At 46.1% G+C, this 86412-nt stretch carries 76 protein-coding genes, 4 tRNA genes and 2 pseudogenes; 53 read left to right on the forward strand and 29 right to left on the reverse strand.

Features of this window, described 5'->3' with window-relative positions:
• Window positions 1–298 precede the first annotated feature (298 nt).
• From QMD03_01475 to panB, 10 genes are all read left to right on the forward strand, one after another.
• Window positions 299–625, forward strand: a complete 327-nt coding sequence (locus tag QMD03_01475; protein ID MDI6775907.1) for a DUF4258 domain-containing protein — start codon at window positions 299–301, stop codon at window positions 623–625.
• The gene (locus QMD03_01480) at window positions 580–915 is read left to right on the forward strand and encodes a YgiT-type zinc finger protein (protein ID MDI6775908.1); all 336 of its coding nucleotides are present in this window, start codon (window positions 580–582) and stop codon (window positions 913–915) included. Before QMD03_01475 ends, QMD03_01480 begins: the two co-directional genes overlap by 46 nt.
• Before the next feature lie 80 nt (window positions 916–995).
• Window positions 996–1862, forward strand: a complete 867-nt coding sequence (gene trpC, locus QMD03_01485) for an indole-3-glycerol phosphate synthase TrpC (GenBank protein ID MDI6775909.1) — start codon at window positions 996–998, stop codon at window positions 1860–1862.
• Window position 1863: 1 nt separating this feature from the next.
• Window positions 1864–2595: a phosphoribosylanthranilate isomerase gene (locus QMD03_01490; protein ID MDI6775910.1), complete on the forward strand. Its 732-nt coding sequence runs from the start codon at window positions 1864–1866 to the stop codon at window positions 2593–2595.
• Window positions 2596–2690: 95 nt separating this feature from the next.
• Window positions 2691–2903, forward strand: coding sequence for a NifU family protein (locus tag QMD03_01495; protein ID MDI6775911.1), 213 nt, complete (start codon window positions 2691–2693; stop codon window positions 2901–2903).
• Between the two features lie 78 nt (window positions 2904–2981).
• Entirely contained in the window at window positions 2982–3914 is a 933-nt protein-coding gene (locus QMD03_01500) for a radical SAM protein (protein MDI6775912.1), read from the forward strand.
• Between the two features lie 51 nt (window positions 3915–3965).
• Window positions 3966–4529 (forward strand): isochorismatase family cysteine hydrolase, encoded by a 564-nt coding sequence (locus QMD03_01505; protein ID MDI6775913.1) that lies wholly within the window; start codon window positions 3966–3968, stop codon window positions 4527–4529.
• A 19-nt stretch (window positions 4530–4548) separates the two neighbouring features.
• Window positions 4549–5397 carry a hypothetical protein gene (locus tag QMD03_01510; GenBank protein ID MDI6775914.1) on the forward strand — a complete coding sequence of 283 codons (849 nt, stop codon included), beginning with the start codon at window positions 4549–4551 and terminating at the stop codon, window positions 5395–5397.
• Window positions 5398–5713: 316 nt separating this feature from the next.
• Entirely contained in the window at window positions 5714–6646 is a 933-nt protein-coding gene (locus QMD03_01515) for a DUF2520 domain-containing protein (protein MDI6775915.1), read from the forward strand.
• Window positions 6621–7436 (forward strand): 3-methyl-2-oxobutanoate hydroxymethyltransferase, encoded by an 816-nt coding sequence (gene panB / locus QMD03_01520; protein MDI6775916.1) that lies wholly within the window; start codon window positions 6621–6623, stop codon window positions 7434–7436. The genes QMD03_01515 and panB overlap by 26 nt, the downstream gene beginning before the upstream one ends.
• Window positions 7437–7455: 19 nt before the next feature.
• Here the strand turns inward: panB and QMD03_01525 are convergent, their stop codons facing one another.
• The 6 genes and pseudogenes from QMD03_01525 to QMD03_01550 all read right to left on the reverse strand — a co-directional run bounded on the left by QMD03_01525 (window position 7456) and on the right by QMD03_01550 (window position 10632).
• Complete coding sequence (locus tag QMD03_01525) at window positions 7456–7983, reverse strand: peptidyl-prolyl cis-trans isomerase (protein MDI6775917.1); 528 nt, start codon at window positions 7981–7983, stop codon at window positions 7456–7458.
• A gap of 24 nt (window positions 7984–8007) precedes the next feature.
• Window positions 8008–8343, reverse strand: a pseudogene (locus QMD03_01530) (SurA N-terminal domain-containing protein).
• 388 nt (window positions 8344–8731) lie between these two features.
• Window positions 8732–8932, reverse strand: coding sequence for a cold-shock protein (locus QMD03_01535; GenBank protein ID MDI6775918.1), 201 nt, complete (start codon window positions 8930–8932; stop codon window positions 8732–8734).
• A 220-nt stretch (window positions 8933–9152) separates the two neighbouring features.
• Window positions 9153–9779 carry an alpha/beta hydrolase gene (locus QMD03_01540; protein ID MDI6775919.1) on the reverse strand — a complete coding sequence of 209 codons (627 nt, stop codon included), beginning with the start codon at window positions 9777–9779 and terminating at the stop codon, window positions 9153–9155.
• Window positions 9780–9833: 54 nt separating this feature from the next.
• Window positions 9834–10175 (reverse strand): hypothetical protein, encoded by a 342-nt coding sequence (locus QMD03_01545; protein MDI6775920.1) that lies wholly within the window; start codon window positions 10173–10175, stop codon window positions 9834–9836.
• A gap of 10 nt (window positions 10176–10185) precedes the next feature.
• A complete protein-coding gene (locus tag QMD03_01550; GenBank protein MDI6775921.1) occupies window positions 10186–10632 on the reverse strand; it encodes a hypothetical protein in 447 nt (148 codons plus the stop codon).
• Between the two features lie 307 nt (window positions 10633–10939).
• On the opposite strand from QMD03_01550, the gene QMD03_01555 reads away from it, so the two are divergent.
• Window positions 10940–11314: a phage integrase N-terminal SAM-like domain-containing protein gene (locus QMD03_01555; GenBank protein ID MDI6775922.1), complete on the forward strand. Its 375-nt coding sequence runs from the start codon at window positions 10940–10942 to the stop codon at window positions 11312–11314.
• 128 nt (window positions 11315–11442) lie between these two features.
• On the opposite strand, the gene QMD03_01560 is transcribed toward QMD03_01555, so the two are convergent.
• The 5 genes from QMD03_01560 to QMD03_01580 form a co-directional block, all read right to left on the reverse strand.
• Window positions 11443–12408 carry a dipeptide ABC transporter ATP-binding protein gene (locus QMD03_01560; protein MDI6775923.1) on the reverse strand — a complete coding sequence of 322 codons (966 nt, stop codon included), beginning with the start codon at window positions 12406–12408 and terminating at the stop codon, window positions 11443–11445.
• A gap of 23 nt (window positions 12409–12431) precedes the next feature.
• A complete protein-coding gene (locus tag QMD03_01565; GenBank protein ID MDI6775924.1) occupies window positions 12432–13406 on the reverse strand; it encodes an ABC transporter ATP-binding protein in 975 nt (324 codons plus the stop codon).
• Complete coding sequence (locus tag QMD03_01570; protein ID MDI6775925.1) at window positions 13390–14907, reverse strand: leucyl aminopeptidase; 1518 nt, start codon at window positions 14905–14907, stop codon at window positions 13390–13392. Before QMD03_01570 ends, QMD03_01565 begins: the two co-directional genes overlap by 17 nt.
• A gap of 114 nt (window positions 14908–15021) precedes the next feature.
• Window positions 15022–16389, reverse strand: coding sequence for a sigma-54 dependent transcriptional regulator (locus QMD03_01575; protein ID MDI6775926.1), 1368 nt, complete (start codon window positions 16387–16389; stop codon window positions 15022–15024).
• A gap of 42 nt (window positions 16390–16431) precedes the next feature.
• Complete coding sequence (locus QMD03_01580; protein MDI6775927.1) at window positions 16432–18108, reverse strand: ATP-binding protein; 1677 nt, start codon at window positions 18106–18108, stop codon at window positions 16432–16434.
• A gap of 207 nt (window positions 18109–18315) precedes the next feature.
• Here QMD03_01580 and QMD03_01585 point away from each other — a divergent pair, with 207 nt between their 5' ends.
• The 13 genes from QMD03_01585 (at window position 18316) to QMD03_01645 (ending at window position 32526) form a co-directional block, all read left to right on the forward strand.
• Entirely contained in the window at window positions 18316–20808 is a 2493-nt protein-coding gene (locus tag QMD03_01585) for a DNA internalization-related competence protein ComEC/Rec2 (GenBank protein MDI6775928.1), read from the forward strand.
• Between the two features lie 126 nt (window positions 20809–20934).
• Window positions 20935–21297: an HAD hydrolase-like protein gene (locus QMD03_01590; GenBank protein ID MDI6775929.1), complete on the forward strand. Its 363-nt coding sequence runs from the start codon at window positions 20935–20937 to the stop codon at window positions 21295–21297.
• 119 nt (window positions 21298–21416) lie between these two features.
• Window positions 21417–22865 carry a tRNA lysidine(34) synthetase TilS gene (gene tilS / locus QMD03_01595; protein MDI6775930.1) on the forward strand — a complete coding sequence of 483 codons (1449 nt, stop codon included), beginning with the start codon at window positions 21417–21419 and terminating at the stop codon, window positions 22863–22865.
• An 82-nt stretch (window positions 22866–22947) separates the two neighbouring features.
• Complete coding sequence (gene ftsH, locus QMD03_01600) at window positions 22948–24801, forward strand: ATP-dependent zinc metalloprotease FtsH (GenBank protein MDI6775931.1); 1854 nt, start codon at window positions 22948–22950, stop codon at window positions 24799–24801.
• Window positions 24798–25667, forward strand: a complete 870-nt coding sequence (gene folP / locus QMD03_01605) for a dihydropteroate synthase (GenBank protein MDI6775932.1) — start codon at window positions 24798–24800, stop codon at window positions 25665–25667. The genes ftsH and folP overlap by 4 nt, the downstream gene beginning before the upstream one ends.
• Before the next feature lie 396 nt (window positions 25668–26063).
• Complete coding sequence (locus QMD03_01610) at window positions 26064–27407, forward strand: DUF262 domain-containing protein (protein ID MDI6775933.1); 1344 nt, start codon at window positions 26064–26066, stop codon at window positions 27405–27407.
• Between the two features lie 139 nt (window positions 27408–27546).
• Window positions 27547–27846 carry a hypothetical protein gene (locus QMD03_01615; GenBank protein ID MDI6775934.1) on the forward strand — a complete coding sequence of 100 codons (300 nt, stop codon included), beginning with the start codon at window positions 27547–27549 and terminating at the stop codon, window positions 27844–27846.
• Window positions 27843–28121: a type II toxin-antitoxin system prevent-host-death family antitoxin gene (locus tag QMD03_01620; protein MDI6775935.1), complete on the forward strand. Its 279-nt coding sequence runs from the start codon at window positions 27843–27845 to the stop codon at window positions 28119–28121. Before QMD03_01615 ends, QMD03_01620 begins: the two co-directional genes overlap by 4 nt.
• A 54-nt stretch (window positions 28122–28175) precedes the next feature.
• Window positions 28176–29705, forward strand: a complete 1530-nt coding sequence (locus tag QMD03_01625; protein MDI6775936.1) for a long-chain-fatty-acid--CoA ligase — start codon at window positions 28176–28178, stop codon at window positions 29703–29705.
• Between the two features lie 59 nt (window positions 29706–29764).
• Entirely contained in the window at window positions 29765–30142 is a 378-nt protein-coding gene (gene acpS, locus QMD03_01630; protein MDI6775937.1) for a holo-ACP synthase, read from the forward strand.
• Between the two features lie 103 nt (window positions 30143–30245).
• A complete protein-coding gene (gene tsaE, locus QMD03_01635; GenBank protein MDI6775938.1) occupies window positions 30246–30728 on the forward strand; it encodes a tRNA (adenosine(37)-N6)-threonylcarbamoyltransferase complex ATPase subunit type 1 TsaE in 483 nt (160 codons plus the stop codon).
• 3 nt (window positions 30729–30731) lie between these two features.
• The gene (locus tag QMD03_01640) at window positions 30732–31952 is read left to right on the forward strand and encodes an aspartate kinase (protein ID MDI6775939.1); all 1221 of its coding nucleotides are present in this window, start codon (window positions 30732–30734) and stop codon (window positions 31950–31952) included.
• A 7-nt stretch (window positions 31953–31959) separates the two neighbouring features.
• Window positions 31960–32526 carry a helix-hairpin-helix domain-containing protein gene (locus QMD03_01645; GenBank protein MDI6775940.1) on the forward strand — a complete coding sequence of 189 codons (567 nt, stop codon included), beginning with the start codon at window positions 31960–31962 and terminating at the stop codon, window positions 32524–32526.
• A gap of 4 nt (window positions 32527–32530) precedes the next feature.
• Here the strand turns inward: QMD03_01645 and QMD03_01650 are convergent, their stop codons facing one another.
• On the reverse strand, window positions 32531–33133 hold the full coding sequence (locus QMD03_01650) for a lytic transglycosylase domain-containing protein (GenBank protein MDI6775941.1): 603 nt from the start codon (window positions 33131–33133) through the stop codon (window positions 32531–32533).
• A gap of 90 nt (window positions 33134–33223) precedes the next feature.
• On the opposite strand from QMD03_01650, the gene QMD03_01655 reads away from it, so the two are divergent.
• A tRNA-Pro gene (locus QMD03_01655) sits at window positions 33224–33300 on the forward strand.
• A gap of 122 nt (window positions 33301–33422) precedes the next feature.
• On the opposite strand, the gene QMD03_01660 is transcribed toward QMD03_01655, so the two are convergent.
• Both QMD03_01660 and QMD03_01665 read right to left on the reverse strand, forming a co-directional pair.
• Entirely contained in the window at window positions 33423–33887 is a 465-nt protein-coding gene (locus tag QMD03_01660; GenBank protein ID MDI6775942.1) for a MaoC/PaaZ C-terminal domain-containing protein, read from the reverse strand.
• Between the two features lie 21 nt (window positions 33888–33908).
• A complete protein-coding gene (locus QMD03_01665) occupies window positions 33909–34376 on the reverse strand; it encodes a MaoC family dehydratase N-terminal domain-containing protein (GenBank protein ID MDI6775943.1) in 468 nt (155 codons plus the stop codon).
• 403 nt (window positions 34377–34779) lie between these two features.
• Here QMD03_01665 and QMD03_01670 point away from each other — a divergent pair.
• The 7 genes from QMD03_01670 (at window position 34780) to QMD03_01700 (ending at window position 41061) form a co-directional block, all read left to right on the forward strand.
• A tRNA-Leu gene (locus QMD03_01670) sits at window positions 34780–34863 on the forward strand.
• 54 nt (window positions 34864–34917) lie between these two features.
• Window positions 34918–36255, forward strand: coding sequence for a trigger factor (gene tig / locus QMD03_01675; protein ID MDI6775944.1), 1338 nt, complete (start codon window positions 34918–34920; stop codon window positions 36253–36255).
• Complete coding sequence (clpP, locus tag QMD03_01680; GenBank protein MDI6775945.1) at window positions 36252–36836, forward strand: ATP-dependent Clp endopeptidase proteolytic subunit ClpP; 585 nt, start codon at window positions 36252–36254, stop codon at window positions 36834–36836. The genes tig and clpP overlap by 4 nt, the downstream gene beginning before the upstream one ends.
• A 23-nt stretch (window positions 36837–36859) precedes the next feature.
• The gene (gene clpX / locus QMD03_01685) at window positions 36860–38119 is read left to right on the forward strand and encodes an ATP-dependent Clp protease ATP-binding subunit ClpX (GenBank protein MDI6775946.1); all 1260 of its coding nucleotides are present in this window, start codon (window positions 36860–36862) and stop codon (window positions 38117–38119) included.
• Between the two features lie 9 nt (window positions 38120–38128).
• Window positions 38129–40579 (forward strand): endopeptidase La, encoded by a 2451-nt coding sequence (gene lon, locus QMD03_01690; protein MDI6775947.1) that lies wholly within the window; start codon window positions 38129–38131, stop codon window positions 40577–40579.
• A gap of 237 nt (window positions 40580–40816) precedes the next feature.
• Window positions 40817–40892: transfer RNA gene (locus tag QMD03_01695), tRNA-Val, on the forward strand.
• 92 nt (window positions 40893–40984) lie between these two features.
• Window positions 40985–41061 (forward strand) — tRNA-Asp (locus tag QMD03_01700).
• A gap of 23 nt (window positions 41062–41084) precedes the next feature.
• Here QMD03_01700 and QMD03_01705 read toward each other — a convergent pair.
• Window positions 41085–42170: a MaoC family dehydratase N-terminal domain-containing protein gene (locus QMD03_01705; GenBank protein MDI6775948.1), complete on the reverse strand. Its 1086-nt coding sequence runs from the start codon at window positions 42168–42170 to the stop codon at window positions 41085–41087.
• Between the two features lie 519 nt (window positions 42171–42689).
• On the opposite strand from QMD03_01705, the gene QMD03_01710 reads away from it, so the two are divergent.
• The 3 genes from QMD03_01710 to QMD03_01720 all read left to right on the forward strand — a co-directional run bounded on the left by QMD03_01710 (window position 42690) and on the right by QMD03_01720 (window position 46537).
• Entirely contained in the window at window positions 42690–44021 is a 1332-nt protein-coding gene (locus tag QMD03_01710; protein MDI6775949.1) for an acetyl-CoA hydrolase/transferase C-terminal domain-containing protein, read from the forward strand.
• A 105-nt stretch (window positions 44022–44126) separates the two neighbouring features.
• Complete coding sequence (locus QMD03_01715) at window positions 44127–45266, forward strand: 2-hydroxyacyl-CoA dehydratase family protein (GenBank protein ID MDI6775950.1); 1140 nt, start codon at window positions 44127–44129, stop codon at window positions 45264–45266.
• Between the two features lie 2 nt (window positions 45267–45268).
• On the forward strand, window positions 45269–46537 hold the full coding sequence (locus QMD03_01720) for a 2-hydroxyacyl-CoA dehydratase family protein (protein ID MDI6775951.1): 1269 nt from the start codon (window positions 45269–45271) through the stop codon (window positions 46535–46537).
• Between the two features lie 53 nt (window positions 46538–46590).
• On the opposite strand, the gene QMD03_01725 is transcribed toward QMD03_01720, so the two are convergent.
• The 11 genes from QMD03_01725 to QMD03_01775 all read right to left on the reverse strand — a co-directional run bounded on the left by QMD03_01725 (window position 46591) and on the right by QMD03_01775 (window position 61811).
• On the reverse strand, window positions 46591–47778 hold the full coding sequence (locus QMD03_01725; protein MDI6775952.1) for an acetyl-CoA acetyltransferase: 1188 nt from the start codon (window positions 47776–47778) through the stop codon (window positions 46591–46593).
• A gap of 68 nt (window positions 47779–47846) precedes the next feature.
• The gene (locus tag QMD03_01730) at window positions 47847–49241 is read right to left on the reverse strand and encodes a 3-oxoacyl-[acyl-carrier-protein] synthase III C-terminal domain-containing protein (protein MDI6775953.1); all 1395 of its coding nucleotides are present in this window, start codon (window positions 49239–49241) and stop codon (window positions 47847–47849) included.
• Between the two features lie 41 nt (window positions 49242–49282).
• Complete coding sequence (locus tag QMD03_01735; GenBank protein MDI6775954.1) at window positions 49283–50863, reverse strand: acyl-CoA carboxylase subunit beta; 1581 nt, start codon at window positions 50861–50863, stop codon at window positions 49283–49285.
• Between the two features lie 29 nt (window positions 50864–50892).
• Complete coding sequence (locus QMD03_01740) at window positions 50893–52428, reverse strand: carboxyl transferase domain-containing protein (GenBank protein MDI6775955.1); 1536 nt, start codon at window positions 52426–52428, stop codon at window positions 50893–50895.
• Window positions 52429–52443: 15 nt separating this feature from the next.
• The gene (locus QMD03_01745) at window positions 52444–54897 is read right to left on the reverse strand and encodes a pyruvate formate lyase family protein (protein ID MDI6775956.1); all 2454 of its coding nucleotides are present in this window, start codon (window positions 54895–54897) and stop codon (window positions 52444–52446) included.
• A gap of 134 nt (window positions 54898–55031) precedes the next feature.
• Entirely contained in the window at window positions 55032–56189 is a 1158-nt protein-coding gene (locus tag QMD03_01750; GenBank protein ID MDI6775957.1) for an acyl-CoA dehydrogenase family protein, read from the reverse strand.
• 50 nt (window positions 56190–56239) lie between these two features.
• Window positions 56240–57400, reverse strand: a complete 1161-nt coding sequence (locus tag QMD03_01755) for an acyl-CoA dehydrogenase family protein (GenBank protein ID MDI6775958.1) — start codon at window positions 57398–57400, stop codon at window positions 56240–56242.
• Window positions 57401–57432: 32 nt separating this feature from the next.
• On the reverse strand, window positions 57433–58569 hold the full coding sequence (locus tag QMD03_01760; protein ID MDI6775959.1) for an acyl-CoA dehydrogenase family protein: 1137 nt from the start codon (window positions 58567–58569) through the stop codon (window positions 57433–57435).
• Between the two features lie 144 nt (window positions 58570–58713).
• Window positions 58714–59031: an acyl-CoA dehydrogenase family protein gene (locus tag QMD03_01765; protein ID MDI6775960.1), complete on the reverse strand. Its 318-nt coding sequence runs from the start codon at window positions 59029–59031 to the stop codon at window positions 58714–58716.
• Window positions 59032–59117: 86 nt separating this feature from the next.
• Window positions 59118–60287, reverse strand: a complete 1170-nt coding sequence (locus QMD03_01770; protein ID MDI6775961.1) for a VWA domain-containing protein — start codon at window positions 60285–60287, stop codon at window positions 59118–59120.
• Window positions 60288–61811 (reverse strand): AAA family ATPase, encoded by a 1524-nt coding sequence (locus tag QMD03_01775; protein MDI6775962.1) that lies wholly within the window; start codon window positions 61809–61811, stop codon window positions 60288–60290.
• 461 nt (window positions 61812–62272) lie between these two features.
• Here QMD03_01775 and QMD03_01780 point away from each other — a divergent pair.
• From QMD03_01780 to QMD03_01830, 11 genes and pseudogenes are all read left to right on the forward strand, one after another.
• A pseudogene (locus tag QMD03_01780) lies at window positions 62273–64378 on the forward strand (pyruvate formate lyase family protein).
• 108 nt (window positions 64379–64486) lie between these two features.
• Window positions 64487–64852: a glycine radical domain-containing protein gene (locus tag QMD03_01785; GenBank protein MDI6775963.1), complete on the forward strand. Its 366-nt coding sequence runs from the start codon at window positions 64487–64489 to the stop codon at window positions 64850–64852.
• A 155-nt stretch (window positions 64853–65007) separates the two neighbouring features.
• Window positions 65008–65955 carry a glycyl-radical enzyme activating protein gene (locus QMD03_01790; GenBank protein ID MDI6775964.1) on the forward strand — a complete coding sequence of 316 codons (948 nt, stop codon included), beginning with the start codon at window positions 65008–65010 and terminating at the stop codon, window positions 65953–65955.
• A 78-nt stretch (window positions 65956–66033) separates the two neighbouring features.
• A complete protein-coding gene (locus QMD03_01795; protein MDI6775965.1) occupies window positions 66034–67140 on the forward strand; it encodes a radical SAM protein in 1107 nt (368 codons plus the stop codon).
• 8 nt (window positions 67141–67148) lie between these two features.
• Window positions 67149–68084 (forward strand): glycyl-radical enzyme activating protein, encoded by a 936-nt coding sequence (locus QMD03_01800; protein ID MDI6775966.1) that lies wholly within the window; start codon window positions 67149–67151, stop codon window positions 68082–68084.
• 36 nt (window positions 68085–68120) lie between these two features.
• Window positions 68121–68381, forward strand: a complete 261-nt coding sequence (locus QMD03_01805) for a hypothetical protein (protein ID MDI6775967.1) — start codon at window positions 68121–68123, stop codon at window positions 68379–68381.
• Between the two features lie 239 nt (window positions 68382–68620).
• Window positions 68621–70924 (forward strand): pyruvate formate lyase family protein, encoded by a 2304-nt coding sequence (locus QMD03_01810; GenBank protein MDI6775968.1) that lies wholly within the window; start codon window positions 68621–68623, stop codon window positions 70922–70924.
• Window positions 70917–71840 (forward strand): MBL fold metallo-hydrolase, encoded by a 924-nt coding sequence (locus tag QMD03_01815; GenBank protein ID MDI6775969.1) that lies wholly within the window; start codon window positions 70917–70919, stop codon window positions 71838–71840. The genes QMD03_01810 and QMD03_01815 overlap by 8 nt, the downstream gene beginning before the upstream one ends.
• A 256-nt stretch (window positions 71841–72096) precedes the next feature.
• On the forward strand, window positions 72097–72693 hold the full coding sequence (locus QMD03_01820; GenBank protein ID MDI6775970.1) for a hypothetical protein: 597 nt from the start codon (window positions 72097–72099) through the stop codon (window positions 72691–72693).
• 221 nt (window positions 72694–72914) lie between these two features.
• Window positions 72915–73061: a hypothetical protein gene (locus QMD03_01825; protein ID MDI6775971.1), complete on the forward strand. Its 147-nt coding sequence runs from the start codon at window positions 72915–72917 to the stop codon at window positions 73059–73061.
• Between the two features lie 101 nt (window positions 73062–73162).
• A complete protein-coding gene (locus QMD03_01830) occupies window positions 73163–73693 on the forward strand; it encodes a hypothetical protein (protein MDI6775972.1) in 531 nt (176 codons plus the stop codon).
• Between the two features lie 34 nt (window positions 73694–73727).
• On the opposite strand, the gene QMD03_01835 is transcribed toward QMD03_01830, so the two are convergent.
• Window positions 73728–74078, reverse strand: a complete 351-nt coding sequence (locus tag QMD03_01835) for a DUF763 domain-containing protein (protein ID MDI6775973.1) — start codon at window positions 74076–74078, stop codon at window positions 73728–73730.
• A gap of 64 nt (window positions 74079–74142) precedes the next feature.
• Between QMD03_01835 and QMD03_01840 the strand changes: the two genes are divergently transcribed.
• On the forward strand, window positions 74143–75312 hold the full coding sequence (locus QMD03_01840; protein ID MDI6775974.1) for an MFS transporter: 1170 nt from the start codon (window positions 74143–74145) through the stop codon (window positions 75310–75312).
• A gap of 134 nt (window positions 75313–75446) precedes the next feature.
• Here the strand turns inward: QMD03_01840 and QMD03_01845 are convergent, their stop codons facing one another.
• Window positions 75447–76361 carry a DnaJ C-terminal domain-containing protein gene (locus QMD03_01845; protein ID MDI6775975.1) on the reverse strand — a complete coding sequence of 305 codons (915 nt, stop codon included), beginning with the start codon at window positions 76359–76361 and terminating at the stop codon, window positions 75447–75449.
• A 139-nt stretch (window positions 76362–76500) separates the two neighbouring features.
• Window positions 76501–78063, reverse strand: a complete 1563-nt coding sequence (locus tag QMD03_01850; GenBank protein ID MDI6775976.1) for an adenylate/guanylate cyclase domain-containing protein — start codon at window positions 78061–78063, stop codon at window positions 76501–76503.
• A 458-nt stretch (window positions 78064–78521) separates the two neighbouring features.
• On the opposite strand from QMD03_01850, the gene QMD03_01855 reads away from it, so the two are divergent.
• From QMD03_01855 to QMD03_01880, 6 genes are all read left to right on the forward strand, one after another.
• Window positions 78522–79868, forward strand: coding sequence for a radical SAM protein (locus tag QMD03_01855; protein MDI6775977.1), 1347 nt, complete (start codon window positions 78522–78524; stop codon window positions 79866–79868).
• A 56-nt stretch (window positions 79869–79924) separates the two neighbouring features.
• Entirely contained in the window at window positions 79925–81478 is a 1554-nt protein-coding gene (locus tag QMD03_01860) for a pitrilysin family protein (protein MDI6775978.1), read from the forward strand.
• 32 nt (window positions 81479–81510) lie between these two features.
• Complete coding sequence (locus QMD03_01865; protein ID MDI6775979.1) at window positions 81511–82986, forward strand: pitrilysin family protein; 1476 nt, start codon at window positions 81511–81513, stop codon at window positions 82984–82986.
• Complete coding sequence (locus QMD03_01870) at window positions 82983–84224, forward strand: M20 family metallo-hydrolase (protein MDI6775980.1); 1242 nt, start codon at window positions 82983–82985, stop codon at window positions 84222–84224. Before QMD03_01865 ends, QMD03_01870 begins: the two co-directional genes overlap by 4 nt.
• 50 nt (window positions 84225–84274) lie before the next feature.
• Window positions 84275–84841, forward strand: a complete 567-nt coding sequence (locus QMD03_01875) for a tyrosine-type recombinase/integrase (protein ID MDI6775981.1) — start codon at window positions 84275–84277, stop codon at window positions 84839–84841.
• Window positions 84842–85384: 543 nt separating this feature from the next.
• On the forward strand, window positions 85385–86269 hold the full coding sequence (locus QMD03_01880; protein MDI6775982.1) for an ATP-dependent Clp protease proteolytic subunit: 885 nt from the start codon (window positions 85385–85387) through the stop codon (window positions 86267–86269).
• The last annotated feature ends 143 nt before the right edge of the window (window positions 86270–86412 follow it).

Genomic DNA, 86412 nt, shown 5'->3' on the forward strand with positions numbered 1-86412 from the left:
TAACAAACCGGACAGATTGTGTGCTACAAACCGGACATATCACGTGTTACTAACACTGTTACCTATTCTACTTGACAAACCTCCCTTTTTCTATATACTAAAAAGGTAATTGCAAAAGTCTTGAAATTAAAATGTAGCCGCAAACTTTAGTTTGCGTGTTCTCTTTGTTTTCAATATGTTACAAAACGCAGGCTAAAGCCTGCGGCTACCAGAATTGGACTTTTGCAATTACCTCTAAATACTAAATTTTAAAAAAGCTTGAATTTAGTATTAGTGGGAAATAGATACGATATTTGTAATGGATATTGAAGCCCTCCATTTCCAGATAACCAATGGTAATTTTGCTATCAGATCCCACGCTATTCAACATGCAGTTAAAGAAGGCTTTAGAAAAGAAGACATGATCTATGTAACCTTAAATGGTTCTGTTATAGAAAGATACCCTGGACGTAAAAGATGTCTCTTTTACGCTGACGTCATTATTGAAGGACTAACACTGCCTCTTCATGTGATTTGTGAACACCTCCATCCAAAAACTCCAGTAGATTTTGTAACTGCCTATATCCCATCCGAAGAGGAATGGGAAACACCAACTCAAAGGAGAAGAAAGAAAGGAAAGGTTTAATAACTATCTGTTCTGAATGTGGAACAAAAACAGAATTACAAGAAATCTCTATCAATTTTGAAAGAAAAGGGATTCGGGCTATTATGTCTGGTATCCCTGCGATGGTATGCCCCAAATGTGGTGAAGAATATGTTCCTGGTGATATTGCTGGAGATGTGATTGACATTGTTTCCCGTACCATAGATGAAACAGAAGGATTACTGAAGAGGACAGAAACCCATCGTAAGAATCTTCTTATAGAACACCCCGTCTCCCCGCCCAAACCACTTGAACTGACATTGGCTCCGTAAGTGGCCCCCTGGTCATACAGGAAACTTCCTTCTTCCTCTACCTGAACAACCTGTTTCCCAGGCAGAACTGAAGGGTGGAAATGGCAAGAGAGTTAGAGAAGGAGGTTCTGCTCTTGACTTACGACTTACGACGGATGACTTATGACTTTTTTAAAAAAAAGAGGACCATGATTTTAGAAGAAATTGTAGAGGCTAAAAAAGGAGAAGTCGCCAATCTAAAGAGGATCAGACCCCTTGTTGAACTGAAGGAAGCCCTCCGGGATACGCCCTGCCCCCGCAACTTCAGAGAGGCGATCTCATCCTCTGACTGTTCCATCATTGCTGAGGTGAAGAGACGTTCCCCATCCAAAGGGACCCTCAGAGAAGACTTCAACCCGGTAAAGATTGCCGTCATCTATAAAGAAAGCGGGGCCGCTGCCATCTCCGTTCTCACGGAGGAAAAATTTTTCGGTGGAGACAGCTCTTACCTCCTCGGTATTAAAAAAATCGTTGACCTCCCTCTCCTGAGGAAGGATTTTATTATTGATCCTTACCAGATCTACGAGACGAGAGTCATCGGCGGTGACGCCCTCCTCCTCATTGCCGGTATCCTGAAAGAGGAACAATTAAAGGATTTTATTCATCTGACGGAATCGCTGGGACTTTCCCCCCTCACAGAGGCGCATACACGGGAAGAACTGGATAAGGCGCTGTCCGCCGGGGCTGACATCATCGGGATCAACAACAGAGACCTGAAAAATTTTTCTACAGACCTGAAAACCAGCCTGGAACTGGTCCTTTCTATTCCCGGAGATAAGACGGTGGTCAGCGAAAGCGGCATCCATACAAGAGGAGATATTGAAATCCTGATGAAGGCGGGTATTCATTGCTTCCTGGTGGGTGAGGCGTTGATGCGGGCCCACGACATGGGTGCAAAACTGAGAGAACTTCTGGGTAAGGGGGAATAAAGTGACAAAGGTAAAGATCTGCGGGATCACAAACCTGAAAGACGCCTTGCATGCGGCCGATTGCGGGGCTGACGCCCTCGGTTTCATTTACTATCCGAAGAGTCCCCGGTACGTGGCGCCGGAGGTCGCCAGGAAAATTATCGAAGAGCTTCCCCCTGGAATTACGAAGGTCGGCGTTTTTGTCAATCAAGATGCCGAAGAGATTAGGGAACTGGTGGAATTCTGCGGTCTTGACATGATCCAGCTTCACGGAGATGAATCTCCCGCCTATTGCCGTCAATTTCCGGCGTCTGTCCTGATCAAGTCCCTTTCCCTCCGAGTGGCGCATGACCTTGTAAAGTTGAGGAACTACCCTGTAAAGACGATCCTGGTTGATGCCTATGACCCTGGACTCTACGGAGGAACGGGGAAAAAAGCGAACTGGGAGCTGGCCATAAAGGTCAAGGAGACACACCCCCTCATCCTCTCCGGTGGTTTAAACGTGGACAATATACGGCAGGCCATCGAGACAGTTTTGCCCCAGGCTGTTGACATTAACAGCGGCGTTGAAACTTCACCGGGGAAAAAAGACCCCAAAATGGTCAGGAAAATCATCGAGATCGTACGACAGACAGATTTAGACAAAAAAGGTGACCTACCAGCAGATAAAAATACCGTAAGCGTTCAGCTATCAGCCTTCAGTTTTCAGCGAAAACAGAAAGATACCAGGGGAAGTTCACAACTTCCAGGATGAGTTTTCATACGTATGTTTTGTCTTGACTTGTTTTACTGGTTGCTGATAGCTGACAGCTGAGCGCTTACTTATTAATTAACTTTGGGAGGTAAATCATGAAAGAAAAGGTTGAAGCTGCTCTGTCTAAGATAAAACCAATGTTGGCAGGTGTTGATGTGGTAATAAGAGAAATCAATGATGGTGTTTTGAAAGTCCAGATTTTCATGGCCAGTTGTGGAGTCGGGCTGAGCAAGGAAATGGTCATGGAAATGCTTGAAGAGCATCTTAATAAAGAGGTGCCTGAGGTTAAAGAGATAGTCGCCGTCTAAGCAGGTAAGGGGAGCCATTGTTCTTTTCAGACAATTCGTTATCCGGTAGAGATTGTTACATCAAGAAAAGGGGAAGGGATGCATTTTGAAAGACCGGAAATTATAAGACCACCGAGTGAGTGGAAAAGCTATTTTCTTCCCTTAACTAAAGGTTGCTCCAACAATACCTGTACCTTTTGCGGTTACTACGGGTCTAAACTACAGATCAGAGAAATCAGCGAGGTGAAGGAAGAGATCGATGCCCTATCTCTGTACATGGAGACCGGCATCTGGTTATCCGCTGTTCCTGATATTGTGTATCATATAGCCCGGAGTTGGGACGGGAAAAGGGTGTTTCTCCAGGATGGTGATGCCTTAATTTATCCCTTCCCCAAACTGAAGGAAATTCTCGCATATCTGAATGAAAAATTTCCTCATCTGGAGAGAATAGCCACTTACACTACTCCTCAAGATATTCTGAGGAGAAACCCTGACGAATTAAGAACCCTCAAGGAGCTAAAATTAGGAATTTTTTATACCGGCCTGGAAAGTGGGTGGGATGAGGTACTCCTTAAAGTGGGTAAGGGGATAAATTCCCATCAGATAATTGAAGCGGGGAAAAGAGCCAGGCAGGCAGGCATTAATATGTCGCTGACTGTTATTTTGGGGCTGGCTGGCCTCGAAGGAAGCCGGGAACATGCCATGGAGACTGCCAGGGTTCTTTCCGAAATTGACCCTGAATATGCTGGCGCCCTGACGTTAACCTTAGTTTCCGGTACCCCTCTATACCAGGAATGGAAAGAAGATAAATTTCACCCCATCTCTCCCTTTGAGTCTCTTGAAGAGCTGAGAACAATCATAGAAAATTCTAATTTTACTGCCTGTTTTTTCAGTTCCATGCATGCCTCAAATTATCAGGCGGTGCGGGGAAGATTACCTCAGGAAAAGGAGAGAATGATGGGGGAACTAAATTACGCGCTGGAAAGAAGGGACCCTTCTTTACTCCGGCCTGAGTTTCTCAGAGGATTGTAAAGGTAAGGATGTTCTCTCTGTTCATTTCTGTTACAAGAGGACTTGATCGTAATGAAGCCCGCCATACTTGTTGTGGACATGATTAAAGATACCTTTTCCGAAGAGGATAGGAACCCGGTGGCGCCCTTTGCCAGAGAGATGATTCCGCGCATTAATAATCTCACAGATGTTGCAAGGGAGCGAAATATCCCCGTTATATTTTCCACGGACAGCTTCCTCCCCGGTGATTTCATCTTCGGGGGAAGGATGAAAGAGCACTCCCTCCGCGGCACGGAAGGCGCTGAGGTTGTTGACGATCTTATCCAGTCAAAAACAGATATTTATGTCCCCAAGCGAAGATTCAGCGCTTTTTTTAAGACAGATATTGATCAAACACTGCGTCTGCATGGAGTTGATACGGTCGTTATCACGGGGATCAACTCCCACTGGTGTGTCTTAAGCACAGCGATGGATGCACTCTCCCATGACTTCTGCGCTTACATTATAGAGGATTGCTGCGCGAGTTTCAGCAGGGAAGTTCATGAAACCATAATGAATATTTATAGAAAAAATCCGCTCCGTCCCCTTTTTCAAGTCATGAAGATGGAGGAGTTTTTGAGAGAACTTCAAATATGAGATTGCAGGGCGCCGGTAGGTGGAAAAATCAGCAGGAGGTGATAGTCATAAAATGGTGACGGAGCCCAAGGATGCAGCAACTGTCATCCTCCTCCGGGAAAGTCCTAACTTTGCCGGAGGAGGTATCGAAGTCCTGATGGTCAGGCGGCACCACGATAACGTGTTTGTGCCGGGCCGTTATGTGTACCCTGGCGGCGCTCTGGATGAAAATGACTACGTCTCCGGGATGGAAAACTTCTGCCACGGCCTTGATCAAGGTAAGGCTCAACGTCTCATCGTTAATATTTCTCCGCCGGAAAAAGCCCTCGGGGCATGGGTTGCTGGAATAAGGGAGACCTTTGAGGAAGTAGGTCTCCTTCTGGCCTACGAGAGGGATGGAACCCTCGTTTCTTTCGAGGCAAAAAAACGAGCGAAAAGATTCATGACCTATCGGCAGTTGCTTGCTGAGGGGAAGATCAAGTTGAAAGAAGTGCTTGAAAATGAAGGGCTTACGCTGGCAACGAACAGACTCCACTATTTTTCCCACTGGGTTACACCGGAGTTACTTCCTATTCGCTATGATGTGAGGTTCTTTGTTTCTGAAGCTCTGGAAAATCAGGAACCCCTGCACGATGGGCTTGAACTGGTCGAACACAGGTGGATCAAGTCACAGGATGCCCTCTATGAGTATGAACATAAAAACTTCAATCTGGTCCTCCCGACAATTATGACCCTCAGAGAGCTCTGTCAATTCAAAACCGTGGAAGAGGTTATCCGTTCCACAGAAGGGAAAAATATCCCCAGGATACTTACAAAGATGGTGCAGAAGGGGGATCAAAGCGTGGAGATCATGCCGGATGGGTCATTCTGGGGTCCTTCTCCCCTTTAAGGGCTTGCCTGCTTAATCCGTTTAGGTGTTTAGACCGAAGACTAAAGGGTCATAATAGCCTTCAGCCTTCAGTCTATCCACCTAAGTAGTTACGCTTTATTTTTGTTGACTATTCCTTACCATCTATGATAATTAAAACCTATCCGCTTGGATCTGCAAGGACGGACTGAGACGGAATGGTCAAAAGTAATAGTTAAAATGGTATATTATGGCCTTCCGTAATCTGTGCGGAGGGCTTTTTTTTGCGGGAAGGACGGTTATCAGGACAGAAAAGAAGACGGAACACTTAACTTTTTTCAAGAAAGGATATCGCCTGATGATTGAACCAACAACCACTCAGGAAACAGGTAAAGACAGTATCGCCATTATCGGTCTGGGTAAGGTGGGCACGGCAGTTGGATTTCTCCTGCGATCTGCCGGTTACACGATTGTTGCCGTTGCCAGCCGATCCGCTTCCTCCATCGAACAGGCCCTGCCCTATACAGAGGGGAAAGCCTTTTCCAGTCTCTCCGAGGCAGCCTCGCAGGCAGAATGCATATTGATTACCACCGGTGATGATGCCATTGCCCCTGTATGCGAAGAGATAGTAAGGGGAGGAGGGGTAAAACCTGATAGCAAGGTAGTCCATATGAGCGGAGCGGGAGGCCTTGATCTCCTCGATGCGGCACGCCGGGCAGGAGCACACGTGGCAAGTATCCACCCCATTCAGACTTTCGCCGACGTAAAAGGCGCCATAGAAAGCATACCCGGCAGCACATTCGGCATCACGGCAGATGATGAAATCAAGGACTGGTCTGTAAAAATAGTCCGGGATCTGGGAGGTATCCCTTTTTTTGTCCCTGAGGCTGACAAACCCCTCTACCATGCCGCCGCCTGCATGGCCTCGAACTATCTGGTCACCCTGATGCACACCGTGGAAAGTATTTACACCTCTCTCGGTTTGACCGGTGAAGAGGCCATTCACGCCTTCTGGCCCCTTGTCAAAGGCACCATAAAAAATATAGAAACGAAAGGGACTATCTTGTCCCTGACCGGTCCTATATCCCGTGGTGATGCCGGCACTATCGAAAAACACTTGCAGGCCTTTCGGGAAAAGCTTCCCGCTCTCCTTCCGGCTTACTGCGCGATGGGGATTTTGACGACAGACCTTGGCCTGAAGAAAAAAACGCTCTCTGCTGACAGTGCGGAGATCATAAAAAAATTATTAGGAGGAGGACGAGAAGATGAGCAAGCAGGAAAAGATCACTAAGATCACCACGGCCGTTGTCCGTGAGATGAAAAAAAGTGGAGAGAAGATCACCATGTTGACAGCCTATGATTACTCTACGGCTGCTGTTCTCGATCAATCGGGCGTAGACATCCTCCTCGTAGGCGATTCTCTGGGGATGGTTGTCCTCGGTTATGACAGTACTCTGCCCGTTACTATGGAAGATATGATCCATCATACCAGAGCGGTCTCGCGGGCCGCAAAGCGCGCCATGGTGATCGGCGACATGCCTTTCATGTCCTACCAGGTCTCTGTTGAGGATGCCCTGTACAATGCCGGTCGTTTCCTTCAGGAGGCAGGCGCCCATGGCATCAAATTAGAGGGGGGCAGAGATATGGCGGAGACCACGAGAAAAATCACCTCAGCAGGGATTCCCGTCATGGCCCATCTTGGTCTCACTCCCCAGTCCGTCCATCAATTCGGGGGTTTCAAGGTACAGGGGAAAGAAGATGCAGCGGCGAGAAGAATCTTAGAGGATGCCAAAATTCTTGAAGAAGCAGGCGCTTTTTCCCTTGTCCTGGAATGTGTACCTGCCGTCCTGGCCAAAGCCATTACCCAATCTCTGACCATACCCACTATCGGCATCGGAGCCGGTGTTGATTGCGATGGTCAGGTCCTCGTCGTCAATGACATGTTGGGGATGTTTGAAAAATTCACGCCTCGATTTGTCAAAAAATACGCCAACCTTAACGTACAGATGAAGAAGGCTGTCGGGAGATATATCGAGGAAGTGAGGACGAGTATTTTCCCCGATGAGGAACATACATTATAGTAAAACAGGCATAGAACTTTTACTGCCCGTGTATAACAATGTTTGCCTTTGCCCTTAATTTTTTCACCAGGGAGGCAAAGGTTTCCTGCATTTTCTCATGTTCGAGAAAGGAAGCAATATCTTTCTTTGTCTTTTCGTCGAGATTTATGGTTTGCGGTTCATTGTGTTGTAAGACCTGGATGATATGGTAGCCGAAATCGGTCTCGACTACGGGGCCGATGGCATCTTTTTTCTGGGAAAAAGCCGCATCCTCAAAAGGCTTAACCATTTGACCGCGTGGGATTATACCGAGATCGCCCCCATTCTCTCTGCTGGGGCAATCGGAGTTTTTTCTGGCAAGATCGGCAAAATCAGCGCCTCCCAGCAGTTGTTGGCGCAAATTTTCCGCCTTTGCCCTCTTTTCCACTTTGGCTTTATCGTCGTCTCCCGTTGCTTTTGCAATGAGGATATGGCGGGCATGGACAGTCTCAGGCATTTTAAACTTGTCCTTATTCTCTTGATAAAATCTGACTATTTCCTTCTCTGTCGGTTTTACCTTGCCGCCCATGGAGGAGAGGACCATTTTGTTAATTTTAATTCCTAAACGTATTTCCTCCCGCATCTCTTTTTTGCTGATGCGGTTCTTCTCCATGATGTCCTCGATTGTAACCCCGGAAGGCAACGTGGCCTTCAGTCGCTCAATCGCTTCCGTAACCTCTTGTTCCGTGGCACTGATCTTTTGCCTGTTCACCTCGTTCGTAAGGAGCGTGTGTAAGATAAATTCATCTATGAGCTTTTTTCGCAGACCTGTCCTTACCTGCGGGAGACGATCAGTAGGTATCTGTTTCTTGATAACCGCCAACTTATCTCTTGTTTCCCTGTCCAGTTGACCCTGGGTAAGTTTTGTACCGTCAACTTCGACCACCATGGCAGATGGCCCAGCAGGGACTGTTGAAGGAAAGATGGATGGTGGTACGGTCTGTGGGAGTGCCTGCTTCACTTCTGGCTTTTGGGGCGGAGTCTTTGCAACTTTCGGCTTTTCTTCTTTTGAGTTACAGCCGGCTATTACAAGCAAAACCAGGCAGGTAAATATGTTGATGGTAATGATGGAGCTATATTTTCGGTTTTTCATGATTGTTCCTTTATGATGTAGCAAGACACACAGTAAATGATTTCTTTTCCACGAAAACACGTTAGTAAATACGGTTTCCTGACCGTTCTGACACCTTTCCCCAGGTATGAGGTTGTTGAAGTTAAAGAGAGATAAGAAAAATGCCCCAGTTGTATACCGGGGCATTTCAGGTTAAAAAGGTTTCTTATAATGGATGAACGTTTACAGCGCTTGGTCCTTTGTTACCCTGCTCGACATCAAAGCTAACCCGCTGACTCTCATGTAGTGTCTTGAACCCAGAACCTTGAATGGCGCTGAAATGAACGAATACATCGCCGCCCTCATCGTTTTCGATAAAACCATACCCCTTTTTCTCGTTAAACCATTTTACTCTACCTTCTGCCAACGCTACTCCCTCCTTTCTCAAATTTGTTCAAAGTTGGGCTAACTTAGCAAGAAGTAAAAAAAACCACCCCCGCTCTGAATATCGAGCCGGTAGTGGTTATTTTTATACTGCAAAATTTCGCTACCAACTTTTCCCTACCCCGCCGCTCTCAATCTCTCGTTATAAGATGCAATCAAATAACGAGAGATTAAGCAGTCTGATTACTAATAACATCAATTTTTCACAAAATCAAGTAATTTTTTTTCTTTAAGAGGTATTCACGGAGACAGTCAATAATACCATTCTCTTTTCCAAAATAGAAGTGATCGGCGCCTTTCACTATCCCGAGACGACAATTGATCCGATTGGCAAGTGTTTGCAAGCGCTCGGTTGAACAAAATTGATCCCTATCACCGGAGATGATGAGGCCGATATTCTCCGGTAGCTCGGAAAAATCAAAGTCGCGGAGGTTAATGGGTGGTGATACGAGAATAACATCTGAGAAGGAGGCGTGATGGGCAAGCACTTTTAGATTCACCCACGCCCCAAAGGAATAACCGGCGAGAATCACATCCTTCTTTTCTCTCTCCTTGAGAAAATCAATTGCCCCTATCACGTCTTCCTGCTCCCCTCTTCCCTCATCATAGGCGCCTTCACTCTGTCCCACCCCTCTGAAATTGAATCTCAATGTTGAGTAACCTTTTTCATAAAATGTTGAGGCCAGGACTTCCACGACATTATTCCTCATGCTGCCACCCATCAGCGGATGAGGATGGGAAATAACGACACCCCTGGAACCATCACCAGAGGCATAAAGTCCCTCCAGACACAGGTTGCCGACATAGAAAAAAACGTGTTCTTCTCTCATTTTGAAGATGACACCTTTCAAAGGCCATTCATCGTCACCTCACTCTTGCTTCGGCTATACATATTTCCAGCACCGTACCGGGTGAGCGGGCGTTTTTTCCTTCAGCTCCGGCTCTTCCTGCCGACAGATCGTCATCACACAAGAACACCGATCAAAAAAGCGACATCCCCGGAGAAGGTTATGTAGATCGGGAACAACGCCAGGTATTACCTTCAGATAGCTGTCCCGCCCCACAATTCCGTTCATCTTCGGAATAACTTCCAGCAGGCCGACGGTATAGGGATGCAAGGGTGTGGAAAAAATATCTCCCACAGAGCCGTATTCAACAGCCTTACGGCTGAAATCAGCGGTGGCTGTAAGCCATCCGCTGGAGTGATTTGTTAGGCGACTTTCCATTCTACAGAGTTCATTCTACGCCGAGGGCTTCGAGATCCGCTTGATCCTTTTTTCTACCTAATGCTTGTTTGTTACGGATGAACTCCTTCCTTCCAACGAAGTACACTACAATATCACCATAATTTCCTTGCACTCGACCAGCAGCCGCTTCCTTCCAGGATACTCCGGTGATGGAGGTCACAATATCTATCCGGACCGGCGCCACGCCAAGTTGTATCACTTTATCAGGAACTGTGAAATCCTCTGCCGTCAAACCAACAGAACCAAAACCAAATTCCTCAAGTGCTTTAAGAATCCGGTGAGCGTTCTCCGGACCAGGGCGCACAAGAATGTCCATGTCTCCTGTATACCGTGGAGCTCCGTGGTATGCGAGGGCGTGTGCGCCCACTATAAGATAATCAACTTTGTGAGCGTTGAATAATGCGAGCAGATCTCTGAAGTCTTGCTGAACTTCCATGAAGCGTCCTCCTCAAGTACTCGACGGCTCCCACGCGCTCTTCAGGGTCCTTTGATAGCCAGTAAGAAAGGTTCTCCTTTACCTCCGAAAAATCCCGTAAATTCGCTTTTTTGATGACCTTCCGCATCAATGCCGCCCCCCTAAGTTTGCCTATTTTGTGATGGATTTCCATTTTGTCGCCGAACAATTGATTATCAGGCCGATATGCCCTGACAAACCACTTATTAGATTGGATGAATTTTTTGGCAACTTTGCCCCATTCCTGTTAGCAATAAAACGTAATTATTCTAACAGGGAATAGGAACAGATGTCAACGTCAAAAAACCGTAAATTGCTTGATGAAACAAATGATATTATGCGCTTACACCATTACTCTATCCACACGGAGCGGGTATACTCCGACTGGATCAAACGATATATACGTTACCATGGAATGACCTGCCGGGACGATTTGAAGAATGGAGAAGGCAAGATTGAAGCCTTTCTGACACATCTGGCAATTGATAAAAATGTAGCTCTGTCTACGCAGAATCAGGCCATGAACGCTCTGGTTTTCCTATACAAACATGTATTGAAACAACCCCTGGACAAAGATATTAATGCGGTTCGGGCATCCAGAGAGATCAAGATTCCCGTGGTTATGACCCGGGAAGAGGTAGCCAATATCATCTTACAAAGGTGAAAGTTACACATAGACAGGATATGGAGCGGGGGTACGGCGATATACACTCATGTATTACAGCAGGGTGGACAAGGTGTGCTAAGTCCGCTCGATGATCTTGATATTTGAAGGCCATGCGTTGAGCTTTGCTACCTCAAATGACAGGCCACAAAATGTCCATCATTTCTGTCTTTAAGTACCGGCTCAACTTTATCGCAGATATCTATTTTCTCAGGACAGCGGGGATGAAAGGCACATCCCAGCGGCGGATCGAGGGGGGTAGGCATGTCGCCGGTAAGGAGCTTCTTCTTTCTCTTCCTTGCCGGGTCAGGTATCGGTATAGCGGAGATAAGGACTCTGGTATAGGGATGCAGGGGATGTTCGTAGAGTTCACTGTTCCTCGCAAGTTCGACAATTTTTCCCAGATACATCACGGCAATCCTATCGCTCATGTGCCGCACCACGCTGAGATCGTGGGAGATGAAAAGATAGGTCAAACCGAAGTCTTTTTGGAGATCCTTCAGGAGATTCAATATCTGGGCCTGGATTGACACATCGAGCGCCGAAACCGGCTCATCCGCCACGATCAGTTCCGGTTTGATGGCAATGGCCCTGGCGATGCAGATACGCTGTCTCTGACCGCCGCTGAACTCATGGGGATACCGTCCCACCTGTTCCCTGCTGAGTCCCACCACTTCCATGAGTTGTGCTATTTTTTCCTTTCGCCCGTTTCGACCAGAGAGTTTGTGAATAATAAGGGGTTCGCCGATAATGCTCCCCGCCGTCCTTCTCGGATTAAGGGAGGCATAGGGATCCTGGAAGATAACCTGCACTTTTCGGCGAAAGTTTTTCAACAATTCGCCTGAATAGTCAAGGATGTTTTCGCCATGAAAGAAAATTTCTCCCCCCGTCGGTTCCTCAAGCCTCATGATCAGACGCCCCAGGGTGGATTTCCCGCAACCGCTTTCCCCGACAAGTCCCAGCGTCTCCCCTCCGTAGATTTTCAGATGGAGGCCATCCACAGCCCTGACCACACTACGCCGACCAGACAGAAATCCTCCTGAGATGGTAAAATATTTCTTTAGTCCCCTGATATCCAACAAAAGATCATTCACCGTCCAATCGCCTCTTGCTTCGGCTATGCATATTTCCAGCACCGTACCGGGTGACCGGGCGTTTTTTCCTTCAGCTCCGGCTCCTCCTCTGAACAGATCGTCATCGCATAAGAACACCGATCGAGAAAGCGACATCCCCGGAAAAGGTTATGCAGATTGGGAACAACGCCGGGTATCACCTTCAGATAGCTGTCCCGCCCCACAATTCCGTCCATCTTCGGTATGGCTTCCAGCAGGCCGACGGTATAGGGATGCAAGGGTGTGGAAAAAATATCTCCCACAGGGCCGTATTCAACAACCTTACCGGCATACATCACAACTACAAACCGGGCCGTTTCGGCAATTACCCCGAGATCATGTGTGATCATCACCACCGAGGCGCCGACCTGGTCTTTCAGGTCGCCTATCAGGTCAATGATCTGGGCCTGTATGGTCACATCGAGGGCGGTCGTCGGCTCATCGGCCAGCATCAACCGGGGATTGCAGGCCAGGGCAATGGCGATCATCACCCTCTGACGCATCCCTCCGCTCATCTGGTGAGGGTAATCACTGATACGTCTTTCAGGAGAAGGTATGCCTACAAGCCGAAGCATCCCGACGGCGCGCTCCAGGGCATCCTTTTTTGAGAGACCCTGGTGCAGTCTCATCGCCTCAGCAATCTGTTCCCCTACCCTGAAGACGGGGTTCAGAGAGGTCATGGGCTCCTGAAATATCATGGAGATATCCTTGCCCCGCACCCTCTGCATCTCTTTCTCTCTAAGACGTAAGAGATCAAGTCCGTCAAACAGGACACTCCCGGAGACAATCCGGCCCGGTGGTGTCGTTACCAGTCGCATGATGGAAAGGGCCAGCACGGTCTTGCCACAACCCGACTCCCCAACAACACCCAGCGTATCGCCTTCATTAACGACAAGGTCCACACCGTCAACAGCCCGGACGATACCACTCTGTGTCGCAAAGTGGGTACTGAGATTTTTTACTTCAAGAATTGGCCGCATGCCAGTCCCTCAGAAACTGGACGAACAGACGGACACCAACCCCCGAGGCGCCCTTAGGGATATAAGGTCTGTCTTTTTCCAACCACGCCGGGCCCGCAATGTCCAGATGCACCCAGGGATAGTCCCCCACGAACTTGCTGAGGAAAGCAGCGGCCGTGATGGCCCCTCCCGCTCTTCCCCCGGAATTTTTGTAATCCGCCACATCACTTTTAATCAACTCATGATAATCATCCCAGAGCGGCATCTCCCATACCCTTTCGCCGGTAGCTTCTGCGGCGGCCCTGATCTTTCCCTTCAGGCGATCATCGGTTCCCATCATCCCGCTAACATGATCACCGAGGGCAACAACACAGGCGCCGGTCAATGTAGCGATGTCAATGACGGCAGCCGGCTTGTACTTTCCGGCATAGGTAAGAGCATCGGCCAGAATCAATCGTCCCTCTGCATCGGTACTGAGGACCTCTATGGTTTTACCGGACATTGTCCTCAGGATGTCCCCCGGCTTATAGGCCCTGCCTCCAGGGAGGTTCTCTGTTGCCGGTATCAGGCCGACAACGTTGACCGGGAGGTTCATATCAGACACAGCCATGATGGCGCCCATCACCGCTGCGCCACCCGCCATATCCGATTTCATCTCCTCCATCTTTTCCGAAGGTTTTATGGAGATGCCGCCGCTGTCAAAGGTCAGCCCCTTGCCAACCAGGGCAATGACGGGGTCAGCCTCTCTCCCGCCACGGTATTCGAGAATAACAAATCTGGCCGGCTCGTCAGACCCCCTGGCTACGGCGAGCAGGGCGTTCATTCCCAGCTCTTTCATTTTAGGAACATCAAGGACCTCGACTTTGACATTCTTTCTCGTCAGGGCAAGCTCCTCTGCCTTACGGGCCATATCGTTCGGTGTCATTTCATTCCCCGGTGTAGATACGAGATCTCTCGTAAAATAGACTGCTCGGGAGATGGTCTCTGCCGCTCCCGCCGCCGACCTGATCACCTCACATGCATCTTCACGATCCTCAACAATTACAAACTCCTCTATTTCCCTGATCTTATCCCGCTCCACGGTCTTGAAGGATGCGAACTGGTACAGGCCAAGGAAAACCCCTTCCACGGCGGCCTCGGTCACCCTGTCGAGAGGCTGGCCGATGGCCGTCAAATCCCCCAGATCCATGGACGTGGCAAACCCTTTCAGATTCAATTCCCTTACCTGCTTAGCCGCCTTTGAAAAAGCGCCCCTCAGTTTTTCCAGGTTAAAATCTGCCTTCTTGCCCAGACCGGCCAGGACAATTCTTCTGGCCGGGGTAAGCCCCTTCGTATATATCACCGCGATCTGAAAGAGCTTTCCCTCAAAATCACCTCCTGCGATTACATCACTGATCAGCCCGCCGGAGGACTTATCCAGGAGCTCCGCCGCACCTCCGAGCTCCTCCTCCTCGAAATGGAAAACGACTGACGCCTCGGAAGTAAATTCCGCAAGATTTGCCTTTTTTACAAAAACTTTCATCTTCGCCTCCTTATTCGTAAGCGTTCAGCTATCAGCTATCAGCAAGATAAAGAAAAGTAACGAGTTATCCATAAAACCTTTTTTTACTAAAAGCTGATTGCTGAACGCTTATCCCTATTCAATATCAAGTTTTTTGAGCCGGTAACTTAGTGAATCAAAACTCACATGAAGTAGCTCGGCGGCCTTTGTCTTCGATCCCCGGGTTTTTTGGAGGGCCTTTTCTATCAACTGTCTTTCAAACTTTGCCACTTCCTCATTCAGATTAATACCCATCTCCGGTATCTCAAAATTAACGGCAGGTACTTCCCCCGGGGAAACATTTCTTGCCAGAAGGAGGTTTTCCGGCAGGATAATGTTGGATGTTTCCAGAGCAACACTCCGTTCGATAATATTTTCAAGTTCCCTGATGTTACCGGGAAATGGATAATCCATTAAAAGCCCCATGGCATATGCGGATATGGTCTTGATCTCTTTACCAAACTCCCGGGAATACTTCTCTATAAGATATGTTGTCAGGACAGGGATATCATCTTTTCTCTCCCTCAGAGGAGGAATATAGATCGGGATGACATTGAGACGGTAGTAGAGGTCTTCCCTGAAGGTCCCCTCGTTTACCCTTTTTTCCAGATATTGATTTGTCGCAGATACGATACGGACATCAACTTTGATATCCTCCGCCCCGCCTATCCTTCTGAAGGTCTTTTCCTGGACGACACGGAGGAGTTTCACCTGGAGGACGAGTGGCAATTCAGCAATCTCATCAAGAAAGATCGTTCCACCCCGGGCAACCTCGAAGAGCCCTAACTTATCAACATAGGCGCCAGAAAAGGATCCTTTCATGTGGCCAAATAACTCACTTTCGAGGAGGCTCTCCGGCACGCCACCACAGTTGATAACGATAAACGGCATGTTTCGCCTCGGGCTGTTTTCATGGATGGCCCTGGCCACGAGTTCCTTACCCGTTCCGCTCTCACCGAGGATAAGGACATTGGCCGGCGTATCGGCTACTTTTTTAACAAGAGAATAAACCTTAAGCATCTCCTTGCTTTTTCCCACCATACCTCCAAAACAAACGGCATTTTCCACCCCTTTGATGAACCGGACATCCTCCCTCTTAATGCCCTTCTTATCGAGGGCATCTCGAATGATCTTCTTGAGATCCTCTATGTCAAAGTCCTTCTCGATATAGTCGTATGCTCCTTCCTTCATGGCTGTTACTGCCGTTTCACCGGATGCGTAGGCCGTAATCAGAATCACCATTGTTTCCGGGGAAATATCCTTGACCTCTTTCAGAAACGAGATACCGTCTACCTTCGGCATCTTTAGATCGGTAATGATGAGGTCAAACCGTTCCTTTTTGCAACGGGTCATGGCCTTTCCCGCATCACCTGCACAGGTCACCTTGTAACCCTCCCTGGTCAGCATGATCTCGAGGAACTCTCTCATGCCCTGATCATCATCCACAACAAGAATCTTAGCCACTTCTCTCCTCCTCTCGAAAAAGCAGCCATTGCCCGGCAATGACTAACGACCGCTCGGCAAACATACGATAAAGGTTGTCCCCCCTTTGAGGTTACCTTCGATTTTGATCTTTCCGGAATAGCTTTCGATAATCCTGTTGACAATTGTCAGACCGAGGCCTGTTCCTCTCTCCTTTGTTGTGTAAAACGGTTCCCATATCTTTTCCAGATTATCTTCTTCGATGCCGCATCCACTATCGGTGATACGTATCTCAAGATATTCCCTGACATCCTCAAGAAAAACATTTTTGGTTTCTACAGTCAGCCTGCCCCCATCCGACATGGACTGAATGGCATTCAGGACAAGGTTCCAGATGACCTGTCTAATCTGTGTTTTGTTGGCAAGTATGAGGGATTGGTCAGATAATTTCTGAACAACCTCGATTCCCCCATGCCAATCCGGTGCATAATGAATGGATTCCAGGACATCCTCGATGATGTTTCTTGTCTCAATTATCTCGTAAGTACCTGACGGTGGCCTTGCTAAGAGGAGAAAATCCCTCATAAAATTTTCAAGCTGACCTTTGCCCCTCAAAATGATCTTCATGAGCCTCTCATCGGCTTCATTTAAATTAAGTTCATTTTTCAAAACCTGAATTGAGCCACTGATTGACGCCAGGGGATTCCTGATCTCATGGGCAAGGCTGGCCGCCATCTCGCCGATAAAGGCAAGCCTTTTACTCTTTTCAAGGGCTTCCTCCATTTTTTTTATCGCCGTCAGATCCTGAAAGATCAAGATATTTCCTATTTTAGTCCCCGTATTATCCTTAAGATGTGATACAGAACAACCTAATATCAATTTCCCATTCCCTTTGCCGGGGACCGGCATTTCCACCCTTTTTTCTACCGATCCCTGCTGTTTCCCCCTGTTTTTCCATTTATCTTCCAGATCGGAATAACCCGGAAAGACCTGATTAATATTCTTATGTTCTACCTCGGTAAAGGAAAAGCCGGTAATGTCTTCCGCTGCCCTGTTGAAGGATTTTATATTCCCCGCGAGATCAATCGTCAATATGCCTGCATCAACGGACTCAATAATACTCCTGTACAGTAAATCTAACTGATCAAAGGCATTTTCCCTCTCTGCCAGGACGACCCTTGTTTTTCTCTCCTGTTCCACCACAAAACTTGCAAGAAAGGTAATGATGTAGAAGGACAGGACGTGGGTGAAAATCCTCGAAAAGACGTATCCGGCGCTGAAATTGTATTCCTCGATGACGATACTAGAGAAGGGGTTAACGATGCCATAATATTCTAAATTCATTAACAGACCATAAAGAATACTTGAGGCAGAGGCTGTGATTACTCCTCCCCTTCTTGCCAGGAACAGGACTGAATATATGATGACCAGAGGATAGAAGACAGAATAGACGCTTCTTATTCCACCTGTGACATACACGAGACCTGTTATCAACATCACGTCAGCCAGGCTCTGGATGTATATATTGACCTTGAGGTTTCTGATGAACTTCAGGAGAAAAAGATAGAGGAGGGAAAGGAGGTAGGTAAGCAGGATAATGACGTAAAGGAATGAGATTGATATTTGGGGCAGAGATTCTGTCCCCTTGATCTCGATGAAAGCTGCAATCCCGAGCAGAAAGGTGACAATGGTGAGCCGCGCCAGCATCAGCCAGCGAACCCTTGTCACTAAGTTTTCCTTCTGTAACAGATGGTCGTCCATTACTGTTTCCTGTATCAACAAGTCGTAAGTCGTAAGTTGTAAGTCATAAGTTAGTTTCCCTTACTTACATAAAAATTGAATAGACTCTTTATCCATTATATCCTCGAATTTCTCAATCTTACTCATCACTCTCGACTCCAGACTCTCGACTCAACAAGAGAGGATATGCTATATTATTTTTGAAAATAAATCTATGGAATTTGAGCCATGCAGAGACCACTCATCCCCCTTCTTATCCCCCTGATCGTGGGGATTTCCCTGGGAAATTTCATTCATCTCCCGGATTTGCCCCTGATGGTCTGCCTGATCATGGCCATGATTGCCTCGCTGGTTGCCATGATTAAAAAATGGAAAGTCATTATCGGCCTCTCCTTGATCTTCTCTCTATTCCTGGTAGGCATTCTCAACATAAACCTCTATCTCTATCAAGAACAGGGGCAAAGACATATCAGTAATTATCTAAGCCCAGAGAAGACCACCATTGATGGCATCATCTGTGAGAACCCGGAAGTCTCACCTCATAAGACCGAACTGGTCGTCTCCGTCGTCAGGGTAATCAAGGATAAATCCACCATTCCTGCCGAGGGGCGTGTGCTGCTAACTGTGAGGGATCGCTATCCGTTTAAATACGGGGATTTCATAAGATTCAGGACCAGGCTTAGAATGCCTCATAACTTCAATAATCCCGGTGGTTTTGACTATGAAAGATACCTCCGATACAGGAATATCCTGGTGCGTGGGGCGATAAGTGATCCCTCGGGCATCGTCGTCCTGAGAGAAAACCAGGGAAACCGATGGAAGACAACCCTGGAACGATTCAGGGGAAAGATAAGAAGGCTCATTCGCGAAAATTCGCCGACACCAGCAGGGGAAATCATACAGGCCATGACCCTGGGGGAACGGAAGGAAATCCCGGAAGATGTCCGGGAAAAGTTTAACCGTACAGGCACGTCCCATATCCTGGCCATATCAGGATTCCATGTTGGGATCGTTGCCTTTCTGTCAATCTATCTCATCAGGCTGATGATGAAGTCCTCCCCCTATCTCCTTTTGAGATTCAATGCCATCAAGGTCTCCACTTTTGGGGCCTGTGTTCCGATTGTGATATATGCCTTCATCGCTGGGATGGGTATCTCCGTCGTCAGGGCCACCATCATGATCGTCACCTTTATGGTCGCCATACTCTTGGGTAGAGAGAGAGACCTGTATAACACACTGGCCCTTGCCGCTTTTATTATTCTCGTTGTCTTCCCCCATTCCCTCTTTGATATTTCTTTTCAGCTTTCCTTTACGGCCGTCGCGGCGATTCTCTTTATCACCCCGAGACTTGTCCTGCTGATCCCAAAAGGCAAGCCTGAAGAGAAAGGCATCTCTTTTTCCAGGAAGGTCTTTAAAGGTATTTTCCTTTTTATCATGGTATCCCTGAGCGCCACACTCGGTACAGCGCCATTGATCGCCTTTTACTTTAACAGGGTATCGTCCATTTCTCTCCTTGCCAACATCATCGTTGTCCCTCTGCTGGGTATGATTGCCCTCCCCGTTAGCATGGCCATTATCCTGACAGCCCCGATATCGCCCACACTAACTACCGTCCTTGTCAAGATATCATCTTTTCTTGTCAAGATTTCCGTTTCGCTTACTGATTTTTTCGCCTCCCTCCCCGGTTCATCCTTTTTCATAAGTACACCGACATTTACGGAAATGACAGCCTACTATCTTCTTCTGGTGGCCATGGTAAAACTGACCGATACCTGGAAAGAAAGGAACGGGGAAAGCAAGGAGAGGGAACCAATAAGGAAACGTTTGTGGCTTGGCTTTGCGCTTGCTGTTCTTGTTATATTCTTTGTGGTTGACGGCATCTACCTTTACGCAAAGGATATCTATACAGATGATCTTAAGGTTACATCAATTGATGTGGGACAGGGCAGCTCAACACTCGTCCGGTTTCCCGGTGGTAAAAAGATGCTTATAGATGGCGGAGGGTTTGCCGACAATGGTTTCGATATAGGAAAATACGTCCTTGCCCCCTTCCTCCGGCATGAAAGGATAAAAAAAGTAGATACCGTTGTCCTGACCCACCCCCACCCGGACCACCTGGGCGGCCTGATCTATATTCTCGAAAACTTTGCCGTCAGGGAAGTATGGGCAAACGGTGAGGTTTCAGGGACTGACGCATATAAAGATTTCATGAAGATTATCAGGGAAAAGAAGATCCATTACCGGCTCGTGTCGGAGGAAACACCGGAGGAGAAAATCGGTAACATCCTGCTCAGGATATTAAACCCTAAACACCCGATCGTCGGAGGGAATGATCGTTTTCAGGGATTCGATGTGACAAACAACAATGCCCTCGTTTTGAAGCTCACATACGGAAATTGCAGTTTTCTTCTGCCTGCAGACATCTCAGAACCATCAGAGACCCGTCTTATTATAGAGGGGAAAGACATCAGGAGTCAGGTCATCTTAGTTCCCCATCATGGAGGGTTCTTGTCCAGTACATTTCCCTTTCTTGCCCGTGTCCGCCCTGAGATTGCCATTATAAGCTGCGGTGCCGACAACATCTTCCGTCTCCCCCACTCTGATGTCCTCAAAAGATACGAAATGTTAGGTGCAAAGATATACAGAACCGACAGAGACGGAGCCATTACCATTACTACTGATGGTAGGAGGTTAGAAACGAAGGTCTTCAAAGAGAGTTGACCTTTAAAGATGTAACCACCCATCCTCCAGTGATCCTGTGGGAGGGACTGGTTTTTTTCGCTTCTCTCCTTGTAATTGAATCAGTAGTTCTGTATATCTTTTAAAAACATTAGGGACTTGTAAGAGATGAGACAGATTGACCTCATGATCTTTGATTTTGACGGGACACTTGTCAATTCGGGGGGAGACATTGTTGCCTCGGTGAACTATACCCTGGAGAGTCTTAAAATGCCGGTGATGGAACCGGAAGTTATTATTGGTTTCGTGGGAGATGGGGTGCAAAAACTGATCGAAAGGTCCCTCGGCCACGATTTTCAGGATCAATTTGATAAAGCGATGGAGATATTTACGGCCTATTACGCTGAACATATGCTGGATACAACAACTTTTTACCCCGGAGTTCCTGACATTCTTCAATATTTTCATGATAAGTTGTCATTGGCGATGGCATCAATGATATTCTCCTCGCCAGAACCACAGGGGTATTAAGTTGTGCCTTCTTAAACGGATTGGGGCGGAGGGATGCTCTCCTTGCCCAAAGGCCTGATTTTATCTGTGAAGACCTCTCGGAATTGAGGTCATTGTTCTGCTGAGACCCGATATTTGTCATGATAAAAAAGGTAAGGGAAACCATAAAAAAATACCATATGCTCGAGAGGGGAGATATGGTAATTGTGGCAGTCTCCGGTGGGCCGGATTCTGTAGCACTTTTAAAGGCTCTGGATATTTTTTCGGATGAATATAGACTTACAATAATTACTGCCCATCTCAACCACGGGCTGAGGGGTGAGGAGTCCAATAACGATGAGAAATTTGTGCGGAAACTCAGCGAATCCATGGGCATTGAATTTGAGTGCAAATATGTGGATATTCCCTCTCTCCGGCAGGGGAGGGGAAGGTCCATAGAGGAGATTGCGAGAGAGGAGAGGTATCAATTTCTTGCTGAGATGGCCCGAAAACACCAGGCCCATAAAATTGCCCTCGGGCATCATCTCTATGATCAGGCCGAGACGGTGTTGATGAATTTCATCCGTGGCAGCGGTATGGAGGGTTTAAAAGGGATTCTCCCCGTGCGGGAGGGTATGTATATCAGACCCCTTATTGCCGTTACCAGAGGAGAGATTGTGGGTTTTCTCGAAAAGGAGGGCATCCGATTTGTTATAGACAGTTCCAATACCCATGACCTCTATTTCAGGAACAGGATTAGACATCATTTGATACCGGAATTAAAGGAGCATTACAATCCTAAGATAGAGGAAAGCCTTGCCCATATGGCAGAGATCATCCGTCTGGAAGATGAGTATATGAAAACATCTCTAAAGGAGGTTCTGTCAGGATGGGAGGTCGGTGAGGGCAATGGGGAGGAGGTTAGGATTAACATTCCCGAATTTTTCGTGCTCCACGAGGCTGTACAGAACCGGGCAATAAAGACTCTCCTCCAGCGATTTTCCCCATCGGGAGGCGGCATTGGCTATGTTCATGTCAAATCAGTGACAGATTTGCTCCGTAGTGGTTGTCCTCACGGCTGTTTGCATCTTCCCTTTAACATTAAGGTAAGGCGTGAGTATGATTTGCTTGTCATCTCCAGACGAAAGAGATCGGAGGGCAAGCTCATGCGGGAATTATCAGGTGATTACGATCTCTGTTTTAGTTCTCCTGATGCGGACATCGGCCGGTTTTCTTATGATGTTGCGATACCCGGCAGGGTTGAGATCCTTGAACTGGGTATGACGATGGTGTTTGATATTGTAGATAAACCTCTTAACGGTATCTATTTTAATGGGGAAAAGATCGCCTACATGGACTTGGAAGCGATAAAATTTCCGCTGGTCATAAGAAATTTAAGGCCGGGAGACAGGATCCAACCTCTCGGTATGGAGGGGACAAAAAACTTAAAGTGTTACTTTATTGATGAAAAGATTCCCCAGTGTGAGAGAAGAAGAATCCCCTTGTTGGTTGATGATCAATCTGTGCTATGGATTGGGGGAATGAGGTTAAGCGAGCGGGTAAAAATCACCGATAAAACGAGAAGGGTGGTGAAGGTAGAAATTGTTTGAAATAATAAAAAAGTTATTATAAAAAACCTCCAAGCATAAAGTCATAACAAAGAAATTATAAGTATAAAAAGGAGAAGCAGCATTGAATCCCTTACAAAAAAATATTGTGCTCTGGCTTGTCGTCAGCCTTTTATTTGTGTTTTTGTACCATCTTTTTAACCAACCGGAAAGCGTGCGGAAAGATATTATCTTCAGTGAGTTTGTAAACTATGCGCAAAAGGGACAGGTCGTCAAAGTGACGATACAGGGAGATAACATTACCGGTGACTTGAGAGATGGGATAAGATTCAAGACCTATGCTCCGAAGGATGCAGGGATAATTCCCCTTTTGAAGGAAAAAGGCGTTCGGATTGCAGCCAAACCCGTTGATGATTCTCCCTGGTACATGACCATCCTGATATCCTGGTTTCCTATGCTCTTTCTGATCGGTGTATGGATATTCTTCATGCGCCAGATGCAAGCAGGCGGAGGCAAGGCGATGGCCTTCGGAAAAAGCAGGGCAAGGCTCGTGACGGATAAGACAAATAAGGTAACTTTTGCAGATGTTGCGGGCATTGACGAAGCAAAGGCGGAACTGGAAGAGATAATTGACTTTTTAAAGGATCCCAAGAAATTTACGAGATTGGGGGGGCGGATACCCAAAGGGGTGCTTCTCGTAGGGGCGCCCGGCACGGGAAAGACCCTGTTGGCCAAGGCAATTGCCGGTGAGGCAGATGTCCCTTTTCTCAGTATCAGCGGCTCCGATTTCGTCGAGATGTTTGTCGGGGTGGGGGCGTCACGTGTAAGGGACCTCTTCACCCAGGGGAAGAAAAGCGCCCCCTGTATTATTTTTATTGACGAGATAGATGCCGTGGGGAGACACAGGGGCGCCGGACTGGGCGGTGGACACGACGAAAGGGAACAGACCCTTAATCAACTCCTCGTTGAAATGGACGGGTTTGAATCGGCGGAAGGGGTGATTCTCGTGTCAGCGACCAACAGACCGGATGTCCTTGACCCCGCCCTGTTGAGACCGGGACGTTTTGACAGGATGGTAATTGTTCCCCTTCCCGATGTCAAGGGGAGAGAGAAGATATTTGAGGTGCATGCGAGAAAGACGCCCCTTGCCGATGACGTGGATTTTAGTGTCATTAGCCGGGGAACGCCTGGCTTTTCAGGGGCCGATATAGAAAACCTGATCAATGAAGCTGTCCTGAATGCGGCAAGGCTGGATAAAGATAAGGTTACCATGAGTGACTTCGAGTACGCCAAGGACAGGGTCCTCATGGGTACAGAGAGAAAGAGCATGGTGATCAGCGATGAGGAAAAGAGGAACACGGCCTACCATGAATCGGGACATGCCCTCGTGGCAAGGTTGTTGCCGGGGACTGACCCGATCCATAAGGTGACGATCATCCCCCGGGGGAGGGCGTTGGGTCTAACCCAGCAGTTGCCGATAGACGAGAAACACACCTATCCGAAGAAATATCTGGTGAATAATATTGCCATTCTTTTAGGTGGCAGGGCAGCGGAAGAACTGGTTTTAGAGGACTTTACCACTGGTGCAGGAAACGACATTGAACGGGCGACGGATCTGGCCAGGAAGATGGTTTGTGAATGGGGGATGAGCGAGGAAATGGGGCCCTTGAGTTACGGGAAAAAGGAGGAACAGATCTTTTTAGGGCGCGAATTTGCAACGCATAAAGATTACAGCGAAGAAACGGCGGAAAAAATAGACAGAGAAATAACCCGGATTGTTTCTGATTGTTACGAAAATGCAAGGAAACTTCTGTCAGATAATATGGACATTCTGAATAAGCTGGCTTCGGAGTTACTCGAAAAAGAGGTCTTAAACGCCCAGGAGATTGATGCCATCGTGGGGATCAAAACATCCGATGGTTCAAAGAGGTCAGCGATCGGTAAAGTGCGTATGCGTAAGAAGGACTTGAAAATTTGATAAGAGATATGAATACCACGGGTGATTCCTTTATTCTCAAGACCTGGAAACGGGAGATGACCATCGGGGATCGCACATGGATCATGGGGATCATCAATGTGACACCCGACTCCTTCTCTGATGGAGGGTGTTTCCAATCACCGGAGGAGGCTGTTGAATCTGGTGTCCGGATGGTCGAGGAAGGGGCAGATATCGTTGATGTAGGCGGTGAATCTTCCAGGCCCGGAGCAGAGCCGGTCTCCCTAAAAGAAGAGTTGAGAAGAGTGATCCCGGTAATAGAGGGTCTTGTTAAAAGGGTCACCGTTCCCATTTCCGTGGATACCACCAAGGCGGAGGTGGCTAGGGAGGCTGTTGCCTCCGGGGCAGAGATAATCAATGATATCAGCGCCATGAGATTTGATGATCAGATGCCTGTAATTGTGGCGGCCACCGGAGCGGCTGTTATCCTCATGCATATGAAGGGAACACCGAAGGATATGCAGAAGGGGGACTTGACTTACCGGTCTCTTCTGCCTGACATTACTGAATTTCTGAGAGTGAGAATGGAAAGGGCAAAATCCGCGGGCGTAGAACTTGAGCGTATGATGATTGATCCAGGTCTCGGTTTCGGAAAAACGGCAGAGGACAATATGAAACTGCTGAGGTACCTTTCCGCGTTTAAGGTACTGGGAAGGCCGATTGTAACAGGGGCATCACGAAAGTCATTTATCGGTAAAGTAATAGGTGGCGAACCCCATGATCGTCTGGAGGGAACAGCCGTGGCGTTGACTGTTGCCATCATGAACGGGAGCCATGTCGTGAGGGTGCATGATGTTGGGGCCATGAAGAAGGTCGCGGCAATGGCTGATGCGATACTCAGGGCGTAGGAGGGGATAGGACTATGGATTGAAGAGAGCGAGGACTCCCAACCAGTTGAGAACCTACCTAATAAGAGGAAGATTTCCTTGATACCCTTCTGCAAAGGTCCAGAAGGCCGCCTCCATACCGTGAAGATGTAGCACAGATCACGGAGGGGATTTTCTGTGTTCGTCGTATACTTGAAGGTGGAACGGACCTACGATGCATTCAGAAACTTTTAAGATATAAGAGTTTAGAGGTGATAGGTGACAAAAATTGCCAAGAGGAAGGGGGATTCTGGGGGCTCACCCAGAATCGGAATATACGAAATACATTCGTTTATACCCCCAAAATTGAGGGGATATACGAAGTAAGTGCATCAACAACGAAGTTAGCTGCAATTTGTCGCCTAAGGAGAAAACGTAATGAATGAAGAAGCAAGTCAACTAAATGAACTTGAGTTCGATGAATCACAAGAGGAGGAAAACGAACAACTCCCATTTGAAAGAAAGATTTATACTGACAAAGGCGACCCTGAAGTGGAATCTCTTCATGGGAAATACAAGAGAGGGAAGCTTGATATACAGCCGGATTTCCAAAGGTATTTTGTTTGGGACACAAAAAAGTCCAGCCGACTAATAGAATCTGCTCTATTAGATATACCCCTACCAGTCATATATCTATCTGAAGAACAAGATGGTAAGGAATACGCTATTGATGGGCAGCAAAGGTTAACTGCCTTTTTCTCTTATATTGACGGTAAGTTTCCAGATGGGCGAGATTTCAGGTTGAATGGCTTAAAGGTCTTCACAGAACTTAATCGTAAGTCTTTTAAAGAAATTGATGACAAATTACAGGACAAGATAAGGTATTGCAAAATCCATGCAATAACATTCAAAAAAGATTCGGACATAAATCTAAAATTTGAAATATTTGAGAGGCTGAATACCGGGGCTGTCTCCTTAAATGATCAAGAGCTACGAAATTGTATATACAGGGGTCCATACAACGATTTATTGAAGGAGCTTTCGCAAGACATTGATTTTTTAAATCTTTTGGGCTTAAAGAGTTACGAGAAAAGAATGAGAGACATTGAGCTTGTCCTCCGGTTCGCCTCCTTTTTTCATTCAACCTATCTCAACTATAAGCCACCGATAAGAAAGTTTCTTAACGACGACATGGAGAAACACCAATTCATAAGAGCAAAAGAAGCTTCCGAGCTAAAAAATGCCTTCAAGAATGCTGTGATGATAATCAAATCACTTTTTGACGATCACGCATTCAAAAGATTCTACAAGGGGACCGACAAGAATCCAAACGGTTATTGGGAGCCCAAGAAGTTCAATGCCTCCTTATATGATATTTTAATGTATAGCTGTGGTAGAGAGGACAAAAACAAGATTTATCAGAATTTAGATTCTGTTAGGGAAGCGCTTATTGATCTTATGACAAAAGACCAAGAATTTATAGATTCGATAGAACTCTCAACGAGCAGCGTTCAAGCCGTTACGAAACGATTTGATAAATGGAGGCTTACACTTCAAGAGATAATTGGCATTGCCCAGAAAGAACCTCGTTGCTTTTCTTTGAACTTAAAGAAAGAACTTTACAAAACCCCTACTTGTGAGATCTGCAAACAAGAGATACATAATATTGACGATGCAGCGATTGATCATGTTGAACAATATTGGAAAGGTGGGATGACAATTCCTGAAAACGCCCGACTAACACATAGGTACTGCAATTGGGCAAGACGAAGAAAAGATTAATCGGCAACAAACATGCAGATAACAACGGCACAAACGCATTCTTCAAAAACCCTATCGGCTTCGTCTGTGCCGCACACGGTTATTGTTATTGTACATGTGCTGAACAATTGCCGACTTTTTGGTTGGAAGGAACTGAATCTTGAAATATCGTATCGAATATTCTCCTGATACCGAAGAACATTTTCGATTCCTGATAAAACGTCAGCAAGTGACTGTACTGGACACAGTGGAAAAACAACTTCAATATCAGCCTAATGTCGAGACAAGAAACCGTAAGCCTATGCGACCTAATCCATTTGCTCCTTGGGAATTAAGAATCGGAAATCTTCGTGTTTATTATGATATTGAAGACAAGCCTGAGCGTGTTGTCTATATACGTGCTGTTGGAATCAAGGAAAGGAATAATGTTAGAATTGGAAAAGAGGAGATAAAGCTATGAAAACCGTTGAAGTCTCAAAAGCAACCTTACCACTTGCAGATTACACAAAAAAGGTAAAAAAAGAACCTGTAATTATTACTCGTGAGGGGAAACCTGTGGCAGCCTTGGTGGGTATCAGCAATGCAGACATCGAGACCGTTTCTCTTAGCAATAACCCAAAGTTTCTTAATCTAATTGAGCGGTCACGGGCAAGACAAAAATCTGAGGGTGGAATTTCCACAGAAGAAATGCGTTGTCGGCTGGAGAAACAAAAACGTTTGGCACACGTCCGATAACAGAGCACAAACGGCTAAAGGCCCAAACAATGCAACCCGCAAAAGGATTGAGAAATGGTTTTGGCAGAGCTATTGATGAGGAATGTGAGGAATAATCCCCATAAGAGAGCAATGGTCTGTAGGGAGACTCGAATTTCCCTTACCTATGGGGAGTTTAACGCAAGGGTAAACAGCCTGTTAAACGGTCTTTGTGATCTGGGGGTGAAAAAGGGAGATCGTGTGGCCGTCCTCTATCACAACTGCCACCATTATGCGGAGCTGTTTTTCGCCCTCGTAAAAGGTGGAATGGTCTTAGTCCCCATAGACTTCAGACTGAAGGAAAAGGAAATCTCTTTTCTCCTCAATAACTCCCAGGCCAGTATGGTAGTGGTGGGAGAGGATTATATAGAGGTGCTTCCTTCCCCGGTGGATATCCCGACCGTCAGGGGCCTTATCTGTATAGGAAAGGCCCCTGACGGGATGGAGGATTACGAATACCTGATCTCCTCCCATCCTCCCTGGGAACCACGGGTAAATGTGGAAGAGAAGGATCTGGCAACCCTCTATCATACCAGCGGGACCACAGGAGTTCCTAAAGGGGTGATGATGACCCACAAAAATCTCATCTCCATCGCCACCAATACGTTGATCGCCTTTCGGATAACTCCCGATGATATAACCCTCCATACTTCTCCCTTTTCCCATGTGGCGCCTATTTGGCCGTTATTGATCCATTTCTATATGGGAGGGAGCAATGTTTTATTAAAAAAATTCGCTCCCCAGGATGTCCTTGAGGCCATCGAGGAGGAAAGAATAACTACATGGAACTCGGTGCCGGTAATGATTATTCAACTCTTGAACTATCCGGATATTCACCGGTACGATCTCAGCAGTCTCCGCTGGATATCCTACGGAGCTGCCCCCATGCCTGTGGAGATATTAAAGAGGGCGCTTACCCTTTTGGGTCCCATTCTTATCCAGGTATATGGATTAACCGAGGCCTACCCCGTTACCCTCCTGCCGCGTGAGGACCATATCCTTGAGGGTCCGGAGGAGAAGCTGAGGAGACTGGGGTCCTGTGGAAGGGAATTGATCAACTGTGAGGCAAGGGTAGTTGATGAAAGGGGAGAAGATGTTGCTCCTGGTGAAATAGGAGAGATAATAACTAAGGGAGACCACGTGATGGAGGGTTACTGGGGTCTGCCGGAAGAGACTTCCGCAACCATAAAAGATGGGTGGTTGTATACCGGTGATCTGGCCACCGTAGATGCGGAGGGATATATTTATATTGTGGACAGGAAGAAGGAAATCATCATCAGCGGCGGGGAAAACATCTCCCCCCGCGAGGTGGAGGAAGTGATCTACATGCATCCTTCGGTATCGGAGGTAGCGGTGATCGGCGTTCCGGATGAAAAGTGGGGGGAGGCGGTCAAGGCATTGGTAGTGTTAAGGGAGGGGAAGAAGGCTACCGCCGAGGAGATAATAGATCTCTGTAAGAACAACCTGGCAGGCTTTAAAAAACCCAAGGCGGTAGAATTTCTGATTTCCCTGCCACACACACCCAGCGGTAAGGTGTTGAAAAGAGAGCTAAGAGAAAGATACTAAAAGTAAGACCCTTTGACCGAGGTGCATCCTCGGTCAGCTATTGGCTACAGGGTAGAAGAATGATATACGGTATAGGCATTGATTTTGTTGAAGTTAGCAGGATGGAGAAGATTCTTAAAAGATGGGAGGAACGATTTACTAACAGGGTGTATTCTCCGTTGGAGATTGATTACTGCAAAAAACGGGCTTTTCCGGCCATGCATTATGCGGCGAGGTTCGCTGTCAAGGAATCCTTCCTTAAAGCGGCGGGCGTCGGCTTGTGGATGGGAATAAGATTAAAAGATATTGAAATACTCAACAACAGGGAGGGTAGGCCGGAAATAAAACTCCATGAAAAGGCAAAAGAAATCCCGCAAGACAATGGTATAACCGCTATTTATATAAGCCTGTCCCATACAGCGGTGCTGGCAGTTGCTATGGTTATCCTGGAAAGGTGAGTGTGAAGTTTGAAGTGAGCTAAAGTGCCTAAAGTTACAGAAAAATCAAAAACTTTAAGCGCTTTAAACTTTAGGCGCTTTCCCGGTTTATCCGTGTTAGGTGATGGATAAAACTCATGTTAAGCTGATTTCTGAAGATCCGCAGGAAACGTTCTCTCTCGGCAAGGTATTAGGAGAGAACTTGCATGCGGGAGATGTCGTTGCCCTTGTTGGTGAGCTAGGGGCGGGAAAAACATGTCTTACACAGGGTATCGCAAGGGGGCTTGGCGTACCGGAATGTTATCAGATTACAAGTCCCACATTTACCCTGATCAATGAATATCCGGGGAGGTTTGTCCTCTATCATCTGGACATGTATCGTCTGTCGGGGGTTGGGGATCTGGAGGAGTTAGGGTATGAGGAATATTTCGGGGGAGATGGTGTCCTCGTCATTGAGTGGGCGGAAAAGATAAGTGCAATCCTTCCCGACGAGACCTTGTTTGTTTCTCTTACTTATCTGGATGAAAATAAACGGGAAATTGATATTTACGGTGGGGTGAACAGGATAGCTCTCATTTTGGCTGCCTTAAAAGAGGGAGGTTTTTAGCTCATGGCCCTGGTAGTGCAAAAATATGGAGGTGCCTCCGTTGCTGATATTGAAAAGATAGAGAGTGTTGCCCGGAGGGTGATCAAGGCAAAAGAGGCAGGAAACGATGTGGTGGTAGTTTTATCGGCTATGGCCGGTGAGACAGACAGGCTTATACAGATGGCCTATAGCGCGGCTGGTGAGCCTGATGGGAGGGAATACGATGCCCTTATTTCCATGGGAGAACAGATCACCGTCACCCTCTTAGCTATTATTTTGAACAGGATGGGTTACAGGGCCAGGTCCTTTCTCGCTTTTCAGGTGAAGATCATAACCGATCAGGCGCACAAGAAGGCCCGGATTCTCAGGGTGGAGACGGAAGCCATAAAAAATGAACTCAAAAAAGGAACCATTGTTGTTGTGGCGGGATTTCAGGGTGTTGACCGGGAAAACAATATTACAACCCTCGGGCGGGGGGGATCCGACACGAGCGCCGTTGCTCTAACAGCGGCGCTGAATGCCGATGTATGCGAGATATTTACGGATGTTGATGGCATTTATACAACGGATCCCAGTATTTACAATAGGGCAAGGCGCTTGAACAAGATTTCCTATGACGAAATGCTGGAAATGGCAAGGGCAGGAGCAAAAGTGCTCCAGCCTCGCTGTGTAGAGCTGGCCAAAAAATATGAGGTTCCCATATATGTAGAGTCTTCATTTACCGACGAGGGGGGAACGCTGGTGACTAAGGAGGATGGGGATATGGAGAGAGAGGTGGTGTCTGGAGTAACGTATGATCGGGACCAGGCCAAGATTACGGTGGTTCACGTTCCGGATAGGCCTGGTGTGGCCGCGCGTTTATTTACGCCCATTTCAGAGCACAACATCGTCATTGATATGATCATTCAAAATGTAAGCCTTGAGGGGTATACCGATCTAACCTTTACAGTTTCAAAAAAAGATGCCAATGAAGCGTATAGGCTGATTAGGGAGGTGGCAAAGGATGTGGGGGCAGACAGGGTAGAAGTAGATGAGAATGTAGCAAAGGTGTCCGTCATCGGCGTGGGAATGATCAGTCATTCCGGTGTTGCGGCAAAGATGTTTGGCGCCCTTGCCAGTGAAGGAATCAATATCATGATGATCAGCACCTCTGAAATAAAGATCTCGTGTGTTGTGCAGGCAAAATATACCGAACTTGCCGTCACGGTTCTTCACGATGCCTTTGGATTGGAGCAAAAATCATAAGATTATCATGTCCATCACCGACAGACAGCTTGACGGATCAATTGTCCTCGTTGCGATTGCATCTTTCGTTTATATTGCAGTCTCCCTCCTTGCCCGGTACCCTTCTCATGGTACCTCCATTCCTTACAGCGATGGAGGTTCATGCCCTGTAATAGCTGAGCTGACCGGTGACACGGATCACAGGGGAATCTATTTCGTACCTGAAGATACAACGATTTCCGATTTTTTGAAGATTGCCGAAGTAGAAAATATAAGTGATCTTGAGAAGAAAACCGTTAAACTGTCAACCGGTGTGGCGGTTACAATAAATGCAGGCAATCAGTTAAGCATGGGGAAAATGGGTGCGGCCAAGAGACTGCTCCTCGATATCCCTATTGACATTAATCTGGCCTCCCCTGAGGATCTTATGCTTGTCCCCGGCATTGGTGAGAAGACGGCACAACGGATCATTCATCTCAGAGAAACCTCCGGAAGATTACAGGGGCTTGAGGATTTGATGAAGATACCGGGGATCAAAGAAAAAAGATTGGCCCGGATAAAAAAGTACCTCTATGTTGAGGGTGTGGAGAACTGATCTCTTACCTGCTTTTACCGCTGTATTTATTGAAATAATTCAAAACTCGCTGGATATATGTCTGGGTCTCCTCGTAGGGGGGGATGGAGTTGTTATATCGGGCCACAGCCCCTTCACCGGCATTGTAGGCGGCCAATGTTAGGGGCAGGTCCCCGTTAAAAAGATTTAAGAGATAGCGTAAATACCGGACACCGCCTTCAATGTTATTTTCGGGGTGGAGGGAATCTTGTACTTCCAGAGAGGAAGCTGTCGCGGGCATGAGCTGCATTAAACCTCGGGCCCCCACGGGGGATACGGCCCGGGGGTTAAAGTTTGACTCTGCCTTAATAACAGCCTTGATTAGAGCGGAATCAACATTATACTTCTTAGCCGCTTTTGTGATCAGATGATCATACCTCTCCACATCCTGTCCCAGGTTGAATTGCACACGCTTTTCTTTTAAGACGAGAACATATTGGGCATTGACATCTGTGGGAACGTTGGTTAGGTGGATAACACCTTCTTTATCTATGTATTTATAGATGTCGGTGAGGGGAAGAGAAGGAAAAACAAAATTTATTATCAGCAACAACAGAATAAAAAGCATAGTGGTTTTTTTCTGAGTCATTCCTGAAAACCCCCCTATTTTTTATTTTTCATTGTCCTTGACATAGACATTTTATGGTGTTAATGTTCTCCGACTTTAAAATATCATTGTCGGGGCGTGGCGCAGCCTGGTAGCGTATCTGAATGGGGTTCAGAGGGTCGGAGGTTCAAATCCTCTCGCCCCGACCAATAGAAGCTGGATACAGTTTTCCTTTAAATTTATGCCTTAATAAGTTCTCCTGCTTTAATGAGTTCTCCAAAGTGTTAAATAAGTCCTTCACCCATTTGTTTTCTTCTGTAACTGTCGTAAGTTAGCCCCTTGAGGGGAGAGCCATTGTAGCCTTGCCCGGAGTTGTTTTTTCCCCCTTGGCGTTTTCTACCCAGATATCGCAATCTACGAAATGTTCGTTACCTTCAATATATTTCCTCGTGACCGTGCCCTTGCACCACCAGGTATCCCCCTCCTGAGGTTCCTCCATGGTCTTCATTCGCCGGGGCCAGTCCACGGCTCGGAATTGACAGGATAACTTCTTCAAGAAGCCTTGTTCCCCGATCCAGTCAGTCATAAGCTGGCATAGCCAGGCACGCTTGAGTTGACCATGGACATAGGCCCGCTCCAACCCCTGGGAATCGGCGAATGCATCCTCATAGTGTGCCGGATTGAAATCCCCTGATGCCCCCGCCCATTTTACCAGCATTTGAGTGGTGGGAATCTTGGGTAACGGGGTTACTTCTTTACCTGCTTCCACATCTTCCCAGTATATTTCCTTGGCCATTTTTTCACCTCCAGAAATAGATTAGCTACAGACCAGGGTCGAGCGCACGTTAGCTACCCGATCGCCATTTTGATTAATATAAGTTGTTTCGGTAACGGCAAATATCAATTTACCTGCCTTGCCCTCACGCTCGTAAACATCAGCAATTCTCCCTGTGGCTGCCAGGATATCGCCAGCACGCACAGGGAGCAGAAACTCGAACTCGGACCCACCATCTAAGAGACGTTTATAGCCGGCCTTCATTATAGCCTCCAACAGTTCTTTCCGGACTCCGCTAAGGCGGGGACGTGATTTTACAGGCCAACCAAAGAAACCGGGAGGGCATATAATCGTCCCGTGTTTTGAGGTCCTGGTATATTCCTCATCGTGATAAATAGGGTTGGGGTCGCCTATGGCCTCGGCGTATCTTTTTATTGCTCCCTTTTCCACTTCCATGAGATAGGGTTCATCTGTTTTGCCGATGAACTTTTTCAACTCTTCTATAGCCACCTTACTCCTCCTTTGGAAAATAAAAAGTTACGGAGAATAATCCTCTTTTTACGTTCCCTTCGGTCTCCAGGCTTTGCTCTGGGAAGCCAATTACCAGAAGCATATTCTCTTGTCAAGGTTTTTAACCCTCCACGTCTTTTCAAGCGGTCCAGATATGCTATCGAGAAGTTCTTTTAGAATTGACTTTTCCTCTTTCAGGGTTTATTTCTAACAAAAATTGGAAGAAGGGAAAAAGGGGAATCCAATTACCTGTAAAAGAAGCCTGGAGTAGGTAAGATACTACAGCGAATGTAGCTATTTAGCTTTAAGCTCCCAGCTTTCAGTGCGCTTGGTGCATATACGAAATAATTGCCGTTGACAATCAGGGAGGAAATGGATATATTTTGTCGTAGATTTCTACTTTGCGAGAGTGGCGGAACTGGAAGACGCACTGGACTTAGGATCCAGCCCGCCTATGCGGATAGGGGTTCGAGTCCCCTCTCTCGCATCAATCTTTGGGAGGTCTTTTGGTAAATGTGTTCGGGAAGGAGAATTAATTATTGTGAGCGAGGTGGATGTGGCTGTAAAAGTTGAAGAGATCAGTCCTGTCAAAAAGAAGATTTTGTTTGATATTCCCTGGATGGATGTAAAAAAGGAACTGGATGCAGTCTATCGTAATGTAGCTAAGTCAGCTAAAATCAAGGGGTTTAGACAGGGAAGGATTCCCAGAGAGGTTTTGGAGGTTTACTATAAGGAATCTGCGGAAGGTGAAACAATATCGAATCTACTCAAAAAATTCTATCGGGGGGCTCTCGAAGAGGAGGATATCATCCCGGTAACTCAGCCCCATATTGATCAAGGGGGGATTGAAAAAAATAAGAACTTTACCTTTACAGCAACCGTCGAGGTGGAACCTGTTATCGAACCGAATGACTACACCGGTCTGGAACTGGAGATGGAGGGACTCGACATTACAGAAAGGGATGTTGAGGAGAGACTCCAGCAAATCAGGCAAATGTTCGCCAGTCTCGAAGAAGTGGGAGATGACAGAGGAGTTATGGAGGGTGATTTTACAACCCTTGATTTTGAAGGAACAGCCGAGGGAGAACCACTCAAGGGACTGAAGGCGGAAGATTATACTCTGGAAGTTGGCTCTAAGACGTTTTTACCCGGTTTTGAGGAGCAGTTGATAGGGATGAAAAGGGGAGAGCCAGGGCAAATCCGGATCAAATTCCCCGATGACCATCATATTGAGCATTTAGCAGGAAAAGAAGTTATATTTTCTGTAAACTTAAAAAGCATAAAGGAAAAGAAATTACCCGAGCTGGATGAAAACTTTATTCGTAATTTTGATAAGTTTGAATCCATGGAAGAACTCAAAGAGGATATCCGGAAATCATTGGAAGAGGAGAATAAAGTTAAGGCCGATCTGGCCTTGAAAGACCTTGTTGTCAGCAAACTTCTGGAAGCTAATGAATTTGAAGTACCGCCTTCATTTGTAGAAGGTCAGATCTTTTATATGATGGCCGATACACAGCAAAGGATGATCCTCAGCGGGATGGATCGTAAAGAAGCCGCTGAATTGAGTTTGCAGTTTCGTGACCATTTCAGAGATGAAGCGACCACAATTGTCAAATCCGGGTTTCTTTTGAAGAGTATTGCCCGGAAAGAGTCTCTTACCGTTGATGAAAAAGAGGTCGAAGACCATCTCAGGGATATGGCTCGTGAGCATGCCAAGGAATACGAATCTTTGCGGGAATCTTACGAAAAAAACGGTAGGATTGATTATATAAGAAATGAAATTCTTAATAAAAAAGTGTTTGATTTTATAAAGGGAACATCAAAAATAACAGTTGTCAAAAAGACAGAGACTAAAAAAGAGGAGAAAGAAAATATATGACTCTGATCCCCATCGTGGTCGAGCAGGATGGGAGGGGTGAGCGGGCCTTTGACATCTATTCAAGGCTTTTAAAGGAGAGGATCATCTTTCTCGGGACACCCATTGATGATGATGTGGCAAATCTCATCATTGCCCAGATGCTGTACCTCGAATCGGAAGATCCCGACAAGGAAATCTTTTTCTATCTGAATACTCCGGGGGGGCTGGTGAGTTCCGGACTGGCGATTTATGATACCATGCAGTATATTAAACCCCCCGTCTGCACCGTTTGTATGGGGCAGGCAGCCAGTATGGGCGCTCTCCTTCTTGCTGCCGGTGAGAAGGGAAAAAGGTATTCCTTACCCCATTCGAGGATACTCATCCATCAACCGCTCGGTGGTTTTCATGGCCAGGCCACGGATATTAATATTCAGGCGCGTGAGATCTTACGCTTGAAAGAGGAATTAAACACTATCCTTGCTGAACTGACCAATCAACCCCTTGCAAAGGTCGAGGCAGATACAGAGAGGGATTACTACATGACAGTTCTTCAGGCAAAGGAATATGGAATCATTGATGAAATAATTGCAAAAAAGACGTAACACTCTCAGGAGGAGTTTCTCTGATGGCCAAGAAGGGTAGGGATTATCAAGGTGGACAGATGCTTTTCTGTTCTTTTTGCGGAAAGACACAGAGTGAAGTCAGAAAATTAGTCGCGGGCCCCGCGGCATATATCTGTGACGAATGCGTAGAACTCTGTAAGTGTATTATTGAGGAAGAATGCGATACACATGATGTCGGGCAGTATAAAGATACCTTTCCCAAACCAAAGGTTATTAAAAAATTTCTTGATCAGTACGTCATCGGTCAGGAGAAGCCTAAAAAGGTGCTCTCCGTAGCTGTCTATAACCATTACGGACGTTTGTTTTCGAATCTTGACATGGATGCGGTTGAAATCCAGAAAAGCAATATCCTGTTAATCGGGCCTACTGGCTCGGGGAAGACTCTCCTGGCAAAGACCCTCGCCAAGATATTGAATGTCCCCTTTACCATAGCCGATGCAACGACTTTGACCGAGGCCGGGTATGTGGGAGAGGACGTGGAAAATATAATCCTGAGCCTTCTTCAGAATGCCGATTATGATGTGGAGAGGGCTTCAAGAGGAATTGTCTATATAGATGAAATTGATAAGATCGCAAAAAAATCGGGGAATCCTTCCATTACAAGAGACGTATCCGGTGAAGGCGTCCAGCAGGCCCTTTTAAAGATCATAGAAGGCACCATGGCAAGCATACCGCCAAAAGGAGGAAGAAAGCATCCACAGCAGGAATTTATCCAGGTGGATACAATAAATATACTATTCATCTGCGGTGGGGCATTCAATGGTCTCGAAGATATTATTGCCAAGCGGATCGGCGCCACTTCTATGGGGTTTGGCGCCGACATTAAGAGTAAGCAAGAGAAGAAGATTGGTGAATTATTGTCAGAAGTACAGCCGGAAGACCTTTTGAAATATGGGTTGATACCGGAATTTATCGGCAGGTTACCGGTGATTGCCACTTTGAATGAGTTGGACCAGGATGATATGATAAAGATTTTAGTTGAACCCAAAGATTCTATTATCAAACAGTACAAAAAAATATTTGAATTTGAAAATGTAAAACTGAAATTTACGGACGGCGCCCTAAGGGCAATAGCCAAATTGTCCATGGAACGGAAATCAGGAGCAAGGGGGCTGCGATCAATCCTGGAAAATGCCATGCTGGATATTATGTATGATATTCCCTCTCGACAGGATGTGAGGGAGTGTGTTATCAGTGAAGATGTTATTCTGAACAGGGAACGGCCTATTCTGCTTTACGAGGCAAAATCTGAAACGGCTTAGGAAACGGTATTGGGAACGTTTGATTTCATTAAAGACAGAGAAAAAGAACAAAAGATATCGGTCATTCCCCTTTTGCCATTGAGGGATGTGGTTGTATTTCCCCATATGATCGTGCCTCTCTTTGTGGGAAGGGAAAAGTCCATTGCCACCCTCGAATCTGCTATGAAACAAGAGAAGGGCCTATTCCTGGCGGTACAGAGGGATGCGCAGAAGGACAATCCGACGGAAGATGATATCTACCGTGTGGGTACAATCGGGACTATAATTCAGCTTTTGAGGCTTCCCGACGGAACGGTTAAGGTTCTTGTGGAAGGAAAGAAACGGGGGGTCATTAAAGAATACCTACCCGACGAAGAGAACTTTTCCGTCAGAGTTCAAGAGATGGAAGACATTGATGATCAGGATGCGGTAAAGACAGAAGCCTTAATGAGAGGCATAAGGGAGGTTTTTGAAACTTACGTAAAGCTCAGCAAGAAAATACCGGTAGAGATGGTTGGTGCCATGGCATCTATACAAAATCCTTCAAGGATGGCGGATGTTGTTGTATCCCATACCAATATCAAGCTCGAAGACAAGCAGAAAGTCTTAGAGATATGCAATATCGCCGACAGGCTGGAAACAATCTACAGGTTAATCTTTGGAGAGGTGGAGATCCTGGAGGTTGAGGAAAAGATCAAGAAACGGGTCAAAAAGCAGATGGAAAAGACCCAGAAGGACTACTACCTGAATGAACAGATGCGGGCCATCCAGAAAGAGATGGGTGAGAAGGATGATTTCAAGAATGAGATTGCAGAACTCGAAAAAAGGTTGAAGCAGAAAAAATTATCAGAAGAAGCCCATAAGAAAGTCAAGCAGGAAATTAAAAAATTGCAGATGATGGCCCCTATGTCGGCGGAGTCTACGGTAGTCAGAAATTATATAGACTGGTTATTGGATTTGCCATGGTCTGAAAAGACAGACAATAAATACACCCTAAAAGAATCAGAGGCGATCTTGGAAGAAGACCATTACGGTCTAAAGAAAGTAAAGGAGCGGATCCTCGAGTACCTTGCCGTACAGACTCTGGTGCAAAAAAATAAGGGATCTATCCTCTGTCTTGTCGGTCCCCCGGGTGTAGGTAAAACCTCTGTCGCCAAATCGGTTGCCCGGGCAACCAACAGAAAGTTTGTCAGAATGTCCTTGGGTGGCGTCAGAGACGAGGCCGAGATCAGGGGTCACAGAAGAACCTATATCGGCGCTTTACCGGGAAAGATCATTCAGTTATTGAAAAAAGCGGGTGCCAATAATCCGGTCTTTTGTCTGGATGAGGTTGATAAATTGAGTTCCGATTTCCGGGGAGATCCTTCCGCGGCCCTTCTCGAGGTACTTGATCCGGAACAGAACAATACCTTTAACGATAATTACCTCGAAGTTGATTATGACCTTTCCGATGTCATGTTCATTACGACGGCCAATGTCTTGCAAACGATACCTCCTCCTCTCCAGGACAGGATGGAAGTGATTCGCATTGCAGGTTATACGGAACCGGAAAAGTTGAACATTGCCAGAAAGTTTCTCGTTGCCAAGGAGATGGAGGCCAATGGTCTTACGAAGGACAACATCTTCTTCTCGGATGGCGCCTTGCTGGCTATTATCAGAAAATATACAAGGGAGGCAGGTGTCAGGAACCTCGAAAGAGAAATTGCCTCCATATGTAGAAAGATAGCGAGGGAGATCGTCACGAATGGTGACGGGGGACAGATTAAGATCACCTCCCGGGTTATTCAAAAATACCTGGGAGTACCACAATTCAGATACGGGGAAACGGAAGGAAAAGATGAAATCGGGCTGACTATTGGTCTGGCATGGACGGAAGTGGGTGGAGAACTCCTTACCATTGAGTCTTCACTCATGAGAGGAACAGGTAAGATGATATTGACCGGAAAATTAGGGGATGTAATGCAAGAATCCGCTCAGGCGGCTCTGACTTACGTCCGTGCGAGGGCAGAACAGTTCGGTTTGCCGGAGAATTTTTATAAGGAAACGGACATCCATGTGCACGTACCGGAGGGCGCCATACCGAAGGACGGGCCATCGGCAGGTATTGCCATGGCTACATCCATAGCTTCTGCCTTTATAAAAAGAAAAGTTCGTGCGGATCTGGCCATGACCGGTGAAATTACCCTGAGAGGGAGGGTGTTACCCATAGGTGGTTTAAAGGAGAAACTTCTCGCCGCTCACCGGGGAAATATAAAGACAGTTATCATTCCCAAAGACAATGAAAAGGATCTGGCTGATGTTCCTGCCAATGTTTTAAAGGCATTGGAAATTCTCTTTGTTGACCATGTTGATGAGGTTTTGAAATGGGCATTCCTTCCCGAGGAAGAAACGAGAGAGAGCGAAACGTGTGAGGAGGAGAGATACATGCCGGTCCCCCCTGTTATCAGCACACCTCAGATTCCGACGAATGTCTATACCTAACCCGGACAAGCCGGAACCAAAAAGGTCAGAAAAAGTTCAAATGTCAAAGCTCAAAGTTCAAATGAATGTCAAATGACTCAATATCAAAAGATTTATCCCCTTTGTCATTTGAGCTTTGGGCTTCATTTGTCATTTGAGTTTTGAACTTAAAATTTTCTTGCCAATTTGCGCACAATTTCATTCATAAGAGACTAAAGTAAATACTTGAGGAGTCAGGAGCCAGAATCCAGAATAAAGGGGCGGGTAGCTCAGTCGGGAGAGCGCCACGTTTACACCGTGGATGTCACAGGTTCGAGTCCTGTTCCGCCCACCATGGAAATAAGAAGCCTTTCTTGTTAGAAAGGCGATTCATGGTTTCACTGATGGCAGTGATGAAAAAGGTTTTTCAAAAGGGATAGGTATTTCGGGGTCGTAGTTAAGATGGTTATAACGCCGGCCTGTCACGCCGGAGGACGTGGGTTCAAGTCCCATCGGCCCCGCCATAATTTCATGATCCGCTACATTCCTATACACGAGAGGGAAGAAGAACCGAAGCCATTCCATACATAGTGGTTTGTCCTCTTTGATTCTCGGCCCTGCAATCTATATCAACCAGATGTTCATCTGCTTCTATGTACTTCTTTACAACCCTTCCTTTTAACCACGTAGTGTCCCCCACCAAATTGAATGCACGAAGGTCGGCATGCATCTTTCTTAGAAAACCATCGTCACCCATCCAGTTAGTGAGCAAGTTTCCCAACCAGCAAATCCTTTGCGGGGCATAATCATAAGCGCCAGTAATGCCGACTTCACCAGCTCTTGTATGTTCCATATGTACTAACTCCGGGACATCAATGATACCAGTCTTAGAATCTATCATCCCTATCGCTGGATGGCGCTTTTGATATTCATAGAAGACTTCATTGGCATATCTGATATATATTGATCCAGCCCCTATGAGAAAGGCAATATTGTCCCTTGGACTAAGAGGTCCTTTGACGACAGGTGTAAGCTCATTCCCAACATTAACATCTTCCCAGTAGCGTGGATTTGCCCCTCTTATCTCTTCTCTTTCAATATTATCATAGATTTTCCTTAATTCCTTATGTGTGTATTGAGCCCTCTGGATATCCTTATATTTCCCCCCCTTACCGGCCGCCGCCCTCTCGGCAAGGACGCTCCAACCTACAGCTTTCGCCACGACTTGTCCGCACTGGTTTTTAAAGATAGTCTCATCCGTACTTATAAAGGTCTGTCCTGCCATACGACTCTTCTTCTCCTCCACAGAAAGGAGAGTAACCTCAAAAGTAAAACTATCCCCTTCATATATTGGCTTGTACCATTCCCAGGTATTACCTGAACCCCAGGCATGTATCCCTGGCATCATACCCCCCTGACCAAAGGGCCAATATATACTGTAGAGGAAGCACGGTGGGGCAATTAAGCGTCCCCACTTTGTTTTCTCCGCGTAACTCTCGTCTCTGTAAAGAGGATTTCTATCCCCTGTTCCATTACAGAAGTGTCTAATAGCATCTTTACATGCTATTGTATTAAACCATGGCTCCGTAGGTTTCAATGTCTTTCCAATCCTGCTCCTTGCCCTCTCGAGCATTGCGGGAGTCACTGAAGCATGTTTTTGGGACATTTCCTAAATTTCCTCATCTATGTTCCCCAGCTATACTCCTCTATCCCCTGGACGGTAAGGTACTTACGGTTCATCTCCATTGGATTTTAACCTCACCCCCATGCTTTTTCTCTTAAAACCACACTTCCACTTCTCCTTGGCTTGGTTCATCCCCACGCACGTGGGGAACATGAGATCACTTTGGTTCAAAACAGGTATTGTTTACAGTATTACCCAAAACCATGTGTTTATCAAGAGGGAAAAACCCTGTGTCATTTAAACTTTACTGCGACAGCGCCATGAAGGGGAATTTTATGGAAAGGCCAATGATCAGTCTGAACATAACGTTGGGAAAAGAAGCGCTAACGAGTAGAAAAACTTGACAACCCGCCTTCCTTTTTCTAAACTCCATTTCGCAAAAAGCAATGACTCAGCGGCAGCTTGTTTGCTGCCCAAGCAGGAAATAAATGAGTTTGTCCATTATTTTAATAAGAGGAGGTATTGCCCTTGGATTGGCAGGAAGAGTATAGCAAAAGGATGATCTCGGCCGAGGAAGCGGTCGCAATGGTAAAACCCGGTGATGCGGTGGCATTCACCGCGGGTCGTGAAGCCTACGCTATAGGTTTAGCTCTCGTTTCCAGGGTAGTGGAGTTACAGGGCCAAGGCGTGAAGGTCTTCGTTCCAACGCCAGGATACGATTTCGGTTGGTATGACCCCGGCTGGGAGGATTTCTTTGATTTAACCATCATGATGGCTACGGCCACTTGCCAGGAGGCCATTGATGAAAGGAGGATTGACTTCAATTTCGGGACCATAATCCCCTTTCACATGAACGAGGATATAATGGAACCCGATATCCTCCTCACCGAGGTATCGCCTCCCGATGGGAAAGGGTTTTGCAGCTTCGGGCAATCGCTATGGAACAAAAAAAGACATGTCAGGGCGGCCAAGCTGGTAATCGCTGAGGTAAATGCGAACCTCATCAGAACCTATGGTGATAATTTTATCCATGTCTCGGAGATAGATTACTTTGTGGAGCATGTCTCCTCGGGGGCAACCCCCGGCGCCGGCTCGCTTGCCGGGAGGAAGAAAAGGGCGCCCGAACCCTATATAAAAGACATCGCCGGATATGTGGGCTCCATAATGAAGGACAGAGATACCTTTCAAATTGGCGTCGGAAGAACTACGGAACTTTTAGTCCAGCATGGTCTCCTTGATGGCAGACAGGACCTGGGCTATCATTCCGAAGCCACTCCTCCAAGGATCATTACCCTGGTTCGGGAAGGGATGATAAACGGGAAATATAAGACCCTTAATACCGGTAAGGTGACTGTTACCTCTCTTGGGGGTGGCACCAAGGAGGAGATGGAGTGGGCCAGCGATAATCCAATATTTGAATTGGTAGATGTAGCCTACCTTGAGGATATCAGGGTTATTGCCGCCCATGATAACATGGTAGCCATTAACCAAGCCCTGGCTATAGAGTTGACAGGGCAGATCACCGCTGAGGGTTTGGGCACACGGCAAGTTAGTGTCGCCGGGGGGCAGATTCCCTTCGTCTTCGGCGCCTTGCTTTCCAAAGGAGGGCGTTCCATCACCGTCCTGCCGTCAACGGCGAGAGTCGGCGATAGGATTGCCTCCCGCATTATGCCCACCTTGCCCGAGGGAACACCGATAACTACCCTGCGGAACTGTGCCCAGTATGTAGTTACCGAATATGGGATTGCCAATCTTTGGGGTAAATCGGTGAGACAGAGAGCGGAGGAACTCATCTCGATAGCTCACCCTGATTTCCGCGCCGAGCTCAGGGAGGCAGCAAAGAAACGCTTCTGGGCATGATGATAGCTCTTACTGGTCAACCCCGGAAGCAAAGATAGATGAGTCGTAAGTCATAAGACTGACGACTGACGACTGATGACTGACAAGTGAGGAGGTAAAAGTTTTATGGAAGAGATGATGAAGGAGTTTTTTAGTTACACTTCGGATCCTTATCGTGCCATCTCGGAATGGAAGGAGGCCAGTAAAAAGAAGGTCGTCGGGGTTTTCCCCATGTGGATACCGGAGGAGATAATCCATGCCTCGGGGATGCTCCCCGTGGTGATGTGGAGGAGTAACGAGGCCGTCACGTGGGGATATGCCCATGTGCCCTCCTATAACTGCCCGATGAATAAAAGCGTGGTTGATGATGCCGTCAAGGGAAAGTTGAAATTCATGGACGGCATGGTCTTCTTGAGGGAATGCCTGCAATCTCAGGAAGTGCCGTACATTATCGAAAATAATGCCTGCCCGCCTTTTGAAGAATATCTCTACCTCCCCCCCATATACCACGGGGATAAGGCATCAAAGGGATTCACCAGGGACGAATTTGAAAAACTCAGAGCCGGTCTGGAAAAGTTCGGCGGGGAAAAGATTACAGATGAGAAACTGAAGGAGAGTATCCGCATCTATAACCGGAATCGTTCGTTACTGAGAAGGCTTTACGAGATAAGAAGGAAAAAGCCCGGAATTTTGAAGGGAAAGGATATCCTCAGGGTAGTATGGGCGAGCATGCTGATGCCGAAAGAGGAGCACAGTAAATTGCTTGAGAAACTGGTCTCCGAACTGGAAAAAGACGGGCACGCACCGGCAAAAGGAAAAAAAGTCTTCCTCTCCGGGTGTCTTTGTATCCATCCCCAGCTTGAACTCCTGGATATGATAGAGGATCTCGGAATGTCCGTTGTGGATGACGACATATATGTAGGATACAGATACTTTGCAAACGATGCAGAGGTGACAGATGATCCTATGGGGGCGCTGGTGGAACGCTACTTTATTAAGACGCCTGTAGACCCGGCAAGGGGAGAGGTGGAGTTGCACTGGGGGGATGAATTGGTAGAGAAGGTGAAAAAGGTGGGTGCAGACGGCATTATTACCCTGCTGACTAAATATTGCCCCCCCCATCTCTGTTATTATCCTGATATCAAGGTGAAGTTGGCGGATGCCGGCATACCCGAGGTGCTTATAGAGGTAGAACATGAAATTATATCGTTGGAGGGCATAAAGACAAGGTTGCAATCGTTTAAAGAAATAATAGGAGGTGTTTAAAGATGAGCGTGGAATATAAACTAAACAGGCTTGACACTTCAGGAGTTGGTCCCCTCGTTGACAAGCATTGGAGGGAGCTTAGAGAAGCTAAGGAAAAAGGAATGAAGGTGGCGTGGTCTTCTGGGCCACTGTTTGTATATTCATATGCCACTCCCAATATGGCATCCCATTTTATGGCCGGCTATGCCGCTTATTGCGGGGGGAGAAAGATGGGAGACGAGGTGCTCGAAGCTGCTGAGAGGTACGGGGAACTTAGAGATACATGTTCTTATCATCGCCTTCATACCGGTATGGCGGCGATGATTGCAAATAAATGGCCGGTGACAGATCCAAGGGTGATTCTCCCTCTTCCTGATTTGTTGATTTCAGGACGGTTTTGTACCGAGATGTCTCATTATATGGAGGCAATCCACCGGAGGTTTGGCACAAAAGCCGTAATCATAGAATTACCTGTGGCCCGTAAGAAAGAGGATTTGCCGAGGATAGAGAAGTACGTAACAAATCAGATAAAGGAGACCCTCATACCGGCCATAGAAAAGACAAGCGGCAGCAAGTTTAATGAAGAGAATATGAGAAATATCTTCAGAGCATGGAAAGAAGACCTGATAATTCGGAATAAATGTTGGGAATTTCTCAAGAGAAAGCCTGCCCTCTGGACATTGTGGGATTATGGTGTCAGCATCGCCCCCATATTTTATGCCATGGGAAAACCGGAGAGCCACGAGTACTACGTTAATCTCTTAGCACAATTAGAAGAAAGGGCGGCCAAGAATATCCCCGCAGTTCATCCTGATGGGGAGAAATACCGTCTGTACTGGGATGGCTGGCTTCCCTGGGCATTTCTGGGAAAGTTTCTCCGTTTGATGGTCCCCCATGGAGCGATCCCGATCACCGGGAGGTACCCGTGGGAATTTTTCCCTTACCCTGAAGATATAAATCCCGAAGCCGATGATATTATCCACGAGTGGATCAGGTTGCTCTATACCAGCCCCAACACGCTGGGATACCATGATGGCCCATGGGGAGGGGAAGAGCACGTGGAGAAGCTTATCCAGGAATATTCCTGTGATGGGATGCTCTTCTTCTCATCCAAGACCTGCCGCCTCTGGAACCTGGGACAACAGGAAATCATAAACAAGGTGGAAAGGAAATACGGTATCCCAGGAATTGTCATCGAAGGAGACATGATAGATTCGACGATGGTCTCTGAAGATCAGTTAAGAACGAGGATAGAGGCATTGCTGGAAACGATTGATGCGAGAAGGAGATAATCTGTGTGGGGCGGGTTTGAAACCCGCCCCACACTGCCCCCTACCTAAACAAATTATCCCTTTTCGTTCCCTAAGATCACTACACAGGATACGCTGGGATGCCCTCCCAAGGTATGGGCCAGTCCCCTGTTTGCCTTTTTAATTTGGCGTTTCCCGCATTTGCCCTGAAGCTGCTTATATATCTCATAACACATCCTCAGGCCGGAGGCCCCGATGGGGTGTCCGAAACACTTCAAACCACCGTCGGTATTGACGGGAAGTTTTCCCTCCAGGGTGAATGTCCCCCCTTCGATATCTTCCCTTGCCCGTCCCCTCGGGGAAAAACCCAAATCCTCGTAGATAAGCAGTTCCGTAATCGTGAAACAATCGTGCACCACTGCCAGGTTGATTTCCTCCCGCGGATTCTCTATCCCCGCCTGTTCATAGGCCTGTTTGCTTGCGTTCTGTGTGGCGGCAAAGGTCGTCCAGTTGAATTCCGGTTCAAAGTGAGGGGCAATGGAGTTTTGTGCCAGTCCAATACCTTTGACGTATATCGGATCGTCACGGAATCTTTTTGCTATCTCGGCATTGCAGATGATGGCCGCAGCGGCGCCATCACTATTGCCACAGCAGTCATAGAGACCCAACGGTGAAGAAATAATGGGTGCATTTAAGACCTGCTCCAACGTTATTTCCGCCTGGAAATGTGCCTTTGGGTGCATACTCCCGTTGTGATGATTCTTTACCGCAATCATGCCGATAGCCCTTTTGCCCTCCTCATAGGAGAGGCCATACTCATGGAAGTACCTGTTGGCAGCGAAGGCGAAACTGCTCGGTGCGGTCCTTCTGACCTCCATCACCGGGTGCACTCCCCTGCCTGCCCCCAGGCCAGGAAATCCGCAGTCCTTTAACTTTTCAAACCCAAGGGCCAGGACGATATCGTACATCCCCGCCGCCACGCCGAAACATGCATTACGAAACGCCTCATGTCCTGTGGCACACCAGTTCTCCACCCGGGTAACCGGTATTTGGTGAAGTTTCAGTGGTTCCGCCAGAGCGAGGCCGCCCATTCCTACCCAGTGGGAAGTGGTAGTTCCCACCCAGGCGGCCTGGATCTCCTTCGGATCTATACCGGCGTCCTCATAGGCCTCGTAGGCGGCCTCAATGATCATATCCTCCGGTCCCTTGTCCCAGTTCTCACCAAATTTACAACACCCCATGCCAATAATGGCCACTCTATCTCTAATTCCTTCTTTTCTCATATTCTAACCTCGTTTTTGATAAATTCGAATGACCTATGACTTACGACTTATGACCTATGACTTACGACTTATAATCCAATCGGACGGCATTTCCAATAGTAATTGTAAAAACCGGCCTCCTCATGAAATCGTCTATAGATCATCTCCACAGGGGCCTCTATCTTTATCTCCTCAGGTTCGCAATCGGTCATCAGACAGTAGATACGGGCCCCGACTTCAGTTTCTACAATTGTTTGGATGGTTGGCGGATTCGGTCCACCGGCCAGGTTATCGAGAGAATATGAAAAGACCTTTCCTTTCTTACCGGATAGGGGAAACTCCTCAAAGTTATCCTTGCTCTTACAGGAATAACATACCCGTTGAATGGGAAAAGTTATTAAGCCGCATACATTGCATTTACTTCCATGCAAAGCGGCAGACCATTTTCTTGTCCTCCACATTACAGAGGCAGAGGGGAAGAGACGTATAAGCTCCTGAGGTGTCTGCACCAATCCACGAAAGGCGAGATATTTCTGGTAACTAAGCTCCTTACCCGCCTCGAGGGTCAATCCTGTTACTGAGGAAGCGTCTCTTTCCCCCATTTCAAGCAGAAGGGTATCGCTTCCACTGCCAAAGTTTGCCCAGAGGATCGTCTCGCCTGGTTTTGCCGCGGCAAGGGCAGAAGCGAGCATCATTAAAGCCTGGGCAGAGCCGGTATTCCCTGTCCTGTCCACCAGAGAATCCTGTATCTGTTCCGGTTTAAACCCCAATTTCTTTGCTACCCGCTGGTGGCTTGTTCCCTCGGGACTGTACATGACCAATTTATCTACTCTGTCGGCCTGCAGATTATTTCTCTCCATGATGGCAGTTATGGAATGAGTTATATCCTTCTCATAACCCATCTGGACGATAAAACGATCCTCCCATGTCTTCACAAAATTGTCCTTATCCATTCTCCATACGTCGGTAATATCGTTCCAGGCCGAATAAGAATCTTTGATATGGCAGATTATATCTGAATCTCCAAGGAGGACCGCTGCCCCCCCATCCCCCATAATACCCTCCAGAGGGGAACGGGGAAGGGTAGGGCGACAATCGGCAGTGACGACAAGAATATCTCCCAGGCCTGCTTTTACCGCATCTATAGCAGCAATCAAGGCATTCGTACTTGACCTTGTTGAACCCCCAAAATCACCGGTACGAATGCCAGGGGAAAGATCGAGCACCCCTGCGCAGATAGCGGCACATTGTTTCTCCCAATACGGAGCGGTAGTAGAGGCAAAGTAAAGCCCTTTTATCTTATCCCTGTTTTCCTGCTGCAAACACTTAAAACCGGCCTCGATCGCCATGGTGACGCTATCTTCGTCAAAATTGGCCACCCGCCTCTCTCCTTTTCCCGCTTTAGCGCCCCAGGCCATGCCGATTGTCTTTCTGCTCAAACGGTAATAGGGGAGATGAACTGCAATCTTTTTAATTCCAACCATAAAAAACGCCTCCTTTTTTTCATAAAACTTTTGACAATATCTTAAAGAGGGATATTCCCATGCTTCTTCCAGGGTCTTACTTCTTCTTTATTTGCAAAGCAGGCTAAGGCGTTTGATAATTGCGGTCTTGTATCGCGGGGGTCTATTATATCTTGGATTAATTGCCGCGCTCCAGCATGATATAAGTTATTATATTTCTGGACGAATTCTTCTATCCTCTTTTTTCGAACCTCTTCGCGATTTTCCGCAGTCTTTAATTCCTTTTCATAAATGGTATTAACGGCGAGTTCTGGGTCTAAGAATCCTACTTTTGCCGTCGGCCAGGCAACTGTTAAATCTACTCCCATCGGTCCTGTGCCCATGACGAATTCAGCATAACCGGAACACTCCCCTACATAAATAGTAATCTTAGGGACAGTAGCCTCACAGATAGCGTAGGGAACCTTTGCCGCATGTCGTTCCAATCCTAACTCCTCTTGCTCTTTGCTGGGAAGAAAACCTACGCTATCTACTAAGAAAATTAGAGGAATATTAAACGCGTCACAGAACCTGATAAATCTCGCCATTTTATCCGAGGAATCCCTATCTATAGCGCCCTGCATTACTTGAGGATTATTGGCCACTATTCCAACTGTCTGGCCACTTAGGCGGGCGAGACCTATAATTGCGTTTTTTGCATAAACTGGCTTTATCTCGAAGAAATGACGGTTATCTATGAGACGATAGATGATTTCATACATATCTCTCTTTTCAGCAAGGTTCAACAGCTCCTCATCTCTCCGGGTGGAAGGGTCGCCAGTATCAATGATAGGTGGTCGTTCTCTATAGTTCGATGGCAGAAAACTCAAAAGCTCTCTGGTCTTTCCTATTCCCTCTTCATCAGAATCAACGACCAAATCAGAAGTGCCACTTATTTCAGCATGAACCTCAGAGCTTCCAATATCTGCATAAGTCACCACCTCTCCTGTAACATCTTTAATTGCCGGAGGAGAACAAAGAGCCATGAAAACTTCAGGACTTCTACGCATGATCAAGAAATCTTTTAGTATGGGCGAATAGGAAGAACCTGCGAATTGCGGCCCCAGCAGTAAAGCGATCTGTGGTATTACCCCTGATGCCCAGGGAGGGGAATACATAAAGCTTCCTGTTTCACCTATTCCGTAGCCACTAATGGGTGCCCTAAACGTAGGTTCACCCATCATGTCTTGTATCCTTATCCCGGCACTATCCACTATTCCCACATAAGGGATCATCATTTTGGTAGCTGTGTCAATTGCTTTGGTTACTTTGCTATGCTGCACCGCAGATTGCGTCCCGCTCATTTCGGTAAAATCATGGGCGTATGCATAGACCCAACGCCCATGTACTTTGCCAAAACCGATAACCACTGCATCGCCAGGAAGGGATCGGGCATCAATATCATCAAAGCCTGTCCTCATAGGCTGAGCCCATAACTCTGATTCATGGAAGGTTCCTGAATCAAAGAGCAACTCGATCCTTTCCCTGGCTGTTAGCTTCCCCTTTCCACGCTGTCTCTCTATTTCCTTTGGCCCGCCTCCTAACTTATTCTTCTCCCTCTCCTGTTCTATTTCCCTGATTTTTTCTCTTATTTTTCCCTCCATTTCACACCTCGCTAAGGGGATAACTGATATTACAAATTGATATTCTCGTGCTTCCTCGGCGGTCTTCCTTCTTTTTTATCGGCTGTGCTTTTTAATGCTCTGATAATAGCCTGTCTTGTTAAGCGCGGATCAATGATGTCCTCGTTTGTCTCAGAAGAAAACCTCTGTACCTGCACTTCCATTACCTCAGTTCCTCTGCGCTTTATTTCCGCCGCTTCTTCAGGGGTTTTCGCTCGCTTTATCCTGCCCAAATAAACGACAGAGGCGAGCGCGGCAGCTCCCATTACTCCACGCTCTACAGTAGGCCACGCTAAATAGCGGTCTGCCTTAGTGAAATTCACCGGCATAACTAACTGTGCCCCGCCATAAAGTTTCCTTACAATTACATTGATCTTAGGGACGGTAGCTTCTGAGGTGGCATGTATCACCATAGTGCCATGACGAAGGATACCTTTACGTTCCTCAACAGCACTGGGTAAAAACGCAGGACAATCAGAAAAATATACTATTGGTATATTAAAGGCATCACAAAATCGAGTAAAGCGAGCATGCTTATCTGCGCTATCGGTATCTTCACATCCTCCTTTCCAACCTGAGTTATTCGCTATTATTCCTGCAGTTTGCCCATTAAACCGGGCAAAACCCACGCTTAAATTTCGTGCGTAATCTCTGTTAACTTCAAAATAATAACCGTTATCTACCGCCCTTTTAATTACTTCACGGGTATCAAACCACTTACTCAGGTCAGCCGGCACTACTTCGAGGATATCTTCCATCACCCTATCAGGGTCATCTCCAGTCTCAACAATGGGAGGCATTTCCTCGTTATTTGATGGCAAAAAGCTTATTAATTCTCTACATTTTTCCAAACAATCACCTTCATCTCTTGCCAGCACACTACAGCATCCGCTTCTCCCTGAGTGCATTTTAGCATCGCCTATCTCCCGGCCAGTAACCAGCGGGGGTGGGGGAGCCACGTGCATATAGCTTGTCCCTCTGACCATGAAAACAAAATCTGTTAGGACAGCCGATAATGCGGCAGGCCCGACGCAAGGACCCATTACAAGCGAAACCTGAGGAATTACCCCCGAGGAAAGGGTCTGGAAACGCATCATCAAACCTGGAGTAAAATGACTGTGAGCATGAACTAAGTTTTGTATTCTCATCCCTTCCGAGTCATACATCCCTATTATAGGACATCTTTCCTTAAGGGCCTTCTCCATTACGGTAACTATTTTCCTGATATGGTTTTCAGCCATAGTGCCGCCTAAAACGGTAGCATCCTGCGCCCAAACGAAGACAGGTCGCCCGTTTATTTCCCCTTGCCCCACAATCACAGCGTCTCCAGGAGCATCTACCTCATCAATATCAAAACCTGTTTTGTAGGCCGAACTCCAAAGATCTATTTCCTGAAAACTGCCCTGGTCTAGAAGCTTCTCTATTCTTTCCCTCGCAGTGAGTTTACCCTGCTGGTGGACCTTCTCTATCTCGGAAGGTCCACCTCCCCATTTCAACCTTTTGATCGTTGCTTCTCTTTCTTCCCATTTATCCCTTAAAGTGACCATTTATTTTCTCCTTCTTCATGCGGCAAGCTCCTGCTCAGTTCTGGCGATAATCTGATCTTGAAGCCCCTTCTCTAAATCAACGAAGTAAGCGCTAAAGCCAGCTACCCGGATTACTAAGTCCCCATACTCTTCCGGATTTTGCTGGGCATCAATGAAAGCTTCCCTATCCAGAACATTGAATTGGATATGGTGAATCCCTAAATCAACGAAGGTGCGAAGGTAGGAAGCAAAGACATCTTTATATTCCTCAGTTAGATACTGAGGGGTAAATTTTTGATTAAGTAGATGGGTCATAGTCCCCTTATGGTCTATCTTAGCCACAGAGTTGAGGACCGCCGTGGGACCTTTCTTGTCTGTGCCAATCTCAGGGGAAATCGTCCCATCATTGACGTTTTGACGGTCTTTCCTCCCATCAGGAGTGGCCCCAAGAAGCCCACTATAGGCAAAATAGGTAGCGCCCCCTGTGCCATCCTCAAGCCAGTCTCCGCCCCAAATGTTCTTAAAGCTCCTGATAACCTGCGTAGTTCTTGAGTAGATATCCCTTGCCAGCGAATCAACATAATCATCATCGTTGCCGAATTTGGGGGCATTGATGAACATCTGGCGTAGCTCTTCTTTCCCTTCCCAGTTGTTTTTCAAGGCGTCTATAAGTTCATCCATAGTAACCTTTTTCTCATCGAAGATGAGTTTCTTTATGGCGGCTAAGGAATTAACCAGGGTTATTTGCCCCACAGGTTGAATAATCGTATTAGGAAAGAATTTATAATGCCGGCAATCCTTAGCATTTTCAATACAACCGTCGAGCAAGGCGGAAAGGAAAGGCTGATATAAATATTTCCCATCCAGAACATCCACCAGGTTACAAATAGCAATATGTCTCTCCATAAAAAATCTTAACTGGGTGAGATAGGCTTGTATCACATCCTCTATGGAGGTCCAGGTGCGTGGATCACCGCTATCAACACCCCACTTCTTACCGCTGAATTTATTCCACCCCTGATATAGGGCATACTCTAAGTGTTTGGGTAAAACTTCATAGCCCCCCAGGGCGCGACAACCTAAAGGCTTGCCCGGAATGGCCCATCTCATGCACCCTTCAGTGGAGTAATCGAGGGCGTCCTCATGGGAAATACCAAAGCTTTCAAGGTAGGGAATCATCATTTCGTCGTTGAAGAAAGAGTAAATGCCGGCATTTATCCGTTGTGAGTCAGCGATCTTATATAGGAATTGCGTTGGAGTATCCCTGTGAAGCCTTATCGCCAGTGCCGGCTGAGCTAACTTTGTCGTATTAGCCGCATCCATGGCTAAATAGGTCATCTCATTGGTGACATCTTTTCCCTCACGGGTCTGCCCTCCCAGGGTCAAAACCCGCGCCGTCATTAAGGTCATGCCACCACCCGCCTGCACCGGAGGGACCAATTGTCCTTCCTCATTCATCTTGAGGAAGAGGTGCTCTACCAGTTCCTGGGCCTCGAGCCTGGTAAACCTCTTCTCCTCTTCTACATCCTTCCTGTAGAAGGGATACATAATCTGGTCAAATCTATCCCCTCCTCCAGGCGTCTGCAGGTCAAGTATGCGAGTAACAAGGAATATAAACCAGTAGCACTGGAGAACTTCATGGAGAGTTCGGGCTGGATTTGCTGGCACCTGCTCCCACACCCGAGCCATCTCCTCCAACTCCTTCTTCCTCTTGCCATCCGTCTCCCTCTGCGCCTCCTCTGTTAACTTCTCTGCCCACCTTTGCCCATATCTAATGCCTGCCTCTAAAGATATTATAACTGCTTGAAGAAACTGCTTTTTATCCAGATAATCGGCGGCAAGGTATTCATCTGGATTTGAATCAAGTTTTTTTAGCCTCTCCTTTGCCTCCTCTAATATCCCCTTCAGTCCCCATTTAAATACCTTTTCGTAATTAGCTACTCCGGTGCGCCCACCGTGCAGCCAGGACATAGCTCCATGGTTATTGTAAAACCAGTAAGGTAGCACTTCGGGAGGGAGCAATTGTCTTTCCATCCCATGCACCGCTTTATTTGAGAAGTACTTATGAATTTCATGAAGTTCCTGCCTCTCCTCGTCGCTGAGCAGGGTTTTATAGTCCGTATCGAGGGCTTTATCCAGCCACCTCCACCAAAGCTCAGGATAGGTGACCACACTATCGGGCTTACCATTAATATTCCCCACGATCCGTTCATCAGGGAGGATGTACAGGGTCATATTATCTAAAAGCTTGGCTAAGCCCCTCGCTCTTTGAAGCACTGGTGGTTCCCCTAATGCCTCAGCTTCCTTATATCCCATGGCGACTAAGCGTGCCCTCTCGATATCAAGTGTTATACCTTCACGATAAGGGATGCGCGCTACATCCTTTTCCCCAGCCAATATCCTCCCTTTACCCCTCATAGCCTTACTCCAATAGGCTCTTCGCTTTCTCATCTCCTCTGTAATTCTCTTTTCAGTTTCTACCTGGGCCATTTTGCTAACCTCCTTTTTTGAAACTTAAGAACCTTCAGTCACTTAGAACAAAGTCCCATGCCGCTTTCCCATTGAATTAGAATAGCATACCGATTTTCCGCAATAATACAACTCTTGTTTGCCATGCAAGAGATTCAAAGAGAATCATTTATCGTGCCATTTAACACGGCCCTTGCAGTATGCACTCTCGCGATCTGATTTGTCCCTTCCATATAATGAGAAGATTTTATGTCTCTCATTATTCTCTCTAATGGATGATCCATCATATATCCATGCCCGCCTAAGACATCCATCGCATAATTAGCCACCTCAAGTGCCTTCTCAGTGACAAAACATTTAGTAAGCGCGGCAAATCCTGGAGTTCTCTCCTTTTTCTTTGGATCGTCCATCATAGAAGCAACTCGGTATAACAGAGAGCGAGAAGCCTCTATACGTATAGCCATTTCCGCAAGCAGCATCTGAACTGCCTGGAATTCAGATATCTTCCTGCCAAAGGCTACTCTCTCCTTAGCGTATCTGGTGGCGTAATCCAAAGCGGCTTCAGCTGCACCGAATGCCGTAGAAGCGACATAAAGGCGAGTGGGATTTATTGCCTCAAATCCCAATTTCATTCCCTCCCCTTCACCACCTAGCAGATTCTCCTTTGGCACCCGGACATCTGTTAAAGAAATGTCTGCTGTTGGTCCACAATGCTTCCCCATTTCTTCATTTATTCTCTCTATATTTACTCCTTCTGTTTTCCTATCTACCACAAATGCTCCTATTCCATCTAACCCTTTTTCTGGACTCAATTTGGCAAAAAGAACATAGAAATCTGCCACTCCCCCTTGTGTGACAAAACATTTTCCTCCGTTTATAACATATTCATCTCCTTCTAAAACAGCCTTTGTTCTTATTGCTCCCACATCACTCCCCGCATCAGGCTCAGTTATGGAGAAGGCGGGGAATTCACCATCAGCTAACCTCTTGAGATATTTCTTCTTCGCTACTTCATTCTTTGATCCCTTAAAGCAATTCACTACCGATGACGGCGCCCCTAACATATAACCCACCACTATACTTGCTTTAGAAAGCTCCTCTATGCCTAAGCAGTTCATAAGAACACTGTCATATCCTCCATACTCTTCAGGAAGGGGCAGCAAATGGAATCCGTGATCTATCAGCATTTTGGCGACATCGAAAGGGAAATCCCCAATTTTATCTATTTCCCCCATCTTCGGCTCTATTTCCTTGGATACTATCTTTCTAATTGCTTGCTGCACCATCCTTTGTTCTTCGGTAAGTTCATACATACTTCCTCTACACCTCCCCTTCTTACTTAACTTTCTCAAATTTAATTTTTCTATCCCTCACCTCTCGGTAGATTCAACCCTATTCTTGCGATGGTATTTCGCTGAATTTCTGAAGCTCCTGCCGAAATATTGCGGCGGGCTGCATGGCGATAGAGACGCTCTATTCTTCCCATAAGGGGGGCCGAGGGGGAACCTTTCTGTAATTGACCGCAGGGTCCCATAATTTCCATCGCCGTATTACTGAACCTCCTCATAAATTCGGTCATATATACTTTGACCATGGGCGCCTCCCAATTTGGGGCCATCTTATTCTCTATCAGCCATATCACACGGTAGGCAATAAGATACAACGCCTGTAACTCGGTGGCCAGTTGGGCCACATGCTGTTGAACGAGAGGATCTTTGCCAAGCCCCTGATCTTTAATGTAGCCGACAAATTCTTCAAAGATACGTCGCAGCTCTCCCATGGGTAAAATCCTCTCGTAGGAAAGGGCAGTCAAGATATAATAAAACCCCCGGTTTTCTTCACCGACCAGATTCTCTACCGGAACCTTAACATCATCATAAAAGACCTCGTTGCTCCTCTCACCATCCATAACCCATAAGGGGCGCACCGTGATACCCGGAGTCTTCATATCAACAATCAAAAGGGATATCCCTTTATGTTTGGGGACAGTGGGGTCTGTCCTGACGGCGAGCCATACATATTGAGTAAAATGGCATCCCGTGTTAAAAGTCTTCTGTCCATTTACGACGTAAAAATCCCCTTTTTTCTCCGCCCTGATCTGCAGATTGGCCAGGTCTGAGCCGGCTTCCGGCTCTGTGTACCCCAGGGCAAAGTCAATCTCCCCCCTGGCTATCCTGGGAAGGTACTCTCTCTTCTGTGCCTCACTTCCGGAATGAAGCAGCATAGGTCCTACAATCGTAACACCGCAAAGACCTAATGGTAAAGCTCTGTGGTACGACACTTCATCGGTGAGAATAAACTGCTGCCAGCGGGTGGCACCCATTCCTCCATATTCTTCTGGAAAAGCAGGAGCCAACCACTTTTTCTTGCCCAGCCTGCGCATGAGTTCCCATGTATGTGGCCCTATCCCTATCTCTGTCCCCCTTTCCACCTCTTCAATCATCTCCTCGGTTACCTCTGCATCCAGGAAATGACAAACCTCTTCTCTAAATCTCTCTTCTTCCGGTGAAAAACGAAAATCCATCCCAATCACCTCTTTCTTATTTTCAAGTTAAGTTAGTTAAGTCCCATTTCCCTGGCCACTATCCCCCGTTGAAAGGTGCCGTTACCTAAGGATAGAGCTGCCGCCTTGGCACGTCGGAAATAAAGTTGCATGTCGTGCTCTTTAATTAAACCCGTACCACCATGTATCTGCTGGCCTAAGGTGGTAATGTTGATATAGGCATCACTGATAAACGCCTTCGCCATTGCTATTTCCTTTTCACAGGGGATTCCCTCACTTAGCATCCATGCCGCATAGTAGGCAAGGTAACGAGAACAATCAAGATCAATGGCCATATTGGCACAGTGGTGTTGGATAGCCTGGAAGCTTCCTATGGGACGATTAAATTGCACCCGCTGTTTGGCATAATCTACTGTCATTTCCAGAACCTTTTGCGCCCCGCCGACCATCTCCGCACATTTAGCCAGAGCGGCTCGCTGCAATGTCCTTTCTAAATCTGCCGTACTCTGCTCCCCGTCGCCAAGGAGGTTTTCTGCAGATACCTTCACATTATCAAATTTTATTTCAAACAGCTTATCCCCTGAAATGGTCATAAGAGGAGTAATGGATATACCAGGGCTTTCTTTATCTACGAGGAAAAGTCCCATAGCAGGACTCCCATTTTTTTCTCCCTTACCTCTTGTAACACAAACCATCCAGTCGGCAATATGGGCATCAGGTACACAGAGTTTGATACCATTTAGAGAGAAAGTATCTCCCTCCCTTCTGGAAGTCATCTCGATCTTTGCTACATCGGAGCCCGATTGAGGTTCAATTATAGCCATGGTTCCCAGGGATTCACCGTTATTTATAGCAGGAAGCAGCCTTTTCTTCTGCTCTTCGTTACCGATATTAAGGATACTCTGTGCCCCCAGGAGGATAGTGGAAAAGAACCAGCTCGGTGCGCACGCTCTTCCCATTTCTTCCAGAAGCACCGCAAGATCAAGGAAATTACCTTCACTGCCACCATATTCAGATGGGAATATTAAACCCAGCCAGCCCATCTCTGCCATCTTCCGCCAGAGGGGAGGGGAAAATTCCCTCTTCCCTTCCTCTATCTCCCGTACCAGGCTTGTTGGACACTCTTTTGCCAGAAAATTCCGGGTAGTTCTCTTTATTATCTCCTGTTCTTCATTCAAGGATAGATTCATTTTTTATCTCCTTTCCATAAACTCCAAAGTTTTTAAGTAAGAAATCCCATTTCTACGCAAAGTTAATTTAAGTTATATCCCGGCTTCCGGAAACTATTGTGTAACTCGTTGATTTGATTTAGCATCGCTTTTCATTTTTATGGACTACATGATCATTTTCGGCATTTTGAGTTGCATTTTGCTTATCAGTTCTCTCTGTTGCGCGTTGAGCTTAACCGGCTTCCGTGCTGTTTTGCCCGAAAGCTCCTCTATGCCTAAGCAGTTCATAAGAACACTGTCATATCCTCCATACTCTTCAGGAAGGGGCAGCAAATGGAATCCGTGATCTATCAGCATTTTGGCGACATCGAAAGGGAAATCCCCGATTTTATCTGTTTCCCCTATCTTCGGCTCTACTTCCTTGGATACTATCTTTCTAATTGCTTGCTGCACCATTCTTTGTTCTTCGGTAAGTTCATACATACTCCCTCTACACCTCCCTTTTTTTAACTTTCTCAAATTTAATTTTAAGTGATATATTTAGCTTTACCCATCCTTTGAGATCTGCTTCAAATAGACCTCCCGCCGATACTCTTCCGGGCAGATAAATAGTCCTCAATTATTACCCTTCCCAGATTATCCGAAGAGGTAAAGAAGACACGACCCGCATTAATTTTAGCCAGTTGAGAGGCAAAATCTTTCAGCCCTGGTTTTTCCCCCAACATTATTATATTCAGGGTAATGTCTTCCCTTCTGTATTGGAGGGCTTCTTTTTTTACACCGGGTGCCGCTTTTTCAAATCCCACATACTTGCCATTTTCCGTATTAGGTTCGGTATCTGTAATAAGGTATACTTGTTTGTTTCCCCTTTCATTGCACAGAGCCCTCCTGCCGGCCAGTAGAGCGGCCTTTATATCTGTAGTGCCACCTAAAAGATTTATATTTAAGATATCCCAGTAGGATATTTCCTTGATCTGCGAGGAGTAAACGATAACCTTTAAAGTGTCGCCCGGTCTTTTTGTCCTCGCCAGAGCCAGACAGGTGCTGATGGCCGCATCTCTTTTCTCCTCACCCATGCTTCCGCTTTCATCAATCAATAAGGCCATGCTGATTTTACTTTCGTTGTTTTTCTCAAAAACCTCAAAGTCTTCCCGTTCTAAGGAAATAGGAGACTTTCTTCCTCTATGAGCATCGGAGATATTCTTTTCCGTTAATGCCTTTCTCTTTAGAGAATTAAGAAGTGTTTTTTGAATATCAACAGATCCGTAGGCATCGCCATACTTATATTTCCTCGTAGATAAGGCCAATTCCAGACCATAGCCCACCTCTTTTACTTTATAGGTGCCGGCTTCCCTTTTTTTCATCAGATTTTCCAAATTGACCCTTGCTATATCTGCCAGTTTTTGACCGCCTTTTTGAGTTATTATCACCTGACCTTTTTCCAGTTTTAGATCGCCCTGCTCAACATACCTTTCCAGGCAACCCTCTACATCTGCCGGTAGAATCCCATCGGCAAGATTTTCATAGCCACCCTCCACTTTAATATGATCCCCCGGTTCTTCACCCCTCACCCTTTTCTTGACATGTTCGAGCGTTTTATCCCTGATGCTCCCCTTGCCGCCGTCCCTGAGATACTTGAGTAAATCTCTTACGGTGCGATTTTTAGAATAGGCAAGCTCCTGCAAAATCTTATCCTGTTCCTCTTTCTGTTCAAACATGCATCTCTGGCAGAGTTCCATTTATCCTCTCCCCTTTGCCCAGCCGATCATCGCCGGGGTAAAAATCCTGCCTTTGATTTCCTCTTCCGCTATTAGATTGCCGTGTAAGGCCGTATTTAAAACAGTCTCAAAAGCTGAATAGTTATATTGTTCCAGGGTTTCCTGGTCAGCGGCAGCCGGTTCCGTAAAGACTTCCTTCTCCCGTTCATTGAGCAACTCACCCTTTACCTTTTCCATTCCCACCATTTCCATTTTCTTTATAACCCGGTTTAATTCCCCATATTTCTGAAGTTTAAGGGTGAGATTTTTAATTTCTTCAGAACATAAGATAACCTGCCTTATATCCTTCGCCAGTCTTTCCCTGTCACATTCTGCGAGGATAGAAAATCTCAGATTTTCAAAGGCGTTCCACAGTAAATCTTCGCTTACCTCATCGGTACGCTTAAAACTCTCCTCAGGATTTTCGAAGTCTATCAAATCAGGTTTCAATTCTATGCGACCGCGCAAGGCCAGCTTTAATCCAGCAACGGCATCCTGCAGATACCCCACTTTTCTATTTTCCAGTTCAGCACTGGCATAGGTATGGTCGAGCGCCCTGTAACTCCCCCTGAGACTTGTCCTTCTGTCTAACAACCCACATTTGCGGCTGTGACTTATACTTTCATTCAAAAGATGCATTATCCACCAGGGTAGTACTACCTTCCTTTCATTCTCTTTCATGTTTATCTTCTGGGGGAGGCAATCCTCTTCTCTTCCCATATCCTGTAAGTAGTTCTCGGTTTTAAATTTTTCTCGCAGCATAATCTCCATTTCTATCTCTTTAGTGGGCAGGGGCATATAGATCAGTTCTAACCTGTCTAAGAGGGGACGTGGAACCTCATTAACATGGGAAAAACCCTGCGGATTGCCAGTAGCCACGAGGACAATATCAAGAGGATGCTCCCAGTTGTACTCTTCGAGGATGGCTTTCTTCTCCTCCAGGATAGGGTGTAACAGAACCTGAACCTTGGTTCGAATAGCCGGCAATTCATCAATAAATAAGATGCCCCGATTAGCCCTGAAGATACCTGTGGCGGCAAAGGCCATGGCATCCGTTGGGCTTCTGCCCTGGACTATGGCCTGAATATCTACCAGGCCCAGTAATTTTGCTTCATCAGTATAGTCATTGCCCTGAATGCGGGAAAATCTACGTTCACCCGCTACCAGCTCATATTCTCTTACCGGATCTTCAATGCATCTTGGACATAATAAATGAGCAGGCCACTTCGGATCATCATTATAAGGGCAATTTTTTATCCTCGGGATGGGAGATAAAAGCCTGGTCAAAGATTTGGCTAACCTTGTTTTCCCTGTCCCCTCTTCAGAAACCAGATAAATGTTGTAGCCGGAAAGTAACGCCCGTAGAACATCTCTTTTTGTTTCCTCCCGGCCTTGAATGTCCGGCAGTATCTCTTCTCCTTTCTTAATTTTCTGTAAAATGGAAGCCCTGAGTTGATTTACTACGGAAACTGGCTGGTAGCTGTCCAGATTAAATCTACTTTTCACGAACTTATCCCCCTTAAATTTTACGACTTAGAGCAAGAAGTCAGAAGATCGGACGCAAGAGACCGCCGCTATAACGCGGGGCCACGGAAGCGCCGCTTGTTGTTTCCACCAAGTAATTGCTTTTCTACATTTTAACAGGATTGTATGAAAAAGTCGAAACCGAAAAAAATCTTAATTCGCACTTGGAGCTTAAGAAGTCTAGAGTCTGAAGTTAAGTAAAGGTTCTGCTCACGACTCCTGACCCCCGACTCTCGACCTAAGAAGAATTTTGCAGAATTAAAAATTTCATGATAAGAGTAGTAAACTACCTTCACTCGAACAATTCGAAAATCTTTTAAATCATCGTCTCAAATAACGAAAGGGGGGATTTTAATTAAAGGGGATGCGGTAGTAATAAGTAATTCCAAAAGGGAAGGTTGTTTCATTTAACATTTAAGGAAATAAGAAAGGAGGAAGGTACGATGGGAGAGATAATTCCAAAACTGGGGACGATTTCATTTGAGGACCAGGCAAAAAAGGCCAGGCCTTACGATTGGGGATTTGGTTGTACACCCAGGGTTGCTAAACTAAGGGACGATTGCTATTCAAAGGCGGTAATAATAAAAGATTGGGCTGATGTTGTTAGTGGATTGGGTGTGGTCAGCTTCCGAAAGGATGTAAGACTCGATGTTGATAGGGCAAGGATTGTTACGAAGGCTTTTAAAGAAACTGAAGGGAAACCGGTTGTATTACGAAAGGCAGAAGTTATGTCCAGGTTATGTGAAGAGATGCCCATCTTTATTAAACCGGGAGAGCTTATTGTGGGGGATCCTAATAGTGCACCCGATGAGGTGAGGTGGTATCCTGAAATTTCCGTATCCTATATACCGGAGTCATTGGAAACCGGCTTTAAGCATATGGTAACGCCCGAAGAGAAAAAAGAGATACTCGAGGAGATTTATGATTACTGGAAAGACAAATCACAGGAATGTTTAGTAGAGTCGGTTCTGCCAAAAGAGGTATCGCCGTTTGTACATCGCTCTCCAACTAACCCATGCTTTTTTGCAGATCTCTGGAATGCCGGACGGACATTGATGGACTATGATTACGAAAAAATTTTCCAGGGAGGTGTCAAAGGAAGGGTTGAAAAGGCAGAAGCAAAACTTAAGGAATTGGAAAGTAAATCCTTTGAAATGCATCCTGCTGATTATATCCATAAGAAGAATACCTGGGGAGGTATGATTAAATGTGGAAAGGCGCTGATCAGATTTGCCCAAAGATATGCTGAACTTGCCAGGGAACAGGCGCAAAAAGAGCAGGACCCAGTTCGCAAAAAGGAATTAGAAGAGATTGCAGCCGTTTGTGAGTGGGTCCCGGCAAATCCCCCCCGTACTTTCCAGGAAGCGCTCCAGTTTTTCTGGTTTAATGAGGTAGTTGGCAGGTTTCTTGCGATACCCGGCAATGGTTCGGGGTGTAGACTTGACCAGGTATGGTGGCCTTACTATGAGAAAGATATGAAAGAAGGAAAACTCACCAGGGCTAAGGCATTAGAGATGATAGAATGCTGGATGCTGAAAGTTCAGGAGGTAGGCAACTATATCGAACATCCTCAAACCTTCTCCCTGACGGCTGGCACTGATGTACTCTATACGGCCAATATTGGCGGTTCGAGGCCTGATGGAAGGGATGCATCAAATGATCTGACCTGCCTGGTCCTGGAAGCAATGGCCGACGTTCGGATCAATCAACCTCCTGTCATGTTCCGTTATCACCGTAATGTAAATCCTGATGTAATAGAGAGGGTTATTGAACTGATCCGGGCTGGGACCGGTCATCCGGCAATTTTTAATGAGGAACTACTGGAGAGGTGGGCATTGATGCGTGGTTATTCTCTTGAAGATGCCAAGAGGACCCAGGCGGCGGGGTGTGTGGCCATGACTTGTACAGGCAAACCTCTTTCTTCAGGTTTTTTCCCGGTAATAAGTTTTTTAGGCGCGCCCAAGATGATGGAATATGCCCTTTACCAGGGGAAAGATGCCTTTAGCCAGTAAAAGCGGGATTGGGGCCAGAGCCCCAATCCCTTTATTTTTGAAAGGAGGATAAATTCCATGGAAAGACCGAAAACCAAAGATCCGAGGGAGATGAAATCAGGCGATGAATTACTCGATGCTATATGTGAGCAATTAGACTTCTACACAAAAATAGCTGTTCTTTCTCATAATATAGGTCATCAGGTAATCATGGATCATAACGCAGATCCTCTTAATTCTTTGATGCTCGATGAGACTTTGGAGCGTGGTGATGATCTGTATAAGTATAATCTGGAGTTTGACAGCGAGCCCCAGTTAATCTCATTAGGTTTTGTAAATGTCGCTGATTCACTGGCAGCCATCCAAAAACTGGTTTTTGAGGAGAAGAAATATACGATGGATGAGCTTCTTTGCGCACTGAAATCAAATTGGGATGGTTATGAAGAGATGCGTCAGGATTTCCTTAATGCTCCCAAGTACGGCAACGACGATGACTATGTTGATGAGTGGGCGGTAAAGGTAAAAAGGAGAATGTACGAAACTGTTCACAACATTAAAGATGCATGGGATAACCCCTGTATCATAGATGGAAGTTCGGTAATTGCTTATCAGGCAATGGCTTTAGGCATTGGAGCCACACCCGACGGCAGGATGATGTCCGATATTATGGCTGATGGTAGCTTTTCGCCTGCGGCGGGCGCTGACAAGAAAGGTCCTACAGCGGTACTTAACTCCGTGGGCAAGGTGCCTTTTCTCCATACCGGCCTCTTTAACCAGCGCTTTATGCCGGCATTTCTTGAGGGAGAGAACAAAAAACTCTTCGCTGAATATTTGAAAGAATGGTATGAAAAGATGACTATCCCCCATATCCAGTTTAATGTAGTTAACTCTGAAACTTTAAGAGATGCCCAGCAAAATCCGGAAAAGTACCCCGATCTCCAGGTAAGAATCGCAGGCTATAGCGCTTACTTTATTGATATACCAAAGGAGACGCAAGACAGCATCATTTGCAGAACGGAGCATAGCTTTTAACTTCAGATTAAGTCAATTAACCCTATAATCTTCTTGATCTTAGAGAATAATAGTATAGCGTGTGGAGCTTTTATGTCCCACACGCTATAAATTTTTTAGATGCCTTACTTCAGGAAAAGGGCTCTTTGTAAAGTATAAGGGATAAGGGAATTAAAATGGAAGCAGGTGAAGAATGCGCCTCCTCAAACGATGAGCGGGGTATTGTCTTTAACATCCAACGTTTCTCTATTCATGACGGTCCTGGAATAAGAAGCACAGTCTTTTTGAAAGGATGCCCTCTTCACTGCCCCTGGTGTCAGAACCCTGAGTCCATAAGGCTTTTACCAGAGATTATTACGAGGGATATCAAGTGTATCAGGTGTGGCAAATGTGTTGATATCTGTTCGCAAGGGGCAATTTTCATAAGGGAAGAGGGGAGGGTTATTGAGTGGGAGAAGTGTAATTATTGTTTAAAATGTGCCGAAGTTTGCCCTTCAAAATCAATAGAGGTTAGCGGAGAGTGTAAAAGCGTAGATGAAGTAATAGAAGAAGTCATGAAGGATTCCAGCTTCTACCGCAGATCAGGAGGAGGTATGACCATCTCAGGGGGTGAGCCTTTAGCTCAGTGGCGATTTACCCTGTCCTTATTGCAGAAAGCCAGGCAGAAAGGGTTACGCACTGCCCTGGATACTACAGGTTATGCCAACTGGGAGGTACTGGATGAGGTATTAAACTACACCAGTTTAGTACTTTATGATCTTAAACATATGGATTCAGCAAAACATAGAGAAGTTACTGGCATGCCTAATGAGAGGATTCTGGAAAATTTGCAAAAGACAGTAATAGAAAAACCAGGTTTGAAGGTATGGCTCAGGCGACCTCTGATCCCAGATTTTAATGATTCTGAAGAAGAACTGGAGGAACTTTGCAGGTTTGTCCTTACACTTGGGCCAGCGGTGGAGAAGATATCTTTGTTGCCCTTTCATAAATTTGGCGAATTAAAATATACTGCCACCGGAAAGGTCTATCCTTATCGGGATATTCCTCTTCTTAGTGATGAGCGGGTTGAAGAATTCAGAAGACTGGTTGCCTCCCATGGCCTTAGGGTAGAAGTGGGCAAATGATCTGGGATTTGGGATTAGGGGACGGGGAAGGAAAGTAAAAGGGTACCTGGTCATTTGAGTAAATGGGGAAAGGCTAAGATGCATCAGGATGACCTTTTAAGTATTACCAGGGAAAAATTTAATCAGGCGGTTAAAGAGGCAAAGCCCCTCTTCTGTTATTTTAGCATTACTGAAGCCTGTAATTTAAATTGCAAATACTGTGGATCTGATTCTAAAAAGCCGTTAGACAATGAACTGACTACCGAGGAAGTTTACGATGTTTTGGATAATATAGCAGAAGCAGGTACCATGGCGGTGTTACTGGCAGGTGGGGAGCCAACTTCAAGAAAAGACTTGCTCCAGATTGCAAGGTATGGAGCCGCTCGACGATTAAGAATGGCGGTAAACACCCATGGTCACTTTATTGATAAAGAGTATGCTTGGAAATTAAGGGATGCCGGAGTTTTGGAAGTAAAGGTTAGTATAGATGGGTTGGAAGGGACTCATGATGACAACAGGGGGAAAGGTTCTTTTAAAAAGGTAATAGAGGCATTAAAGAATTGTAAAATGGTGGGGATACCTTTTGTAGAGATGGCAGCGACAATCTCCAGGGTGAACTATCACGAGTTGAAAGACATAGTAAACCTGGCCCTGGAACTGGGAGTAGGTATTATTGCCAATGAATTTAGCCCTATTGGCAGGCCAACGGGGATGTTTGATCTGATTTTAACTCGTGAGCAGAGGAGGGAAATGCAGCGTTATCTCTTAAAGACACGGAAGGCACTGGGATGGAGGAAGGTAAACTTTGAGGATATCTATGTAGTTTCTGAGGATGAAGAAACTAAAGAAATTTGTGCCGACCAATGCAGATCTTGGGGCTATCATGATTTTAACCTTGGATGCATAAGTGGCATCTATGCTTATTCAATAACAGCAGGGGGAAAGGTAATAGGAGGGGATATAATCTTTCCCGGGGATAGGGCCAGATATCCGGGCTTGGTAATAGGTGATTTAAGAAAAGAGCGCATGAGTGATATCTGGAGAAATTCTGAAGTCCTCGATCTCTTCAGAAATAGGGATAATCTGAAGGGAAAGTGTGGCAGTTGTAAATATAAATACATCTGTGGAGGATGTAGAAGAAGGGCTTATTTGATGGGGGATGTGATGGGTGAAGACCCCTCATGTTGGGTGGAAGATACTGGTTGAGGTTTAACATGGAAGATAATCTTATTGAAGATGGTAGTAGGGGTATTGTCTTTAATGTCCAGCGTTTTTCTATAGGCGATGGGCCTGGCATAAGAAGCACGGTATTTCTAAAGGGATGCCCTTTAAAATGCCCCTGGTGTGCCAATCCGGAATCCATTAGATTAGAGCGAGAGATCATTCTTGGAGGCGAGAAGTGCATTAAAGATGGCAAATGTGTGGAGGTATGTCAAGAGAGGGCAATATCCCTGGCAGATGATCGCTGGGGGATGGATTGGCGGAAGTGCGATTACTGCCTGAAATGTGCGGAGGTCTGTCTTTCCAGGAGGATAAAGATAGTAGGAATGGAGATGACCGTAGAAGAGGTTATGAAAGAGGTGATGAAGGATGAATCCCTCTACCGGCGTACAAAAGGCGGTATAACGCTGTCCGGCGGCGAGCCCTTGCTTCAATGGCAGTTTGCCCTGGCCTTACTTCAGGAAGCCAAACGAAAAGGGTTGCATACTGCTGTGGATACCTCTGGCTATGCACATGGGGATATAATGGAAAAAATAGCGGAATATACCGATCTTTTACTTTATGATATAAAACATATGGATTCAAGAAAGCACCAGCAGGCTACTGGTGTTCCCAACCAGCAGATCCTGGATAATTTACAGAAGATAGCAGTTGAAACTAAAACAAAGGTATGGATCTGGCGCCCACTAATCCCTGATTTTAACGACTCTGAAGAAGAGATGGAAAGACTTTGCAAGTTTGTCCTCGATCTGGGGCCGGCGGTAGAGAAGATTTCACTGTTGCCTCTTCATAAATTTGGCGAATTAAAATACCATGCTACCGGGAAGGTCTCTCCTTATCAAGGTATGCCCCTCTACAGTGATGAACGGGTTGAAGAATTTAGAAGACTGATTGAGTCCCGTGGCCTTAAGGCAGATGTGGGAAAATGACTGGTACATCTGATCATCAGCTTATAGAAGGGAGCCATGAGGATGATTGTTGATAAGCCTTATTATAACTGGATTTATGTAATCCCTCCAGATTGGTATTTTCCCATAGCCTATCAGGGTAATATGTTGACGCAAGAGGAATATCTGGAACATTGGGGGAAATGGGTTATTTTAGGTGAGAGAGAAAAGCTTGATAATCGGAAGACTGCGGGTTCCGTGGACAGTAAACGGCGGCAGGTGCGGACATGTCTTCTCTCCTTTGAGAAAATCAAGGAAATATTAAGACAAAGGAAATAATTATCAGGAGATAAATTTTGTATCTTTTATTAAAAATTTTTGTTTGCGATTAATTTGAGATCCTTGATATACGAGTAATGTAATCGTTTTTGTCGACTTTTAGTTGCATGCACTCGCATAACAGGCAAAGCGTTTCATGGCGTGAGGTGGTGTGGTAGGCAGACATTTAGTTCACAAAGAGTGCGCATTTTGGCGTACTTGAAAGGGCCAGTACAGAGCCTGGCCAAAGGAGGTACCCAATGATTACTGCTGAAGAGATTAGGAGCAAGATTGTTACAAAAGGGGTTCGCAATGTTCGGAGAGGGTTAACAGATGTCGAAGGGGAAGGCAGCAAGGGGATGTACAGACCGGGGGTCACGCTTGGTATCGAACGGTCGCGCTTTCTCACCGAGTCGTACAAAATGACAGAATGGGAGCCGATGGTAATACGCCGAGCCAAGGCCCTTGAGCATATTTTGTCGAACATGACCATCTATATTGAAGATCATGAACGTATTGTGGGGAATTATGCGGAAAGTCCTAGTGCACTGATGTTCGCTATTGAGATGAACTGGAAAGCATATGAAAGGATGTTGACCACTGGGGATGCTCGAAGTCTTTTGGATGATGAGGCCAGGTCAGAGTTGCTAGAGATATCTCAGTATTGGGACGGGAAAACGATTCGTGATGTGCAGAAAAAGGCTTTTGAAGGCTGTGAGGATATGGAAAAATACTGGAAATACGAGGGGACTTTCATGTGGTCACTCTGGTATGGCATAGGGATCCCTGATTATGAGAAATTGTTCCGGCTCGGCCTAAACGGTATACGGGCGGAGGCAGAAGCAAGGCTGGAGGAAGTCAGGAAGACTATCCCGGTTGACTACGTTGATCAGAAAAACTTTCTGGAGGCAGTCATTATCGTTTTAAAAGCAACGGTGTCATGGAGTCACAAATATGCCGAGATGGCAAGGAACCTTGCCGTAAAGGAAAAGAACCCGGAGAGAAAGAAGCAGCTTGAAGAGATCGCTGTAACCTGTAAGAACGTTCCCGGAAACCCAGCAAAAACTTTTCAGGAGGCCGTCCAGTCCTTCTGGTTTATTCACCTTATCACCAGGTGCATTGAGTTTGTTAATTCGGGGATCGGGATACGATTTGACCTGCTCACAGGCCCATTCTACAAAAAGGACATTGAGGAGGGAAGGATGACAAGAGATGACGTCCTTGACCTTTTGATGCGCCTGTGGGCGAAGTTTGAGGGGCTCGCTAAGATCCGTGTCTCAACGATGTCCGGGATTTACGCCGGGAGCGGGGTCATTGACAGTATGACCATAGGTGGTGTCGACGAGGATGGAAACGACATTACCAATGAAGTGACCTACCTTGTTCTTGAAACGGCGGAAAAGATGCAAACCCTCCAGCCAAGTCTCGCTCTGAGAGTACACAAGGAAACTCCGACAGAGCTTTTGCTAAAGGCAACCGATGTGATCCGCACCGGTATTGGGTATCCGTCGCTTTTCAACGATGAGGTTCTTGTTCCACTCGTTCATCGGTGGGTTCCTACTGTACAGGAGGCCAGGAATTACAGCATCTCTGGGTGTGTCTATATGCAGATTCCGGGTAAGAACTCAATTCGAGTCCTTCCAGGCTACTTTTCTGTTCTCAAATGCCTGTGGTGGGCATTGCACCGAGGTGTACACCCCAAAACCGGAGAACAATACGGGGCACCCACCCCAGACCCTGCCACTTTTACTTCTATTAAAGATGTTATGCAGGCGTTTCTCGATCAGGTTCGATTTTTCCTGCGAAAAAACTGGCAGATAGAGGAGGTGACAAGGACGATATTTGAAAAATACCTGCCGCGGCCGTTTACATCCAGCTTGATACATGGTTGTCTTGAGCGTGGTCAGGACATTGAACAGTTTAAGGATCCTGATGACGGAATCTCAAATTTCATAGTAGGGGCCGGTCAGACCAATACCGCCGATTCTTTAGCTGCTATTAAGAAGTTTGTCTTCGATGAGAAGAAGATATCCATGGAGGAGTTGATCGAGGTCCTTGACAAGAATTGGGAGGGAAGGGAGGATCTGCGCCGGATGATGTTGACCATGGCCCCCAAATTTGGGAATGATGACGATTATGTAGACAGGATTGCAAACGATGTCCATCTTAAGATAGAGGAAATAATAGAGAAAATAGCGGACAAATTTGGAGCCCGGTATCATTTCGATGGGAGTGCTGTGTCGTTTGCGTATAGTGCTGGGCTTGACTGCCCGGCGACTCCCGACAGCAGAAAGGATGGCGATCCATTGGCTGATGCGTCACTCTCACCAATGGTCGGTCGGGATACCAAGGGACCAACTGCGGTATTGAAGTCCTGTTCAAAGATAGATCCGGTTCAAACCTATAACCATCTGCTGAATCAGAGGTTTCTGCCCAGCTTCCTCGAAGGGGCAAACAAAAACGGATTCATCAGGTATCTCAGAACGTGGTGTGATTTGAACGTACCGGTTAAATTTTTTTTCTTGACAAATGGGAGAAGCAGCGGGAGACGTGCAGATGTTTAAAAATGAAATCTTGAAGGATTTGTTTTTCATCGAAAGAGGATATCTAAACGGGAATCACTTTGTTTATCGATCAAAAGCCCCGGTCCTCATTGATACAGGCTATGTTTCTGACTTCAACGAAACAGATAGACTGATAACAGCATTGGAAATAAACCTTTCAGATGTTAACTTAATTATTAGCACACACTCCCATTGTGATCACATAGGTGGCAATAAAATCATTCAGGAAAAATCAGGGTGTGACATTGCTTTGCACAAGGTTGGGAAATGTTTCATAGATACTCGGGATGATTGGTCTACATGGTGGAAATATTATAGCCAAGAAGCTGATTTTTTTAATTGTACACAAACTTTGGAAGACGGAGAAATTATAGCTGTGGGGCCTCATAAATTTCAGGTCATTTATACCCCAGGACATGCTTCTGATGGCATTGTACTCTACAACAGCCAAGAGAAAATGCTTATATCTTCTGATACGCTCTGGGAAAATGATATAGCAGTGATGACAATTCGTGTTGAAGGGAGCACGGCCTTGTTTCACATGCAGGAATCCTTACTGAAACTTGAAACTCTTGATGTGAGAATAATTTACCCTGGCCACGGGAAACCATTTACTGACATGAAAAAGGCCATATCAAAAGGCAAGGCAATAATTCAAAGATATTTCCTTCACCGAGACTCAATCGGTGACGATCTGATAAAAAAGATTATAGTTTATACACTTCTGATGAAGAAGACTCTTAAAGAAAATTCTTTTTTCCTATACCTGATGGATACTTATTGGTTTAAAGAGACAGTTGATCTTTATTTCAACAGCGAATACGAATCGAAATATAATGAAATTATGAATACTTTCCTTAAGAAAGGAATCATCAAGCGGGAAAATGGAAACTTGTTTACAACAGTAAAGCCATAAGTAGTCGGAATAGCCCTCTTGCCCAACAAATCGCTCAACCTGACCCGGGTTCCGCTGGCGTTCCACCCCGGCAGGTTAGCTCAACCATTAGGGCATCGAATCGGATGATGAATTAGCAGACTTCTATGACACATAAACTTACCGCAATTATTGAACGCGAAGGTGAAGGATACGTTGCACTGTGTCCTGAATTGGATATCGCCAGTCAGTGAGATAGCTTGCCCTCAATATGCAGCAAGGGGAGGCGCTTTGCCAGGTGAACCTGGCAAACCAGACTTCATTTCTGCCGCGCTCGATAGAGCTGCTGGCGGCCAGTCCACCGATCTTAGGGGAGAGAGAGTATCTTCAGGTTAATCCGGGAGGAATATGTAAACTAAAGACAACCAAGGTCTTTCCTGCCCTGGAATGGCTGGCCGCCATGTGTTCTCACATACCGAACAGGGGAGAGCAGATGGTGCGGTACTATGGCTATTACAGTAATGTCTCCTGTGGAAAACGGCAAAAGAAAGGCCATGATGACACCATCCCCTGCATCCTCGAACCTCAGGGAAACGAAAAGGCTTTCAGGAAAAACTGGGCAAGGCTGATTCAGAAGATATATGAAGTAGATCCCCTGGTCTGCCCGAAATGTCAGGGAACCATGCGGATCATCAGCTTCATCGAGGACAGGGCGGTGATCAGGGCCATCCTTAAGCACCTGGGACTCTGGCTGGTAAGGGCAAGACCGCCTCCGCAGGCACATGCACCACCCCTCACATACCTAACAACGGCTGATTCCTCTCACTCTCCAGCGCCCAATGAGTCCTTCTACGCCGACCCCGACTACTCCTGGGATGCCTACATCCATTCATAACGCCTCATGTATAATGAGCGCACAGGACAGGTCTGCCTGGATTACGCCCGAAAATGCCTTCGTGACGGGTGAAATGGCCGAAAAGCGGATCGCTCTCCCAATAGGACGGGCGCCAGGATACACCCCTTCCACGATCATCGGCGCCGCACCTCACATTTTGTGGTCAATATTTCCTTGACACACAAGTCCGTTCTGCTTATACTTCCCCCCGTCAAAAAGCAATGTCTTACAAACCGGCGAATTTAAAGTATCATGCCACCGGGAAGGCATCTCCTTATCAGGATATGCCCCTTTATAGTGATGAACGGGTTGAAGAATTGAGAAGGCTGGTTGAGTCCCGGGGTCTTAAGGTGGATGTGGGCAAGTGATTAAGTTAAGGTTGAGGATTGGAGAGAAAGGGGAGGGGAATTTTGGTTAAGCCAAGGCCTGATCAAATCTGATCATCAGCTTATCGAAGGAGGCTGAGCGGATGATTGTTGATAAGCCTTATTATAACTGGATTTATGTAATCCCTCCAGATTGGTATTTTCCCATAGCCTATAAGGGTAATATGTTGACGCAAGAGGAATATCTGGAGCACTGGGGAAAGTGGATTGTTTTAGGTGAGAGAGAAACGCTTGACGAACTGGCAGCCAAACTTGATCCTTATGTTGAGAAGAGGGCTATTCAAAGCATCAAGTATGATCGTTCTCCCCAGAAGATTTTTGGCCTGGAAGAGTGTGCCATGCTGGTTTTTTGTGATGACCGGGAAAGGGACGAGATTTGGGAAATTCTCTCTCGTGTTGGAGTGACCTTAAAATCATGGGTATATGAGAGAGAAACCATCGAGATGTGGATGCCTGGGGGGCTGCTCATTGAAAACTGGATTAAAGCCCATGGAATGGAAGGCAAAGAAGCTGAAGAAGTTAGAGAAGAAACGAAAAAGAGATATGAAAAATGGCTTTCCACAATGGGGCGGGGAGGTGAAAAAGGCGTTTGGTCATTTGAGCAAATGGGGTAACACCTACGATGCCTTAAACTGATTTTTAAATCGTTTACCGTTCACCGTATTTAGGCAGTCTTCTGATAGCCTCTAATTTCCTCCTGTCCCCGATTTTCGCTGAGTTAATTGCCTTTTTTAAAATCTCAAGCGACCTTTCATAGCCGTCTCTGTCTACCGGATAAGGGGTTCCATCCTTCCCTCCATGGGCAAAGCTGTACTTCACCGGATCTTTCCAGGAGACTTCTGAACCATAAACTAAATCCGAAATCAAAGCGAGGGTCCTGATGGTCTTGGGACCTACACCCTGGATACCTAAAAGGGTCTCAAACTTTTCTGGCTGTCTTTCGTAGGTCTTACATAAGATTTTGTGTAAGTTCTCCGGACGGATATCCGCAAGAAACATAATAGCATGTAGAATAGGGTAGGGGGGTAATCATCCTCTAACTTGGGACCTTAGGAGATTTAACTTGGATGATCAAAACAGAAGATTGACTTTTGGAGTCCTCTTAGCTGTCGTATTTTTAGACATGCTGGGTTTAGGGTTTATTATTCCACTTTTACCCGTTTATGCAACGGATTTTGGCGCCACAGGTCTATGGGTAGGTATTATCTTTGCGGGTCACTCATTTACACGATTAATTGTCTTACCAGTAATAGGCAAATCATCAGACAAATATGGGAGAAAGAAGCCATTCATTACTGTGGGCATATCACTTTACGTTTTATTGGCCTTAAGCTATGTTTGGGCATCTTGCGTTTATGAATTGGTCCTAATCAGACTGTTGCAAGGCATTGCTTCTGCCATGATTTTTCCTATAGCAATGGCATATGTTGGTGAGATGTCACCCCGAGGTAGAGAAGGTTCATATATGGGGGAATTTAATTTTTCGGCTTTTGTGGGGTTGGGATGCGGTCCATTTCTTGGAGGAATGCTTAAAGATGCTTTAGGCATTGTATATGTCTTCTATACTATGACTGCTTTAAGCGCTATTTCCTTGATTCTGGTTATCTTTTTCTTACCTGAACAAAAAAAAGTGGTATCGTATGATGGTACTAATAAAGTAATATCGTACAGAAGGCTTTTGAGCTACAAGCCGGTACAGGGAATAATGATTTATCGGACTGTAAATGCCTTGATAGGGGGCAGTACTCTTTCTTTCCTACCATTACTGGCGGCAAAGATGGGTACTTCCGCCTTTCATACAGGAATACTTCTGTCCACCAATACAATTTTAGCGGGGATTCTTCAGAGACCTTTTGGACGTATAGCAGATAGACGTAGCAAATTGTTTTTAATCGTTATGGGGAGTTTGATTGGCTCTTTCAGTTTGTTCTCTATGCCCCTGTCCCCAAATTACTTTGCCCTTCTCTCTCTGGGAATTACGATGGGAATAGGCAGCGCTATGTCCATGCCGGCGGCGAGTGCTATCGCCACAAGAATTGGTAAAAAAGAAGGTATAGGTTCTATGATGGGACTTTTTACTATGGCCATGAGTGTAGGTTTGATAGTCTCTCCTATGATATCGGGAACGGTAATGGATTTCTTAGATATCAATGCGGTATTTTATATCATGGGAACCCTGAGCGTCCTATGTACCGTAATCTCGTATTTACCTCTTAAGGCCTACAAAGGATAGCTTTTGCCGATGGGATGCTGTCGAGAGGTCTGACCGTATTGCTGGAGTGTATAAAATAGATTTTATCTGTTTTAAGGTTGGTTACAATAAAGTTTACATAAGATATCTTATAAGACGCAACAAGGGAAATTTTATTATAATCCTTCCTCGGTTAATTTTTTTATTAATTGAGTCTGTTTGTCGGTCAGCTTCCGAGGAACATTAACGGTAATCTTAACATACTGGTCTCCCCTAACTGTACCTTTTAATCCTGGAATTCCGTATCCCTTCATCCTTATCTTGGTATTATTTTGGGTACCCGGAGGGATTTTAATCTTTTTCGTGGAACCGTCAATAGTAGGTACATCAATGGTAACACCAAGGACGGCCTGAGAAAAATTAATCGTTTTTTCGACGTAGATATCGTTATTATCCCTGGCAAAAATGGGATGGGGAAGTATATTAATATTTAAATATAAATCACCAGGCATTCCGCCATTGACACCGGGAGCCCCTTTTCCCAGCAGTCTTAATTTCTTTCCTGCACTGATCCCCTGTGGTATTTTAACACTGATTTCTTCGATCCTTTCTTCCTTCTGCAGTGCCAGTTTCTTTTCTACACCGAACACAGACTCCTCTAATGTGATTGATAGATTATAGTGAATATCTTGTCCTCTCTGAGGCGCTTGTCTGAAATAATGTTGGGCGCCAAAAATATCACTGAAAGGGTCCCTCCTTGCCTGGGTCGTACGGGTCCGCCTCCCCCCTGTGCCGATGTCGAAACCTAAATCCTTTAATATTTCGTTGATGTCGAAACCTCTAAATATATCCTCCCGGGTAAACCGCTGGCTAAATGTATCAGATCCAAAACTATCGTATTGTTGCCGTTTCTCAGAATTACTTAGTACAGCATAAGCCTCACTGATTTTTTTAAACTTTTCTTCCGCTTCCTTGTTGCCAGGATTTTTATCAGGGTGGTATTTCAAGGCAAGCTTTCTGTAAGCCTTCTTGATCTCCTCAGTTTTCGCTTTTTTATCAACACCTAATGTCTTATAATAATCTTCTGCCATAGTTTTCTACCCTGATAGTATTTATTGTTTGCTGAGCGCTTTTTCTACTCCTCTATTTTTTAGAAAAATATCCACTACTTTTTGTTTGTCAAGGATATTGCATTAGATCTTTGTAGTCAAGTTTATCCGCAGGAGTACCTTACTTACATCTGTCCAGGATCTCTGTGACCGGGAGAGTGGCAATATCCATGAATTTGCTGTACCTTGAATTGTCATCCTGAAACAAATCCATAACCCGAGAGAACATGTTTTCAACTACTATTTCACGATCATGGTCTTTCCGCCTGATCCCAAAACGAATCTTATTACGTTCTTCTATGCTTAATTTGTTTATCAGGTTTTTCGTTGTCCAGATGGATCCGTAACGGGCAAAATCGGACAGTCTGCCTGTATAATTAACGGAGTCACCGAGGGCAGTAAATTCGATGCCGGGTGAAGGAACGATCGTGCCGAAATACTCCTGGCCCTCGTTGATACCAATATTCATGTAGAGGTCATGAAACCATCCTTTACGCATCTTCCACTCCATCCCTAATTTTTTCACTTTTTCTCTCAGTTCCAGGGCACAGTAGATGGAGTTCATGAGATAGTTTGAATCTGTGTCTTTCAGGAAATAGTAAACCATGCCGTCACCGGTGTGCTTTCCATAAATCCCATAGTATTTTTTGAAAGAACCCTCCATGCATTTCCATGTCTGATTGATTAATTCAAAGTATTCTTCAGGAGGCAAGTCGGCGCAAATCCTGACCGAATCTTGTAAATCTGCAACAAGCACACAAAAGGAAACAAGCGAGGGAATACGTTGCTTCAGTAATTCATTGATCACTTTCGTCCGGTTTGATAATAGCTCAACTACACCTTGCAGTAAACTGTCTACGGGAACGTAGATAAACAAGAGCCCTTCCCTGAAAATAACCCAATACAGATGAAATGATGTCACAGTACCATCAAAGCCGACAAGATTCAGATAAGCTTCATTGATGGATTCCGGCACAGAGACGGCATGGTCATATATTTTTTCGAGGGTATGTAGTTCCCTTTCAGAAATGCCTATATAAAGTTGTGCAAGTGATGCCTTAAGATATCTTGACTTCATAAAAGTCATATGGAAACCAATTAACTCATTCTTGCTTTGATCACCGGTGCGAGCATCAATATCCAGAAGTAATTTAAAAACATTTCTCGACTCCGCCTCTCTGATTGATCGTATCTGTCGGTGGAAAATTTGTTTTTCCGCTTCTTCGTTTATCCATTCGATTTCAAATTTTTGATTTAATAAATAGGCTGGACACTGAAGGTCGTTAATCGTTAACTTTAATAACCCTTCTTCTGTTGAATTTATTCTCTCCGGACCACCTTTACCCGATTCCTGACTTGTGGTTTCCAATAGGTCTTTTTCTTTCAGCTCTCTTCTTTCTTCCATGGCAGGATCAATGGTTGAGAAGTCATGTAATCTGTTGACAATGTCTTCCATGGAATACCCCTTTCTTTTCATTTCCTTAACTATCTCAATACGCTCAATAACCGTTTGTGGAAAGTAGCCAATTTTCTTAGCCCGTGTCTTTACATCTTCCGGCTTTTTTACCAGGGGCCTCGGTAATATACCAACCTTAATGTAGTTATTGAGTGTTGCCCTGGATATCCCCGTTTTTTCAATGATTTCTTTGCTGCTTATTAGTAAACTACTATTTAGAGAAGACATGCCCGGATCACCCCCCTGTATTGTCTGATTATACTGTACATTTTCTTTATCTCATTTTAATTTATCGTACTTATTCATCTGAGTTATACAGTACAAAACGTATTTGTCAAGAGATTTTTACTGTATAAATAGAGAATTGTACTGTATAAATAAAAGTCTTTTGCTAATATTTTATGAAATTTGTGTTTAATAAACAACTATTTTGACAGTATAACTTCATAATAGTTGTTTACTAAAAATACATTATGTTTTTACCTCCCCCCTACCCTTCTTTTATATCTCTCGGAATTGTCAGGTGACAGTGGGCAAGATTACGAGGAGGCAATTGTAATAGTTAAATATAGATGGTATAATATTTCTTGTATTTTTAACTAACTGATCATGGTTATGGAATTGGACTGCTATTTTTGCTTTACCAGATAGAAACCGAGAAACTACGTACAGCACCGGCATGAGATATGAGAAAAAATATCCTTTTAATTAACCCCTGGATATACGATTTTGCCGCTTATGACTTCTGGATAAAACCGCTCGGTCTACTTTATCTCGCTGGTTTTCTTCAAAAAAACGACTATCAGGTTAGTCTTATTGACTGTCTGGACTCCCTGCAGCCGGAGATAAGAAACGAGACCCACATTACGTTACCCCGGAGAAAATCATCAGGCCATGGTAAATACCCCAAGGAAAGCATTAACAAACCAGAGCCCCTGAAAAACATTTCCCGAAGATATAACCGTTATGGTATTACTCCTCGTATCTTCAAAGAAGCGCTTATCCGCTGTAAGCAACCGGATATGATTATCATCACCTCCATGATGACTTACTGGTATCCAGGGGTCTTTGAAGTGATCCGAATGGTGCGGGACGTTATTCCCGGTGTACCGATCATCCTGGGAGGAAACTATGTAACCCTTTGCCCGGAACACGCATCACGTTCAGGGGCAGATTTTACAATCTCAGGTGAAGGGGAAAGGCATATACCGAAATTATTGAAAGATATTTTTGGAGAAGATCCATCGTTTATGCCGGATTTCAATGATCTCGATTCATATCCCTATCCTGCCCTCGAGCTAATTTCCTGTAAAGACCAGTTTCCTATCCTGACATCGAGAGGATGTCTCTACCGATGTGCCTACTGTGCCTCTCATCTGCTGAATGACAACTTCAGGAGAAGAGAACCCTTTAAAGTTGTAGATGAAATCACCTTCTGGAATAAGCGTTTCGGAGTCAGACATTTTTCTTTTTATGATGACGCCTTACTCGTCAATCCCGAGGAAATGGCAATTCCCATGTTGAGAGAGATCATAAGACGACAGTTACCATGTCAGTTTCATTGCCCCAATGGTCTTCATTTACGGGAGGTAACGGAGGAGCTCAGCTCTCTGATGTTTCGCGCCGGGTTCAGGACTATCCGTTTCGGATTTGAAACGGCAAACGCAAAAAGACAGGCCGAAACAGGGGGTAAGGTTAGCAATGAAGAACTCCGAAAAGCCGTTAACCATCTTGAAAAGGCGGGCTATCAAACAAGAGAAATCGGGATCTATCTTCTCTGCGGGTTGCCGGGCCAGACGGCCTCCGAGGTCCGTAATAGTATCCATTATGTGCTGTCATGTGGAGCGAGGCCGATTATTGCGGAGTATTCCCCTATTCCGGGAACCGCACTGTGGGATGCCTCAGTGCAGGCATCATCTTATGATATTACCGGAGAACCACTCTATCACAACAATTCCCTCCTCCCCTGTCAGGGGGAACAACTGACTCTTGAGATGTATAGAGAATTGAAGCTGCTGACAAGAACTTCCTGATTTTAAAGATTCCACTTATGTTAATCCTTTTTGAGACCTGGAAAGTTAAGACATAGATGACAAACGAATGCAGACATACCGGCGATAAAATGGCGATAGGCGTCTTTGGCCATTCATGCGGTAAACATATCTTCCTCGTCACTATCATTGTGCTACTGTGCCTTTGCCTGCCGTTGGGGACATTTTCGTATGACCTGGAAAAGCGGGTGCAAAGATATACCTTGAAAAATGGATTGAAGGTCCTTTTAATGGAGAGGCATTTGAGTCCCACGGTATCCCTTTATATTCGGCACCGAGTGGGCGCTGTTGATGAGATCAGCGGCAGGACCGGTACCGCCCATTTCCTGGAACACCTGATGTTTAAGGGGACGAAGACCATCGGGACCCCCGATTACAGGAGAGAGAAAAATATCCTCGATAAGATCGCCAGGATTGGAAATGCCCTTGATCGGGAAAAGATGAAAGGTGAAAACGCTGACACAAAAAGGATCACCGTATTGACACACCAACTGGAGGTGCTCCGAAAGAAACACAAGCCGTTGATCCTGGCGAACGAGATTGACCGGCTGTATACAGAGAATGGGGGAGTGGATATCAATGCCTCCACAGGTCAGGACCTGACTACCTACCAGGTCTCTCTTCCCGCCAATAAGATTGAACTCTGGGCAAGGATCGAGGCTGACCGTATGACCAATCCGGTCTTCAGGGAATTCTATACGGAACGGGACGTGATTATGGAAGAAAGGCGACAAAGGGTAGAATCCGACCCTGATGGGAAACTCTTGGAACAATTCTTCGCCACTGCTTTTCATGCCCACCCCTACGGTCGCCCGATCCTGGGCTGGCCATCGGACATGCGCTTTCTGAGCTATGACTATACGGAAGAATTTTTCAGAAGATACCATGCTCCCAACAATACAGTTATCGCCGTAGTAGGAGACATCGTCCCGGCGGCCACCCTCAAAATCATCAGGAAATACTTTGAGCATATTCCATCCCAAAAGACACACACTTCACCTGTCACGGAAGAACCTCCCCAAACAGGAGAGCGAAGGGTTGAATTGCTGTTCGAGGCAAACCCGAGATTGATTGTCGGGTATCATAAGCCCACCCTACCCTCTTTTGATGACTATGTCTTTGATGTCATTGATTATCTTCTTTCGAGGGGCAGGACGTCAAGACTCTATAAGAGGCTTGTGGAAGAGGAGGGCATTGCGGAGTCTGCCCAGACGGCAAATGGCATGCCAGGGGCAAGATACCCAAATCTCTTTACGATCTTTGCCGCACCCCGTCACCCCCATACAAATGCCGAGCTGGAAAAATCCATCTATGCGGAAATTGAAAGACTCAAAAAGGAACCTGTATCTGAAAGGGAGATGAAAAAGATAAAAAATCGTCTAAAGGCTGATCTTATCAGGGGTCTCAATGCCAATTCCGAACTTGCCAGCGCCCTTTCATATTATGAGAGCATAGTGGGTGACTTCCGCTACATGACGGAACATATAAATGTCATTGAAAAGATCACGCCGGAAGATATCATGAGAGTAGCAAAGAAATACCTGAACCCGGAAAACAGAACAGTGGCTACCCTCGAGAAAAGAACTCAATAACAACATAGATGGCGAAGAGGATAATTTACAACATGCAGCGCAGTAACCAAAAGGCCAGCAAAACCGGTTTTTCTAAGGTAGAGTTCCTTCTGAGGCCCCGCCTATTCCTTATCTTTACTGTATTAATTCTTATCTGTGCCGCTCATGCCTCTGGCCAGACCCCCTTTCCCCTCACCAATCCGGACCGGCTTCGGTATCCACCCCTTCATTTCAAGCTGCCCCAGGCACAAAGGGTGACTTTTGACAATGGGATTATCCTCTATATCTTTCCCGACCATAAACTTCCCATCCTGAATATATTCGCCGTTATCAGAACAGGCGCCATGTATGATCCGGAAGGCAAAGAGGGTCTTGCCGAATTGACCGGGACGGTCATGAGAACGGGTGGGATAGATACCATGATGGGCAGCGCTGTTGATGAGGAGCTGGACTTGATCGCCGCCTCAGTCAAAGTTTCCATGGGTATGGAATCCGGATCGGCCACCCTTTCTGTGCTCAGGAAAGACATAGATGCCGGGCTTAAAATCTTTTCCGGGATCTTGATGCATCCCACCTTTGAAGAAAACAGATTCCTGCTGGCGAAAAATCTGAAAACGGAGGAACTGAGAAGAATATCCGATGATCCCCAGAAACTGACTTTCAGAGAGTTCTCCAGAATCCTCTACCGTGGCAATCCAAGGGGAAGACTCGCCTCGGTATCATCTGTAAAAAACATTGCCAGGGACGATCTTATTCAATTTCACAAGAGATTCTTTCACCCGGCAAATGTAATGATAGCTGTTTCCGGGGATATCTCGAGAGAAGAGGCCATCGCCAAGGTTAATCAATATCTTGGCACATGGCATGTTTCGGAAAAACATGATGAAATACCTCCCCCCGTCGTGAACCGTGGATGTGGTATCTTTTATCTGGCAAAGGATCTACCCCAATCTATTATCATCACCGGTCACCTCGCTCCCGGAGAAGGCACGCCTGATTTTTACCCCTTCACGGTTCTTGACTTTATCTTGGGTAGCGGCGGTTTCCGTTCCCGTATCTTTGGGGAGATAAGAAACAACCTCGGCCTTGCTTACAGCGTCGGAAGTTTCTACAGGGGAAAAAGCAACCATGGTGTCTTCGGTGCATACGCGATGACCAAGGCCACATCAACGGTGAAGGTACTGTCTCTGATCCGTTCCATTATTGAAGATGTAAAAAAAGGCGGGGTCAGCGGAAGCGAACTGGCCTTGGCTAAAAAATCCATCAATAACAGCTTTATCTTTTCCTTCCTCTCGGCGGATCAGATCGCCTATCAGCAATTGATGACAGAGTATAATAAATTACATGAAGATTATCTCGTAACATACCGTAATAAAATAGAAAAAGTTAACGAAGACGACATAAAGAGAGTTGCCCTAAAGTACCTCTCTCAGGAAGGAACTGTTACCCTTGTGGTAGGCAATGAAAATGCATTTGATCAACCCCTTTCCCTGTTCGGTAAGGTTAACAAGATCGAAGGAGAGTTATGATAGACAAGACCATTTTTGCAAGGATAGCCAGGCGGATCGGTAACTATGAAGAAGCCATGATTCAGATGCAGATCGCTCTCACGGCCATCCCTGCCCTGTCCCCCGAGAACGGTGGCGACGGTGAACATGAAAAGGCTAAGTATCTTCATTCCCGCTTACGTCGCCTGGGATTTGTGGACATCATCGAAATCAACGCCCCCGACGAGAGGGTTTCCTCGGGAATCCGTCCCAACCTTATCACCACCATACTCGGCAGAAACAGGAACAGAACCGTCTGGATACTGACACATCTCGATGTCGTTCCCCCAGGAGAGATAAGCTCCTGGGAGGAAGATCCCTATAAGGCCTATCTAAAGGATGGCAGGATCTATGGAAGGGGCACCGCAGACAATCAACAGGATATGGTAGCCTCTATATTTGCCGCGAAGGCATTTCTGGAAGAAGGGATAGTGCCGGAAAACTCCATCGGACTGGCCTTTGTGGCCGATGAGGAAACGGCCAGTCAGCGGGGTCTGTCCTATCTTCTGAGAGACGAAAAGAGCCCCTTTCGGAAAACGGATATCATCGTGGTCCCCGATGCTGGAAACGAGGAAGGAACGGCGATCGAAGTGGCGGAAAAAAGCATTCTCTGGATACTTTTTAAGACCACCGGAAAGCAGTGTCACAGCAGCAGACCCGCTTTGGGGGAAAATGCCTTCCTGTCTGCATCTCACCTTGTAGTGAGATTGAATGACCTCCACCGTATCTTTGCCGCCTCAGATCCTCTCTACCAGCCTCCGACGAGTACCTTCCAGCCGACAAAAAAGGAGGCCAATGTTCCCAATGTGAATACGATACCGGGAAAAGATATCTTTTATATGGACAGCCGGATACTTCCCGTTTATTCCCTGTCCGATGTATTGTCTGAAATTAGAGGTATGGCCGGCGAAATCGAGAAAAAGTTCGGTGTCTCTATCGAGATTACACCTCTTCAGCAGATGCAGGCCCCTCCCCCGACTCCCCATGATGCCCCTGTCGTGATGGCCCTTCAGGAGGCGATCAGGGAGGTCTATCATGTCGCTGCTTTACCTGTCGGTATTGGTGGGGGGACGGTTGCCGCCTCTTTCCGCAGAGAAGGATACCATGCGGCGGTATGGTCCCGCATTACGCAGACCGCCCATCAGCCGAATGAAAACTGTCTCCTTGCCAACATGATGGGAAATGCTAAAGTGTACGCCCATCTCTTCCTCCAAAGGTGAAAGAGGAGGTAACGGCTGATGGACGAGGGAACACCTGGGCAAGGGTAAAAATGTTTGCAATCAAAAAGTTGACATGGTATCATGAACCACAAGCCATTAATGCTGTGAAGTTCTATTACGGTACAATGCTTAAGAAGAAATTCCTGTACGAAATCAAACGCCCCCGCAAAGACAAGAAATTGCCCGTAGTCCTGAGCAAGGAAAAAGTTGCAAAAATCTTATCATCGGTTGACAATATCAAACACAAAGCAATCCTGATGCTTGTGTATCCCGCTGGATTAAGGGTTGGCGAAGGGGTAAGATTGAAACTGGAAGACATTGATAACAAAAGGATGCCGATCCACATAAAAGGGGCGAAGGGGAGAAAAGACAGATACACAATGCTTTCTGACACCGCATTAGAAGTTCTGAGAGAATATTGGAAAGAATATAGACCCAAGAAGTGGTTATCTTCCGGTCAGGACAAGGAAAGATACATAACAACACGGACCGTTGAAAAAATATTCTCTAACGCCTGTGAGACAGCAAAGATACTAAAACCAGTGGCGGTTCACAGCCTGAGGCATAGTTTTGCTACCCATCTTCTTGGGGGCGGGACTGATTCAAGGTACATTTAGGAGATTTTGGGGCATAAGAGCGGTAAAACCACTGAAATTTACATGCATGTAAGCACTACAGCAATAAGCAGAATTAAGAGTCCACTGGACGGGTTAAATATTAAAAGGGAAGAAGGCGGCAAGGCTTAATTGTAGGTCGGCCAGAGGGAGGTATATCCGAACATAGTTCGTCTATACCCCCAAATTGGCAGGATATCCGAACTCGGTTCGGATATAATTAGATGAAATTGGCAATACACAAACTTGAAGTTTTTCATTGAGAGATGGGAAGCGCAACGCAATATAGAAGGAATGATGGAAACCTTAAATACTTCAATAATGGAGGTGAGAAAGCATGGAAAAGTGTACAGATGAGGACGTACTTAGGAAATCCGCTGAACTTGAGGGTAAGCAAAGCCGCCGGAAGGTCGTGACTTTCACAGACTTTCGGAGGCAATTTGATGAGTATCAACAGGCGAAAACAGGTCACCAGGTTCGTCCGAAGTTGGTTTGCCGTCCCTATGTCGAGATTTTCCATCAACCAAGCAGAGGGGGGGAATCCTAATGTCAAACAAAGAAACAGATTTTCCACGGACTCCTCTATATAGAGCCCTCCAAAGCGACCGCTATGCTCGACAAGAAGCGATTTCCTCTATTGAAGAACTTACGGAACGGCAACTCATAGTCTACGAAGCCAACCTTTGGTCAAACCGCTCAAGTTTAGGAGAGGAGGATATCCAGCCGTTTGGAGATCTTCTTGTCCGTCTATCACCTAAACAGAATGTTGATCTCCTTCTGCAAAGTCCTGGTGGAGACATAGATGCGGCGGAGAAGATTGTTTACATGTGTCGAGAAATAGCTGGGGAATTCCGTGTGATTGTGCCTGAATACGCGAAAAGCGCGGCAACTTTGATTGCACTCGCTTCGGATGAAGTCATCATGGGACTTGCTTCAGAGCTTGGGCCTATAGATGCGCAACTTACGGGCCCGGGCCCCGGCGGTGCTGTCTTTCAGACCTCTGCCCAATCCTTCATTGATGAACTCGATCGTATCAAAGAAGAGGTAGACAGAACTGGGAACTTATCCCCTGCGTATTTTCCTTTGCTTGAAGGGTTGAACTTGGGTTTTATAAGAATGTGTAGGAACCTTATGGAACGATCTCAGAAATTTGCCGAAAAATGGCTGAAGAAGTACATGCTAAAAGATGACCCTGTTGCTGCGGAAAGGTTAGCGGCTGAACTCTGCAATGTCAAGAAGTGGCTGAGTCACGGTGTGGTAATCGATGCAGATGAAGCTGCACGGCTTGGGGTTAAGGTAAAGAAATTGAAACAGGATGACGATCTGTGGAAACAGATTTGGTATCTGCATTGTTGCTACGGTGTCCTATTCAGAAAAACGCCAGTCGCCAAGATATATGAATCGACAACGGTATCTCTTCCCTTTGAATAGATGTTGGCCTACCGACGTCGTCTAACAAAGCATTTACGGCTTCGTTTCACTTCGCCTAACTTGCTTCGCAAGTTCGTAAACGCTCAGCCGTTAGGGTGCAGCCTATAAACCTGATAGGCAAGCGGGTGGAAGTCCTGTCGGTG

The organism is Syntrophales bacterium (assembly GCA_030018935.1).
GTDB lineage: Bacteria > Desulfobacterota > Syntrophia > Syntrophales > CG2-30-49-12 > CG2-30-49-12.

Bases quoted from the DNA above. Each gene is read 5' to 3' on its own strand.
- QMD03_01610 (MDI6775933.1), top strand. From the start codon at position 26,064: ATGAATGAAGAAGCAAGTCAACTAAATGAACTTGAGTTCGATGAATCA.
- panB (MDI6775916.1), top strand. From the start codon at position 6,621: ATGAGCAAGCAGGAAAAGATCACTAAGATCACCACGGCCGTTGTCCGT.
- QMD03_01760 (MDI6775959.1), bottom strand. From the start codon at position 58,569: ATGAATCTATCCTTGAATGAAGAACAGGAGATAATAAAGAGAACTACC.
- QMD03_01735 (MDI6775954.1), bottom strand. From the start codon at position 50,863: ATGGAGGGAAAAATAAGAGAAAAAATCAGGGAAATAGAACAGGAGAGG.
- QMD03_01495 (MDI6775911.1), top strand. From the start codon at position 2,691: ATGAAAGAAAAGGTTGAAGCTGCTCTGTCTAAGATAAAACCAATGTTG.
- QMD03_01835 (MDI6775973.1), bottom strand. From the start codon at position 74,078: ATGTTTCTTGCGGATATCCGTCCGGAGAACTTACACAAAATCTTATGT.
- tilS (MDI6775930.1), top strand. From the start codon at position 21,417: ATGATAAAAAAGGTAAGGGAAACCATAAAAAAATACCATATGCTCGAG.
- QMD03_01810 (MDI6775968.1), top strand. From the start codon at position 68,621: ATGATTACTGCTGAAGAGATTAGGAGCAAGATTGTTACAAAAGGGGTT.
- QMD03_01730 (MDI6775953.1), bottom strand. From the start codon at position 49,241: ATGGTTGGAATTAAAAAGATTGCAGTTCATCTCCCCTATTACCGTTTG.
- QMD03_01620 (MDI6775935.1), top strand. From the start codon at position 27,843: ATGAAAACCGTTGAAGTCTCAAAAGCAACCTTACCACTTGCAGATTAC.
- QMD03_01745 (MDI6775956.1), bottom strand. From the start codon at position 54,897: ATGGCCCAGGTAGAAACTGAAAAGAGAATTACAGAGGAGATGAGAAAG.
- QMD03_01570 (MDI6775925.1), bottom strand. From the start codon at position 14,907: ATGAAAGTTTTTGTAAAAAAGGCAAATCTTGCGGAATTTACTTCCGAG.
- QMD03_01540 (MDI6775919.1), bottom strand. From the start codon at position 9,779: ATGAGAGAAGAACACGTTTTTTTCTATGTCGGCAACCTGTGTCTGGAG.
- QMD03_01790 (MDI6775964.1), top strand. From the start codon at position 65,008: ATGGAAGCAGGTGAAGAATGCGCCTCCTCAAACGATGAGCGGGGTATT.
- QMD03_01850 (MDI6775976.1), bottom strand. From the start codon at position 78,063: ATGTCTTCTCTAAATAGTAGTTTACTAATAAGCAGCAAAGAAATCATT.
- QMD03_01880 (MDI6775982.1), top strand. From the start codon at position 85,385: ATGTCAAACAAAGAAACAGATTTTCCACGGACTCCTCTATATAGAGCC.
- QMD03_01785 (MDI6775963.1), top strand. From the start codon at position 64,487: ATGGCTGATGGTAGCTTTTCGCCTGCGGCGGGCGCTGACAAGAAAGGT.
- QMD03_01815 (MDI6775969.1), top strand. From the start codon at position 70,917: ATGTTTAAAAATGAAATCTTGAAGGATTTGTTTTTCATCGAAAGAGGA.
- QMD03_01860 (MDI6775978.1), top strand. From the start codon at position 79,925: ATGACAAACGAATGCAGACATACCGGCGATAAAATGGCGATAGGCGTC.
- QMD03_01515 (MDI6775915.1), top strand. From the start codon at position 5,714: ATGATTGAACCAACAACCACTCAGGAAACAGGTAAAGACAGTATCGCC.
- QMD03_01740 (MDI6775955.1), bottom strand. From the start codon at position 52,428: ATGGTCACTTTAAGGGATAAATGGGAAGAAAGAGAAGCAACGATCAAA.
- QMD03_01855 (MDI6775977.1), top strand. From the start codon at position 78,522: ATGAGAAAAAATATCCTTTTAATTAACCCCTGGATATACGATTTTGCC.
- QMD03_01845 (MDI6775975.1), bottom strand. From the start codon at position 76,361: ATGGCAGAAGATTATTATAAGACATTAGGTGTTGATAAAAAAGCGAAA.
- QMD03_01795 (MDI6775965.1), top strand. From the start codon at position 66,034: ATGCATCAGGATGACCTTTTAAGTATTACCAGGGAAAAATTTAATCAG.
- QMD03_01750 (MDI6775957.1), bottom strand. From the start codon at position 56,189: ATGTATGAACTTACCGAAGAACAAAGGATGGTGCAGCAAGCAATTAGA.
- QMD03_01720 (MDI6775951.1), top strand. From the start codon at position 45,269: ATGAGCGTGGAATATAAACTAAACAGGCTTGACACTTCAGGAGTTGGT.
- QMD03_01875 (MDI6775981.1), top strand. From the start codon at position 84,275: ATGTTTGCAATCAAAAAGTTGACATGGTATCATGAACCACAAGCCATT.
- QMD03_01825 (MDI6775971.1), top strand. From the start codon at position 72,915: ATGTCTTACAAACCGGCGAATTTAAAGTATCATGCCACCGGGAAGGCA.
- QMD03_01500 (MDI6775912.1), top strand. From the start codon at position 2,982: ATGCATTTTGAAAGACCGGAAATTATAAGACCACCGAGTGAGTGGAAA.
- QMD03_01505 (MDI6775913.1), top strand. From the start codon at position 3,966: ATGAAGCCCGCCATACTTGTTGTGGACATGATTAAAGATACCTTTTCC.
- QMD03_01585 (MDI6775928.1), top strand. From the start codon at position 18,316: ATGCAGAGACCACTCATCCCCCTTCTTATCCCCCTGATCGTGGGGATT.
- QMD03_01715 (MDI6775950.1), top strand. From the start codon at position 44,127: ATGGAAGAGATGATGAAGGAGTTTTTTAGTTACACTTCGGATCCTTAT.
- QMD03_01590 (MDI6775929.1), top strand. From the start codon at position 20,935: ATGAGACAGATTGACCTCATGATCTTTGATTTTGACGGGACACTTGTC.
- QMD03_01705 (MDI6775948.1), bottom strand. From the start codon at position 42,170: ATGCTCGAGAGGGCAAGGAGCAGGATTGGAAAGACATTGAAACCTACG.
- QMD03_01640 (MDI6775939.1), top strand. From the start codon at position 30,732: ATGGCCCTGGTAGTGCAAAAATATGGAGGTGCCTCCGTTGCTGATATT.
- QMD03_01660 (MDI6775942.1), bottom strand. From the start codon at position 33,887: ATGGCCAAGGAAATATACTGGGAAGATGTGGAAGCAGGTAAAGAAGTA.
- QMD03_01865 (MDI6775979.1), top strand. From the start codon at position 81,511: ATGCAGCGCAGTAACCAAAAGGCCAGCAAAACCGGTTTTTCTAAGGTA.
- trpC (MDI6775909.1), top strand. From the start codon at position 996: ATGGCAAGAGAGTTAGAGAAGGAGGTTCTGCTCTTGACTTACGACTTA.
- QMD03_01805 (MDI6775967.1), top strand. From the start codon at position 68,121: ATGAGGATGATTGTTGATAAGCCTTATTATAACTGGATTTATGTAATC.
- QMD03_01870 (MDI6775980.1), top strand. From the start codon at position 82,983: ATGATAGACAAGACCATTTTTGCAAGGATAGCCAGGCGGATCGGTAAC.
- QMD03_01830 (MDI6775972.1), top strand. From the start codon at position 73,163: ATGATTGTTGATAAGCCTTATTATAACTGGATTTATGTAATCCCTCCA.
- QMD03_01580 (MDI6775927.1), bottom strand. From the start codon at position 18,108: ATGGACGACCATCTGTTACAGAAGGAAAACTTAGTGACAAGGGTTCGC.
- QMD03_01565 (MDI6775924.1), bottom strand. From the start codon at position 13,406: ATGCGGCCAATTCTTGAAGTAAAAAATCTCAGTACCCACTTTGCGACA.
- QMD03_01550 (MDI6775921.1), bottom strand. From the start codon at position 10,632: ATGGAAGTTCAGCAAGACTTCAGAGATCTGCTCGCATTATTCAACGCT.
- QMD03_01475 (MDI6775907.1), top strand. From the start codon at position 299: ATGGATATTGAAGCCCTCCATTTCCAGATAACCAATGGTAATTTTGCT.
- QMD03_01480 (MDI6775908.1), top strand. From the start codon at position 580: ATGGGAAACACCAACTCAAAGGAGAAGAAAGAAAGGAAAGGTTTAATA.
- tsaE (MDI6775938.1), top strand. From the start codon at position 30,246: ATGGATAAAACTCATGTTAAGCTGATTTCTGAAGATCCGCAGGAAACG.
- clpP (MDI6775945.1), top strand. From the start codon at position 36,252: ATGACTCTGATCCCCATCGTGGTCGAGCAGGATGGGAGGGGTGAGCGG.
- QMD03_01650 (MDI6775941.1), bottom strand. From the start codon at position 33,133: ATGACTCAGAAAAAAACCACTATGCTTTTTATTCTGTTGTTGCTGATA.
- QMD03_01525 (MDI6775917.1), bottom strand. From the start codon at position 7,983: ATGGGCGGCAAGGTAAAACCGACAGAGAAGGAAATAGTCAGATTTTAT.
- QMD03_01755 (MDI6775958.1), bottom strand. From the start codon at position 57,400: ATGGATTTTCGTTTTTCACCGGAAGAAGAGAGATTTAGAGAAGAGGTT.
- QMD03_01545 (MDI6775920.1), bottom strand. From the start codon at position 10,175: ATGGAAAGTCGCCTAACAAATCACTCCAGCGGATGGCTTACAGCCACC.
- QMD03_01725 (MDI6775952.1), bottom strand. From the start codon at position 47,778: ATGAGAAAAGAAGGAATTAGAGATAGAGTGGCCATTATTGGCATGGGG.
- QMD03_01800 (MDI6775966.1), top strand. From the start codon at position 67,149: ATGGAAGATAATCTTATTGAAGATGGTAGTAGGGGTATTGTCTTTAAT.
- QMD03_01770 (MDI6775961.1), bottom strand. From the start codon at position 60,287: ATGGAACTCTGCCAGAGATGCATGTTTGAACAGAAAGAGGAACAGGAT.
- QMD03_01645 (MDI6775940.1), top strand. From the start codon at position 31,960: ATGTCCATCACCGACAGACAGCTTGACGGATCAATTGTCCTCGTTGCG.
- acpS (MDI6775937.1), top strand. From the start codon at position 29,765: ATGATATACGGTATAGGCATTGATTTTGTTGAAGTTAGCAGGATGGAG.
- QMD03_01625 (MDI6775936.1), top strand. From the start codon at position 28,176: ATGGTTTTGGCAGAGCTATTGATGAGGAATGTGAGGAATAATCCCCAT.
- QMD03_01765 (MDI6775960.1), bottom strand. From the start codon at position 59,031: ATGTATGAACTTACCGAAGAACAAAGAATGGTGCAGCAAGCAATTAGA.
- QMD03_01555 (MDI6775922.1), top strand. From the start codon at position 10,940: ATGTCAACGTCAAAAAACCGTAAATTGCTTGATGAAACAAATGATATT.
- clpX (MDI6775946.1), top strand. From the start codon at position 36,860: ATGGCCAAGAAGGGTAGGGATTATCAAGGTGGACAGATGCTTTTCTGT.